Source organism: Burkholderia sp. IT-111MI5 (assembly GCF_949752865.1).
Classification (GTDB): Bacteria; Pseudomonadota; Gammaproteobacteria; order Burkholderiales; family Burkholderiaceae; genus Burkholderia; species Burkholderia pyrrocinia_C.
In genome coordinates this window covers 1-113,351 of the sequence record NZ_CATKIF010000003.1, presented here as the reverse complement: position 1 = coordinate 113,351, position 113,351 = coordinate 1, and the positions used below count along the sequence as shown (strand labels likewise).

Sequence of the window (113,351 nt, the reverse complement as noted above, 5' to 3'; positions counted from 1 at the left end):
TCGTATCCATGTCGACCGGGTTCGCGACAGCGTCGATGCGACAGCCGGGCAGGCCGCCGCGCGGCGCAGCAGGCGCGCGGTTCCCGAGGATTGCCGAAACGAACAAGGAGACGCCAAATGCCGGATTCCCGATACCGCTGGGTGATCGTCGCCGCGGGCGGCCTGATGGGCTGCATCGCGATCGGCGCGATGTTTTCGCTGCCGGTGTTCCTGCGCGCGATTGCGCGCGACACGGGCTGGTCGATGACCGGCATTTCCGGCGCGATGACGCTCGGCTTCATCGCGATGGCCTTCGCGAGCATGGGGTGGGGCAGCCTGTCGGACCGGATCGGCACGCGCGCGGTCGTCGTGACGGGCGCCGTGCTGCTGTCGGCGAGCCTCGCGCTGGCGAGCCGAGCGCCGTCGCTGCTCGCGTTCCAGCTGACCTTCGGCCTTGCCGTCGGCAGTGCGACGGCCGCGGTGTTCGCGCCGATGATGGCGTGCGTGACGGGCTGGTTCGACACGCACCGCAGCCTGGCGGTGTCGCTTGTCTCGGCCGGCATGGGGATGGCGCCGATGACGATGTCGCCGCTGGCCGCGTGGCTCGTGTCGACGCACGACTGGCGCACGTCGATGCTGCTCGTCGCCGCGCTGGCGGCCGTCGTGATGATCCCAGTGTCGCTGCTGGTGCGCCGGGCGCCCGCGCTCGACCGTGCGCACGCGGCGCCTGCGCCTGCCGGCGCGCCCGCGGCGATGTCGGTCGCGGACGCGCTGCGCTCGCCGCAGTTCATGGTGCTGCTGCTGACCAATTTCTTCTGCTGTGCGACGCACTCGGGTCCGATTTTCCATACGGTCAGCTATGCGGTGACGTGCGGGATCCCGCTGATCGTCGCGGTGTCGATCTATAGCGTCGAAGGGCTCGCGGGCATGGGCGGCCGGATCGTGTTCGGGCTCCTCGGCGACCGTGTCGGCGCGAAGCGCATGCTGGTGGCCGGGCTGCTCGCGCAGGCGCTGGGCGCGCTCGGCTACTACTTCGTGCGCACGCTGGACGGGTTCTACGCGGTCGCGACGCTGTTCGGCTTCATCTATGCGGGCGTGATGCCGCTGTATTCGGTGCTCGCGCGCGAGAACTTCCCGCTGCGGATGATGGGCACCGTGATCGGAGGCAGCGCGATGGCCGGCAGCCTTGGCATGGCCGCGGGGCCCGTTGCCGGCGGCCTGATCGTCGATACGTTCGGCGGTTACGGCTGGCTGTACCTCGGTTCGTTCGCGATCGGTCTCGGCGCGTTCCTGATCGCGATGATGTTTCGCCCGTTTGCGAAAGCACGGCCGGAAACGGTGGCCGCGTGACCCGGCAGCGGAAGTGGGGCGGTGTCCGTTTCGCCGGATTGGCGACGCCCGGAACGCACCGCCGCAGATAAAAATCAGGGCCCGACACCGCCTGCATTTGCCGGTGCCCGGACGGCGCTTCGCCCGCTGCGGCCCAGCAGACCGGCAACTGGCGCCGATCGGCGCGCATGCGTCACGATTGGGCCCCTAAAAGCACAATATCGAGCATGTATTCGAAGGGCCTGTCATACCCGCGTCACCCTGCTAGAATTCGGCCTGCCGCATTGTTCCCATTGACTGATGAGATTGCTTGACGCCCTGGTCGAACAACGTATTGCCGCCGCCGCCGCGCGGGGCGAGTTCGACGATTTGCCGGGTACCGGCGCGCCGCAGGCGCTGGATGACGACCTGCTCGTGCCCGAGGAGGTGCGGGTGGCCAACCGTATCCTGAAGAACGCGGGCTTCGTGCCGCCGGCTGTCGAGCAATTGCGCGCGCTGCGCAACCTGCATGACGAAGTGCAGGCGGTCAGCGACCGCGCCGCGCGCTGCCGGCTGCAGGCGAAGATCCTGGCGCTCGACATGGCGCTCGAATCGCTGCGCGGCGGCCCGATGGTGATGCCGCGCGACTACTGCCGGCGCATCGCGGAACGCCTGTGCGAGCGCGGGCTCGACGAGGCGCCCGCCGAAACGGGGCCGATGTGACGTCCGACGCGCTGCACGACGCAGCCCGATCGGTGGCCGGCGCGGCCGCTGAACCCGCCGCACAGTCTCCTATTTCCGAAACCGCACCCGTATCGGCGCGCGACCTGCATTTCATGCGGCTCGCGCAGGCCGCCGCGGAAGAGGCGCGCGCGGCCGGCGAAGTGCCGGTCGGCGCGGTGCTCGTGCGCGGCGACGAAGTGATCGCACGCGGCTTCAATCATCCGATCGGCGGGCACGACCCGTCGGCCCATGCGGAAATGGCGGCGCTGCGCATGGCCGCGCAAAATCTGCAGAATTACCGGATGCCCGGCTGCGAGCTGTACGTGACGCTCGAGCCGTGCCTGATGTGCGCGGGTGCGATCATGCACGCGCGCATCGCGCGGGTCGTCTACGGTGCCGCCGATCCGAAGACGGGTGCATGCGGCAGCGTGATCGACGCGTTCGCGAATCCGCAGCTCAACCACCATACCGAAGTGACCGGCGGCGTGCTCGCCGACGAGTGCGGCGCCGCGCTGAAGTCGTTCTTCGCCGAGCGCCGTCGCGCGTTGCGCGAAGCACGGCTGGCCCGCGACGCCGAATCCGGCGCGTCATAGTCGCGCCGGCCGCGCCTGTCGCCCCGGGCGCGCACGGTTCCGCTGAACCGAAGACGGTTCGGACCCTCTAAGCAGGTTTGACGACCCGACACCTTTCGCCATGTCCTTCCAGCCCGCCGCGTCCTACACCATCCGCCTGCTGGCGCCGTCCGGTTATCCGCACGATCCCGACGCGATCAATCGCGCGCTCGAACGCCTCAGCACCGCGCAGCAGCGCATCGAGAACATCGAGGCGACGCAGCGGCGCTTCCAGCGTTTCGGCGGCACCGACGGCGAGCGGGCAGGCGACCTGAACCGTCTCGCCGATCCGGAGCGGCCGCTGCCGGACATCGCGCTCGCGGTGCGCGGCGGCTACGGTGCCGCGCGGATCCTGCACGGGCTCGACTATCGCGGGCTCGAGCGCAGGCTGCGCGACCAGCCGGTCGCGCTCGTCGGCCACAGCGATTTCACGGCGATCCAGCTCGCGCTGTACGCGAAGGCGCGCATCAAGACGTTCGGCGGCCCGATGCTTTCCGCCGATTTCGGCGCGGAAACGCCGAGCGACTTCACGATGCAACACTTCTGGCAGACGCTGACGCAGCCGAGCACGACGATCATCGCCGAAGCACCGCAGGTGCAGACCGTGAACGTGACGGGCACGCTGTGGGGCGGCAACCTCGCGATCCTCACGTCGCTCGTCGGCACGCCTTACATGCCCGACATCGAGGGCGGCATCCTGTTCATCGAGGATGTCAACGAACAGGCGTTCCGGATCGAGCGGATGATCTATCAACTGCACCTGTCGGGCCTGCTCGCGCGCCAGCAGGCGCTCGTGCTCGGCCAGTTCACCGGCGCGCGGACGTTCGAGTACGACAACGGCTACGACATGCAGGCGATGATCGACCAGGTGCGCGAGGTGGTCGGTATTCCGGTCGTCACGGGCCTGCAGTTCGGCCACGTGCCCGACCTGCTGACGCTGCCGTTCGGCGCGCAGGCGCAACTGGTCGCGAATGCGCACGGTTTCCGGCTCACGTTGTCCGATTATCCGCATCTCGGCTGATGCGGGCGCGGTCGATCGAAAGGCGGGTTCTCCGCCTTTTTCTTTATGTAATTGTGCAACTAACGGTCAAAGATTTCGGCTGACGTCGACAGAATCGTCGCCGGATTTTGCACCAGTTTTGTCAACAAAATGGCCGGGAGGGTATACGACGAGACGGCCTCTGTCATGGCACTCAGGCTTGTTGTGCATGGATTTCGCGCATCCTGCACCGATTGGAGTCGTGTCCGTGCACGCCGATTGTGCGAAATTTCGGAAAAGAATTGTTGACAATCTTTATGTCCATCCTAGGATGAGGACCATCACACGATGCAGATCATGAACGAGCCCGATTCCCACCCGTCCGGTGCCGCCAGTCCCGAAGCGATCGCCGAGCGGATCCGCACGGCGATTCTCGAGCATCGGCTCGCGCCCGGCGCGAAGCTGACGGAGGCGCAGCTCTGCGACGTGTTCGGCGTGAAGCGCGGGACGATCCGCCAGGCGCTCGCGCAGCTCGCGACCGACAAGCTGGTCGAGCTCGAGCCGAACCGCGGTGCGTTCGTCGCGAGCCCGACGCTGCAGGACGTGCACGAGGTGTTCGAGATGCGCCGGATCATCGAGCTCGCCGTGGTCGAGCGGCTCGCGACCGGGCCCGGCGCGAAGCGGCTGAAGGGCGTCGCCGCGCTGATCGACAAGGAACGCAAGGCGTTCGAGCGGCACGACTTCGCGGCATGGATCCGGCTGTCGGGCGAATTCCATACGGCGCTCGCCACGCTGATGGGCAATGCGACGCTCAGCGAGTGCCTCGAGGGGCTCGTCGCACGCTCGACGCTGATGTCGGCACTGTACGAATCGCACGGGCGCAGCCCGTGTTCGTGCGACGACCACGACGAGATCCTCGCCGCGCTGGAGGCGGGCGATCCGAAGCGGGCGGTGACGCTGATGGCGCGCCACCTGCAGCATGTCGAACTGAAGATGCTGGACCGGCCCGCGCAAGGGCAGGTCGATCTGCGCGAAGTGTTCGGCGGCGCCTGAGCGGCGACGCGAACCCGGCCGCGCGCCACGGAACGAGAGCAATGCAGGCCTGCGGTGTCCGCCGCGGGCCGCTGGTCCGACTCCGGGCGACGATCCGGAGCGGTAACGATGACAGTGGAGCGGCCCCGGCCGCGTCAAGGAGAAGTCATGGCTCAGTTCAGTGTGGCGCACGACAGCGCCTATCCGGCGGAAGAAGGCGGCGAGGGCGGCGATCCGACGCTGCCGGGCGGTTACAGCGAACGTCTGTACAACGAAGATTTGGCACCCCTGAAGAATCAGACATGGGGCTCGTACAACATCTTCGCGTTCTGGATGTCGGACGTGCACAGCGTCGGCGGCTACGTGTTCGCGGGCAGCCTGTTCGCGCTCGGGCTGACGAGCTGGCAGGTGCTGATCGCGCTGATCGTCGGGATCGGCCTCGTGAACGTGCTGTGCAACCTGATCGCGCGGCCGAGCCAGCAGATCGGCGTGCCGTATCCGGTCGCGTGCCGCGCGACGTTCGGCGTGCTCGGCGCGAACGTGCCGGCCGTGATCCGCGGGCTGATCGCGATCGCGTGGTACGGCATCCAGACCTATCTCGCTTCGAGCGCGCTGGTGATCGTCGTGCTGAAGTTCTTTCCGCAATGGCTGCCGTATGCGGACGTCCATCGCTACGGCTTCCTCGGGCTGTCCGCGGTCGGCTGGGCCGGGTTCATGCTGCTGTGGGTGCTGCAGGCGTTCGTGTTCTGGAACGGGATGGAGACGATCAAGAAGTTCATCGACTTCGCGGGCCCGGCCGTCTATGTCGTGATGTTCATCCTCGCCGGCTACATGGTGTGGCGCGCGGGCTGGCGCAACATCGGCATCAACCTCGGCGGCGTCAAGTATCACGGCGCGGAAGTGATCCCGGTGATGATCACGGCCGTGTCGCTGGTCGTGTCGTACTTCTCCGGGCCGATGCTGAATTTCGGCGATTTCTCGCGCTACTGCCGCTCGTTCGGCGAAGTGAAGCGCGGCAATTTCTGGGGGCTGCCCGTCAACTTCCTCGCGTTCTCGCTCGTCACGGTAATCACCACGGCCGCGACGCTGCCGGTGTTCGGCGAACTCATCACCGATCCGGTCGAGACGGTCGGCCGCATCGACCATCCGACCGCGGTGATCCTCGGCGCGCTGACGTTCACGATCGCGACGATCGGCATCAACATCGTCGCGAACTTCGTATCGCCAGCGTTCGATTTCTCGAACGTCGCGCCGCGCCTGATCAGCTGGCGCGCGGGCGGGATGCTCGCGGCCGTCGCGTCGATCTTCATCACGCCGTGGAACCTGTTCAACAACCCGGCCGTGATCCACTACACGCTCGACGTGCTCGGCGCGTTCATCGGCCCGCTGTACGGCGTGCTGATCGCCGACTTCTATCTCGTCAAGCGCGGCCGGCTCGTGCGCGACGACCTGTACACGATGTCGGAGAGCGGCACCTACTGGTACACGGGCGGCGTGAACCGCCGTGCGCTCGCCGCGCTGCTGCCGGCCGCGGTGATCGCGGTCGCCTGCGTGATGGTGCCGGGCTGGCAGGGCGTCGCGAACTTCTCGTGGTTCATCGGCGCGGGGCTCGGCTTCGTGTTCTACCGGCTGCTCGTGAGCGCGAAGGCCTGAGGAGCATGCGATGAAGATCCGACTGATCAATCCGAATACGACGCAGCGGATGACCGACGCGATGGGCCGCTGCGCGCGCGACGTCGCGGCCGCGGGCACGGAGATCGTCGCGGTGAGCCCGCCGATGGGGCCGCCGTCGATCGAAGGGTATTACGACGAGGCGCTCGCGACGCCCGGGCTGCTCGCCGAGATCGCGCAGGGCGAGCGCGACGGCTGCGACGCGTACGTGATCGCGTGCTTCGGCGATCCGGGCCTCTACGCGGCGCGCGAGCTCGCGCGCGGGCCGGTGATCGGCATCGCCGAGGCCGCGATGCATGCGGCGAGCGTGCTCGCGCCCGGCTTTTCGGTCGTCACGACGCTCGCGCGCACCTGCGGGATGGCGTGGCACCTGGCTGAACGCTACGGAATGAAGCGATTCTGCCGCAACGTGCGCGCGACCGACGTCGCGGTGCTCGAACTCGACCGGCCGGGCTCGGCCGCGCGCCGGATCATCGTCGACGAATGCCGGCGCGCGCTCGACGAGGACGGCGCGGACGCGATCGTGCTCGGCTGCGCGGGGATGGCCGAATTCGCGCACGAGATCGAGCAGCAGATCGGCGCGCCGGTGGTCGAGGGCGTCACGGCGGCCGTCAAGTGGGCCGAGGCGTTCGTTGCGCTGCGCCTCGCGACCGCGAAGCGCGGCGACTACGCGCGGCCGCTGCCGAAGCGCTACGACGGCGCATTCGCCCGCTTCAGCCCGCCGGACGGGGAGGCGGCGGAACCCGCTCCGAATTTGCCGCAACCGCACATACACACCGTCTGACACGCACTATCTGCGCCGCTGTATGGGCGCGTCTGGACGTTTTCGCTACACTGGGCCGTCAACGCATCGGCCTGCGCGGCCGGCCTGCGGCACCCGCGCGGTCGATGCGAACCCATTACTCCAGCGAACTTTCGCCGCACTTCGAACCATGTCACTCGATCCCAACTATCCTCGCGACCTGATCGGCTACGGCCGCCATCCCGTGCAGGCGAACTGGCCGGGGCGCGCCCGCGTCGCCGTGCAATTCGTGCTGAACTACGAGGAGGGCGGCGAGAACTGCGTGCTGCACGGCGATCCGGGCTCCGAGCAGTTCCTGTCGGAAATCGTCGGCGCGGCCGCGTATCCGGACCGCCACATGAGCATGGAGTCGATCTACGAATACGGTTCGCGGGCCGGCGTGTGGCGCATCCTGCGCGAATTCGAGAAGCGCGGGCTGCCGCTGACGGTATTCGGCGTCGGCATGGCGATCGAGCGTCACCCGGAGCTCGCGCGCGCGTTCGTCGAACTCGGCCATGAGATCGCGTGCCACGGCTGGCGCTGGATCCATTACCAGAGCATGACGCCCGAACTCGAGGCCGAACACATGCGTCTCGGGATGGAGGCGATCGAGCGCGTGACGGGCGAGCGCCCGCTCGGCTGGTATACCGGTCGCGACAGCCCCAATACGCACCGCCTGGTCGCGGAATACGGCGGCTTCCTGTACGACTCCGACAACTACGGCGACGACCTGCCGTTCTGGATGGACGTCGCCGTGTCGGGCGGCGGCACGCTGCCGCAACTGATCGTGCCGTACACGCTCGACACGAACGACATGCGTTTCGCGACGCCGCAAGGCTTCAACACCGGCGATCACTTCTTCGACTATCTGCGCGACGCGTTCGACGTGCTGTACGCAGAGGGCGACGAGGCGCCGAAGATGCTGTCGATCGGCATGCACTGCCGGCTGCTCGGCCGGCCGGGCCGGTTCCGCGGGCTGCAGCGGTTCCTCGATCACATCGAGAGGCACGATCGCGTATGGGTGACGCGCCGTGTCGATATCGCGCGTCACTGGCGTGAACATCATCCGTATCAGCCCAATCATCGAAACGAAGGGAAAGCATGAAGGCGATGCGTTACACGTTGAATCAATTGAACACGATGGCGCCGAACGCATTCGTCGCGGCGCTGTCGGGGATTTTCGAACATTCGCCGTGGGTGGCCGAGGTCGCCGCGGGCGAGCGGCCGTTCGCGAGCATCGACGCGCTGCACAAGACGATGTCGGGCGCGGTGGAAACGGGCGGAGAAGCGCGCCAGCTCGCGCTGATCAACGCTCACCCGGAGCTGGCCGGCAAGGCCGCCGTGCGCGGCGAGCTGACGGCCGAGTCGACGCGCGAGCAGAGCGGCGCGGGCCTCGACCAGTGCACGCAGGAAGAGTTCGACAAGCTGCTGACGCTGAACCGCACGTATCGCGAGAAGTTCGGCTTCCCATTCATCCTCGCGGTGCGCGGCTACGACCGGCACGGCATCATCGCGAACTTCGAGTCGCGCGTGAATCATTCGCGCGCCGAGGAATTGCGCGCGAGCCTCGACCAGATCTACCGGATCGCGCGCTTCCGCCTCGACGACCTGATCGACGCCTGACACCGCAATACGGCCTGCTGCGTCGCGGCGGCCGGATCGCATTACTGAAACAAGGAAATATCATGGCTGTTCCGCTTCTCGATCCCAACGCACCCGAATTCACGCGGCGCTACGTGAATCTTGCAGACCCGCGTCTCGGTGCGCAGGCGCTCGAAGCCAGCGACGATTTCTTCGCGCCGAAGGACCGGATGCTGAACCCCGAGCCGGCCGTGTTCATTCCCGGCAAATACGACGACCACGGCAAGTGGATGGACGGCTGGGAAACGCGCCGCAAGCGCACGACGGGCTACGACTGGTGCATCGTCAAGCTCGCGCGCCCGGGCGTGATCAAGGGCTTCGACATCGACACGAGCCACTTCACCGGCAACTTTCCGCCGGCCGCATCGATCGAGGCCGCCTTCGTGGCCGACGGCGCGCCGACGCATGCGACCGAGTGGGTCGAGATCGTGCCGTCGACGACGCTGCAGGGCAACAGCCATCATTATGTCGAAGCGAGCGACGCACGTGCATTCACGCACCTGCGCGTGAACATCTATCCGGACGGCGGCATTGCGCGCCTGCGCGTATACGGCCAGCCGCAGCTCGACTGGGCCGGTGCGAGCGCGACCGAGCAGTTCGATCTCGCGGCGATGGAAAACGGCGGTTATGTCGTGGCCGCGAACAACCAGCACTTCGGCGTCGCGTCGAACCTGCTGCTGCCGGGCCGCGGCGTGAACATGGGCGACGGCTGGGAAACCCGCCGCCGCCGCGAACCGGGCAACGACTGGGCGATCATCGCGCTCGCGCAGCCGGGCGTGATCCGCAAGATCGAAGTCGATACCGCGTTCTTCAAGGGCAACTACCCGGATCGCTGCTCGATCCAGGCTGCCTATGTGTCGGGCGGCACCGACAGCTCGCTGATCACGCAGTCGATGTTCTGGCCGGTGCTGCTCGGCGAACAGAAGCTGCAGATGGACAAGCAGCACTACTTCGAAGCCGACATCGCGTCGCTCGGCCCCGTCACGCACGTGCGACTGAACATCATTCCGGACGGCGGCGTGTCGCGTTTGCGTCTGTGGGGGACGCTCGACAAATGAAGACGCTTGTTATCGAACCGCTGACCAAGGAGGCGTTCGCGCCGTTCGGCGACGTGATCGAGACGGAAGGAGCAAAGCAGATCCCGATCAATCTCGGCACGACGATCCGCTTTCACGATCTCGCGAAAGTCGATGTGAGCGACGAAGACGGCCGCACGCTCGTCAACCTGTTTCGAGGCCAGCCGCGCACGCTGCCGTTCGAAGTGAAGATGCTCGAGCGGCACCCGCTCGGCAGCCAGGCCTTCGTGCCACTGAACGACCAGCCGTATCTCGTCGTCGTGGCGCCCGCGGGCGATCTCGATCCAGCGAAGATCCGCGCGTTCGTGACGAGCGGCTGGCAGGGCGTCAACTATGCGAAGGGCGTGTGGCATCACCCGCTGATCGCACTCGGCGGCGTCAGCGATTTCATCGTGGTCGACCGGGGCGGCGACGGCCTGAACCTCAACGAGCAGGATCTGCAGGAATCGCTGTGGCTCACCGATGAGGCGCTAACCGCGCTGACCGCCTGAGTCGTCGGCGTTTCCGCGCCAACTCGTCGAAACCCGCGCATGTTGCGCGGGTTTTTTTATGTGCGGCCGTTTATGAGCGACTCAGGTCGCCACGGTCTTGCCCGTGTCGCGCGAACCGCTGCCGCCGCGACGCCGGTTCGCGACCGGCGCATGCTGCGCCATCAGGTCGGCGATCCAGTCGACGAAGACGCGCAGCTTCGCGCTGACGTGCCGGTTCGGCGGGAACGCGACGTACATCGGCATCGGTTCGAGCTGCCACGCGTCGAACAGCGGCACCAGTTCGCCGCGCTCGCGATGCGCGGCAGCCATGTAGTCGGGCAGCCACAGAATGCCCAGCCCGGCGAGGCCGGCCTCGAGGTATGCGTTGCCGTCGTCGACCGCGAGCACGTAGCGCCCGCGCACGTCGACGCGCTCGCCGTCGCATTCCATCGCAAACGGCAGCGCCTTGCCGGTACGCGCCCACAGGAAGCCGACGATCCGGTGATGCGTGTCTTCCAGTTCAGCCGGATGCGACGGCGTGCCGGCGCGCGCGAGGTAGGCAGGCGACGCATACACGCCGAGCCGCAGGTCGCCGACGCGACGCGCGACCAGCGAGCGGTCGGCCGGTTCGCCGCCGCGCACGACGCAGTCGACGTTCTCGCCGATCACGTCCACCACGCGGTCGCTCACGCCCATGTCGAGCTGGATGTCCGGGTAGCGCGCATGGAACGCGGGCAGCGCGGGGATCAGGATCAGGCGCGCGAACGGGCTCGGCACGTCCACGCGCAGCCGCCCGCGGGGCGACGCGGACGCGGCGGACAGGCTCGTTTCGGCATCGTCCATGTCGGCCAGCAGCCGCACCACGCGCTCGTAGTACGCGGCACCGTCGGCGGTGACGACGACCTTGCGCGTCGTACGGTTGAACAGCTTCACGCGAAGCCGCGCTTCGAGCTGCTGCACCAGTTGCGTGACGGTGGTGCGGCTCATGTGCAGCGTCTCGGCCGCCTTCGTGAAGCTGCCGGCTTCCACTACGCGGGCGAACGCCTGCATTGCGTCGAATCGATCCATCGGGTCAGGGCTCCGCGTCGGTCGGAAATTGTTTGGTGCGCGCAAACAGTGTTGGACAGGGTTGCCGGTTTATCCGCCGGGCGACGGTCCTTAAAGTGCCTTCATCGTTGATGCAGGGGCGGCTTCGCCCCACTGACTGATGGAGGTGTTGGATGGCAAAGCGTAGCGTAGTTTTCCCGCCCGGTCGCCGGGCGCTGTATGAGCGCAACCGCTACTCGCCGGCGCTGCGCTCGAACGGTTTCCTGTTCGTGTCCGGGCAGGTCGGCAGCCGCGACGACGGTTCGCCCGAGCCGGAGCTGGGCGCGCAGGTTCGCCGCGCGTTCGACAACCTGAACGCGGTGCTGAGTGCAGCCGGCTGCACGTTCGACGATGTCGTCGACGTGACGGTGTTCCTCGTCGACCCCGAAGCGACGTTCGAGCGGATCTGGGAGATCGTCCCCGAGTACTGGGGCGACGCGCCGCATCCGACGCTGACCGCCGTCGGCGTGACCTGGCTATACGGCTTCCAGTTCGAGATCAAGGCGATCGCGCGGCTGCCGGAATCCGTCGACGGGTGAGGTGGCCGTCCGAGGCTGGCTTGTGGGCGAAGTCGCGGCGGTGCGTGCATGGCGCCGTCATCGCGCGTGCTATCGTGCCCGCATCGCCACCGCACGACGTCCTGTTCCGGACGTATTCCTCCGATGAGCCAACCTGAGAACGACCTCGCGATCCTGCTGCGCACGATGCAACCCGAACTGCATCCGGGCGCGTTCGCGTTCGTCTCGCTGCCGATTGATACAGACGTATCGTTATCCGAAACGATTGCAACGTTCCGCGAAGCGGAAGGGCTGACGGTCGTGGTCGACGAAGAGGCGGCTGCGCGTCGCGGCTGGCCCGTGCTGTTCCGCGCCGCGTGGATCACGCTGACCGTTCATTCCGATCTCGCGGCAGTCGGCCTCACCGCGGCATTCGCGCGGGCGCTCGGCGCGGCCGGCATCAGTTGCAACGTGATGGCGGCCGCGTATCACGACCACATCTTCGTGCCGTTCGACGACGGCCCGCGTGCACTCGAGGCGCTCGTCGCACTGCAGCGCGACGCGATGCGCGGCTAGCGCGCTGCGCATTCGGAACACGCAAAAAAAAACGGGCCCGTCACCGGGCCCGCGAACGGAGAGGATGGCGCCGGCAACCGGCGCACGGCGGCTTACTTGACCGCGCCGCCCTCGAACCAGGCGGCGAGCTTCGTCCGCTCGTCGTCGGTCATGTGCGTGACGTTGCCGATCGGCATCGCCTTCAGGCGCACGGCTTGTTCGTAGATGCGCTGCGCGTTCTTCGACACTTCGTCCGGCGTATCGAACAGCACGCCCGCGGGTGCGCTGCCCATCAGCGTCGGCTTCGACGAGTGGCACTCGACGCAGCGCTGCTGCAGGATCGGCATGATGTCGTTGATCACGATCTTCGGCGCGTTGGCGGCCTGCGCTTCCGGTGCGACCGGCTTCGGCATCGTCCACACCAGCGCGCCCGACAGCAGCGCGACGCCGCCGATCGGCAGGTACCACAGCTGCTTGCCGCGGTGACGCATCACGAAGAACTGGCGGATCAGTGCGCCGGCCAGCATGATCAGCACGAGCACGATCCAGTTGAACTTGTTTGTGTACGTCATCGCATAGTGGTTCGACAGCATCGCGAACACGACGGGCAGCGTGAAGTACGTGTTGTGCACCGAGCGCTGCTTGCCGCGCTTGCCGTAGATCGGGTTCGGCTCTTCGCCCTTGAGCATCTTGTCGACCATCTTGCGCTGGCCGGGGATGATCACGAAGAACACGTTCGCCGACATGATCGTCGCGAGCATCGCGCCGACGATCAGGTACGCGGCACGGCCCGAGAAGATGTGGCAAGCGAGGTACGCCGCGACGACGACGTAGAGGCCGACGCAGATGCCGAGCACGCGGTCGTTGGTGCCGAGGAGGCGGCACAGCGAGTCGTAGACGATCCAGCCGGCTGCGAGGAAGCCGAGCGCGGATGCGACGGCGACGACCGGGCCCATGTCGAGCACGCTCTTGTCGATCAGGTAGGTGTTCGGCGCGAGCAGGTACAGCACGAAGAACAGCGAGAAGCCCGACAACCAGGTCGTGTACGACGGCCACTTCGACCAGTGCAGGTCATCCGGCATTTCCGGCGGGGCGACCGTGTACTTCTGCATGTTGTAGAAGCCGCCGCCGTGGACGTGCCACAGTTCGCCGAACACGCCGCGCTTGCGCTGGTTCGGGTCGGTCGGCGGTTTCAGGCTGTTGTCGAGCGCGACGAAATAGAACGACTCGCCGATCCACGCGATGGCGACGATGACGTGCAGCCATCGCAGCGCGAGGTTCAGCCAGTCGGTGATGAAGCCTTCCATGAAACTCCTCCAGACTCAGATCGTTTGTCTTTGATGCGGGCGCCGATGCGTATGTCAGCTGCCGCGATAGGTGCTGTACGACCACGGCGACACGAGCAGCGGCACGTGGTAGTGCGAGCCGGTGTCGGCGATGCCGAAGCGCAGCACGACGCGGTCGACGAAACGGGGTTCGGGCACCTTCACGCCGAGCGACGCGAAATAGTCGCCGGCATGGAACACGAGTTCGTATTCGCCGGCGGCGAGCGCGGCGCCTTCGAGCAGGGGTTCGTCGCAGCGGCCGTCGCTATTGGTCAGCACGGTCTTGATCGCGCGGCGCGATTCGCCGTCCAGCGCGTAGAGGTCGACCTTGATTGCGGCGCCGGGACGACCGTGCGCCGTATCGAGTACGTGGGTAGTGAGCTTTCCCATTCGTTGTGTCCTTGTGTGAATGCGAGGTTCGGCGGCGACTCGATCCATTGACTGTGCGGCGGATCGAGGCTCCACGTCACGTGGCTACATACCCGTCGGCGAGGTGAAGCGAGCGCCGTGCAGGCATTGTAAAAAGGTTCCCCGAGCAAATACGGGCGCGATATCAAAGATAATGCGCCGCGCATAAGCGGCTGTCGACGGCACGCCGGATATGGCTTTCAGCCTGCGTTTCGGGCGTCCGGCGGCAGGGCGGACCAAGCGCGCGCGGCGTACCATATCGGAACCGTGAAGTGCGGTATTACGGATTGCGCATTGTGCGCCGCGCGTGCTTGGGCGATCCTCCCGCCGTGCGCGTCGGCCTGTGGCCCGCGCGTACCCCGAAGACGGCGAGCACGCCGGGTAACCGGGCCAGGGCGTTCGAACGGACGCAGGCACCGGGGCGTGCCGCGAATCAGCGTTCGAACGGCTTTGTGACCGTCCCCAGGATCAGCCCCTGGGGGCCGACCGACGCGGAGAACGCATGAACCTCGAGCAGCACGCCGGCGCACACGCGCCGAACGCATCCCCATCCCACCCGAAAACCCTGCTGGTCAAGCACGCCGACGTGCTCGTGACCATGGACGACACGCGCCGCGAATTGCGCGACGCGGGGCTCTACATCGAAGACAACCGGATCGTCGCGGTCGGCCCGACCGCCGAGCTGCCCGACACGGCCGACGAAGTGCTCGACCTGCGCGGCCACCTCGTGATCCCGGGGCTCGTGAACACGCACCACCACATGTACCAGAGCCTCACGCGCGCGGTGCCGGCCGCGCAGAACGCCGAGCTGTTCGGCTGGCTCACGAACCTGTACCGGATCTGGGCGCACCTGACGCCCGAGATGATCGAGGTGTCGACGCTCACCGCGATGGCCGAGCTGCTGCAGTCGGGCTGTACGACGTCGAGCGACCATCTGTACATCTACCCGAACGGCAGCCGGCTCGACGACAGCATCGGCGCCGCGCAGCGGATCGGCATGCGTTTTCATGCGAGCCGCGGTGCGATGAGCGTCGGCCAACGCGACGGCGGGCTGCCGCCCGATTCCGTTGTCGAACGCGAACCCGACATCCTGCGCGACACGCAGCGCCTGATCGAGACCTATCACGACGAAGGCCGCTACGCGATGCTGCGCGTGGTGGTCGCGCCATGCTCGCCGTTTTCCGTGAGCCGCGACCTGATGCGCGACGCGGCCGTGCTCGCGCGCGAGTACGGCGTGTCGCTGCACACGCACCTCGCGGAGAACGTCAACGACATCGCGTACAGCCGCGAGAAGTTCGGGATGACGCCCGCCGAATATGCGGAAGATCTCGGCTGGGTCGGCCACGACGTATGGCATGCGCATTGCGTGCAGCTCGACGATGCGGGCATCGGCCTGTTTGCGCGCACCGGCACGGGCGTCGCACACTGTCCGTGCTCGAACATGCGGCTCGCGTCGGGTATCGCGCCGGTGAAGAAGATGCGTCTCGCGGGCGTGCCGGTCGGCCTCGGCGTCGACGGCTCCGCGTCGAACGATGGCGCGCAGATGGTCGCGGAAGTGCGGCAGGCGCTGCTGCTGCAGCGAGTCGGCTTCGGGCCCGATGCGATGACCGCGCGCGAAGCGCTCGAGATTGCGACGCTCGGCGGCGCGAAGGTGCTGAACCGCGACGATATCGGCGCGCTGAAGCCCGGCATGGCTGCGGACTTCGCCGCGTTCGACCTGCGCCAGCCGCTGTTCGCGGGCGCGCTGCACGATCCGGTCGCGGCGCTGGTGTTCTGCGCGCCGTCGCAGACGGCGTACACGGTGGTGAACGGGAAGGTGGTGGTGCGGGAAGGGCGGCTGGCGGCCCTCGATCTGCCGCCCGTCATCGAGCGTCATAACGCGCTCGCGCATGCGCTGGTCGAGGCATCGCGCTGAACGAAGCCTGAAGCGATACGGTGGCCGCCTTGCCGGGCGTGCCGCCAGCCGCCGTCGCGTTGCTCCGCGCCGCGACGGCGCGGGCGGTGCGTGCGGTTACGCTTCGATCAGCGTGCGGGTGGCTTCGGCGACGAGGCTGCGCAGCCAGCGCACTTCGTCGGAGTAGTGGCAGCGCTCGTGCCACAGCTGGTAGTACTGCATCGGCGGGAAGTCGAGCGGCGCCGGCACGACCGACAGCGGCAGGAACTTCGCGTAGTGATCGGCGAACAGGCGCGTGGTCGTGAAGATCAGGTCGGACTTCACGAGCACGTACGGCGCGAGGTTGAAGTACGGCAGCGTGACGACCACATGACGCTTGAGCCGTTCGCGCGCGAGATGCACGTCGATCGCGCCGCGCTGTCCGACCGAGTACGGCGTCGGCGCGAGATGCGGCGCGTTCAGGTACTGGTCGAGCGTGAGCCCGCCGCGCTTCGCGAACGGGTGCGTGTTGCTCATCAGGCAGACGATCTCGTCGACGAACAGGTTCGACAGGTGCAGCTGCTCGGGCGGTTCGGGCCAGTTGCCGACGACGATGTCGAGCTTGCCGTCTTCCAGCGCGAGTTCGTAGTCGAACGCGGGGCCGAGCGAGTGAAACTCGAGCGTCGCGTTCGGCGCGGCCAGGCGGAAGCGCTCGACGACGGTCGGCACGAACAGCACGTTCAGGTAGTCGGGGCAGCCGATCCGGTAGCAGCGGATCGACGTGGCCGGGTCGAAGTTGTGCTGCTGGAACTTGATGCGCTCGATTTCACGCAGCGCATTCTGCACGGGCTCGAGCAGACGCAGCCCGTATTCGGTCGGCACCATGCCGGATTTGCCGCGCACCAGCAGCGGATCGCCGGTGATGTCGCGCAGGCGCCGCAGCGCGGCGCTGATCGCCGGTTGCGACTGGTTCAGTTTGACGGCCGCGCGCGTGACGCTGCGCTCCATCAACAAGGTGTGCAAGACGCGCAAGAGGTACGTGTCGATCGCCTCGCGTTGCTGACTCATGATTTCTCCAGGTTATATGGCTAGGCTGATCGAGGGGTACTGTGGGTATATCGTTTTTAATATGAACGAAAGTCAGCGTCAAGAGATGGATACCCGCACGCACCCGCCGGCCGGGCCTCGACAAGGGGCCTGAACGGGGTTGCAAGCGGGCGCGCGCGGCGCCGCGCGGAGGCGCGTGTAGTGCGACTCCGGATCGCGGCGCGGCGTGTGATGCGGCGGTTGTGTCAGTCGTCGATGCGCATGCCGACCTTCAGCGTGACCTGCCAGTGAACGACCTGGTCGCCTTCGATGTGGCCGCGCGTTTCGGTCACCTGGAACCAGTGCAGGTTGTGCAGCGTCTTGCCGGCCTTCGAGATCGCGTTGCGGATGGCGTCGTCGCTCGATTGCTGCGACGAACCGGTCAGTTCGATCAGCTTGTACACGTGGTCGCTCATGATGCGCTCCCTGGGATATCGGTCTGTATCGCCGGTGCAAGCTGCGGTCCCGAAGCGGCGCCGCGCGTGCCCGGCTTCTTGAGTGATAGGTATGATGGGCGGCAAGTGCAACCCATATCGGAGACGAGGAACATCGTGGAAGTCGGATTTTGCGGACCGGGATTGATGGGCGCGCCGATGATTCGGCATCTGCTGGCGGCCGGGCATCGCGTCAGCGTGTGGAATCGCTCGCGCGACAAGGCCGAGGCGCTCGTGAAGGACGGCGCGCAGGTGGTCGGCACGCCGCGCGAACTGGCGGAACGCGTCGATACGGTATTCGTGTGCGTGCTCGACGGGCGTGCGGTCGGCGACGTCGTGTTCGGCGAGCACGGGCTGCTTTCCGGTGACGCGGCGGCGCGCCGCCTGCGGCGCATCGTCGATCATTCGAGCATTCCGCCTGCCGCGACGCGCGACTACGCGGCGCGCGCGGCCGCGCTCGGCGCCGGCTGGGTCGATGCGCCCGTGTCGGGCGGCGTGCCGGGCGCGCAGGCCGGCACGCTCGCGGTGATGGCCGGCGGCCGCGCGACCGATCTCGACGCGGTGCGGCCGCTGATCGGCACGTACGCGTCGCGCATCACGCACATGGGCGACGCGGGCGCGGGCCAGACGGCGAAGCTGTGCAACCAGGCGATCGTCACCGCGACGGTGACTGCGATCGCCGAGGCCGTCGGCCTCGCGCAGGCGAGCGGCATCGACGCCGCGCGGCTGGCCGAGGCGCTGGCCGGCGGCTGGGCCGATTCGGTGCTGCTGCAGACGTTCGTGCCGCGCATGACGTCGAGCGGTCACGCGCCGATCGGCGCGCTGAGCACATTCCAGAAGGACGTCGATGCGATCGCCGACGCGGCGCGCGACACGGGGGCGGTGATGCCCGTGTCGGCCACCGTGCAGCAGGTGCTGCGGCTCGGCGCCGCGCAGGGGCTCGCCGGCGCCGATTTCGCCGCGTTCATCGATATCGTGCGGCCCGGCAACGGGCGTCGGCAGCCCGCGTGACGGGCAAGCGGCGCGCGTGAATGGCAGATGGGCCGCCCGGAGGCGGCCCATCGAATGACTGGCGGTTCAGCCGAGGGAGCGTGGTGTCGTGTCGCCGGCGTTCTGGCGACCGAGCCCGCCGCGCAGGCTCGCTTTCGTGCCTGCACCAAACTCGGGCAGGATGCGCGCGCGTGCCCGGCTCGCGAATACCAGGAAGCCGAAGCCGTTCGCTTCGTACCAGTACCCGCCGTTCTCGAGGCCGTCCAGCGGCTGCTCGAGCGCGTTGGCGATCGATTCGATGCAGCGCTTGCGCAACTCGGCGATGGCCGGATAGGGCGGCTGTGCGCCGCGCACGCTGCACAGGAGCACGTCGAGACCGGGCAGCACATGCGCGTAGAGGACGGGTTCGTCCTGCGCACGGGCGCGGGCAATCTTGGTGTCGAGCTGGGCGAAAGGTTTCGAGTGACGCAATACCGCGAGGAATGACTCCTGGCCATCCTGTTGGGCACGCCGACGTTTTTTCGGGAAGGACATAAACACTCGCCTCAAAAACAATTGCAAGAAATGCGGCACTTTCATGCGACCCACTCCCGGCTATGTACGCCGCATGTCGATCCTTTATAGCACACGAAAATGCTGCATTCGTGCAGTACGACGATCAATGTCTCCCGTCGACCTGCTCGCCATGATCGACACAGCCAGCGTCTTGGCGCCCGTACTGTCGTTTAGTCTCCATCATAGACCCGCTTTCCCCGCGCGTGCATTCGCGCGTCACAAAAAAATGAGACAGGCTGCATGCGGCGGGCGGCGCATGGCGTGCGCAATAAAAAGGCCCGCACGGGGCGGGCCTGACAGGCGGGGCGCTCAGCGGCTCAGCGCTGCTTGAGCGAATCGCGGATCTCGCGCAGCAGCACGGTGTCTTCCGGCGTCGCGGCCGGCGCGGCTTCTTCCGGCTTGCGCAGCTTGTTGATGAATTTCACCATCAGGAAAATGATGAACGCGAGGATGACGAAATTGATCGCCACGGTGATGAACGAGCCGTAGCCGAACGCGGCGACACCGGCCGTCTGCAGGTCCTTGAACGAATCGGGATTACCCTTGAACGTCGGAGGGATGGTGCCGAGCAGAACGAACTTGTTCGAGAAATCCAGGCCGCCCGTCAGCAAGCCGATGACCGGCATGATGAGGTCTTTCACGATCGAATCGACGATCTTCGAGAAGGCGCCGCCGATGATCACGCCGACGGCGAGATCCATCACGTTGCCCTTGACGGCGAACTCCTTGAATTCCTTGATGATGCTCATGAGCGGCTTTCTCCTTGTTGGTGCCAGAGGAGGCGTGCCGCGACGCGCAGGCTTGTATTGCGTCGAATGAGGGTCGGTGGCACGCCGATGGCCGCATGATAGCGAACGCTCCCCATTGCCGGTAGTCCATCTTGAAATGATTGACAAATCCGCGCGTCGGCGCGGCCGGTCATGCAGGGGAGCGTGGCGTGTGTTGCGGCGCGTCGACGGGAATGTCGACGCGCCGCGCAGGGTCAGGTGTTGTCGTCCGTCCAGCCGTCGTCGTTGCTGCCGAGATCGACGTTGCCGCTGCCGCCGTCGCTCCAGTTCGACGCGTCGCCGCGGCCGAGGTCGAAGCCCGGGTCGGCATCCTGCCGGCGGTGCTCGCCGTCGACGATCACGTCGCGTTCGACCACGCGCTCGCGGCCGCCGGACATCGCCTCGCCGAGCAGCACGCCGGTCAGCAGCCCGCCCATCCCGCCGCCGAAACCGCCGCCGCCTTGCTGGATCACGACGGGCGGCTGCTGTTGCGGGTAGGGCTGTTGCGGATACGGCTGGCCCTGCGCGCCCGTCATGCGATCGGCTTCCTGCGCGTACACGGAGCCGCTGCCGTTCGCCGGCGGCGCGGGTTGCGCGGCCGGATCGGGTCGGCCTTCGACGCGTGCCTTCACGCTCGCGTGACGCTGCTCGAGTTCGTCGACCTGATACGGCGGCACCGGATTCTTGCCGTTCGCCAGCGCCTCGACGAGCGTGCGCGCGTCGGTCTCGATCGCTTCGAGTTCGCCCATCAGCGCCGCGGCGCCGGGCGCCGTCGACAGCTTCGCGTCGAGTTTCAGCGGACGGATGTCGTTCAGTACGTCGGTCGCACGCTTGAGCTGCGTGCGGCGTTCGTCGTCGGCGCGGCTGTTGTCGGCCGTGCGCGCGCGCCGCAGCGTCCAGCGCAGCACCAGCGCGATCACCGCGACGATCAGCCCGAGGCTGATCCACATGCCGGTCGACGGGCCGTGTTTTTCGGCCGGCGCGACGGCGGGCGCGAGCGACGGCTGCAGCGTGCCGGCCTGTGTAGCCGACGGCGCGTTGCCGCTCACGCGCGCGGCGTCCGCACGAATGCGCGACTCCGTCTGTGCGAAGCGCGACGCGTCGGTGAAGCGCAGTTGCGGATCGAGCGACTTCGCACGCTGCAGCTGCGCGAGCGCGTCGGACGCGCGGCCTTCGCGGTCCAGCACCTGCGCATACAGGTAGCGCGCGTGCGCGTTGTTCGGATGGGCGTCGATGACTTGCGACAGCTGCGTGTCGGCTTGTTGCCAGTTGCGCTGGGCGATCGACTGCTCGACCTGCTGCAGCGACGGTACCGCAAACGCGGCGGACGACAGCAGCATCAGCGAGAGGCCGAGTGCGGCGAGAGATTTCTTCATGGTCGAACCGGGCGCAGGCGCCCGTCTCCTGACGATCGGTTCGCGCCGCGTGCCCGGGCGGGCCGCGGCGCGGTTGCCGTTACTGCGCGGGCGTGTCGAGCTGCTTCTTCAGCGCGGCGAGGCGATCCTCGACCGACGGGCCCTTGTTCAGTGCGGCGAGCTTGTCGTCGAGCGCCTTGCCGCTCGACGTGTCTGCCGAATTGAGGCGCGCGTCCGAGCGTGCGTTCTGCAGTGCGACCTTGTCCTCGAGCTTCTGGAAGTCCTCGGACAGGTTCTTGCCGCCGATGCCGCCCAGGGCGCTGGCCGCGACATCCTTTGCCTGCGCGATTTCCTGCTTGGCCTGCAGGATGTTCGAGCGCGCGTTCAGGTCGTTGCGGCGCTGGCGCATGTCGGCGATCTGCCCCTTCAGCTTGTCGACCGACGGCTCGAGCGTCGTCAGCTCGGCCGCGAGCGCGTCGCGCTCGGCTTCCGCGTTCGACTGCGCGGCCAGTGCCTCGCGTGCGAGCGCTTCGTCGCCGGACTGCAGCGCGCGCTTCGCGCCGTCTTCGTACTTCTTTACCTTGTCGTCGGCCGCATCGCGCTTGCTGCGCTGGGTCGCGACCTGCGCCTCGATCTCGATCAGCGAATTTTCGGCACGACCGATGCTGTCGTCGAGCTCCCGCACGATCTGCCGTGCGTCGCGCGACGGATCCTGTACCGAATCGGCCGCATCGTTCAGCAGGCCTTTGATCGTGCGCGAAACAGAGTCGAAAAGCGACATGAAATCCTCCGTGGTTGAAAGGCGCCGCGTAACCGCGGCAATGCCCGCCGCGTGCTGGTTGCAACCCGCGTGAGCCGGCGGATATTACACCACCGGTTCACTTAAATACGGCTTAAACGCGTGAGTTCAAGCGGCTTGCGTATCGGGATGACAAACCTTTCGCGATTGAAAGAAAATCGGCCGCGCGCACCATATTGCGTGTCCATGATAGGCCGAGGATGCCGACAATACGTTCCGCAAATCACGGCGTTGCGGGAATTTTTACAAAAAATCGCGAAGGCACCCGGTCGATTTCATTAAAATGCGCTGTCACGTCGCGGGAACGGATCGCCGCGCGGCGGGGTCTGTCGACGTGACAGTCGCATCTCGATGCACCCGCTCTGATCCATCCGCTTGCATTTCCGCATGCGTCCGAGGGCGCCACGTACGCCCGCCATTCCGACATGCCAATTATCAAACGACCACCTTCTTCTTCCGACAGGAACGAACCCCACTACACGCTGCGCCGTTCACCGTCCGGAGCCTATTACCCCGATGACGACGATCGCGACCATCGCGACGACGGCCGCCGCGCACAGCGCAGCGGCGGCGGGGGGCGTCGAACGTTCGGTTCGCGCGTCGCGCTGTGGTTCGCCGGCCTGTTCGCCACGCTGGCGATCGTCGGTGCGTTGATCGTCGGCTACGCGCTGGTCGTGATGGCGCCGCAACTGCCGTCGCTCGATGCGCTGACCAACTACCAGCCGAAGGTGCCGCTGCGCGTGTTCACGGCCGATCACGTGCTGATCGGCGAGTTCGGCGAGGAGCGCCGCAGCCTGGTGCGCTTCCAGGACATTCCGGACGTGATGAAGAAGGCGGTGCTCGCGATCGAGGACTACCGCTTCTACGAGCACGGCGGCGTCGATTTCGTCGGCATCCTGCGGGCGGGCGTCGCCGACCTGATGCACGGCGGCGCGCGCCAGGGCGCGAGCACGATCACGATGCAGGTCGCGCGCAACTTCTTCCTGTCGAGCGAGAAGACCTACACGCGCAAGATCTACGAGATGCTGCTCGCGTACAAGATCGAGAAGGCCCTGACGAAGGACCAGATCCTCGAGCTGTACATGAACCAGATCTATCTCGGCCAGCGTTCGTACGGCTTCGCGGCCGCCGCGCGGGTCTATTTCGGCAAGGACCTGAAGGACATCACGCTCGCGGAAGCGGCGATGCTCGCGGGGCTGCCGAAGGCGCCGTCCGCGTACAACCCGGTCGTGAATCCGAAGCGCGCGAAGGTGCGCCAGGAATACATCCTGAAGCGCATGCTCGAGGTCGGCTACATCACGCAGCCGCAGTACGACGCGGCCGTGAAGGAAGAGATCCACGTGCGCACGCCGGGCAACCAGTACGCGGTGCACGGCGAATACGTCGCCGAGATGGTGCGGCAGATGATGTACCAGCAGTACAAGGACGAAACCTACACGCGCGGGCTGACCGTCACGACGACGATCAACTCGGCCGACCAGGAAGCCGCGTACCAGGCCGTGCGTCGCGGCATTCTCGACTACGAGCGCCGCCACGGCTATCGCGGGCCGGAAGCGTCGATCAACCTGCCCGCGGCCGGCGACGACCGCGACGAGGCGATCGACGATGCGCTCGCCGATCACCCGGACAACGGCGACCTGCAGTCGGCGGTCGTGCTGTCGGCCTCGCCGAACGCGGTCGAGGTGCAGTTCGTCGGCGGCGCGACGACGACGATCGGCCCGGCCGGGCTGCGCTTCGTGTCGGGCGCGCTCGGCCCCCGCGCGAACAACGCGCTGCGCATCAAGCCGGGCTCGATCGTGCGCGTGCTGAAGGACGGCAAGACGGGCTGGCAGGTCGTGCAACTGCCGCAGGTCGAAGGCGCGCTCGTCGCGATCGCGCCGCAGGACGGCGCGATCCGCTCGCTCGTCGGCGGCTTCGACTTCAACAAGAGCAAGTTCAACCACGTGACGCAGGCATGGCGGCAGCCGGGCTCGTCGTTCAAGCCGTTCATCTATTCGGCATCGCTCGACAAGGGCCTCGGGCCGGCGACGATCATCAACGACGCGCCGCTGTACTTCCCGCCGAGCGTGCCGGGCGGCACCGCGTGGGAGCCGAAGGACGACGACCAGCCGGACGGCCCGATGACGATGCGCACCGGCCTGCAGCGCTCGAAGAACCTCGTGTCGATCCGGATCCTCGCATCGATCGGCACGCAGTATGCGCAGCAGTACGTGACGCAGCGCTTCGGCTTCGATCCCGCGAAGACGCCGCCGTACCTGCCGATGGCGCTCGGTGCGGGCCTCGTGACGCCGCTGCAGCTCGCGACCGGCTACGCGGTGTTCGCGAACGGCGGCTACAAGGTCGATCCGTACCTGATCGCCGAAGTCGACGACGCGCGCGGCCAGGCACTGCAGAAGTCGCAGCCGGTGATCGCGGGCAGCACCGCGCCGCGCACGATCGAAGGACGCAACGCGTACGTGATGAACAGCCTGCTGCATACGGTCGCGACGGCCGGCACGGGCGCGGGCACCAACGCACTGGGCCGCAGTGACCTGCAGGGCAAGACGGGTACGACGAACGACGCGAAGGACGGCTGGTTCGCCGGCTACCAGCAGTCGCTCGTCGCGGTCGCGTGGATGGGCTTCGACCAGCCGAAGAGCCTCGGCAGCCGCGAATTCGGCGCTCAGCTCGCGCTGCCGATCTGGGTGAACTATATGCGCACCGCGCTGAACGGCGTGCCGGAGCAGCAGATGCCGATGCCGGACGGCCTGACCTCGCTCGACGGCGAGCTGTACTACGCCGATCGCACGCCGGGCAACGGCTTCGTCGGGAACGTCGACATCAATCCGGCCGAGAACGCGATCAGCGCGAACGACGCACTCGGCTCGGCGGGCGCGGCAGGGCTCACGCCGCCGCCCGTCACGGCGCAGGAGAAGCAGCAGATCATGGACATGTTCGAGAGCAAGTAAGCGGTACGCCGCTGTTCCGGCATGCGACGGGCGCCTTCGGGCGCCCGTTTTTTTGCACGCTGCCGGCAGGTGGCGGGAGACGCGGAATCAGAACGACGCGCAGGCCGGCACGAACGTGATGCCGACCGACTCCTGATGGAACCGCTCCGCGTACGCATGCCGGATCGCGGCGAGCCGCGCGTGCGTGTCGGGCGTATCGTCGGCGATGATACGGATCACGAAGCTGTCTTCGCGTGTGATGTTGCCGGTCGCGCGGTCGCGCCACTGGCCGTGCGTGTCCCAGTACGTGAGGCCGTCGGGGAAACGCGGCGTGACTGTGTCGGCGAGGAACGCGGCGCGTTCCGCATCGGTGACGGGGCCGCGTCCCGCGATGTCGCGTCCGAACAGCAGGTCGGCTTGCAACATCCGGCTCGCGCCCGGCTGCGTGCAGGCCGGCTGCGCGCCGGCGACGGGCGAGGGTGGTGCCGCGCAACCGGCGAGCAGCGCAATCGCGGCGGCGGCGATCAGCGGCCGCGCGCGGCGCCGCCAGATTGCAGCCCATAGCGGCCGCATTTGCTCATTTCGCGTCCGACGACCTTCGTGCGCGCAAAACGCTGCGCGCTCAACCACTTGCGTGCTTGTTCGGCGGGTTATCAACAGGGCTGTCAACATAATCTGGGGATAACCCTAGGTCGGTTCGCCGGCGCCCGGCGCGCGGTCAGTGCTGCAGTTTCGCGTGCGCGAGATGCATGCCGAGCGTGCCGGGGTCGGTGTTCGTGCCCGACAGCAGCACGCCGACGCGCTTGCCCTGCAGCGTTTCGCGCAGCGGGCCGAGCAGCGCGGCGAGTGCGGCTGCGCAAGCCGGTTCGACCGACAGCTTCAGGTGCGAGAACAGGAACAGCATCGCGGCGCGCAGCGCGTCGTCGGACACGGTCACGATGCGGTCGACGTGGCGCCGGCACAGCTGGTAGCTGTATTCCTCGGTATGCGGCGCCATCAGCGAATCCGCGATCGTCTGCATCGCACTCATCTTGATCGTGTGATTCGCCGCGAAGCTGCGGCTCATCGCGTCGGCGCCTTCCGGCTCGACGCCGTACACGTGCACACGCGGATTCGCGAGCCGCAGCGCGGTCGCCATGCCGGCCGCGAGCCCGCCGCCGCCGATCGGCACGATCACCGCATCGAGGTCGGGTGTCTGCGTCGCCCATTCGTAGCCGAGCGTCGCGGTGCCGAGGATCGTGTGATAGCCGTTGAACGGATGGATGAAGAAGCGGCCTTCCTCGGCCTCGATCCGCCGCACGAGATCGAACGCCTGCGATGCGCTGCCCGCGAGCACGACTTCCGCGCGGTACTGCTTGCACTGCGCGATGCGCGTCGGGCTCGCGGTATGGAACATCACGACCTTCGCGCTGCTGCCGAGCCGCATTGCCGCATACGCGACGGCCGCCGCATGATTGCCGGCCGACACGCAGGTGACGCCGGCATCCTTGCGTGCCTCGTCGAGCGCGAGCAGGTGCGTGAATGCGCCGCGCGCCTTGAAGCTGCCGCTCACCTGCAGCAGTTCGAACTTGAAGTTGACGTGCGTGCCCTCGAGGGACGGCAGGTCGGCGCGTTCGAACACGGGCGTGCGCGCGACCCAGGGCGACAACGCGAAATGCTGCGCGGCGATTTCGTCGAGCGTCGGAATCGGCTCGCCGTCGATCGTCGTATGGGCAGTGCCCTGCTGTTCAGTCGACATGACGTGGCGGGTGGCGGAGTGGGCCGGCCCGCACACGCGGGCCGGCGTGGCGGGAGGCAGTCAGTGCGCGTCGACCGACATGCTGCGGATGAACTTGCGCAGGAACTGCTCGCAGCCGGCGAGCTGCGCGAGCTCGACATATTCGTTCGGCTTGTGGGCCTGCTCGATGTTGCCGGGCCCGCACACGACGCTCGGGATGCCCGCGCGTTCGAACAGGCCGGCTTCGGTGCCGTACGCGACCTTGCGCTTGTCCTGGTCGGCGGTCAATGCGCGCACGAGCTGCGTGATCGCGGCCTGTTCGGTCGCGTCGAGGCCGGGCGCCGCGGCGATCTTCGAGAACTCGATCGCGGCATTCGGATGCTCGCGAAGCATCTGCGGCAGCAGCGTTTCCTGCGCATACGCTTCGATGCGCGTGAAGATCTGCTCGGGATCGAGCGTCGGCAGGTTGCGGAACTCGAAGTCGAACCGGCATTCGGCCGGCACCGTGTTGATCGCGTTGCCGCCCTGGATCGTGCTCGTTTGCGCGGTCGTGAACGGCACGTCGTACAGCTCGTCGAACGGGCCTTCGGCGCGGAAGCGCTCGGCGATGTCGCGGATGTGGCAGATGAGGCGCGCCGCGTACTCGATCGCGTTGAGCCCCTTCGGCGTCAGCGACGAATGCGCCGCGTGGCCGCGCACGCAGCAGCGGTACGCGTTGATGCCCTTGTGCGCGATGATCGGCCGCATGCTGGTTGGCTCACCGACGATGCAGCCGGACGGCTGCACGCCGCGCTTGACGAGGTCGGCGATCATCAGCGGCGCGCCCGCGCAGCCGATTTCCTCGTCGTAGGACAGCGCGAAATGGATCGGCTTCGCGAGCTTCGTCGCCTGCATCTCGGGCAACAGCGCGAGCGCCGTGCCGATGAAGCCCTTCATGTCGCAGGTGCCGCGGCCGTACAGGCGGCCGTCGCGGATTTCCGGTGCAAACGGGTTGCTGTCCCATTGCTGGCCGTCGACCGGCACGACATCGGTATGCCCGGACAGCACGATGCCGCCGTTCGTCGAGCCGTCGTGCGCGGGCACCGTCGCGAACAGGTTTGCCCAGCCTTCGCGCGGATCGTGCGTGATCGTCGAAACGATGCCTTTCGCGGCGAGCGCGTCGCGCACCGTTTCGATCAGGCCGAGATTCGGCACGCGGCTCGTCGTGTCCATCGACACCAGTTGCTTGACCCAGGGCAGACTGACCAGCGATGCATCGCCTTGGGTTGCGGCGGACGGCGCCGTCGCGTCGAGAGTGGACATGGCAAAACTCCGTCTGATGAATGGGAAAATCATACTCAAAAACGCGCCGGCCCGCCTGCGCCGGGCGCGGTGCGGTGCAGCATCGCCGCGGCCCTCAGCGCACCGCGGCGGCCGCTCCCTGCTTCGGCGCGAGCGCGCGCAGCGTTTCCTTGATCGTCGACACGCGGATCGCGAGATCGGGCGAGCGCGTCTCGATGCGCAGCTTGTCCTGGCCCGCGAGCTTGATGTGCCGGTGCTTCTGCACCATGTCGATGATCCGCATCGGATCGATCGGCGGATTCGGCTCGAACTGCAGCCCGATCGCGGCTTCGCTCGCGTCGATCTTCACGATGCCGAGCGGCTTCGCGGCGATGCGCAGCCGGTGCGTCTCGACGAGTGCGTGCGCCTGCGGCGGCAGCTTGCCGAAGCGGTCGATCAGTTCCTCCTGGATGCCGTCGATCGCGTCGCCGTGCTCGCAGTTCGCGAGACGCTTGTACAGCGACAGCCGCTCCTGCACGTCCGCGCAGTAGTCGGCCGGCAGGATCGCGGGCGCATGCAGGTTGATTTCCGTCGTCGCGGCCAGCGGCGCGGTGAGGTCGGGCTCCTTGCCGTTCTTCAGCGCCTTCACCGCGTCGTTCAGCATGTCCGTATAAAGCTGGAAGCCGATCTCGTGGATCTCGCCCGACTGCTTGTCGCCGAGCACTTCGCCGGTGCCGCGGATCTCGAGGTCGTGCATCGCGAGATAGAAGCCCGAGCCGAGTTCCTCCATCTGCTGGATCGCTTCCAGCCGGCGCTGCGCCTGCTTGGTCAGTGCCTGCGGATCGTGGACCAGCAGGTACGCATAGGCCTGGTGATGCGAGCGGCCGACGCGGCCGCGCAACTGGTGGAGCTGCGCGAGGCCGAACTTGTCCGAGCGGTGCATGATGATCGTGTTCGCGCTCGGCACGTCGATGCCGGTCTCGATGATGGTCGTGCACAGCAGCACGTTCGCGCGCTGCGCGACGAAATCGCGCATCACGCGCTCGAGCTCGCGCTCGTGCATCTGGCCGTGCGCGATCACGATGCGCGCCTCGGGCACGAGCTCCTCGAGCATTGCCCTGCGGTTCTCGATCGTCTCGACCTCGTTGTGCAGGAAGTACACCTGGCCGCCGCGCTTCAGCTCGCGCAGCATCGCCTCGCGGATCACGCTTTCCTCCTCGCGGCGCACGAAGGTCTTGATCGCGAGCCGCTTCTGCGGCGCGGTCGCGATCACCGAGAAATCGCGCAGCCCTTCGAGCGCCATCCCGAGCGTGCGCGGGATCGGCGTCGCGGTGAGCGTCAGCACGTCGACTTCCGCGCGCAGCGCCTTCAGCGCTTCCTTCTGGCGCACGCCGAAACGGTGTTCCTCGTCGATGATCACGAGGCCGAGGCGCTTGAACTGCACGTCCGACGACAGCAGCTTGTGCGTGCCGATCACGATGTCGACGCTGCCTTCGTTGATCTGCGCGATCGCCGCGTTGACTTCCTTCGTGGTCTTGAAGCGCGACAGCTCGACGATCCGCACCGGCCAGTCCGCGAAGCGGTCGACGAAGGTCTGCGTGTGCTGCTCGGCGAGCAGCGTGGTCGGCGACAGCAGCGCGACCTGCTTGCCGCCCATCACCGCGATGAACGCGGCGCGCAGCGCGACCTCGGTCTTGCCGAAGCCGACGTCGCCGCATACGAGGCGGTCCATCGGCTTGCCGCTCGTCATGTCGCCGATCACGGCCGCGATCGCGGCAGCCTGGTCGGGCGTTTCCTCGAAGCCGAAGCTTTCCGCGAATTTCACGTAGTCGCGCGGGTCGAGCGCGAACGCGTGGCCTTCGCGGGCCGCGCGGCGCGCGTACAGGTTCAGCAGCTCGGCGGCCGTATCGCGGATCTGCTGCGCGGCCTTGCGCTTCGCGCGCTCCCACTGGCCGGAGCCGAGCGCGTGCAGCGGCGCGCTGTCGGGATCGGCGCCGCTGTAGCGCGAGATCACGTGCAATTGCGCGACGGGCACGTAGAGCTTGCTGTCGCCTGAGTATTCCAGATGCAGGAATTCGGTTTCGCCTTCGCCGAGATCCATCGACACGAGGCCCATGTAGCGGCCGATGCCGTGCTGCGCGTGGACGACCGGGTCGCCGACCTTCAGCTCCGACAGGTCGCGCACCATCGCGTCGACGTTGCTGGCCTGTTCCTGCCGGCGACGGCCCGCGCGGCGGCCGAGCGCGCCGTACAGCTCGGTCTCGGTGACGATCGCGTAGCCTTCGCCCGGCACCGCGAAGCCGCTCGACAGCGGCGCGACGCCGAGCGCGAAGCGTTCGTCGCTCGCGAGCCAGCCGGCGAAATGGTCGTTCGACACCGGCCGAAGATGGTGCTCGGCGAGCAACTGCAGGATCGTCTCGCGGCGGCCGGCCGATTCGACGGTCAGCAGCACGCGCTTGCCCGACGATTCGACGAACGTACGCAGCGACGCGAGCGGATCGTCGGAATGCCGGTCGACGGTGAGCTCGGGCAGCGCGGTCGCCCAGCCGCCGGCCGGTTGCGCGGGCAGCACGACGCGTGCGAACGGCTTCGCGAACGCGAAGAAATCCTCGTCGGACAGGAACAGGCGCTGCGGCTCCAGGATCGGCCGCTCGCGATCGTGCGACAGGAACGCGTGGCGCTGCTTCGTATCGGCCGTGAAGCGGCGGATCGACGCTTCGAGATCGCCGGTGAACACGAGGTGCGCGTCCTGCGGCAGGTAGTGGAACAGCGTGGCCGTTTCGTCGAAGAACAGCGGCAGGTAATACTCGATGCCGGCCGACGGCACGCCGTTGCCGATGTCCTTGTAGATCGGCGCGCGGCTCGGGTCGCCTTCGAAGGTCTCGCGCCAGCGGCTGCGGAAGGCCGTGCGCGCGGCTTCGTCGAACGGGAACTCGCGGCCGGGCAAGAGGCGCACGTCGCGCACCGGGTAGAGGCTGCGCTGCGTGTCGGGGTCGAACGCGCGGATCGAGTCGACCTGGTCGTCGAACAGGTCGATCCGGTACGGCAGCGGCGAGCCCATCGGGTACAGGTCGATCAGCGAGCCGCGCACGCAGTATTCGCCGGGCCGCACGACCTGGCTCACGTGCTCGTAGCCGGCCAGCGTGAGCTGCGCCTTCAGCTTCGCCTCGTCGAGCCTTTCGCCCTGCGCGAACGCGAACGTGTACGCGGCCATGAACGACGCGGGCGGCATCCGGTACAGCGCGGTGGTGGCGGGCACGAGCAGGATGTCGCAGCGGCCTTCGCCGAGGTCGTGCAGCGTCGCGAGCCGCTCGGACACGAGGTCCTGGTGCGGCGAGAACGTGTCGTACGGCAGCGTTTCCCAGTCCGGCAGCAGGCGCACGCGCGCATCGGGCGAGAAGTAGCGGATTTCCTGCGAAAGCCGCTGCGCGTCGACCGCGTTCGCACAGATCACCGCGAGGAGCGGCACGTCCCGGCGGTTGTCGGCGAGATAACGGGCGATGGCGAGCGCGTCGGCGGAACCGTGCGCGCCGTCGAAGGCAAAGCGCTGGCCGGGTTTGACGCGGGCAACGGGCGAGGCGGACAGGGTGGAAGCGTTATCTGGCATAGGGACGGCAGGGGTGGCGTGCACGGGCGCATCGCGGTGCGCCGGTCGAGACGAAAGACCTATTATAAAATCCGCTTCTCGATTTCACCTTTCCGGCGTTTCCTTTCGTGACTCCCCGACTTTTCGCCCTGATTCCCTGTGCCGGCACGGGCAGCCGCTCCGGTTCGGCCGTGCCGAAGCAATATCGCACGCTGGCCGGCCGCGCGCTGCTGCATTACACGCTCGCCGCGTTCGACGCGTGCAGCGAATTCGCGCAGACGCTCGTCGTCCTCGCGCCCGACGATTCCCATTTCGACGCGCGCCGCTTCGCGGGCCTGCGCTTCGCGGTGCGCCGCTGCGGCGGCGGCTCGCGGCAGGCGTCGGTGCTGAACGGGCTGCTCGGGCTGGCCGAATTCGGCGCGACCGACCACGACTGGGTGCTGGTGCACGATGCCGCGCGCCCGGGCATCACGCCGGAGCTGATCCGTACGCTCGTCGCGACGCTGAAGGACGACCCGGTCGGCGGCATCGTCGCACTGCCGGTGGCCGATACGCTCAAGCGCGTGCCGGCCGGCGGCGACGCGATCGAGCGCACCGAGTCGCGCGACGCGCTGTGGCAGGCGCAGACGCCGCAGATGTTCCGCATCGGCATGCTGCGCGACGCGATCCTGCGCGCGCAGCGCGAAGGGCACGACCTGACCGACGAAGCGAGCGCGATCGAATGGGCGGGCCACACGCCGCGCGTGGTGCAGGGCAGCCTGCGCAACTTCAAGGTCACGTATCCGGAAGATTTCGCGCTCGCGGAAGCGATCCTCGCGCGCGCCCCACAATCCACCTGACACTTACTCAATCGGAACACGCATGGATTTCAGAATCGGACAAGGCTACGACGTGCACCAGCTCGTCCCGGGGCGCCCCCTCATCATCGGCGGCGTGACGATTCCGTACGAACGCGGCCTGCTCGGCCACTCGGACGCGGATGTGCTGCTGCACGCGATCACCGATGCGCTGTTCGGCGCGGCGGCGCTCGGCGACATCGGCCGCCATTTCTCCGACACCGACGCGGCGTTCAAGGGCGCGGACAGCCGCGTGCTGCTGCGCGAGTGCGTCGCCCGCGTGCAGGCGGCCGGTTTCACGATCCAGAACGTCGACAGCACCGTGATCGCGCAGGCGCCGAAGCTCGCGCCGCATATCGACGGGATGCGCGCGAACATCGCGGCCGATCTCGGGCTGCCGCTCGACCGCGTGAACGTGAAGGCGAAGACCAACGAGAAGCTCGGCTATCTCGGCCGCGGCGAGGGCATCGAGGCGCAGGCTGCCGCGCTGCTGGTCAGGCAGGGCGGCTGATGGCCGGTTGTGGCGGCGCGCGGCTCGTTCCGCGCGCGGTGGTGCTGCGGAAATGAAAAATGCCACGCTGATGCGTGGCATTTTCGTTTGGGGCGGCTGCCGCTCCGGCACGGCTGCCGGTCGCGCGGCGAAACCGCTCATGCAGCCGTTTACTCGCCTTCGGCGGCGATCACCTGCGCGGCGGCGTTGATCACCGACGCGATGCGGCCGACGTCGCGCAGCTGCGTGACGGTCATCCCTTGCTCGTCCTTCAGCAGCGCATAGTGCGACTTCACGCAGAAGTGGCACTTGCCGACGATCGACGCGGCGAGCGCGTACATCTCGAACTTGCGCTTGTCGACGCCGCCGTGCGTCGCGTACGCACCCATCCGCAGCTCGGCGCGCTGCGTCTTCAGATCGGCGTCGTCGGCCATCTCGACATACGGATACCAGGTGTTGTTCATCCCCATCAGCGCGGCTGCCGTCAGCACGGCGTTCGTCTCTTCGGGCGACAGCACGCCGGCTTCGCGGATCGTCTTCACGAGCACCGTGCTCTTCGCCGCGATCGCCGCCGCCAGCGCGACGCCGACCGCATCGGTGCCTTCGAGCGACGAGCGCGAGATCGTGCCGTCGAGGTTCAGGCGAATGTCCTTCGCGTAGTCGGGAATACGTGCCTTAATCGAATCGATGAATTCCATTGATATCTCCTATGGGTTGGCCGTTAAAAAAGCCCGCAGGCAGGACGTGCGCCGCGGGCTTCGTGCATCGATGCGCTTACAGCGTTGCGCCGCCGACTGCACGGTTGCACGGGCACAGTTCGTCCGTTTGCAGGCCGTCCAGAATGCGCAGGACTTCTTCCGGGCTGCGGCCGACGTTCAGGTTGTTCACCGAAACGTGCTGGATCGTGTTGTCCGGATCGACGATGAACGTTGCACGCAGGGCCACGCCGGCTTCCTTGTCGCGCACGCCGAGCTGGTCGATCAGCTCGCCCTTGACGTCGCCGAACGAGTAGTGGTTCAGCTTGTCGAGGTCCTTGTGCTCACGGCGCCATGCGAGCTTGACGAATTCGTTGTCCGAGCTGCCGCCGAGCAGGATGGCGTCGCGCTCTTCGAACTGCTTCGTCAGCTTCGCGAACTCGACGATTTCCGTCGGGCACACGAACGTGAAATCCTTCGGATAGAAGTAGATGATCTTCCACTTGCCCGGGAACGACGCTTCGGTGACGGTCTCGAACGCCGACTGGCCGTTTTCCTCGTGATTGTTGAAGCCCGGCTTCGCGGCTACGACGGTGAAAGCTTCGAGTTTATCGCCCACGGTTTTCATGCGGATACTCCTGTATGAGTTGGGAAGAAGGCTGAGTCAAGCTACCTCGGTGCTGCAACGATGATGTGACAGCATGCGGCAGACTATAACGCTATTAATAAAATGCTTCAATAGATTTTGACTAACGATCTTCATAGTTTTTTTCAACCGGATCGATAGTGTGGGGCGCAAGAAGCGTGCGCGAGCGCGTCACGCGGTCGCACGCGCCTTGCCGGCGCCGGGGAATTCGAGCGTGACTTCGAGGCCCGCTTCGGGGTTGCGGTTGCGCAGTCGCAGCGCGCCGCGATAGCGGCCGACGAGCCGCAGCACGATCGCCATCCCGAGGCCCGTGCCGTCCGCCTTGGTGCGCGCGGTGTCGACGCGATAGAACGGCCGCATCACGAGCGGCAGCTGATCTTCGGGGATGCCGGGGCCTTCGTCGCTCACCGACAGCTCGACGCGCGCGTGCGATATGCGCGTCTCGAGCGTGATGCGCGAGATGCCGTCCTGCTTGCTCTGGCCGTACTTGCGCGCGTTCTCGACGAGATTGCCGATCACGCGGCGCATGTCGGTCTCGTCGGCTTCGATGACCGCGCTCGGCGCGAGCCGCGTGCGGATCTCGACGCCGTCCTCGCTCGCTATGCGCGCGGCAACCTCCTGCGCGATCGACGACAGGTCGACGGGCTCGGGCTTGCGCTGCGACGGGCGCGCGTAGTCGATGAAGGCGGCGATGATGCGGTCCATCTGCTCGATGTCGTCGACCATCGCGTCCTTGGTGGCCTGGTCGGACGGGCTCATCTCGGTTTCGAGGCGCAGCCGCGCGAGCGGCGTGCGCAGGTCGTGCGAGATGCCCGCGAGCATCAGCGCGCGGTCGGCCTCGAGCTGTTCGAGGTCGCGCACCATCTGGTTGAAGCTGCGATTGGTGTCGGCCGCGACACCCATCCCGCGCTCGGGCAGCGGCTCGGGCGCCTGGCCCGAGCCGACCTGGCGCGCGGCGAGCGCGAGCCGCGAGAACGGCCGGTTCACGAGGCTCGTGATGAACGCGGAGCCGAACAGCGACAGCGCGAGCGCGAACAGCCCCCAGCCGGCCCACTGCAGGCCCGTGACGTTGTCGAGCTGGTCGCGATCGAGCGCGACCCAGTAATCGTCGTCGTCGATCTTGAAGCTGATCCACACGCCGGGAATGTCGTTGACCGACTGCGCGATCACGGTATCGTCGCCGAGGCGGCTGCGGATGTCGTGCTCGATCAGGCGATTCAGCGATTCGTCGGGCTGCAGCTTGAACTTGTCGGTTTTCTCGCGCGGGTAAACGCGCACGCCCTCGTTGCTCTCGAGATCCTGCAGCAGCGCGCGCCGCAGATCGGGATCGGAATAGAGCAGGGCGGTGCGCGTGAGCTTCACGACCGCGACGAGCTGCAGCGCGACGCGCTGCGCACGCGGCTCGCGCTCGATCACGCGAAAGCTCTGGAACCACGCGGCGAGACTGACCGAGATCAGCAGCGCGATCAGCAGGAAGGTGCGCCAGAACAGCCCGCCGAATGCGAGCTGCAGGAGGCGCCGGTCAATACGCATGGGACGGGCCGTGGGCGGGCGAAACCGGAAAAGAAAAAATCAGGCGGCGCCGTCCGGAATGAACACGTAGCCGAGGCCCCAGACGGTCTGGATGAAACGCGGGCTGCCCGGATCCGGCTCGATCAGCTTGCGCAGGCGCGAGATCTGCACGTCGAGGCTGCGGTCGAACACTTCGTATTCACGGCCGCGCGCGAGCTCCATCAGCTTCTCGCGCGACAGCGGCTGGCGCGGATGACGCGCGAACACCTTCAGCACCGAGAACTCGCCGGTCGTCAGCGGAATTTCCTGGCCGGACTTCGTCAGCGTGCGCGTCGCGAGGTTCAGCGAGAACTCGCCGAACTCGAACACCTCGGTGGTTTCGGACGGTGCGCCCGGCAGTTCGGCCGGCGCCTGGCGGCGCAGCACCGCGTGAATGCGCGCGACGAGTTCGCGCGGGTTGAACGGCTTCGGCAGGTAATCGTCGGCGCCCATCTCGAGGCCGACGATGCGATCGACGTCCTCGCCCTTCGCGGTGAGCATGATGATCGGCGTGCGGTCGTTGCTGCCGCGCAGGCGGCGGCAGATCGACAGGCCGTCTTCGCCCGGCAGCATCAGGTCGAGCACGAGCAGGTCGAAGCGCTCGCGGACCCAGAGCTTGTTCATCGCGGTCGCGTTTTCTGCGACATATACGTTGAAACCCTGCTCGCCGAGATAGCGGCGCAGCAGATCGCGCAGGCGTGGGTCGTCGTCGACGACGAGAATCTTGGAGGGGTTTTTCGTTTCCATGATCGGCATCTTATCGCGAATGGGAATTGGCGCACGGCCGCGAATTTTCGCGCGTTACAGTCGGTTACAAAATTTACCCGTAGTGTCGCGCCGAGTAAAGGCAGGCTATAGAGATTCCTTTACTCGAAGCCGAAGTTCGGTAGATACTCCCCTGCATTCCATCTTTCATCTTTGCACACCCGAATTCCGCAGGGTTTTTCAAGTACCAGAGGTAGCCGGTTGCCGCGTGACGAAGGGAACAAATCGACCAAAGAAGCGAGGACGGTCATGCGATCTGCCCGGATTGCACTGATGCTGACGATCGCGCTTGCCGGTCCATATGCGTCGAACTTCGCGTATGCGCAGCGCCCCGAGCAGGGTGCGCCGTCGCGCAAGCTGCCGCGCGGCAAAACGCAGCAGCCCGATCATGCCGCCGATACGACGGTCCGTTCCGCCGTGCCTCCCGATCTCGAACAGCGCCGCCGCGACGGGCACATGACGCCCGAGGAGCGCCACCTTTTGCGCCAGCACATCGAAGACGCCGTTCGCGAGTTGTACAAGCGCTGACGCGTGCCGTCCTCGACCTGCGCGGAACACACCGCGCCGAAAAAATTCGTAGCACTTTTTCCGTCAACTTTCGCCTGCCGATTGCCGTTGTACCGGCATCCGCACCGCCGGTGCGTTCCGGGAGTCCATGACGATGAAAGCGAACGCTGCCGCACCGGTGCCGTCGCCCGCCATGCAGTCGGCGCTCGACGCCGACGATGCGCTGTTTTTCCTGAGCCGCACCGGTTTCTCTCCCGCGCCCGCCGAGGTCGCGCGCATCGTCGGCATGACGCGCGCGCAGGTCGTGGCCGACACGCTCGGCAACGTTCGCCGCGAACCCGTCACGGCGTGGCCCGACTGGCTCGCCGAGCTGCCGCCGACGCGCGCGCAGCGCCAGGCGCTGACCCCCGACATGCGGCGCGACGAGCAGCGCGAGCGCGATCGCCGCTACGAGGCGTTGCGCGCGGCGTGGGTCAACGAGATGGTCGTGACGCCGTCGCCGCTGACCGAGCGCATGACGCTGTTCTGGCACGGGCACTTCACGTCGGGGCAGGACAAGGTGCCTTATCCGCAAACGATGGCCGCGCAGAACGCGCTCTTTCGCCGCGAGGCGCTCGGCAACTTCGGCACGCTGTTGCACGCGGTCGCGAAGGACCCGGCGATGCTGCAGTATCTCGACGGCGCGAGCAATCGCAAGGGGCGCCCGAACGAGAATTTCGCGCGCGAGGTGATGGAGCTGTTCACGCTCGGCGAAGGGCATTACACGCAGTACGACGTGACCGAAGCCGCGCGTGCGATGACGGGCTGGACGATCGATCCCGATACGCTGCGCTTCGAGGTGCGGCCCGAATGGCACGACGCGGGCGACAAGACGATTCTCGGCGAGACGGGGCCGTTCGACGGCGACGGCTTTGTCGACATCCTGCTGAAGCGGCCCGGCACCGCGCGCTTCATCGTCGGCAAGCTGTGGCGCGAGTTCGTGTCGGATACGCCCGACGCGGGCGCGCTCGATAGCGTGGCCGAGCGGTTTCGCGCGAGCGGCTACGACATTCGCGCGGCGCTCGCCGCGCTGTGGTCGACCGACGCGTTCTGGGATCCGCGCAACCGCGGCGTGCTCGTCAAGTCGCCGGCCGAGTTCGTCGTCGGGTCGGTGCGGCTGTTCGACGTCGCGTACGGCGATCCGCAGATGCTCGCGAACACCGTGCGCACGCTCGGGCAGAACCTGTTCTATCCGCCGAACGTGAAGGGCTGGCCGGGCGGCGCGCTGTGGATCAACAGCACGACGCTGCTGGCGCGCAAGCAGTTCGTCGAGCAACTGTTCCGCGCGACGGAGACGGCCGGCATGCGGCCGCCGGCGCATCCGATGGCGCCGCCGCCGAACGCGCGTGCGCAAGCGATGCCGGTGGCCGATACGGCGTCCGCTGCCGGGATGCGCGGCGCACCGGCCAAGCCCGCGCGCGGCGGCTTGCGCTTCGATCTCGAACGCTGGCTGGCGCAATATCGCGCGCGGCCGCAGGCGATCGCGGGATTGTCGACCGAGCTTCAGCTCCAGCACGCGGTGCTGCCGGTGTCGCCGGTCGCGGCGATCGACACGGATTCGACCGGCAGCGCGTATCTCGAAGCGCTGCTGATGGATCCGGCCTATCAACTGAAATGATGCAAACGACGACGAATCGGAGCGCCGGAGCGGCCAAGGTGCCGAGCGGCGAACCAAAGGATGCGCGATGAACCGACGTGATTTTCTGACGCTGACGGGCGCCGCTGCCGCGGCGGGCGTGTCGATGTGGCAATCGCCCGCGCTGGCGGCCTCGGGGGCGACAACTGGCCGGCAAGCGGCGGCCGGCTATGCGAACGTGCTGATCCTCGTCGAGCTGAAGGGCGGCAACGACGGCCTCAACACGGTGGTGCCGTATGCGGACCCGCTGTACTACCAGTTCCGGCGCGGCATCGGCATCAAGCGCGAGCAGGTGCTGCAACTCGACGCGCACACCGGGCTGCACCCGTCGCTCGCGCCGCTGATGCCGCTGTGGCGTGACGGGCAGGTCGCGGTCGTGCAGGGCGTCGGTTATCCGCAGCCGAATCTGTCGCATTTCCGCTCGATCGAGATCTGGGATACCGCGTCGCGTTCGGACCAGTACCTGCACGAAGGCTGGCTCACGCGCACGTTCGCGCAGGCGCCGGTGCCGCCCGGTTTCGCGGCGGACGGCGTCGTGCTCGGCAGCGCGGAGATGGGGCCGCTCGCGAACGGCGCGCGCGCGATTGCGCTCGTCAATCCCGCGCAGTTCATCCGTGCGGCCCGGCTTGCCGAACCGTCGTCGCTGCGCGAGCAGAACCCGGCGCTGGCGCACATCATCGACGTCGAGAACGACATCGTGAAGGCAGCCGACCGGCTGCGCCCGCGCGGCGGGATGCGTGAATTCAGGACGGCGTTTCCGGCCGGCACGTTCGGCACGTCGGTCAAGACCGCGATGCAGGTGCTGGCCGCATGCGAAGCGTCCGGGCCCGGTGCGCAGGATGGCGTCGCGGTGCTGCGCCTGACGCTCAACGGCTTCGATACGCACCAGAACCAGCCGGGGCAGCAGGCCGCGCTGCTCAAGCAGTTTGCGGAAGGAATGAGCGCGATGCGCGGCGCGCTGATCGAACTCGGGCGCTGGAACCAGACGCTCGTGATGACGTATGCGGAATTCGGGCGGCGCGTGCGCGAGAACCAGAGCAACGGCACCGATCACGGCACGGCCGCGCCGCATTTCGTGATGGGCGGCCGCGTGGCCGGGGGCCTGTACGGCGCGCCGCCGGCGCTCGGGCGGCTCGACGGCAACGGCAACCTGCCGGTCGCGGTCGATTTCCGCCAGCTCTACGCGACCGTGCTCGGGCCGTGGTGGGGGCTCGACGCGACGCGCGTGCTGCAGCAGCGCTTCGACACGCTGCCGTTGTTGAAGGCGTGATGCGTCAGGTTCAGCGCCGGCGTGCGGCGCGCCACGCGATCCACAGCTTGCGGATCGGCGTCAGCGCGATGCGCTGGTGCAGCACCTGGTAGCCGTCGCGCTCGATTTCGTCGAGCAGCGCGCCGGCCAGCGCGATCTGCGCGCGCAGCGTGCGCTGCGCGCGGCGTTCGGGCGCGGGGATCGCGGCATCGGTGGCCGCGAGCGCTTCGCGCGCGCGCGCCGTCTGGAATTGCAGCAACTCGGTGAAGGCCGGGCTGTAGCGGCGGTTCAGCAGATCGGCTGCGGTCACGTTGTAGCGCTGCAGTTCGTCGATCGGCAGGTAGATGCGGCCGTGGCGCGCGTCGTTGCCGAGTTCCTGCACGAATTGCGCGAGCATCAGCGCGCGGCCGGTGTCCGCGGCCCACGGCTGCGGGTCGGCCGGGTTCGCGGCGCTGGCGCGCGCGACCAGCGACGCGAAGGTGCCGCCGACCTGCGCGATGTAGCGCTGCAGGTTCGCGAAATCGAGGTAGCGCGCCTGTTCGAGGTCCATCCCGTAACCGTTGACGAGCGTACGCAACGCGTCGGCCTCGGCGGCGATCGCCGGATGATGCTGCGCGAGCGCCTTCGTGACGGGGTGCGACGGCTGAGCGTCGGCCAGTGCCGCGAGTTCCTTGTGCCACCACGCGAGCTTCGTGTGGCCGATGGTCGGGTCGCTGGTTTCCTTGACGGTTTCCTCGAGCTCGCGGCGCAGCGCGAACAGCGCCGTCAGGCGCGGCTGCGTGGCGAGCGGCGCCTGACGCAACGCGTAGTAGACGCTGGAGCCCGCGGGGGCGGCCTTTTGCTGACAGTAGTCGTCGAAGTTCACGGGCGGAATCGGGTGGGGGCGGGTTCGGGGGACGCGCGGCGGCGCGGTGCCGAAACGTCGAGCGCGGCATTCTAGCACCGCTGCACGACGGGTGCCGGCAGGGCGAGACAAGGCCGCACGGATCGGGTAGAATCTCGCGCTCGCCTGATCGGACGTGCCGGTTTTCAGGCCGGCGTGAAGTGTCCCGAGCAGTCCCGGGCGCGTGGAGACCGCATCTTGCGTGCCGCGCGGTCAGGCGACGGAAAATGCGCGTGAGTGGCGAAATTGGTAGACGCACCAGGTTTAGGTCCTGACGCCCGCAAGGGTGTGCCGGTTCGAGTCCGGCCTCACGCACCAGAAGTCGGACCAGCACCCGTCAAGGTGCCGTTCCCGAAAAAGCGCTGCCGGTCGGCTGACCGCAGCGCTTTTTTGTTTCAAGCGCGCCTACTCCCAGAAGCTCCGGATCGCGACTGCCACGATCACCGGCACCGAGAACACCAGCGGGATCGCGAAATACTGCGCTTCACGATCGACGATCCAGCTATAGATCAACCACGCCGCGCCGATCGCGAACGTGATGAGGCCGACCGCCACGGCGGCGATGTTTAGCACCAGCTTCGAAGGCTGGCGGCGCGTCTTGGCATTGTCGTCGTTATCGCGCGGGGACGATTTCATCGGAAGAGTGCGGCCTCGGCCGAAACAGGGGTAAAAGCACAGGAAACCCCATCCGCACGGATCGCGCAAGGGCCGGCGCATGCCGGCCCCGTCATGTTCATTCCCGAGCGTTACAAGTTACAACCCGAACGACGCAGCCAGTTCGTCGAGCAGCTCGCGCTGGAACGCGACGAACCTCTCGCCCGGCTGCTGCGCGATCGCGAGGTCGAGCATCGGATCGGCGACGTCGGTGCGAATGCCGGCCAGCGCCTCGACGATCGCGAGCCCGCAGAACGGCACGTACGCCTCCGAATAACCGCCTTCGTGAACGATCACGAGCCGCTCGTCGCAATGGCGCCGCGCGGCATCCTTCACCGCGTGCGTCATGAACCGATAGCTGTCGGTATGCAGCTGCATGCGCGCGAGCGGGTCGACCGCGCTCGCGTCGAGGCCGCTCGCAACGACGATCAGCTCGGGCCGGAAGCGTTCCAGCGCCGGCAGCACGATCCGCTCGAATGCGTAGCGATACGCATCGTCGCCGCTGCCCGCGAGCAGCGGCACGTTCAGGTTCGCACCGATACCCGCGCCTTCGCCGCGATCGTCCACGCCGCTGTAGCCGGGCGGGAAGCAGCGGTCCTGGTGCAGCGAGATCGTCAGCGTGTCCGGATCGTCGTAGTAGATCGACTGCGTGCCGTTGCCGTGATGCACATCCCAGTCGATCACCGCGACGCGCTCGATGCCGTGTTTCGCGCGGGCGGCCTCGATCGCGATCGGGATGTTAGCCAGCATGCAGAAGCCCATCGGGCGGTCGCGCAGGCAGTGATGGCCGGGCGGCCGCGACAGCGAGAACGCATTGGCCGCGCGCTCGCCGACGACCGTGTCGACCGCCGCGATCGCGAGGCCGGCCGACAGCGCGGCGATCTCGTAGCTGCCCTTGCCGAACGGCGCGAGATCGCCGAGGTCGCCGCCGTTCGCGTCGCTGAGTGCGCGGAACGCGTCGAGATAGTGCGCCGGATGAATGCGCAGCAGGTCGGCGGTCGTGGCTGGGGCGGCGCCGCGCAGGTCGAGCTGCGCGGCAAGGCCCGAAGCCTGCACGAGCGACAGGAAGCGGCGCTTCGAATCGGGCGATTCCGCGTAGCCCGCGCTCGACGGCGGCTGGACCCAGCCGCCGACCGGGAAGAACAGCGCGTGCGTGCCGCCGGTGTGCCAGAAAGTGCGTTCGTCGGTGAAGAAGGCAGTGCGATTCATGGATGTGCGTGACCTGTCACGGTTGGGAGGAAACGGCTGGGCGTGCGCTGCGATCGATATGGCGCAGCGCGGCGAACGAAACGATCGCGACGGCCGTCGCGGCCGCGAACAGCGCGCGCATCGTGCCGCCGGCGTCGAGCATCAGCCCGGCGAGCAGCGGGCCGGCCGCGAGGCCGGCGCCGATCACGAAATTGAGCGTCGCGACGAGGCGGCCCGACGTGTCGATCTGCGCGACGGTCGCGAGGATGAACGGCAGCACGAAGGTCCACGCGAACTTGAACGCGAAGATCGCCGCGCTGTAGCCGCCCGCGTGCCGCATCGCGGCGAGTGCGACGAGCGAGGCCGCGAGCAGCGCGTAACCGGCGGCCAGCATCGCGCGCCGCGCGAGCCGGCCGCCGGCGCACGACGCGAGTGCCGCGCCGGCGATTCCCATCACGCTCGCGATCGCGAGCACGTTGCCGGTCGACTGCGGATCGAGCCCGGCATCCGCCGCCGCGCGGCTCGCGAAAGTCCACACGCTGCCGATCGCGAGATAGAACGTCAGCACCGCGCCGATTGCGAGCACGACGAAGCTTCGCGGCGCATGCGTCGCAGCGTCATGCGCGGTTTGCGCAGACGCCATCCGCGCGCCGAGCGACGACGGAAAGCCGCGCGACAGCGGTGCCGCGAGCAGCGCCAGCGCGGCGAGCGCGATGTACAGCGCGCGCAGCCCGAACGCGGCGAACACATGCGGCAGCACGAACAGGCCGATCGCGCCCGCGACCAACTGGCCGACGACCCACAGCCCGTACACGCGATCGCTGTTGCTGCTCGTTGCCGCGCTCGTCATGCAGAGCACCATCAGCGAGCCGCCGCCGAGCGCGGTGACGGCGCGCAGCGCGAGCAGCGCGGCGAAGCCCGGCATCCACAGCGCGGTCAGCAGGTTGCCCACGCCGAACAGCGCGATCGCGAACGCGGCGACGCGGCGTGCGTCGACGCGGCCGAGCCACAGGTACGACGGCACGGTCGCGAGGCTGAACGCACCGAGTTCGACGAAGAAGTAGGTGCCGATCTGCGATGCGGACAGCCCGAGCTGCATCGCGAGCTGGCTCGCGACGGCCGGTGCGACGAGCAGCAGCAATGGCGTGATGGCCGCGAACACGACGAGCGCGGCGAGCGTCGAGCGCGCGAACGTCGGCGCGCGGCCGTCGGGCGAGAGTGCGGCATCCGGAGACAAGATTTTCATGGCGGGATCTCGTTGGGGAATCAGAACAGGTGGTACATGCCGACCATCGCGCCGAACTGCGACGTGCCGGCGAGCGGCGTCGGGTCGTATTCGTAGACGGTCTGCGAACTCTGGCCGCTGTTGCGCGCATAACCGAGGTTCGCGTACGCGACGGTGCGTTTCGACAGCGCGTACGTGGTGCTCGCAATGAACAGCGTCGGATGGCCGATCGCCGGCGTGCGCGAGTCGGTGTGGTAGACGCCCGCGTTCAGGCCGATTCCGTTCGGACTCAGATAGCGCGCGCCGCCCCAGACGATCGTGCGCGCCGCGTCGAGGTCGCCCGTCAGGCGTTCGACGCCGACGTAGACGGTGAGCGGCAGGGACGCGAACGCATAGCGCGCGGCGAGCGTGCCGAGTTCGCGGCGGCGCGCCGACGCGTCGGCGGCCGCCGACACATCGCCGCGCGCCTGATGCAGCACCGCGCTGACCGACAGGCCGTTGCTCGTGTACTGGCCGCCGAGTTCGAGCACGCGTCCGGCACGCGTATTGCCGGCGACGCCGGCCGTCGCGGCGAGCGCCTCGACGTCGAAGCCGGCAAACGTCGGCGACTGGTACTTGATCGAGTGGTCGATGAAGTTCGCGTTCATCGGCACGATCACGCCCTGGCCGCTGTACGACGCGTACCAGAGCGGATCGTAGAACAGCGTCTTGTCGAACAGCACGCTGAACTGCCGGCCAAACGTGACGGTGCCGACCGGCCCTGCGATACCCATATACGCGCCGCGAAAGAACGCGTAGCCGGGCACGGTCGCGGTGCCGTCGTTGAGGTTGAGGCCCTGTTCGAGCTTGAACAGCGCACGCCAGCCGCCGCCGAGATCCTCGTTGCCCTTCAGCCCGATCTGCGAAGGCAGGATGCCGTAGTTCTGCAACTGCACGGCCGAGTGGCGCCCGTCGGCGTGCGTCAGGTATTGCACGCCGGCGTCGAGCGCGCCGTACAGCGTGAGGGTCGACTGCGCGTGCGCGGCGGCGCTGCACGCGGCGAGCGTCGCGGCGGCCGCGGCCGTGCGGATGAAGCTGGGTTTCGTCACGAGGGGTTCTCCATACCGTGCTGCATCGGTTTGTCGTTGGTGTTGTCGCGACGCAGTGTCCGCAGCGGGAAAACCTTCGAACAGTCGTACAGATGAACGGTGCGGAAAACCCGAAGTGCGCGGCATGCACGCGGCGCGATGCCTCGGCACGGCGTGCTGCGGAGCAGCAACGTGCCGCGCACCGTTCAAATGGATGGGGTTGCCGCCGGTTCCGGCACCGTGGCCCGCCAAAAAAGCCGCTCGCTATAATCGGCGGACTGCGTTGCGCGCATCAGCGGCCCGGTCGGGCAGGGGGCGGAAGGTGAGGATCACGACGGATACCGGGCAGGATCTCGAAGCGTTGCGCGACGTGCCGGCCGCCATCGTGCTCGACGAATTCGCGTGGCCGCCGCTGCCTTCGCGTCGTGCCGATTTCGATGGTGTCGCACGCGGCGACGCATCGCAGCGCGAACTCGGGCTGATGCTGCTCGATCTGTACGCGGTCGCCGCGCAGTCCGGCATCGGCGAATTCGAATACCGCTTCTTTACGCTGCTGCAGGCGCTCGTCCCGTTCGACGCCGCATGGACGGGCGTCGCGACGCATGCGTCCACCGGACCCGTGATGCACAACAGCTTTCTGTATCGCCTGCCGCACGCGTTCTTCGGCGACTGGAAGCGTGTGCGCGACTGCGACCCGCTCGCGCACCGCACGCTGCGCGGCGCGCACGGACGTGCGGTGCGGCTGTCGGTCGTCGAGCCGGGGCTCGATGCGCGGTTTCGCGACTGGTGCGTGAAGTACGGGCTCGCGCAACTGATGTGCGTGTGCACGCTCGATCGCCGCTTCGGCCTGACGACGTTCATGTCGATCTACCGCCAGGGCCTGAATCGCCCGTTCAGCGACGACGATGCGCGCCGTTTCGAGGAAGTGATTCCGCATCTCGCGGCCGCGCTCACGATCAATCGCGCCGCGCAGCTCACGCGCGAGCGCGGCGATACGGTCGCACCGGCCGCACGCGCGCTGTGCGACAACTTCGGCGTGCTCCACCACGCCGATCATGGCTTTGACGACGTGCTGCGCGCCGAATGGCCGGCGTGGGCCGGCGCGCGCGTGCCGCAGCCGCTCGTCGCGCACCTGCGGCGCCAGTCGGGCCAGCCGTTCGTAGGCGATGCGCTGCGCATCCAGTGCGTGCCCGTCGCGGGGCTGTTCCAGATCGAGGCACGGCCGCGCTCGCTGCTCGACCGGTTGAGCCCGCGCGAGCTGGCCGCGATCCGTTATTACGGCGCCGGCCGTTCGCACAAGGAAGTCGCGCAACAGATGGCGATTTCGCCGACGACCGTGCGCCACTACCTGCGCTGTGCGTACCGCAAGCTCGGCATGCACGACAAGAGCCAGATCGCGGGCGTGCTCGGCGCGACGGGCGGCGCGACCGATGACGAACCGGTGGAAGCGGGCGGCGAGCCGCGCTGAATCGCTCGAACGCGCGCACGTGGCACGCTCCGCCATAATGGTTGTATCCGCAACCATTGAGCGTTATGCTCGTCAGCTCCCGGGAGACGGAATTCCATCATGAACGACACGAATTCAGGGTCGGTGCGCGCGGCGGTGGTCGGTGTCGGCGCGATCGGCGGATTGCTCGCGGCCGCGCTGTCGCGGGCCGGCATGACCGTGAGCGCATACGCACGCGGCGCGACGCTCGACGCGCTGAACGCGCACGGCGTGCGCGTGATCGACGAGGCGGGCGTCACATCGTCGGTGCCGGTGCGCGCGAGCGACGATGCGGCCGCGCTCGGCGTGCAGGACTACGTGGTGATCGCGCTGAAGGCGCAGGCGCTGCCGGCGCTGGCCGCGCGCATCGCGCCGCTGGTCGGGCCGGACACCGTGATCGTCGCGGCGATGAACGGGCTGCCGTGGTGGTTCACGCATGGGCTCGAAGGACCGATCGACGGCGTGCCGCTCGACGCGGTCGATCCGGCCGGCGCGGTGTCGGCGGCGCTGCCGCCCGCGCAGGCGATCGGCTGCGTCGTGCACCTGTCGTCGAGCACCGACGCGCCGGGCGTCGTGCGCCGCGGGCGCGGCAACCGGCTGATCGTCGGCGCACCCGATCCGCGGCTCGACTCGGCCACCGCACGGTTCGCCGCTGCGCTCGCGGCGGGTGGTTTCGACGTTGAATCGACGCCCGCGATCCGGACCGAGATCTGGGCGAAGCTGTGGGGCAACATGAACATGAATCCGCTGAGTGCGCTGACGGGATCGACGGCCGAGCAGTTGCTCGACGATCCGTTCACGCAGGATCTCGCGCTGCGGATGATGGAGGAGGCTGCCGCGATCGGCGCGAAGCTCGGCTTGTCGACGGGGATGAGCGGTCCCGAACGGATCGCGGTCACGCGCAAGCTCGGCGCGTTCAGGACGTCGATGCTGCAGGATTTCGAAGCGGGGCGTCCGCTCGAGATCGGGCCGATCCTCGGCGTGTTTCCTGAGCTCGGGCGCAAGCTCGATGTGCCGACCCCGTATTGCGACGCGGTGCTCGGGCTGCTGCGCCAGCGCGCGGCCAACAGCGGGCTGTAGCGTCTGCGAGCCTGATGGATTCGCGGTCGCGGGCAACGCGGCGAAGCGCGACCCTTGGCGGATGCCGCCGCATGATGCAAAACGGGCCGCCCGGTCGCTGGTTACGCGGCCCGGGCGGCCCGTCGAATTCGTCGGATCAATGCTGCCGGCAGCGCTCGATCGTCTGCCGATGCCGAGCCCGTCACGCGGCTCAGTCGTCCCGCTCGGTTGCGTGCGCGACGACCTTGTCGAGCAGCCGCTCGAACGTCTGGCGTTCGCTGTCGGACAGGCACGCGAGCAACCCGTCGTTCCACTTGCGCACGATCGGCATGATCTTGCGATGCAGCGCGCGGCCGTCGGTGGTCAGCGCGATCAGCACGATCCGGCCATCCTCGTCGCTCGCGCTGCGCTCGAGCAGCCCCTGGCGCAGCAGCGCTTCGGCCGCGCGGCTCGCCTGGCTCTTGTCGAGATTGGTGTGGCGCGCGAGATCCATGATCGAGAACGGACCGAACGCGCCGACGGCGGCGATCACGCGTGCTTCGGGCAGCGAGATGTCGAGCTTGTGCCGGTACACCTCGCCGATCCCGCGGTCGGATCGCTTCGTGAGTGCATGGAGGCGATAGGTCAGAAACTGATCGAGCCCGGTTTGACGGCCTTTCATAGCGAATCCTGAAGAAAAAGGGCGGGCCCGATTGTTCCTGTATCGCGCGCTCGGGTCAACGGTCAGTGTGCGCCGTACTTCAGGCGTGTCAATTGCTCCGCTTCGTTCGCGAGCAGGTTCGCTGCGTCGCGGATCGAGACGTCGAGCGTGATCGGCCCGGGAGCCGGCGAGAAGCAGCCGGAAAAATGTTCGGACAGGCGCGGCAGCGCGGCCGGGTCGACCGCACCCGACAGCAGCGACGCGGGCACGCCGACGGCCTGTGCGTGCCGGCACGCGATGAACGGCGCCTTGCCGTGCAGCGTCTGCACGTCGGAGCGGCCTTCGCCGGTGATCAGCCAGTCGGCGCCGGCGAGCGCCGCGTCGAGCCCGACCTGCCGCGCGACCACTTCGGCGCCGGCTTCGAACTGCGCGCCGAGCATGTGCAGCGCGAAACCGAGGCCGCCCGCGGCGCCGGCGCCGGGCAGGTCGCGGGCGCGTCGGTCGAGCGCGGCTTCGAGCAGATCGGCGAAATGGCCGAGCGCGGCGTCGAGGGTCGCAACCTGCGCGGACGTCACGCCTTTTTGCGGGCCGAACACGGCGGTCGCGCCGTGCGCGCCCGTCAGCGGGTTGTCGACGTCGGACATGCCGACGAATTCCGTTTCCTTCAGGCGCGGGTCGAGCGCCGACGCGTCGATGCGCGCGATGTCGGCGAGCCGCGACGGCACGGGCTCGACCGGCTGGCCGGCCGCGTCGAAGCATTGCAGGCCGAGGCCCGCGAGCAGCCCGGCGCCCGCGTCGTTGGTGCTGCTGCCGCCGAGCGCGACGAAGAAGCGGCGCACGCCGTCGTCGAGCAGCGTGCGGATCGCCTCGCCCATCCCGCGCGTGCTGCGCGCGTCGACCGGCACGCTCATGCCGACCGGATCGGTAATGCCGACGATCTCGGCCGTCTCGACGATCGCGGTGCGCGCGTCGATCACACCGACCGCCGCGTCGCGTGCCGCGAGCGACGCGCCGGCCACCCGCAGCGAGCGCCGCGTGCCGCCGCCGGCCAGCATCGCGTCGAGCGTGCCTTCGCCGCCGTCGGCCATCGGGCAGCAGCGCACGACCGCGTCGGGGCGCGCGCGGCGGATGCCGGTGGCGATCGCATCCGCGACCTGCTCGGCGGAAAGCGAGCCTTTGAACGAATCGGGCGCGATGACGACGACAGGCGCGGACGGGTGTTGCGGCATGGTGTCTCCGGAAGGCGTGATTGGTGTGAAGAATAATGGGGCGCGACGGCGGCGCACCCTCAATCGGAGCTTACAGGATGGCGGGCCCGCGGTGGATACGGCGTACGGCATAGCGGCGATCCGCGCGCATTGCCGTGCAAGGGGCTGCTGACATGGCGCAGACGCATGCGCGTCGCGCCGAACTGGAGGTGCGAGGAAAATTGTTTGCTAGAATAGTCGATTCTTCCGGCCAAAGCCGTGCTCCGAGCCGCTTGCGCTAGCCATCCGGCGCGTGCAGGGATGGCGTGGCGCTCCGGCGCGGCATATGCAATGCCGCAGGCAGGCACGGCAAGGAAAACCCGATTCGCTCGAATAATTTTAGGACGATTGAAGCCATGGCTAACGTTGTTGAGAACCTCGGCAAGCTTGAACGCCGCGTGACGATTTCCCTGCCGAAAGACACCGTGCAGAAGGAAATCGACGCCCGTATCCAGAAACTCGCGAAGAACGTGCGCATGCCGGGTTTCCGCCCGGGCAAGGTGCCGCTGAAGATGGTCGCGCAGCAGTACTCGGGTCAGGTCGAGGCGGAAGTGCTGAGCGACAAGATCGGCCAGGAGTTCTTCACGATCAGCCGCGCGGAAAACCTGCGCGTCGCCGGCCAGCCGAGCTTCGAGCCGAAGCAGGAGCAAGCCGAAGATGCGTACGCGTTCGACGCGACGTTCGAGGTCTACCCGGAAGTGAAGATCGGCGATCTGGCGACGGCTGAAGTCGAGCGCTCGACCACGTCGATCGGCGACGCCGAAATCGACCGCACGCTGGACATCCTGCGCAAGCAGCGCGTGCACTACCACGCACGCGGCGAAGCCGGCGAGCACGGCGACGGCGGCGCGGACACCGCAGCGAAGAACGGCGACCGCGTGACGGTCGACTTCGTCGGCAAGATCGACGACGTCGCGTTCCAGGGCGGCACGGCCGAAGACTTCCCGTTCGTGCTCGGCGAAGGCCGCATGCTGCCGGAATTCGAAACCGCGGCGCTGGGCCTGAAGGCCGGCGAATCGCGCACGTTCGACCTGAAGTTCCCGGACGACTACCACGGTGCCGACGTCGCGGGCAAGACCGCGCAATTCACGGTCACGATGAAGAAGATCGAGTGGCCGCACCTGCCGGAAATCGACGGCGAATTCGCGAAGTCGCTCGGCATCGAAGATGGCGACCTCACGAAGATGCGCGGCGAGATCAAGGAAAACCTCGAGCGCGAAGCGAAGCGCCGCACGCAGTCGATCGTCAAGAACCAGGTGATGGACGCACTGCTGAAGATTTCCGAACTCGACGTGCCGAAGGCGCTGATCGAGCAGGACCAGCAGCGTCTGGTCGAAATGGCTCGCCAGGATCTGGCGCAGCGCGGCGTGCCGAACGCGAAGGACGCACCGATCCCGGCCGAGATGTTCGCCGAGCAGGCCGAGCGTCGCGTGAAGCTGGGCCTCGTGCTGGCCGAGCTCGTGAAGTCGAACAGCCTGGAAGCGAAGCCGGAACAGATCCGCGCGGAAGTCGACGAGTTCGCAAAGAGCTACGAAGACCCGAAGGAAGTGGTCCGCTGGTATTATTCCAACCAGCAGCGCCTCGCCGAGATGGAAGCGTTCGTCGTTGAAAGCAACGTCGTCGATTTCGTGCTGGGCAAGGCAAAGGTGACGGACAAGGAAGTGAGCTTCGAGGCACTCGCGAGCGCATCGGCGCAAGCGTAAGTGTCGCTCTAGCGGCGTGCCGGCTGTCGGAGCGACGGCCTGCACGCCGTTTTTACGTCAAGCGCACGGTTGCCATTAATATGGCGATTGAGCGGGCGGCTTCCCTCCGTTCAATTTTCCATTCGAACAAGGTTCATTGAATGATCACTCGCGCTGAATTGCTGGACATGCTTGCTTCGAACGCGCCGCAGGGTTTCGAGGCGCAAGCACTGGGGCTGGTGCCGATCGTCGTCGAAACGAGCGGCCGCGGCGAGCGTTCGTACGATATCTATTCGCGTCTCCTGAAGGAGCGCCTGGTGTTCATGGTCGGCGAAGTGAACGACCAGACCGCGAACCTCGTGGTCGCGCAGTTGCTGTTCCTCGAGAGCGAGAATCCCGACAAGGACATCAGCCTGTACATCAACAGTCCGGGCGGGTCGGTGTCGGCCGGCATGGCGATCTACGACACGATGCAGTTCATCAAGCCGGACGTATCGACGCTGTGCATGGGCCTCGCGGCCAGCATGGGCGCGTTCCTGCTGGCGTCGGGCGCGAAGGGCAAGCGCTTCGCGCTGCCGAACTCGCGCGTGATGATCCACCAGCCGCTCGGCGGCGCACGCGGCCAGGCATCCGACATCGAGATCCAGGCGCGCGAAATCCTCTACCTGAAGGAGCGGCTGAACCAGTTGCTCGCGCAGCACACCGGCCAGGACGTCGAGCGCATCGCGCGCGACACCGACCGTGATAACTTCATGTCGAGCGAAGACGCGAAGGCGTACGGGCTGATCGACCAGGTGCTGCTGAAGCGCCCGTAAACTTTTAAGTGGGGTGCCGCCCCGATTCGCGCGGCGCCCCTGCGATGTTCCGCACGCCCCGAGCCTCTGCGGCAAGCGCATCCGGCCGGCTCCGGTCGCGCCCTAGGCGCGGCGTTCGGAGCATTCGGCGTATCATGTCATTTACCTGTCCGGAGGCTCTACATTCATGGCGGACAAAAAAGGTTCGAACAGCGAGAAGCTGTTGTATTGCTCGTTTTGCGGGAAAAGCCAGCATGAGGTGAAAAAACTCATCGCGGGCCCGTCGGTGTTCATCTGCGATGAATGTATCGACCTCTGCAACGAGATCATTCGCGACGAGGCGGCTGCCGCGGGCGTCGAGGCCAGCCTGTCCCGGTCGGATCTGCCGAGCCCGCAGGAAATTCGCGACATCCTCGATCAGTACGTGATCGGCCAGGAGCGCGCGAAGAAGATCCTCGCGGTGGCCGTGTACAACCACTACAAGCGCCTGAAGCATCTCGACAAGAAGGACGACGTCGAGCTGTCGAAGAGCAACATCCTGCTGATCGGCCCGACGGGCTCCGGCAAGACGCTGCTCGCGCAGACGCTCGCGCGGTTGCTCAACGTGCCGTTCGTGATCGCCGATGCGACGACGCTGACCGAAGCCGGCTACGTCGGCGAGGACGTCGAGAACATCATCCAGAAGCTGTTGCAGAACTGCAACTACGAGGTCGACAAGGCCCAGCGCGGGATCGTCTACATCGACGAAATCGACAAGATCAGCCGCAAGTCGGACAACCCGTCGATCACGCGCGACGTGTCGGGCGAGGGCGTCCAGCAGGCGCTGCTGAAGCTCGTCGAGGGCACGATGGCGTCGGTGCCGCCGCAGGGCGGCCGCAAGCACCCGAACCAGGATTTCATCCAGGTCGACACGACCAACATCCTGTTCATCTGCGGCGGCGCATTCGACGGTCTCGAGAAGGTGATCACCGATCGCACCGAGAAAACCGGCATCGGCTTCGGCGCGACGGTCAAGAGCAAGCAGGAGCGCGACGCGGGCGAAGTGCTGCGCGAAACGGAACCGGAAGACCTGATCAAATTCGGTCTGATCCCCGAATTGATCGGCCGCCTGCCGGTGGTCGCGACGCTCGGCAAGCTCGACGAAGCCGCGCTGATGAAGATCCTGGTCGAGCCGAAGAACGCGCTCGTCAAGCAGTATCACAAGCTGTTCGCGATGGAGCGCGTCGAACTGGAGATCCGGCCGGGCGCGCTGCAGGCAGTCGCCCGCAAGGCGATCCGCCGCAAGACCGGCGCGCGCGGTTTGCGTTCGATCATCGAACAGGCGTTGCTCGATGTGATGTACGAGCTGCCGACGATGAAAGGGGTCAGCAAGGTCATCATCGACGAGAACGTCATCGATGGGGACGGCAAGCCTTTGCTGATCTACGAGGACACGCCGAAGGTGGCGGGTTCGAACTGACCGGCTTGCCGACGATGTTCTGCGAAAAAGGCCGTTCATGAGACCGTGGGCGGCTTTTTTTCGTTTATCTTGTGGGTAACTCTGACTCGACACGCGGTGGTTACTTTCTTACCGAATATTTCCCGCACTTGAAGGCTTGCAATTCGTTGTGGCGGCCTCAATTACCGAACAATTGATTCCACTCATGGGGAAATGAAATGTCAGGCACCCAACTTCTCCCGCCGGAACGCATCACGCTCCCGCTGCTGCCGCTGCGGGATGTCGTCGTTTTCCCGCACATGGTGATTCCGCTCTTCGTGGGCCGGCCGAAATCGATCAAGGCCCTCGAAGCAGCGATGGAAGGCGGCAAGCACATCATGCTCGTCGCCCAGAAAACCGCGGCCAAGGACGAACCGACCGAAAAGGACATGTACGAGGTCGGTTGCATCGCCAACATCCTGCAGATGCTGAAGCTGCCGGACGGCACCGTGAAGGTGCTCGTCGAAGGCCTGCAGCGTGCGAAGGCACTGTCGATCGAAGAACAGGAGACGCAGTTCTCCTGCGACGTGATGCCGCTCGAGCCCGATCATGCCGACAGCGCCGAAACGGAAGCGCTGCGCCGCGCGATCGTGTCGCAGTTCGACCAGTACGTGAAGCTGAACAAGAAGATCCCGCCGGAGATCCTCACGTCGTTGTCGGGCATCGACGAAGCAGGCCGCCTCGCCGACATGATCGCCGAGCGCCTGCCGCTGAAGCTCGACCAGAAGCAGCACATCCTCGAGATGTTCCCGGTCATCGAGCGCCTCGAGCACCTGCTCGCGCAGCTCGAAGCCGAGATCGACATCCTGCAGGTCGAAAAGCGCATCCGCGGGCGCGTGAAGCGCCAGATGGAAAAGAGCCAGCGCGAGTACTACCTGAACGAGCAGGTCAAGGCGATCCAGAAGGAACTGGGCGAAGGCGAAGAGGGTGCCGATCTCGAGGAACTCGAGAAGCGCATCAACGCCGCGCGCATGCCGAAGGAAGCCAAGAAGAAGGCCGATGCAGAGCTGAAGAAGCTGAAGCTGATGTCGCCGATGTCGGCGGAAGCGACCGTCGTGCGCAACTATATCGACACGCTGATCGGCCTGCCGTGGCGCAAGAAGAGCAAGGTCAACAACGACCTGTCGAACGCCGAGCAGGTGCTCGACGAGGATCACTTCGGCCTCGAGAAGGTCAAGGAACGCATTCTCGAGTATCTCGCGGTGCAACAGCGCGTCGACAAGGTCAAGGCGCCGATCCTGTGCCTCGTCGGGCCTCCGGGTGTCGGCAAGACCTCGCTCGGCCAGTCGATCGCCCGTGCGACGAACCGCAAGTTCGTCCGGATGGCGCTCGGCGGCGTGCGTGACGAAGCCGAGATCCGCGGCCATCGCCGTACGTATATCGGTTCGATGCCGGGCAAGATCCTGCAGAGCCTGACGAAGGTCGGCGTGCGCAATCCGCTCTTCCTGCTCGACGAAGTCGACAAGATGGGCATGGATTTCCGCGGCGATCCGTCGTCGGCGCTGCTCGAAGTGCTCGATCCCGAACAGAACCATACGTTCGCCGACCACTACATCGAGGTCGACTTCGACCTGTCGGACGTGATGTTCGTCGCGACGTCGAACTCGCTGAACATCCCGCCGCCGCTGCTCGACCGGATGGAAGTGATCCGTCTGTCGGGCTACACGGAAGACGAGAAGGTCAGCATCGCGCAGCGTTACCTGCTGCCGAAGCAGAAGAAGAACAACGGGCTGAAGGAAGGCGAGATCGACGTCACCGAACAGGCGATCCGCGACATCATCCGCTACTACACGCGCGAAGCCGGTGTGCGCTCGCTCGAGCGGGAAGTGTCGAAGATCTGCCGCAAGGTCGTGAAGATGCTGCTGCTGAAGAAGGCATCGGGCGCGATCAAGGTCGATGGCGAGAACCTCGATACGTTCCTCGGCGTGCGCAAGTACGACTTCGGCCTCGCGGCGAAGGAAAACCAGGTCGGTCAGGTGACGGGCCTCGCGTGGACGGAAGTCGGCGGCGACCTGCTGACGATCGAAGCCGCGGTGATGCCGGGCAAGGGCAACGTGATCCGCACGGGTTCGCTCGGCGACGTGATGAAGGAGTCGGTCGAGGCTGCGCGTTCGGTCGTGCGCTCGCGTTCGCGCCGTCTGGGCATCAAGGACGAAGCGTTCGAGAAGCAGGACATCCACATCCACGTGCCGGAAGGCGCGACGCCGAAGGACGGTCCGTCCGCCGGCGGTGCGATGACGACCGCGCTGGTGTCGGTGCTGACGGGTATCCCCGTGCGTGCCGATGTCGCGATGACGGGCGAAATCACGTTGCGTGGCGAAGTGCTGCCGATCGGCGGGCTGAAGGAGAAGCTGCTGGCCGCGCATCGCGGCGGCATCAAGCTCGTGCTGATCCCGGAAGAGAACGTGAAGGATCTCGCGGACATTCCGGACAACGTGAAGAACGCGATCGAGATCGTGCCGGTCCGCTGGATCGACAAGGTGCTGGAGCTCGCGCTCGAGCGTTCGCCGACTCCGCTGCCGCCGGAAGAAGAAGCGAAGGCAGCAGCGCCGGTCGGCGAGGCGGCGAAGGATGCCGGCTCGACGGAAGTCGTCAAGCACTGAGACCCTGAACGCCGTCCTTGCTGACGGTTGTTCACGAAACCCGCGGCGTGTCCGCGGGTTTTTTTATGCATGGCGGAATCGCGAGCGGGCGCAGCAAAAAAATTCGCGTCCGGGCTTGGCAAAATGATCGGGGATGAATTAAACTTGCGGGCTCGCTGGTTGTTGATGCGGAAACGCAGATCGCAGCCAGAACGAATCGGGAACGGGTGCTTAGCTCAGCTGGTAGAGCGGCGCCCTTACAAGGCGTAGGTCGGGGGTTCGAACCCCTCAGCACCCACCAGTTTTCTGATTCAGCCAGACCAAGGAGCGGTAGTTCAGTCGGTTAGAATACCGGCCTGTCACGCCGGGGGTCGCGGGTTCGAGTCCCGTCCGCTCCGCCAAACAAACGAAAGTGCCCGCCTTGTGCGGGCATTTTCGTTTGTGCTGTCCGTTGCGCCCGCTTGCTGCACGTCCGCTTTTCTCCCGTCCCACCCCGTATGTTGTAATATCGGTCGTTTTGTCCAATTTTCCCGTCACGCATGCTCGATTTCTTCCGTAATCACCAGCGCCTGATGATGGCGCTCCTGCTCCTGATCGTGTTGCCGGGGCTGGGTTTTGTCGGGATCCAAGGCTTCCGCGGCTTCTTCGACGACAGTGCGAACGCCGCGGCGGTCAACGGGCACAAGATCACGCGGGTCGAATTCGACGGCGCGTTCCGCCAGCAGATCGACCAGGCGCGTCAGGCGCTCGGCGGGCAGTTCGACATCAAGATGTTCGATACGCCCGAGCATCGCAAGCAGGTGCTCGACGGCCTGATCCAGCAGCGCGTGCTGGCCGATGAAACGCAACGCCTGCACCTGACCGCGTCCGACAATGCGGTGCGTGATGCGCTGATGAGCGACCCGATGATCGCGTCGCTGAAGAAGCCCGACGGTTCGATCGACGTCGAGCGTTACGCGCAACTGCTGTCGTTCCAGGGGATGACGCCCGAGCAGTATCAGGAGCGCGTGCGCTACAGCCTCGCGCTGCAGCAGATTCCGGCCAGCATCGTGTCGAGCGCGTTCACGCCGAAGAGCCTCGCGCAACGCCTGTCCGAACTCGCCGCGCAGCAGCGCGACGTGCAGGCGCTCGTGCTGAAGACGAGCGACTACGCATCGAAGGTCCAGCCGACCGACGCGCAGCTCGCCGCGTACTACGACGCGCACAAGCAAGGCTTCGCGACGCCCGAGACCGCAACGATCCAGTACCTCGTCTATTCGCCGGCCGCGGCCGCTGCAAGCGCGCAGCCGACCGATGCCGACATCAAGAAGTTCTACGACGACAACCCGACGCACTTCCGCACCGAAGCGCAGGTTCGCGTGAGCCACATCTTCATCGCCGCGGCGAGCAGCGCAAGCGCGGCCGACAAGGCCGCAGCGAAGGCGAAGGCCGAGCAACTGCTCGCCGACGTGAAGGCGCATCCAGACCAGTTCGCGCAGATCGCGCAGAAGAGCTCGCAGGACGCGCCGTCGGCCGCGAAGGGCGGCGACCTCGGCTTCATCACGCGCGGCTCGACGGCGGGCGGCAAGGCGTTCGACGATGCCGCGTTCGCGCTCAAGCAGGGCGACGTGAGCGGTGTCGTGCAGTCGGATCTCGGCTTCCACGTGCTGAAGGCGACCGAAGTGAAGCCGGCGGCCGTCAAGCCGTTCGCGGAAGTGAAGGACCGGATCGCGGTGGACCTGAAGCAGCAGTACGCATCGAAGGCGTTCACGGACAACGCGGAAGGTTTCACGTCGACCGTCTATGAAAAGGCGAAGACGCTGCAGCCGGCCGCGGACAAGTACAAGCTGACGATCCAGACGGCCACCGTCACGCCGACGCCGAATCCGCAGCTGCCGCCGACGAGCCCGCTGAACAATCCGAAGTTCCTGGCCGCCGTGTTCGCGAACGACTCGGTGAAGAACCAGAACAACACGCAGGCGATCGACGTCGGCAACAACACGCTGATCTCGGCGCGCGTGACCGACTACAAGCCGGCTGCCGTGCCTGCACTCGATGCGATCAAGGACGTCGTGCGCCAGAAGGTCGTCGCCGAGCAGGCCGCGGCACTCGCGCAGAAGGACGGTGCAGCGAAGCTCGCCGAGCTGCAGAAGTCGAAGTCGACCGACGGGTTCGCGGCAGCGCAGAAGGTGTCGCGCACGCAATCGCAGGGCCTGACGCCGGCCGCGCTGAGCGCCGTCTACAAGGTCGATGCGAAGACGCTGCCGGCTTACGTCGGCGTCGATCTCGGCGCGGACGGCTACGCGATCTACCGCGTGAACGCGGTGATCCCGGGTACGGCCGTCGATCCGCAGCAACTGGCGGCCGCGCAGCAGCAGATGGCGCAGGTCGACGCGCAAAGCGAAGGCGAAGCGTATCTCGCCGCGCTGCGCGATCGCTCGAAGGTGAAGCTGTACGGGACGACGACCAGCCAGTCGCAGGACGGCGACAACTGAGCATCGTTTCGCACGCAACAATAAAAACAACAAAAACAACAAAAAGCCCCGCTTCGAGCGGGGCTTTTTGTTTTCCGGCGGGGCGGTACGTCGTCAGCCGCGCGGCTTGCCGAGCAGCGGCTTCAGTGCCGGCCACACGTTGTCGAGCAGAATGCCCTGCGCCTGCCGCGCGGGATGCATCTGGTCAGCCTGGAACATCTCGGGCTTGTTCTCGATGCCGGCCAGCAGGAACGGCACGAGCGGCACGCCGAGATCCTTCGACAGCCGCGTATAGACGGCATGGAACTTCTGCGTGTAGTCGGGGCCGTAATTGGGCGGCACGTACATGCCGACCAGCACGACTTTCGCCTGCGCGCGCCGTGCGCCGGCGATGATGTCGCGCAGGTTCTGCTCGGTCGTCGCGAGCGGCACGCCGCGCAGCGCATCGTTCGAACCGAGCTCGACGACGACGATCGAAGGCTTGAGCCGCTGCAGCACCGCAGGCAGCCGCGCGCGGCCGCCGCTCGTGGTGTCGCCGCTGACGCTGGCGTTCGCGACGCTATAATCGATTCGCTCGTTCGTGAGCCGCTGCCGCAGCAATGCAACCCAGCCCGTGTCGCGCGGCAGCCCGTATTCGGCCGACAGGCTGTCGCCGAGCACGACGATCACCGGCGGCTGGCCGGATGCCGGGGCCGGCGCCGTCGCGGCGCGTGCGGGCGCGGTTGCGGTCAGCAGGGTGCCCAGCAGCGCGGCGAGCGCCGCGCGTCTTTTCCAGCGAAATGTCGTGTCCATGTTCAAGATTACCGATCCGATCATCGAAGTCCATGACGTGTGCAAGCGGGTCGCCGACGCAACGGGCGAGCTGACGATCCTCGACGGCATCACGCTTGCCGTGCGGCCGGGCAGCAGCCTCGCGATCGTCGGCGCGTCGGGGTCGGGCAAGTCGACGCTGCTCGGCCTGCTTGCAGGGTTGGACAGCGCGACGAGCGGCACGGTTCGCCTGCTCGGCCGCGCGCTCGACCAGCTCGACGAGGACGAGCGCGCCGCGCTGCGCAACGGTGCCGTCGGGTTCGTGTTCCAGTCGTTCCAGTTGATGCCGCACCTGACGGCGCTCGAGAACGTGATGCTGCCGCTCGAACTGCGGGGCGGCATCAGTGCGCGCGAGGCGGCCGATCGCGCACGGGCGCTGCTCGTGCAGGTCGGTCTGGGCGAACGCACCGCGCATTATCCGAAACTGCTGTCGGGCGGCGAGCAGCAGCGCGTCGCGCTCGCGCGTGCGTTCGTCACGCGCCCGGCGATCCTGTTTGCCGACGAGCCGACCGGCAGCCTCGACGCGGCGACGGGGCACGCGGTCATCGACCTGATGTTCGAACTGAACCGCACGCACGGCGCAACGCTCGTGCTCGTCACGCACGATGCCGAACTTGCGCGCCGCTGTGCGACGACGGTGACGCTCGACGCCGGGCACATCGTCGAGCCGCACGCAGTGCAGCGCGGCGCCTGAATTTTCCTGCCAGCCGCGCGGGTTGCAATGCGCGGCCGGCGTGCGCATGACGCGGTCGCGTCAGCGCTTGAGCGCCGTGCGGGCGCGTTCGATCAGCGCCGTGGTCGACGAGTCGTGCTTCGCGGGATCGACCGACTCGGCCGACAGGTCGGCTTCCACGACCTTGCCGAGAATCTTGCCGAGCTCGACGCCCCACTGGTCGAACGGATTGATGTCCCACACCGTCGCCTGCACGAGCACCTTGTGCTCGTAAAGCGCGATCAGCGCGCCGAGCGTGCGCGGCGTCAGCGCATCGACGAGCAGCGTCGTCGTCGGGCGGTTGCCCGGGAACGTCAGGTGCGGCGCGAGCGCCTCCTTGCCCGGCCCGGCGACCTTGCGCGCTTCATCGAGCGTGCGGCCGAGCATCAGTGCCTCGCTCTGCGCGAAGCAGTTCGCGAGCAGCTTCGGATGATGGCTCGCGAGCGGATGCTCGGGCGTCAGCACCGCGATGAAGTCGATCGGCACGATCGTCGGCCCCTGGTGCAGCATCTGGAAGAACGCGTGCTGGCCGTTGGTGCCCGGCTCGCCCCACGTGACGGCCGACGTCGGGTAGTCGACGAAGGTGCCGTCCAGGCGCGCGGATTTGCCGTTGCTCTCCATTTCGAGTTGCTGCAGGTACGACGGCAGGTAGTGCAGCGCTTCCGAATACGGCGCGACGAGATAACTCTGCGAGCCGAAGAAATTCCGATACCAGATGCCGATCAGGCCGAGCAGCACCGGCAGGTTGCGCTCGAGCGGCGCTTCGCGGAAATGGCGGTCCATGTCGTCCGCGCCGGCCAGCAGTTCGTCGAACTGCTCGGGGCCGATCGCGATCATGATCGACAGGCCGACCGCCGACCACAGCGAATAGCGGCCGCCGACCCAGTCCCACATTTCGAACACGTTGTCCGCGGCGATGCCGAACTTCACGACTTCGGCCGGGTTCGCCGACACGCCGACGAAGTGCTTCGCGAGCGCGTCCTCGGGGCAGCCGCGCGCGACGAACCAGTCGCGCAGCGAGCGTGCGTTCGTCATCGTCTCGAGCGTCGTGAAGGTCTTCGACACGATGATCGCGAGCGTTTCCTCGGGATCGACCTGTTCGAGCACGCGCGCGAGATCGGCGCCGTCGACGTTCGACACGAAGTGGGTCGAGATGTCGGGCGTCGCGACGTGGTGCAGCGCATGCACGACCATCTTCGGCCCGAGATCGGAGCCGCCGATGCCGATGTTGATCACGTAGCGGATGCGCTTGCCCGTGTAGCCCGTCCACGTGCCGCTGCGCACGGCGCGCGCGAAGGTCGCCATCTTCGCGCGCTCGGCGCTCACCTGCGCGTGGAACGGCGCTTGCGGGTCGGTCGCGCGCAACGCGGTGTGCAGCGCGGCGCGGCCTTCGGTCGCGTTGACGATCTCGCCCGCGAACATCGCGTCGCGGCGCGTTTCAACGCCCGCGTCGCGCGCGAGCTGCACGAGCAGGCGCAGCGTTTCGTCGTTGATGCGGTTCTTCGAGAAATCGGCCGCGAGACCGGCGCCCGGGATCGTGAAGCGTTCGGCGCGGGTCGGCGCGCGGTCGTTTTCCGGTGCGAACCAGTCGCGCAGCCGGGCGTGGCGGATCTGTTCGAAGTGGGATTGAAGGGCAGTCCAGGCGGGGAGCGAATTCAGCGTCATGGCGGTTCGAGTGAAGCGTGAATCGGGAGGAATGCCGCGCCGGCTCATCGGGATCGGCAGGCCGGCGGACGAGAAGGCCCGCCGTGCGGCGGGGCAGTCAGTATAGCGGCGTTACGTGTCGGCGCGCGGCGATGGATAAAAAAGGCGATTGATCAGCGTGCGCACCATCGGCGCGAGTTCGCCGGCCGTGAGCCCGGCCGGGCCGGTGCCGTGCGCAGTCAGCGTGTCGGCCGCGAGGCCGTGCAGGTAGACGCCCGCGAGCGCCGCTTCGTACGGTGTGACGCGCTGTGCGAGCAGCGCGCCGATCAGGCCGCCGAGCACGTCGCCGGTGCCGCCGGTGGCGAGCGCCGCGTTGCCGGTCGGGTTGATCGTCACGCGGCCGTCGGGTGCCGCTATCACCGTGCCCGAGCCTTTCAGCACGACGATGGCTGCATGGCGCGCGGCGAGCGCCTGCGCGGCTGCGACGCGGTCGCACTGCACCGTCGCCGTGTCGCTGCCGAGCAGCCGCGCGGCTTCGAGCGGGTGCGGGGTCAGCACGCAGGGATTGCCGCGCGCGCCGCGCGTGGCGACGGCGGCCGCGAGGTCCGCGTGCGTCGCGACGAGGTTCAGCGCGTCCGCATCGAGCAGCGTCGCGGCATCGTGGGCGAGCACGTCGCGCACGAGCGTTGCCGCGGCTTCGCGCGTGCCGAGGCCGCAGCCGGCCGCGATCGCGGTCATCGCGCCGAGGTCGAGGCTATCGGCCGGATGCAGCATCAGTTCGGGGAACGGCGGGTCGTACGGCGGCGCGCCGGCGCCGAGGAAGCCGACGTGCACCTTGCCGGCGCCCGCGAACAGCGCGGCGCGCGCGGCCAGGATCGGCGCGCCGCACATGCCGGTGTCGCCGCCGAGCACCGCGAGGCTGCCGAAGGTGCCCTTGTGGGACGCGAATGCGCGCGCAGGCAGCGCCGCGGCGAATCGCGCGGGCGTGTTCAGCACGATGGCCGGTGCGGCGGGCGGCGCGACGTCGAGCGACGCGACGTCGATCTCGCCGGCGAGGTCGCGGCCGTCGCCCGTGTAGAGGCCTGGCTTCGCGCCGATGAAGGTGAGCGTATGCGTGGCCGCGACGGCGACGCCCGCACCGACGATTCGGCCCGTATCGCTGTCGAGCCCGCTCGGCACGTCGAGTGCGAGCACGCGGCTGCCGCTGCGTGCATGCGCGGCGATGCGCGCGGCCTGTTCGGCGAATGCGCCGTCGAGCGCGCGGCCGAGACCGATGCCGAACAGCCCGTCGACGACCCAGGCGTAACCGTCCAGCGACGCGGGTGGCGTGGCCGACAGCGGGACGCCGGCCGCACGCGCGAGGCCGAGCGCCCATTGCGCGTCGTCCGGCTTGACCGGCACCGGCATCCACGCCTGCGTCGCGACGCCGAGCTGCTGGAGCTGCGCGGCGGCCACCAGCGCGTCGCCGCCGTTGTTGCCGGGGCCGACCGCGAACCACACGGGGCGGTCATCGCCGGCGACGCGCTCGGACAGCCAGCGCGCGGCGGCGGCACCCGCGCGGCCCATCAGCGTGTGCGGCGGCAGCGCCGCGGTCGCGTCGGCTTCGGCGGCGCGCAAGTCGGCGACGCGCAGCAGTGCGATCGGATCGGAATCGGGAAGCGGGCGGGTAGCGGTCATCGCGGGATCATGGCGGCTGGCAAGGTGCCGCCACGGGGCGATCCCGCGGCGGTCAGGTCGTGAAGCGCCCGGCGCGCAGTGCGGCGAGCGTGTCGGCGGGCCAGTGCTGCACGTTGCCGCCGAGATAGTCGGTCACCACTTTAGCAGACCCGCATGCGAGGCCCCAGCCAGTCGGGCCGTGCCCGAAATTGACGAACACGCGCGGATGCGGGGTCGGACCCACGACGGGCAGGCCGTCCGGCGACAGCAGTTGCGTGCCTTGCCACGACAGCGCGGCCGAGATCCTGGCGGCACCGGGCACCCAGTCGTGGACGGCCTGGCCGAGCAGCGCGAGCGCAGCCTCGGACAGCGGCTCGGCAAGCGGCTTTGCGGTGTCGGCCAGGCTCTGCAGCACGGCGCCGCCGCCGATGCGCAGCCGCTGGTGGGTGCGCGTGATCGAGATGCGCTTGATCGAATCGACGACGCTCAGGTGCGGCGCGTGCTCTTCGTACGCGACCGGCGCGGTGAGCGTGTGGACCCGCACCGGGTGCAGCGGCAGGCGCCAGCCGAGCCGTTCGAGCAGCGGCAGGCTGCCGGCGCCGGCAGCGACCACGATCGCGTCGGCGGAGATCACGTCGACCTCGTGCGCCTTCGCCGCGTTCCGGTGGCCGGACGGTACGAGTTCGATCGCGGTGCGGCCGGTGTCGACGCGGATCGCGGCGACGTCCGCGCCGAAGCGGAACTGCACGCCGTACTCGTCGAGCGTCTGCTTGACCAGTTTCGCGAACAGCGGGCAGTTCCCGGTGCGCTCGGTCTCGAGCAGCACGCCGCCGGCGAAGCCGGGCTCGGCCGGCACCGACGGTTCGAGCGCCGCGCATTCGTCGGCGCTCAGCATGCGGTATGGCTGGTCGAGCGTGCGCAGCAGGTCGAGCGCGGGCTGCATCGCTTCCCAGTCGCGCGGATCGCGCACGACGTGCAGGATGCCGGGCTTCTGTTCGAATTCGAGTTCGAGGCGCGCCTCGATGTCGGCGAGCGTGTCGCGTGACGCGTCGATCAGCGGGCGCAGCCGCGCGTATTGCGCGGCGAACGCATCGGGCTCGCGCAGCGCGCCGAGCTGCTTGACGAAGCGGCGCACGCCGCCGTTGAAGCCCGGCTTGTAGACGATGCCGCTGTCGCGCGGCTGGCGCTGGCGCATGAAGGTCGGGCCGAACCAGACGTCGAGCGGGCTCGGCAGCAGCGCGCCGCCGTCGCCGTAGGTCGCGCCCTGCGCGACGGTCGCGTGGCGTTCCACCACGCACACGCGATGGCCGGCCGCGCGCAACTGGTAGGCGGTGGCGACGCCGCTGATTCCGCCGCCGATGACGATGACATCCATGGATTGCTTCGATGACGGGCGGCGCGCACGCCGCCCGGTGAGGATTCGCTGAGGGCCCGGGCCCGGTGAACCCGGAATGATAGCGCCAAAATCGCGGGAACCGGCGCCGCGCGAGCAGGTGCCGTACGGCCGCGCGGCGGCCGCCGGCTGCCGCACCCGGGCGGGCCGGCCCGGCGGGCGGCCGTGCGCGGCGCGTGACGCGGCACCGTCGCGGTGCATGCGGGCTGCCGATCGGCCGGTTTGGGGCGACCGACTTCCGGGTATAATTACGGCCTTCCTTTCGCCCCACGTCGCCACTTCGCGCGACTCATCGACGTCAGTCCAGCCCATGGCTCACTTCTCGTGTTTTCCCGGCGCTTCGGCCCTCTCCGATTTCCGTCAAACCCGTCTGCTCGACACGCTCAGGCAAATCGACGCCAACATCGTCGCGGTGCGCGGCCAGTTCCTGCACTTCGTCAATGCGGCCGAGCCGCTGTCGGCCGACGACAGCGCGCGCATCGACGCGCTGATGCACTACGGCGCGCCGTTCGAGCCGGCGGCCGAGAAGGGCGCGGCCGAGACCTTCGTCGTGCTGCCGCGCTTCGGCACGGTCTCGCCGTGGGCGAGCAAGGCGACCGACATCGCGCAGCACTGCGGCCTCACGCAGGTGCGCCGCATCGAGCGCGGCGTCGAATTCACGGTCACGCTGAAGTCGGGCCTGCTCGGCGGCAAGAAGGCGCTGTCCGACGACGCGCGTGCAGCCGTCGCCGCTGCGCTGCATGACCGGATGACCGAAAGCGTGGTCGCCGCGCGCGACGACGCGAAGCACCTGTTCGACGAACTGCCGGCCAAGCCGCTCGCGAGCGTCGACGTGCTGGGCGTCGGCCGCGGCGCGCTCGAGCGTGCGAACGTCGAGCTGGGCCTCGCGCTCGCCGACGACGAGATCGACTACCTGGTCGATGCGTTCCGCAAGCTCGAACGCAACCCGACCGACGTCGAACTGATGATGTTCGCGCAGGCGAACAGCGAGCACTGCCGCCACAAGATCTTCAACGCGCAGTGGACGATCGACGGCGAAGCGCAGGACATGTCGCTGTTCGCGATGATCCGCAACACCGAGAAGCTGAACCCGCAGGGCACGATCGTCGCGTATTCGGACAACTCGTCGATCATGGTCGGCGCCGAGGCCGAGCGCTGGTTCCCGCGCAACGCGGGCGCGGCCGGCGAGCCGGGCGAGCGTTATGGTCGCCACACCGAGCTCACGCACACGCTGATGAAGGTCGAGACGCACAACCACCCGACGGCGATCTCGCCGTTCCCGGGTGCGGCGACCGGCGCAGGCGGCGAGATCCGCGACGAAGGCGCGACGGGCCGCGGCGCGCGTCCGAAGGCCGGCCTCACGGGCTTCACCGTGTCGAACCTCGACCTGCCCGATGCACGCCAGTCGTGGGAAAACGCGCGCGATGCGGCGCAGCCGGTCGGCGAGCGCAACCCGAACGATGCGCACGGCCCGTACGGCCGCCCGGACCGCATCGCGTCGCCGCTGCAGATCATGATCGACGGCCCGCTCGGCGGCGCCGCGTTCAACAACGAATTCGGCCGCCCGAACCTCGGCGGCTATTTCCGCGTGTACGAGCAGAACGTCGGCGGCCTGGTGCGCGGCTATCACAAGCCGATCATGATCGCGGGCGGCCTCGGCAACATCGCGGATCAACATACGCACAAGCACGACGTGCCGGCCGGCTCGCTGCTGATCCAGATCGGCGGCCCCGGCATGCGGATCGGCATGGGCGGCGGCGCGGCGAGCTCGATGGCGACCGGCGCGAACACGGCCGAGCTCGACTTCGACTCGGTGCAGCGCGGCAACCCCGAAATCGAGCGTCGCGCGCAGGAAGTGATCAACGGCTGCTGGCAGCTCGGCGCGGAAAACCCGATCCTGAGCATCCACGACGTCGGCGCGGGCGGCCTGTCGAACGCGTTCCCCGAAATCGTCGACGGCGCGGGCAAGGGCGCGCGCTTCGAACTGCGCAAGGTTGCGCTCGAGGAATCGGGCCTTTCGCCGCGCGAGATCTGGTCGAACGAGGCGCAGGAGCGCTACGTGCTCGCGATCGCGCCGGCCGACCTGCCGCGCTTCGAGGCGATCTGCGCGCGTGAGCGCTGCCCGTTCGCGGTGGTCGGCGTTGCAACCGACGAGCGCCAGCTGCAGCTCGTCGACGCCGAAGCGACGGGTGCCGACGAATATCCGGTCGACATGCCGATGGAAGTGCTGCTCGGCAAGCCGCCGCGCATGCACCGCGACGTCACGCGCGTTGCGACCGAGCGCGCGCCGGTCGACGTGACGGGCATCGCGCTGTCGGAAGTCGCGGTCGACGTGCTGAAGCACCCGACGGTCGGCAGCAAGTCGTTCCTGATCACGATCGGCGACCGTTCGGTCGGCGGCACGTCGGTGCGCGACCAGATGGTCGGCCCGTGGCAGGTGCCGGTGGCCGACTGCGCGGTCACCGCGCTCGACTATGCGGGCTTCAAGGGCGAGGCGATGACGATGGCCGAGCGCACGCCGCTTGCGGTGATCGACGCGCCGGCATCGGGCCGCATGGCCGTCGGCGAAGCGATCACGAACATCGCGAGCGCGCCGATCGCGTCGCTCGACAAGCTGAAGCTGTCGGCGAACTGGATGGCCGCGTGCGGCACGGCCGGCGAGGACGCCGCGCTGTTCGACACGGTCAAGGCGATCGGCATGGAGCTGTGCCCGGCGCTCGGGATCGGCATCCCGGTCGGCAAGGACTCGCTGTCGATGAAGACGAAGTGGGACGAGCAGGGCGTCGCGAAGGAAGTTGTCTCGCCGGTGTCGCTGATCATCTCCGCGTTCGCACCGGTCGAGGACGTGCGGCTCCACCTGACGCCGCAACTGCGCCGCGTCGCCGACGCGGGCGACAGCGTGCTGATCGCGATCGATCTCGGCCGCGGCAAGAATCGGATGGGCGGCAGCATCTTCGCGCAGGTCACGCAGCAGGTCGGCGACACGACGCCGGACGTCGACGATGCGGAAGACCTGAAGCGCTTCTTCAACGCGATCCAGTCGCTCAATGCGCAGGGCAAGCTGCTCGCGTACCACGACCGCTCGGACGGCGGCCTGTGGGCGACGGTGTGCGAAATGGCGTTCGCGGGCCACGCGGGCGTGTCGCTGAACGTCGACATGCTGACGCTCGACCCGCATCACGAATCCGACTACGGCGACGCGAAGGACTGGGCGAAGCAGACGAGCGGTCGCCGCGACGATCGCACGCTGCGCGCGCTGTTCTCCGAGGAGCTCGGTGCCGTCGTGCAGGTGCGCACGGCCGACCGCGACGCGGTGCTCGGCGCGCTGCGCGAATTCGGCCTGTCGACGTGCTCGCACGTGATCGGCTCGGTCAACGACCGCGACGTGATCGAGGTGTACCGCGACGCGAAGAAGATCTTCGACGCGCCGCGCACCGAACTCCATCGCGCATGGGGCGAAGTGAGCTGGCGCATCGCGCGCCTGCGCGACAACCCCGCGTGCGCGGATGCCGAATACGACGCGCTGCTCGACGCGGCCGATCCGGGCATCTCGCCGGTGCTGAGCTTCGATCCGGCCGACGACATCGCCGCGCCGTTCATCGCGACCGGCGCGCGGCCGCGCGTCGCGATCCTGCGCGAGCAGGGCGTGAACTCGCATCTGGAAACGGCCTACGCGTTCGACCGCGCGGGCTTCGACGCGCACGACGTGCACATGAGCGACCTGCTCGCGGGCCGCGCGACGCTGGCCGATTTCGCGGGTGCGGTCGCGTGCGGCGGCTTCTCGTACGGCGACGTGCTCGGTGCGGGCGAAGGCTGGGCGAAGACGATCCGTTTCAACGCGAACCTTGCCGACATGTTCTCGGCGTTCTTCGCGCGTCCGGACACGTTCGCGCTCGGCATCTGCAACGGCTGCCAGATGCTGTCGAGCCTCGCGTCGATGATCCCGGGCGCGGAAGCGTGGCCGAAGTTCACGCGCAACAAGTCCGAGCAGTTCGAGGCACGCTTCTCGTTCGTCGAAGTGGAGAAGTCGCCGTCGATCTTCTTCGCGGGGATGGAAGGCTCGCGGATTCCGGTCGCGGTCGCGCACGGCGAAGGTTATGCGGACTTCTCGCAGCAGGGCGACATCGACCGCGTTGCAGTCGCGATGCGTTACGTCGACCACCGCGGCGAAGCCACCGAGCGTTATCCGTTCAACCCGAACGGCTCGCCGGCCGGCATCACGTCGGTGACGACGGCCGACGGCCGCTTCTCGGTGCTGATGCCGCACATGGAGCGCGTGCACCGCACGGTCGCGATGAGCTGGCACCCGGAAGGCTGGGGTGAAGCGAGTCCGTGGATGCGTGTGTTCCGCAACGCGCGCCGCTGGATCGGCTGATCCGGATGAGGTTCGCCCCGAACGCGCCGGTCGAGGTCGTCACGCTGCGCGACGAGCGCGCGAGCGAGGCCGACGCGATCGGTCGCGTGATCGTCGCGGCGTTCGCGGGCGAACCGCAGGGCGGGCAGTTCGAGCGGCGGATCGTCGACGCGCTGCGCGCGGGCGGCGCACTGAGCGTGTCGCTCGTCGCGGAGCGCGACGGCCGCATCATCGGCCACGTCGCGTTCTCGCCGGTCGCGATCGGTGCTGAGCCGGCGGATCGACAGCAGTGGTACGGGCTTGCGCCGCTCGCGGTGCTGCCCGACTGCCAGCGGCAGAGCATCGGCGCGGGGCTCGTGCGCGCGGGGCTCGACGCGTTGCGCCGGCTCGGCGCGCGCGGCTGCGTCGTGCTCGGCGATCCCGCGTATTACGCGCGCTTCGGGTTCGAGCCGTCCGGCCGCATCGTGTTTCCCGGCGTGCCGCCCGAGTATTTCCTCGCATTGTCGTTCGACGCAGCGGCGCCGCTGCCGTCGGGTGAAGTGCGCTATCACGACGCGTTCCATCCCGCGTAGCGAACGCTGCGGCGCGGGTGATGTCCGGCACGAGAGGCCGCTCTTCGGAGCGGCCTTTTTATCGCGCGTCGACTGACTGCCGAAACCTCACGATGCATGCGCTCCGGCGCGCCAAATGAAAAAGCCGCTCCGAAGAGCGGCTTTTCGATGCGCGGAGACGAGCGCCTGCGTTACTGGATCTTTGCCTGCTGGCGCAGACCTTCCTCGAACGCCTGCAGCTTCTGCTGCACGAGCTGTTGCGCGATCTGCGCCTTCACCTGGTCGAACGGCGGCGGCGCGATGTCGCGAATGTCGTCGACGCGGATGATGTGCCAGCCGAACTGCGTCTTCACCGGCGCGTCGGTCATCTGGCCTTTCTGCAGCTTCTGCGCGGCCGCCGAGAATTCCGGCACGTATGCCTTCGGGTCGGACCAGTCGAGGTCGCCGCCGTTCTTGCCCGAGCCCGGATCCTTCGAGTATTGCTTCGCGAGATCCTCGAATTTCGCGCCGGCCTTGATCTTCGCGATCAGGTCCTTGGCCTGCTGCTCGTTGTCGACGAGGATGTGGTGCAGGTGATATTCGCGATTGCCGCCTGCGCCCTTGACGAGTTCGTCGTAGCGCGCCTTCACTTCGGCGTCGGTCGGCTGGTTCTTCTTCAGGAAGCTCTCGATCATCGAACGCAGCACGACGGTCTGCTGCGCGACGGCGACCTGCGCCTTAACGTCCGGACGGTTCGGGATGCCTTCGCGGATCGCTTCCTGCATCAGGATTTCGCGGTTCACGAGTTCCTGGCGCACGGCCTGCTGCAGTTGCGGGCTGTCGGTCTGGCCTTGCTGGACGAGCTGCGCGACCATCGCGTCGGCGCGCGACTTCGGAATCGGCGTGCCGTTCACCACGGCGATGTTCTGGGCGAATGCCGGTGCCGCTGCGAATGCAGCCGCCGCGACCCACAGGCGAGGGGATTTGAGGATCATCGGGAATTCCTAATGAGACTAGATTGAAGATTCGTTGAATTCTTCGGGCGTGTAAGCCACGATCGCGAGCGCGTGAATGCCGCGCTGCATCGCATCAGCGAGCGCATCATACACCAGCCGGTGCCGTGCGACGCGCGGCTTGCCCGCGAATGCGGCCGACACGATCGTGACCGTGTAGTGGCCGCCCGAGGCCGCGCCGGCGTGGCCCGCGTGCTGCGCGCTGTCGTCGCGCACGGCGAGCGACACGGGTGCGAGCGACGCGGTGAGGCGCGCCTCGATCAGCGCGATGCGTTCTTCGGGCGACGCGTGGAGAAAGGCGTCCGTCATGTCATTCGTCCTTCAGGTATTTCGTGAGCCACAGGCTCTGCAGGATGATGAACACGACCATCGCGCCCGTCGTGCCGAACAGCTTGAAGTTCACCCATTGCGATTCGGTGAAGTTGTGCACCACATACAGGTTCGCGACGCCGAGCACCGCGAAGAACAGCGCCCATGCGACGTTCAGCTTGTCCCACACGGGGTGCGGCAGCGTGAGCTGCTTGCCCATCATCTTCTCGATCAGGTTGTTGCCGAACGCATAGCGCGCGGCAAGCAGCCCGACCGCAAACAGCCAGTACAGCACAGTCGGTTTCCATTGAATGAATTTCTCGTCATGCAGGACGAGGGTGGCGCCGCCGAAGACGACGATCACGCCGAGGCTGACCCACAGCATCGTGTCGACCTTCCGGTGCCGGAAGGCGACCCATGCGACCTGGGCCAGCGTCGCGACGATCGCGACGGCGGTGGCGGTGAAGATGCCCCAGACCTTGAAGGCGACAAAAAACAGGATGATCGGAAACAGATCGAACAGGAATTTCATGGCGCTCGCAGCTGCGTGAAACGCCGCGTGCGCGGCCTTTCACCGTTGTAGGGACCCGCCAGGCACCGCCGTCGCGGATCGGGGCGGCCAGCCCGAGAGCAGGTTGCCCGGGCGAAGGTCGCCCCGCCGATCCGCCCGGCGCCGCTCATTCGTTTTCGGGTCGGGACTCGAAGTTTAACGCAGCCGAATTGATGCAGTACCGCAAACCGGTCTTGTCGCGCGGGCCGTCCTCGAAGACGTGCCCGAGATGCGCGCCGCAATGGTTGCAGCGGACCTCGACGCGCACCATGCCGTGCGAGTAGTCGACCTTCTCGTCGATCACCTCGCCGTCGAGCGGCTTGAAGTAGCTGGGCCAGCCGCAGCCAGAATGGAACTTGGAACCGGATTCGAACAGCGGCGTGCTGCAGACGACGCATTTGTAGATGCCGGCGTCCTCGGTGTCGGTGTATTCGCCGGTGAAGGCGCGCTCGGTCGCCGCATGCTGCGTGACCTCGTACTGCATCGGCGTGAGCCGGCGGCGCAGCTCGGCGTCGTCCTTCTCGTACGGGAAGGTCTTGTCGTCGGAATCGCGGGACATATGGGGTTCTCCTGATCGGTCGGTCGATACGCGCGGGTTGGGGGCTTCAGGACGAGCAGCTCACTTCGAGCGACCCGGCCCAGTCCGGCGGCAACGCCGCGTATGCTTCATGCTCCGGTTGTTCGTCGAACGGCCGGCGCAGGATCTGCGCGAGCCGCTCGATCTCCGAAAAATCCTTTTCCTTCGCGCGCCGGATCGCGACTTCGGCCAGATGGTTGCGCAACACGTATTTCGGGTTCACGCGATTCATCGCGGCCGCACGTGCCGCGTCGTCGCGCGTTTCCTCCGACAGCCGCGCGCGGTAGAGGTTCGCCCAGGCGTCGAATGCGTCGCGGTCGATGAACAGGTCGCGCACGGGCGCGTCGCGGCTCGCGTCGTGCTTCGACAATTGCGCGAGCCGGCGGAACGTCAGCGTGAAATCCGCATGGCTCGCATGCATCGTCTCGAGCAGCTTGTTCGCGAGTTCGGCATCGTTTTCGCGTTCAAGTTCGAGGCCGAGCTTCGCGCGCATCGCGCGTTCGAGCGCTGGGCCGAAGCGTTCCGGAAATTTCGCGAGCACGGCCTGCGCGTCGTCCACCGCGCGCTCGGCGCGCGCATCGTCATCGGCGATGCCGTGCTGCAGCCCGATCAGCGGCAGCAGCGCCTGCGCAAGGCAATAGCAGTTCCAGTGCGCGATGCGCGGCTGCATCCGGTATGCGTAGCGGCCGCTGTTATCGGAGTGGTTGCAGATATGGTTCGCGTCGAACGCGTCGACGAAGCCGAACGGGCCGTAGTCGATCGTCACGCCGAGGATCGACATGTTGTCGGTGTTCATCACGCCGTGGCAGAAGCCGACGGCCTGCCACTGCGCGACGAGGTCGGCCGTGCGCAGCGTCGCGGCTTCGAGCAGCGCGAGGTATGGATCGTCCGCGTCGCGGCAATCCGGATAGAAGCGGTCGATCACGTGATCGGCGAGCTGGCGCAGCAGGTCGGGGCGATCGTTCGAGAAGAAGTGCTCGAAGTGGCCGAAGCGCACGAAGCTTTCCGACACGCGCGTGACGACGGCCGACGTCTCGATCTCCTCGCGCACCACCGGCTGGTCGGAGCCGATCACCGTCAGCGCGCGCGTGGTCGGGATGCCGAGGTGATGCATCGCTTCCGAGCACAGGAATTCGCGGATCGACGAGCGCAGCACCGCGCGGCCGTCGCCCATCCGCGAGTACGGCGTGCGGCCGCTGCCTTTCAGTTGCAGTTCGTAGCGGCGGCCATCGGTGCCGGTGCGCTCGCCGATCGTCAGCGCGCGGCCGTCGCCGAGCTGGCCGGCCCACACGCCGAACTGGTGGCCGGAATATACCGATGCGTACGGCATCGCGGTTGCGGGCCAGTCGCGCGTCGGGTTGCCGGCGAACAGTTCGGCAAAGCCGGGCTGCGCGGCGAGCGACGTCGGCAGGTCGAGCAGTTGCGCGACTTCGTCGGAAAAGCCGACGACGTACGGCGCGGCAAGCGGCGCGGCCGGCAGCCGCGTATGAAACGCGTCGCCGAGCTGGACGAACGCGCCTTCGGCGGGTGCGCCGAGCGTGGCGGCGAGGTCGGGCAAGGTGTCAGCCGGATCGGCTGCGCTTCGGGAAAACGACATGTTGAGCGCCTCTGGGTAAGCCGATATTGTAAGGCGGCGCCGCGCCGCCCGCATGGCGGCCCGCGCACCGTGCGCCGCGCCCGTCCGGGCCGCTGACGGGCGCGCGCCGGTTCGAGGCTGGTCACCGATTCGCGTCCTTCTGGGAGAACAAGACGATGGGTAAGCCGTTGCTGGGCCAGATGATGGACATGCCGTTGCTGGTGTCCTCGCTGATCGCGCATGCCGCGCGTCACGCGGGCGACACCGAGATCGTGTCGAAGCGCATCGAGGGCGATGTGCATCGCTACACGTACCGCGATTGCGAACACCGCGCGAAGCGGCTCGCGCAGGCACTCGCGCGGCTCGGCGTCGAAACCGGCGACCGCGTCGGCACGCTGGCGTGGAACGGCTACCGGCATCTGGAGGCGTATTACGGGATCGGCGGGATGGGCGCCGTATGCCACACGATCAACCCGCGCCTCTTCCCCGAGCAGATCGCGTACATCGTCAATCACGCGGAAGACCGCTACGTGCTGTTCGACATCAATTTCGCGCCGCTGGTCGACGCGATCGCGCCGCAGTGTCCGCACGTGAAGGGCTGGGTCGCGATGACGGACGCCGCGCACCTGCCGTCCTGCGCAACGCCGTTGCTCTGCTACGAAACGCTCGTCGAAGCGGAGGACGGCCGCTACGACTGGCCGCGCCTCGACGAGCAGCAGGCGTCGGGGCTCTGCTACACGTCGGGCACGACCGGCAATCCGAAAGGCGTGCTGTATTCGCACCGCTCGACGGTGCTGCACGCGTACGGCGCCGCGCTGCCCGACGCGATGAACCTGTCCGCGATGGATGCGGTGCTGCCCGTCGTGCCGATGTTCCACGTCAATGCGTGGGGGCTGCCGTACGCGGTGCCGCTCACCGGCGGCAAGCTGGTGCTGCCCGGCAAGGATCTCGACGGGAAATCGCTGTACGAGCTGATGGAAGCCGAGCGGGTGACGTTCTCCGCGGGCGTGCCGACCGTGTGGCTCGGCCTGCTCAACTACATGCGCGAAGCCGGCGTGCGCTTCTCGACGCTGAACCGCACGGTGATCGGCGGCTCCGCGTGCCCGCCCGCGATGCTGCGCACGTTCGAGGACGAATACGGCGTGCGCGTGATTCATGCGTGGGGGATGACCGAACTGTCGCCGCTCGGCACGCTCGCGAAGCTCAACTGGGCGCAGTCGCAGCGTCCGCTCGACGCGCAGCGCCGGCTGCTCGAGAAACAGGGGCGCGTGATCTGCGGCGTCGACATGCGCATCGTCGGCGAGGACGGCCATGAATTGCCGTGGGACGGCGTCGCGTTCGGCGAACTGCAGGTGCGCGGGCCGTGGGTGATCGACCACTACTTCCGCGGCGACACGTCGCCGCTGTCGGACGGCTGGTTCCCGACCGGCGACGTCGCGACGATCGACCCCGACGGCTTCCTGCAGATCACCGACCGCAGCAAGGATGTGATCAAGTCGGGCGGCGAGTGGATCAGCTCGATCGACATCGAGAACGTCGCGATCGCGCACCCGGGCGTGGCCGAAGCCGCGTGCATCGCATGCGCGCACCCGAAATGGACCGAGCGTCCGCTGCTCGTCGTGGTGCCGCGCGAAGGCGCGAACCTGAGCCGCGACGCGCTGCTCGCGTTCTACGAAGGCAAGGTCGCGAAATGGTGGATCCCCGACGACGTCGTGTTCGTCGAATCGCTGCCGCACACCGCGACCGGCAAGCTGCAGAAGCTGAAGCTGCGCGAGACATTCCGCGACTACGTGTTGCCGACGGCGGTTTGCGAGCCATAAGGCCAGGCAGGCCCGGGCCGGCGACGGCCCGCGATCCGGTCGCCCGATCCGTCCCCCGATCGGGATACAAATTCAAATTGAACGACCGTGCTTTTCCGTTGTATGCTGCCTCCGTTCGATCCGGACATGCGGCTGTTCGACCGCGCACAATGAAGCGCAGCCACCCCGGCGCGCGATGCATGGAGGCAGGCAGATGGCAGTGGATTACTCGACTCGCGACGGCGTGGCCGTCCTCACGCTCAACAATCCGCCCGTCAACGGGCTCGGCCTGTCGACCCGCCAGGGCGTCATGGAAGCGCTCGATCGCACCGCGCAGGACCCGTCGGTCACGGCCATCGTGCTGACCGGCGCGGGCCGCGCATTCTCGGGCGGCGCCGATATCACCGAATTCAATACGCCGAAGGCGCTGCAGGAGCCGACGCTGCACACCGTGATCCGTGCGGTGGAGGCGAGCGCGAAACCCGTCATCGCGGCGCTGCACAGCGTCGTGATGGGCGGCGGCCTCGAGCTCGCGCTCGGCGCGCACTACCGCGTCGCGGCGCCCGGCGCGCAGGTCGCGCTGCCCGAAGTGAAGCTCGGCCTGCTGCCGGGCGCGGGCGGCACGCAGCGCCTGCCGCGCGCGGTCGGGCTCGAAACCGCGCTGAACATGATCGTGTCGGGCGCGCCCGTGCCGTCCGAGCAGCTCGCGAAGAGCGGGCTGTTCGACGAGATGGCCGACGGCGACCTGCTCGACGCGGCCGTCGCGTTCGCGCGCAAGGTCGGTGCGCAGAAGGGGCCGCATCCGCGCGTGCGCGACCGCAAGATCGTCCACGAGAACGCCGCGGGTTTCATCCAGTTCGCGCGCAATTCCGCGCGGGCCGCCGCGCCGAACTTCCCCGCGCCGCACAAGTGCATCGACGCGATCGAGGCCGGCGTGCTGAACGGGTTCGACAAGGGTAGCGTCGCCGAGCGCGAGGGTTTCGTCGCGCTGATGATGACGCCGGAAAGCCGCGCGCTGCGCCATGCGTTCTTCGGCGAACGCGCGGCGAGCAAGATTCCCGATGTGCCGGCCGATACGCCGCTGCGCGAGATCCGCCGCGTCGGCGTGATCGGCGCGGGCACGATGGGCGGCGGGATCGCGATGAACTTCGTCAACGCGGGCCTGCCCGTCACGCTGCTCGAGACCAAGCAGGAAGCGCTCGAGCGCGGCGTCGCGACGATCCGCAAGAACTACGACGCGCAGGTGAAGAAGGGCAAGCTCACGCAGGAGAAGCTCGACGCGCGCATGGCGCTGATCGCGCCGACGCTGTCCTACGACGACTTGAAGGATGCGGACCTGATCGTCGAGGCCGTGTTCGAGGAACTCGGCGTGAAGGAGCAGGTGTTCGGGAAGCTCGACGAAGTCGCGAAGCCGGGCGCGATCCTCGCGTCGAACACGTCGACGCTCGACGTCGACAGGATCGCGGCGTTCACGAAGCGTCCGCAGGACGTCGTCGGCATGCACTTCTTCAGCCCGGCGAACGTGATGAAGCTGCTCGAGGTCGTGCGCGGCGCGCAGACCGCGAAGGACGTGCTCGCGACCGTGATGGCCGTCGCGAAGAAGATCCGCAAGACGGCGGTCGTGTCGGGCGTGTGCGACGGCTTCATCGGCAACCGGATGATCGAGCAGTACATCCGCCAGGCGCTCTTCATGCTCGAGGAAGGCGCGCTGCCCGCGCAGGTGGATCGCGCGATCGAGAAGTTCGGTTTCGCGATGGGGCCGTTCCGGATGAGCGACCTCGCCGGCAACGACATCGGCTGGGCGATCCGCAAGCGTCGTTACGTCGAGAAGCCCGATCTGCAGTACTCGAAGATCGCCGACCGCCTGTGTGAGCAGGGCCGCTTCGGCCAGAAGACGGGCGCCGGCTGGTACGACTACGTGCCGGGCGATCGCAAGGCGAAGCCGTCGTCGCTGGTCGACGAGATGGTCGTCGCGTATTCGAAGGAGCGCGGCGTCGAGCGGCGCAAGATCGGCGACGACGAGATCGTCGAGCGGCTGGTGTTCGCACTCGTCAACGAAGGCGCGAAGATCCTCGAAGAGAAGATCGCGTCGAAGGCGTCCGACATCGACATGGTCTACCTGACCGGCTATGGCTTCCCGCTGTGGCGCGGCGGCCCGATGCTGTACGCGGACACGGTCGGCCTCTACAACGTCGAGCGCGCGATTCGCCGCTACGCGGCCGCGCCGAACGGCGACGCGTGGCAGCTCGCGCCGTCGATCGCCGAGCTTGCGAAGGCCGGCCGCGGGTTCAACGGCTGACGCGCGCGCGGCGGCGCGAAGGACACGGGATCAGAGCAAGCGCCGACGCGCCAGCTCTGATCGACCGCGCAAGGCATGGGACCAGAGTAAGCGCTAAAGCGCTAACTCTGGTCGACACACGGAGAAACGCAATGAAACGCACCGACGACGTACTGCTCGTGATCGACGTGCAATACGACTTCATGCCGGGCGGCGCGCTCGCGGTGCCGGACGGCGACGCGGTCGTGCCGGTGATCAACGCGCTTGCGCGACGCTTCGACCAGGTCGTGCTGACGCAGGACTGGCACCCGCGCGAGCACGTGTCGTTCGCGGCGAACCACGCGGGTCGCGAGCCGTTCTCGACGCTCGCGCTGCCGTACGGCGAGCAGGTGCTGTGGCCCGTACACTGCGTGCAGGACACCGACGGCGCGGCGCTGCATCGCGACCTCGACATCCCGCAGGCGCGGCTCGTGATCCGCAAGGGCGGCGACGCGCAGATCGACAGCTATTCCGCGTTCGTCGAGGCCGACCGCACGACCCGCACTGGGCTCGCGGGCTATCTGCGCGAACTCGGCGCAAAGCGCGTGTGGTGCTGCGGGCTCGCGACCGACTATTGCGTCGCGTGGTCGGCGCTCGATGCGCGCGCGGCCGGTTTCGAAGCCGCGGTGATCAACGATGCGTGCCGCGCGATCGACCTGAACGGGTCGCTCGCGCACGCATGGCAGCAGATGCAGGCAGCGGGCGTCGCACATGTGACGTCCGCGGGCGCGCGCCCGGCGGCGTAGCGCATTCCCCATCCGAATCAGGACATGAAGCAGGACCGAAGGAGACTCGCATGACCGAAGCCGTAATCGTATCGACCGCACGCACGCCGCTCGCGAAATCCTGGCGCGGCGCCTTCAACATGACGCACGGCGCGACGCTCGGCGGCCACGTGGTCGCGGCCGCGCTCGAACGCGCGAAGCTCGACCCCGCGCGCGTCGAGGACGTGATCATGGGCTGCGCGAACCCCGAAGGCGCGACCGGCGCGAACATCGCGCGGCAGATCGCGCTGCGCGCGGGGCTGCCGGTGACCGTGCCGGGGATGACGGTGAACCGTTTCTGCTCGTCGGGGTTGCAGACCATCGCGCTGGCCGCGCAGCGGATCATCGCGGGCGAAGGCGACGTGTATGTCGCGGGCGGCGTCGAATCGATCTCGTGCGTGCAGAACGAGATGAACCGGCACATGGTCCAGGAGGGCTGGCTGGTCGAGCACAAGCCCGAGATCTACTGGAACATGCTGCAGACGGCCGAGAACGTCGCGAAGCGCTACGGAATCTCGAAGGAGCGGCAGGACGAGTACGGCGTGCAGTCGCAACTGCGGGCCGCGGCCGCCCAGGAAGCCGGTCTCTTCCGCGACGAGATCGTGCCGATCACCGTGCTCGCGGGTATCGCCGACAAGGCGACGGGCCGCCTGTTCACGAAGGAAGTGACCGTATCGGCCGACGAAGGCATCCGTCCCGACACGACGCTCGAAGGGGTGTCGAAAATTCGTTCGGCCGTGCCGGGCGGCGTGATCACCGCCGGCAATGCGAGCCAGTTCTCGGATGGCGCGTCGGCGTGCGTCGTGATGAGCGCCGATGTGGCGCAGCGCGAAGGGCTGCAGCCGCTGGGCGTGTTCCGCGGCTTCGCGGTGGCCGGCTGCGAGCCGGACGAGATGGGCATCGGCCCCGTGTTCGCGGTGCCCAAGCTGCTGAAGCAGACGGGGCTGAAGGTCGACGACATCGGCCTGTGGGAACTGAACGAGGCATTCGCGGTGCAGGTGCTGTACTGCCGCGACACGCTCGGGATTCCCGAGGATCGCCTGAACGTGAACGGCGGCGCGATCGCCGTCGGCCATCCGTACGGCGTGTCGGGCGCCCGCCTGACGGGCCATGCGCTGATCGAAGGCAAGCGCCGCGGCGTGAAATACGTGGTTGTCACGATGTGCATCGGCGGCGGGCAGGGCGCGGCCGGCCTGTTCGAAATCATCTGATTTTTGGCTGGTGGCGGCCGCGGTTTCGCTTCGGCGAGGCCGGCGGCCGCGATGCGACGCGAATCGGCGCGGCAGGATTGCCATTCGAAACGACCGGGAGGCAAAAAGCGTGCTCCCGGCAATGCCGTTTCCCCTTACTTGTCAAACGAATTGCCCCACCTATACTTGCTCTGACATTTGCCTTTCGGCACGATGGGCCGGATCGTACGTCGCGCGATACGTGCCGCGAAGCTTGAACCAACGCAGCAGACCGACCGGGGACCGAATGAGTACGACCTATGCAGCCGGGGAACCGCCGCGCGTCGTCAGCGCGGCCGCGAGGCTCTACGCGAAATGCCTGCTGGTCGGATTCGCGTTGCTGCCTGCCTATCTGATCGCCTATCTGTGGTTCTTCAGCGACCCGCACGTCGTGTTCGAGAGCCACGCGTTCCATGAAATCGCGATTGCGGCGGCGACCCTCGAGGGCGCGTTCGTCACCTACGTGACGTGGGTGTGCTACCGGTCGTCCGGCGAGCCGCTGCTGCGCTGGCTGACGCTCGGCTTTCTCGGCTTCGCGATGATCTATTCGCTGCACGGTGCGTTTACCGGGATGGCGCACCACAATATCTGGCTGTTCCTGCTGTACGGGCCCGCGTCGCGGCTCGTGATGTCGATCCTGCTGCTCACGGGCCTGATGTCCTATTCGCGTCCGCCCGATCGCATCGAGAAGCGCACGAGCGTGCGGACATGGCTGCCGTGGATCGTGTTCTTCGTGATCGTCAACGTGGCCGTTGCGTACATCGCGTATTCGCCGGTCGCGGGCGCGCTGGGCACGCGGCTGTCGATGGAGGGCGGCGCGCTCGTGTTCTCGCTGCTGAACGTCGGCGTGCTGCTCGCGCGGCGGATCCGCTCGCCGCTGATGGTGATCTACGGCGTGTCGATCATGGCGTTCGCGCTGTCGTCGCTCGCATTCATTCTCGGCAAGCCGTGGAATCACATGTGGTGGCTCGCGCACGCGATCTTCGCGGGCGGCTTCTTCCTGCTCAGCTACGGCGTCGTGCAGGCGCTGCAGACGACGCGCTCGTTCTCGGCGATCTACAGCCAGGAAGACCTGATGAGCCGGCTGTCGGAGTCGATGGCGCGCGCCGAGAGCGCGCTGCAGGAACTGCGGCGCACGAACCAGAAGCTCGAGTACATGGCCGCGACCGATCCGATGACGGGCGCGTCGAACCGCCGGCAGTTCATCGCGCAGGTCGAGCGCGAGATGGTGCGGGCCGAGCGCGACGGCACGCCGTTTTGCCTGCTCGCGCTCGATCTCGACAATTTCAAGAACATCAACGATGCGTACGGGCACCAGATCGGCGACGAGGTGCTGCGCGGCGTCGTACGCCAGTGCCTCGAGGCGATCCGCCCGGCGGGCGGGCTCGCGCGGGTCGGCGGCGAGGAGTTCATGGCGCTGCTGCCGGAGATGCCGCTCGAGGGCGCGCGGATGACGGCCGAGCGCGTGCGCTCGTCGATCGCGAGTTCGCCGTTCGGGCTGGACTTCAAGCGCGTGCAGGTGACGGTCAGCGTCGGCGTCGCGCAATACGGGGTCGACGGCAGTACGGTCGATGCGCTGCTGCGGGTGGTCGACGAGCGGCTGTACCAGGCGAAGCGGGAAGGGCGGAACCGGGTCGTGTCGCGGTAACGCGGGTTCGAGCGGCACGCCGGCGTCGTTGAGCGAGTGCGGTGCGTTCGGCAACGCGGTTGTGCCGAAGCGATGATCGATGCAGCCCCTGCCGAAGCCCTGGGGGCGGGAACACCCCGGGGCTTCGGCATGCTCGGTTGGCGCGCGATGGGCAATGCGCTAGCGCGATGCCACGACCGCTGCGTTTTTCGGCTGCACCTCCTGCATCCGCTGCGACGCCTGCCACCAGTACTTGCCCGCGCGCTGCTGCGGATCGCGGATCGCGAGATACGTCGTACTCCAGAGCTGCGCCGCGTTGGCTTCGGTCGCGTCGGCGCTGCGCGTGCCGAACGCATCGGTCCGGTACTGGCCGTTCACGTAGGACCACGTCCACATCTCCGACGTGCGCATGTCGCGCCCGTTCGAGATCACTTGCCAGATCGTCTGCCGCGCCTGCGCGAGCAACGTGCGTGTCGCGGCCGACAGGTCCTGGCGCGCGAGCTGGCGGTCGAGCCCGGCCACCCACATCGCCTGCTGCCACGACCAGATCACCGTGCCGTGATACGCGGAGCTCGTGAACTTCGGCCACAGCGACTGGTTCGCATACGCCGGGTTCGCGATCAGCATGCCGGCATCGGTCACGAGCCCGGTCGGGAACGGCCGCGTGACGTCGGTTACGATCCGCTGGAGTTCGTCGTCCGGCGGCGTGCCGAACAGCAGTGCGAAGCCGCCGTCGGAATTCATCACCGGAACCGGGTTGCCCTGCTGATCGAGCGACAGCGCGTAGAACGACAACGGTGCGCTCGGCGCGGCGCCGGCCGGCACGCCGGCGGACGGCGCATAGGCCGACACGTCGGTGGCTGCCTGCGCGGCCGGCACGCTGACCTGGAACAGCGGCGGCGCCTGCATTTCCCACGTGGCGGCCTGGTTCGCCGTGTTGGCGAGCGTCGCGCGCTGCGCGGCATCCAGGTACGGATCGAGCAGGCCGCGCGCGAGGAACGCATTCGCCGCGCGCAACGCGGCGGGCACGAGCACCGCGTTCACGTCGTACGGGTAGACGCCGCCGCCCAGCCCGTCGGTGCTGTCGCGCCAGTTGCCGACGATCTCGCCGGATCGCAGGTGGATCAGGTTCGCGACCGACGGCTGCTGCGCGAACGGCTGCGCGGTCGTCGCGACGTGCAGCAGGTTGACGACCAGGCGGCTGCCGTTGGTCTGCCCGTCGCTGCCGCGCTGCGCCAGATAGGCGGCCGCGCGGGCCTGGCCGCGCGTATCGTCGATCAGCCACGCGGCCGCGATCGGCGCGAGCAGGTAGTCGCTGTCGATCATCTTGTAGTCGTAGGTCGGCGTCGGATCGTTCGGCCTTCCGTTCTTCTGGTTGTCGACCAGCGCGAATTCGCCGATGCCTTCCTCGTGCGCGACCTTGCCGTCGGCCGACAGGCGGCCCAGCACCGACGACAGCCCGGCCTCGATCGCCGCGGGTTCGAGCACGGGCATCAGCATGCGGACCGAGATCAGCGTGTCGCGGCCGAAGTACGTGTCGTACTGCCACGAGCCGGCCAGCAGCTTGTCGTGGAAGCTCAGGAATTCGAGCACGTTCTGGCTGACCGGATCGGGGTTCACGGACGGCGCGAGCAAATCGGCGCGCGTGATCGGCGACAGCGGCGTCTCGCCCGACAGCGCGTCGACATGCAGCTTCAGCGTGTGCGCGCCCGCCGGTGCGCGCAGCACGAGCTTGCCGCCCGCTGCCGGCGCAATGCTGCCGCCATCGCGCAGCGTGATGCGCAGCGCATAGCCGGGCGCGCCGTCGATCCGGTCGCGTTGCCATTGCGCTGCGCTGCCCTGGATCGTCGGCGCCGTGACGATCTGCTGCGGAATCGTTGCGCCGCCGTTGAAGTCGCGCAGGAAGCGCACGTTGCTGAGCACGCCCTGGCGGATCGTCAGCGTGTCGGTGTCCACCGACACGTCGGCGCCGATCCCGTACAGCGGGCGGCCGTGCGTGTCGGGGGCCGACAGCGCGGACGGCGGCGTGTCGAGGCTCCAGTTCACCGGCTGCGCGGTGTCGTCGAACCACAGCCCCGTGCCGCTGTTGCCGGCGGGGAAGACCACGAGCAGGCGCGGTTTCGTCGACGAGCGCGCCAGCAGGTGCGCAGCGACCTTGTCCTGCCGGTAGAACGCATTGATCTGGCCGCCGGTGTCCATGCGGAACGACAGCGCGGCGTTGTGCGACGGTGCGTCGCTCGACCGGACGTCGTCGTCGTTGCAGGCCGCGAGCAGGCCGGCGCAGACGAACCCGAGACACAGCGACTTCGCAAGGCGATGCATGTTGATGTCCCTCCTGGTGACTGGCGATTTTTATCGGAATGGTCGAGTGAACGGATCTTCTGTCCGTTTCGTTCAGAGCTGCGGGCATTCGGGGCGAATGCCTGGAATTAATCGAGATGCGGTGCTTCTGCGACAAGCGAATTGCGCGGCAAATAAGCGAATGACCGATCAGTGCCGAAAACGGAAATGGCAAAGGGCGTCGCCCCGGCGCGGCATGGGAAAAGGCTCAGGGGTAGCCTTCGCGCGAGCGAATGGCGACTCGTGTGCGGCGGGAGAAAATGAAGCGTAAGCCGTCGTAGGGGATTCTAAATTTACGGGAAAGTCGAAGTCAATAATGTTTTCGTGGTTTTCCGGTATTCGATTGAAAAGGCGATCGCAATTATTACTCGTTGAGTCGGTAAAATATGCGATTTAATGAAAATGAATAATGGAATGCGGATATGCGGTAGTGAAACAATTGGCAATGACGTTTCAATCCGGCGATTGATGCCGAACAGGAATTGAATCGTCGCGGTTGTGCCGGCTGTTGTCGGGCAATGCCGGAAGGCGCGGAAGACGAAGCGCGCGAAGCCCGAGCAATCCGCATTCCTGCGATTCAGCGGAAGACGGACTCCGTTCCCGGCTCAGAAGCGCGATCCGGATAACCGGCCCCGTGGTCGGCCGTCAAGTGATCGGCACCGGTTCGGGCCGCGAACCGTGCGATCGTTCCATCGGAGGCGTCAAGTTTGGTAGGCTTGGTGCTTGCCGCCGTTTGCGCGGATCGCGCCGTCGAGTGTCGACGCGGTGAAAAAGTGCGTATCGTCGCCGGAAAGGTCGGACGACAGCCGATTCGATACGCGCTTTTTTCCCGGTTGCCCGCGATCGTGTGCAAGCGAGGCGGGCAGACGACTGGCCGCCGCGATGCGAGCCGCGCCCGCATCGTGAACCCTAACGAACGACAGGAGCGAACGAAGTGATCAGACATATCGTGATGTGGAAGTTGAAGGAAACCGCGGAAGGCGCGACGCGCGCGCAGAACGCGCTGAAGCTGAAGGAAAAGCTCGAAGGCTGCCGCGACCTCGTGCCGGGCATCCTGCAGATCGACGTCGGCGTGGCGACGCCGGGCCTCGACGCGACCTCCGACATCGTGCTCGTGTCCGATTTCGCGGACAAGGCCGCGCTCGACGCCTACCAGGTGCACCCGGTTCACCTTGAAGTGAAGAAATTCGTCGTCGCGGTGGCCGAATCGCGCGAGTGCGTCGACTACGTCGTCGACAGCGCACGATGAGCGACGCGGCATCCCCGACGGACGGCCCGTCGATCGAAAGCCCGTTCGTCGACCTGCTCGGCGTGCAGCTCGTGTCCGCGAAGGACGGCGCGAGCGAGATCGTGCTGCCGCTCGAAGAGCGGCACATGAACACGTGGGGCATCGCGCACGGCGGCGTGACGATGACGCTCGCGGACATCGCGCTCGCGATGGCGGCGCGCAGCCTGACCGACGACGGCGTCGGCGTCGTCACGGTCGAGATGAAGGTGAACTTCATGCAGCCAGGGCGCGGCGAATTGCGCGCGTACGGGCGCGTGATGCATCGTTCGACGACGATGGCTTACTGCGAAGGCGAAGTGCGCGACAGCGACGGCAACTTCGTCGCGAAGGCGCTCGGTACGTTCAAGTACATGCGGCGGCTCGCGGTGGGCCGCGACATCAAGCGGCAACGCTCGCGCACGGCGCCGGACGCGCAGCCCGGCCCGAGCGACGCGTAAGCGCCCGGACGCACGGCCCTGCCTCTTCACAGGCAGGGCCGTTTTGTTTTGCGGTGCGAGATTGCGTGAAGGACGCGCTTCACAGGACACCGAAGGGCCGGTATTTCGACACGCGGCGCGCATGGCGCCGGCCTGACGCGGGCGTGGCATCATGTGACGCTTGTCCGTTCACGGCGCCGCGCAGGCGCCGTCCTTACCGATGCCGCTGAATCCGAAGATCGCCCAGGTGCTCGACATGATCGAGCGCGCGAAACGTCCGTCCTATCACCACCAGACGGCGCAGCAGGCGCGCGCCGCGTACGAGAAGAGCGCGCCGATCCTCGACGTCGCGCCGGCGCCGATGCATTCGGTCGAGGAATGCGTCGTGCCGACGCGCGACGGCCGCACGATCGGCGCGCGGCTGTACCTGCCGGTCGAGCCGAGCCTTGCGGAGCCGCAGCCCGCGCTCGTCTACTACCACGGCGGCGGCTTCACGGTCGGCAGCGTCGACACGCACGATGCGCTGTGCCGGATGTTCGCGCACGACGCGCAATGCGCGGTGCTGTCGGTCGGCTACCGGCTCGCGCCCGAGCACCGGTTTCCGACCGCGGTGAACGATGCCGACGACACGTTGCGCTGGCTGCATCGCGAGGCTGCCGCGTTCGGCATCGACGCCGCGCGGCTGGCGGTCGGCGGCGACAGCGCGGGCGGCACGCTCGCAACCGTCTGCGCGGTGCTCGCGCGCGACGCGGGCATTCGCCTGGCGCTTCAAATGCTGATCTATCCGGGCGTGACGGGCTACCAGGACACCGACTCGCACGCGCGGCTCGCGAACGGCTATCTGCTGTCGCAGGACACGATCCAGTGGTTCTTCACGCAGTACGTGCGCGATCCGGCCGACCGCGACGACTGGCGCTTCGCGCCGCTCGACGGCACGCGCGACGCGCCGTCGTTCGCGGGCGTTGCGCCGGCCTGGATCGCGACGGCCGAATACGATCCGCTGAGCGACGAGGGCGCCGCGTACGCGGACAAGCTGCGCGCGGCCGGCAACGCGGTTACGCTGGTCTGCTATCCGGGGATGATCCACGAATTCTTCAAGATGGGCGGCTACGTGCCCGAGGTGCGGGCCGCGCATGCCGATGCGGTCGCGGCGCTGAAGGCCGCATTCGACGACGTTTGACGGGCGGGTGTTCGACGGCGCGTGCGCCGCATGGAGGGCTGCGATGACGGACGGCGTAGTGGAAACGGGCGACTGGACGGTACTGGGCGGCGACGCGGCGCGGATTCGCGACGCGGTATTCGTGCGCGAGCAGCAGATTCCGCCGGAATGGGAGCTCGACGACGACGATCCGCTATCGCTCCATGCGGTCGCGTACCGGATCGACGCGGCGACGGGAATACGCCGCGCGGTCGCGACGGGGAGGCTGCTGCCGTCCGGCACGATCGGCCGCGTCGCCGTGCTGGCCGACGCGCGCGGGCAGGGCGTCGGGTCGGCTGTGCTGAACGCGCTGCTCGATGGCGCACGGCGCCGCGGCGAAGCCGTCGTGCGGCTCTACGCGCAGGATTCGGCAGTGTCGTTCTATGTGCGGCACGGCTTCGCGGCGGTCGGCGAACCGTTCGTCGAAGCCGGCGTGCCGCACGTCGAGATGGCGCGCGCGCCGTAGCGCGGGGAATGCGCGTTCAGCGCGACCGCGTTGCGCCGACGTCGACGTCGAACGTGAATGCGCGCTCGAACGCACCCGGGCGGACGGTGCGGTGCGAACCGTCGTCGTCGCAGCGCTCCTTGATCTCGACCGTCAGCCGCACGCCTTCCTTCATCGTGACGCGCAGCGCGGTCGTGCCGCGCGTGCCGTACTCGGGCGTTTCGATGAACGCGGCCGACAGCGCGCGCTCGCGCTCGATCGGAATGCCCGTGTGCGGTAGCGCGTCGTCGTCCGCGACATGCGGGTCGCGCATCAGATCGATCAGTTCGTCGAGCGACGGGGTCGGATTGTCGGTGAGCAGCGTGCCGAGCTCCGCGCGCTTGCGCACCACTTTCGGCCAGGGCGTATCGAGCCGCGCATTCGACAGCGCATGCACGCCCGGCGCGATCGCGACGGGCGCGGCGACACTGCTTTCGCCGTCGGGCGCACGGTTGCAGAACCACGCGAGTTCGCGCCGCTTCCAGTCGCCGACGAGCAGGTTGAAGCCGTTGTATACGGCCGCATGCTCGGCAAGCTGCCCGAGATAGTCGAGCGGCGCGACGGACGGGCCGCGGAGGAAATCGGACACGAGCTTGCCGCGGGTGGGCGCGCCCGCGCGGATGTCGAACGGCGCGCGGTAGTTCGTCAGCGCCGCGAAGCGGCCGTCGCGCGTTATGCCGAGCCACGTGCCGCCGGCTTCGAGGTCGCGGCCGGCCAGCACGCCCGGTACGTCCTCCCACCAGGTGAGCGGCGCGCTCGTGCGGCGAAAGAACTCGTCGCGGTTGGCGGTGAGGGTAAAGACGGGACCGGCGGCGGCATCAGGCTGCCAGTCGAAGGCAATCAGACACATCGGGCGAATCTCTCGCAGGAAACATCGGGCGCCGGCTGCGACTCGCGAGCCGGCGCCCGAACGGGTTGTCAGTGCGTCACGCTTCCGTCGGCCACGCGTACGGGAGCGCGTCGAACGCGAGCGCCGGGCCGTCGGCCGAGCCGACGTGCACGGTGCCGTTGTCGAGCGCGGCGAGCTTGATCTCGACGAGCGCGTCGACGCCGCCCGCGGGCGCGGCCGCCGCGTTGACGATCATCCCGCATGGCTGGCCGGGATCGTCGCTGTGGAACAGCTCGACGCCGGCATGCACGGTATCGGTCTCGCCGGCGACATGCGCGAGCGCGGTGCGGCGCTTGATGGTGCCGCGGTACTGGCTGCGCGCGACGACTTCCTGGCCCGGGTAGCACCCCTTGCGGAAGTTGACGGCGCCGATCACGTCGAAGTTGACCATCTGCGGCACGAACTGTTCGACGGCCGGCTGCGTGATGCGCGGCTCGCCCGCGCGAATGTCGAGCCAGTCCCACACGGCCGGCGACACGACCGGCAGCGTGCCGGCGAGCGCGGCGATGCGTGCATCGACTTCCGCGCGCGGGCCGATCCACAGATAGCGTTTGCGGCCGGCCGCATCGGGCACGCGAATCAGTGTGCCGGCCGGCCCGTCGACCTTCACGTGCACGCCGTCCGGCAGCGCATCGAAGATGCCCGCCAGCGCGTCGCGCACGTCGCCCGCGAAGCCGACCACCGCGAGCGCGTCGCTCGCATCGGTGAGCTTCGCCTTCGCGCGCAGCACGAACATCGACAGCCGCTTCTGCACGGCGGGCTGCACGTCCTTCGACACCAGCAGGCGCACGTCGTGGCCGGCACGCCACGCGAGGAACGACCCGAGAAGGCGCCCCTTCGGCGAGCAATAGCCGGACAGCCGCGCGCTCGCGGCATCGAGATGCTCGATGTCGTTGGTCAGCTGGCTGTGCAGGAACGTCGCGGCGTCGTCGCCGGCCACGTCGATCACGCCGAACTGCGGCAGCGGCATGCAGGCGCCCGGCGCATCGAAATCGGCGGCGGACGGGCGGGGGAATACGGGGAGCGAGGCGGATGCGGCCTGGGCAGCCGGTGAAGCGAACGGTGAGCTCATGGAATGAGGGAACAGTCAACCCTGACTTTGACGGAGGCGAGCAAGTATTATATGGGTCTTACCTGAGTCACGTTTCCATGTCCCTACTGAAGAAATGCGCCGCGACGATCGCGGCGCTGGCCGTCGTTGTGGCCGCTGCCGGCGCGGGCGGCGGATATTACTGGGCGACCCGGCCGCTGCTGCTGGGTTCGGCATCGCTCGACGTCACGATCAAGCCGCGCAGCAGCGTGAAGAGCGTCGCGCTGCAGCTCAAGCGCGGCGGCGTGCCGGTCGAGCCGTTCGGTTTCGTCGCGATGACGCGCGTGCTCGGGCTGTCGAGCCGGCTCAAGTCCGGCAACTACGAATTCAAGACGGGCATCACGCCTTACGAAGTCCTGCAGAAGATCGCGCGCGGCGACGTGAACGAATACGTCGCGACGGTGATCGAAGGCTGGACCTTCAAGCGGATGCGCGCGGAACTCGACGGCAACCCCGATCTTGTGCACACCACGGCCGGCATGAGCGACGCCGAGCTGCTGCGCGCGATCGGCGCGTCGGACAGCACCGTGCAGCGCGGCAGCGGCGAAGGGCTGTTCTTCCCGGATACCTACCTGTTCGACAAGGGCACGAGCGACCTGAACATCTACCGGCGCGCGTACCACCTGATGCAGACGCGTCTCGACGAGGCCTGGGCCGCGCGCACGCCGGGGCTGCCGTACAAGTCGCCTTACGAAATGCTGACGATCGCATCGATCGTCGAGAAGGAAACGGGCCACGCGGCCGACCGCGCGTTCGTCGCGGCCGTGTTCGCGAACCGGCTGCGCATCGGCATGCCGCTGCAGACCGATCCGTCGGTGATCTACGGGCTCGGCGACGCGTACGACGGCCGCTTGCGCAAGCGCGACCTGCAGGCCGACACTCCTTACAATACCTACACGCGACGCGGCCTGCCGCCGACGCCGATCGCGCTGCCGGGCGTCGCCGCACTGCAGGCGGCGATCAATCCGGCGCAGACGAGCGCGCTCTATTTCGTCGCGAAGGGCGACGGCACGAGCGTGTTCTCGGATACGCTCGGCGACCACAACAAGGCCGTGGACAAGTACATACGAGGTCAATAATGGCGAGCGGTAAATTCATCACGTTCGAAGGCATCGACGGGGCGGGGAAGACCACCCACCTCCAATGGTTCTGCGAACGCCTCCAGGGCAAGCTGGCCGCGGCCGGCCGGCAGGTCGTCGTTACCCGCGAGCCGGGCGGCACGCAGCTCGGCGAGAAACTGCGCGAGATCCTGCTGAACCAGCCGATGGATCTCGAGACGGAAGCGCTGCTGATGTTCGCCGCGCGCCGCGAGCATCTTGCGCTCGTGATCGAGCCGGCGCTCGCGCGCGGCGACTGGGTCGTGTCCGATCGCTTCACCGATGCGACGTTCGCGTACCAGGGCGGCGGCCGCGGGCTGCCGCGCGACAAGCTCGAGACGCTCGAGCGCTGGGTGCAGGGCGGTTTTCAGCCCGACCTCACGGTGCTGTTCGACGTCGCGCCGCAGGTCGCGAGCGAGCGCCGCGGCGCGGCGCGCATGCCCGACAAGTTCGAAAGCGAGTCCGATGCGTTCTTCACGCGCACGCGCGGCGAATACCTGCGGCGCGCGGAAGAGGCGCCGCACCGCTTCGCGATCGTCGACGCGACGCAGTCGATTCCCGAGATCCGCCGGCAGCTCGAACGCGTGCTCGCCGCGCTGTAACCCGCAAGGAACGCACCACATGATCTATCCGTGGCAGACCGACGACTGGAACCGCCTGCAGCAACTGCGCGCGCAATGGCCGCATGCGCTGCTGCTGCACGGCCAGGCCGGGATCGGCAAGCTGCAGTTCGCGCAGCATCTCGCGCAGGGCTTCCTGTGCGAATCGCCGCTGCCGAACGGCGAGCCGTGCGGCACGTGTGCGGCCTGCACCTGGTTCTCGCAGGGCAACCACCCGGACTACCGGATCGTGTTGCCCGAAGTGCTGGCCGGCGAAGCGCCGGGCGCCGCGGACGACGCGAAGCCGGCCGACGCGGACGAAGGCGGCAAGAAGACGCGCGCGCCGAGCAAGGAAATCAAGATCGAGCAGGTGCGCGCGCTGCTCGACTTCTGCGGGGTCGGTTCGCACCGCGGCGGCGCGCGCGTCGTCGTGCTGTATCCGGCCGAGGCGCTCAACGTCGCCGCATCGAACGCACTGCTGAAAACGCTGGAGGAACCGCCGTCCGGCGTCGTGTTCCTGCTCGTGTCGGCGCGCATCGACCGCCTGTTGCCGACGATCATCAGCCGCTGCCGGCAGTGGCCGATGACCGTGCCGGCGCCCGACGCGGCCGCGGCCTGGCTCGCGGCGCAGGGCGTCGACCATGCGAGCGCGCTGCTTGCCGAAGCCGGCGGCGCGCCGCTCGCCGCGCTGGCGCTCGCGAGCGACGAGAACCGCCCGCTGCGCGACTACACGCTCGGGCAGCTCGCGGCCGGTGCGGCGTGCGACCCGTTCGCGTGCGGCGAGACGCTGCAGAAGCTGCCGGTGCCGCTGGTGCTCGGCTGGCTGCAGCGCTGGCTGTACGATCTGCTCGCGCAGCGGATGGCGGGCGCGCCGCGCTACTTCCCGATGCACGCGGCGGCGCTCGCGCGCTGCGCGGAATCGGTCGACGCGAACGCGTTCGCGCGCTTCATGAAGGCCGTGACGCGGCAGCGGACGGTCGAGAACCATCCGCTGAACGCGCGGCTCGTATTCGAGGAATTGTTTCTCGGGTATCGGGAAATGTTCGCGTGACCCGGCATTGTTTCTGATGGGTTGCGAAACGATGTTCGGCTTACTCAGCGACGCGACCGCGGCCGGCCGGCCCGCGAACGCCGCCGGTTGCCGCACGCCGGCGAGCGCATGAGCGCCCGCCTTACGTATTCAGGAAACACGATGTTCGTCGACTCTCACTGCCACATCAATTTCAAGGGCCTGGCCGACCGCCTGCCGGCCGTTCTCGAGAACATGCGCGAGCACGACGTCACGCACGCACTGTGCGTGTCCGTCGATTTCGAGACGCTGCCCGAGGTCCTCGCGATCGCGGACGCGTACGACAACGTCTACGCGTCGGTCGGCGTGCATCCCGATCATGAGGACGCGCGCGAGCCGACGCTCGCGGAACTCGTCGAGCTGGCCGCGCACCCGAAGGTCGTCGCGATCGGCGAAACGGGCCTCGACTACTACCGTCTCGAGGGCCGCTCGATCGCCGACATGGAATGGCAGCGCGAACGCTTTCGCACGCACATCCGCGCGGCGACCGCGACGATGAAGCCGCTGATCGTCCATACGCGGTCGTCGTCGGAGGACACGCTGCGGATCATGGCCGAGGAGCGCGCGGACGTGCCGGGCGGCGTGATGCACTGCTTCACCGAGCCGTGGCCCGTCGCCGAGCAGGCGCTCGCGCAGAACTTCCATATCTCGCTGTCGGGCATCGTCACGTTCAAGAACGCGACCGACGTGCAGGACGTCGCGCGGCGCGTGCCGCTCGACCGGCTGCTGATCGAGACCGACTCGCCGTACCTCGCGCCGGTGCCGTATCGCGGCAAGCCGAATGAACCTGCGTACGTCAGCCATGTCGGACGCTTTATCGCATCCGAGCGCGGGATCGCCGTCGAGGCGCTGGCCGATGCGACGACACAGAACTTTTTCCGGCTGTTCAAGATCGCCCGCTAACGACGCGCGCGCAGCCGACAACCCAGGGAAGGAGCCCACAACAATGACGAAGCCGACCAACCATCTGACCAAACGTGCACTCGTCGTCGCCGCGCTGGTCGCGAGCGGCCTGTTCGCTGCAGCCGGCGCGCATGCCGAGTCGCTCGACGCGATCGTCAAGGCCGTCAAGTTCGACGACATCGCCGACATCGGCAAGCAGCTCAAGAACGGCCTCGATCCGAACACGCTCGCACCGAACGGCGACCCGCTGCTGGTGATCGCCGCGCGCGAGAAATCCGACAAGGTCGCGGCGGCGATCGCCACGACGCCGAACGTCGACCTCGAGAAGGAAGACAAGGCCGGCGAGAACGCGCTGATGCTCGCGTCGCTGAACGGCGACGTCGGCCTCGTCAAGCTGCTGATCGACAAGGGCGCGGAAGTCAGCAAGAAAGGCTGGGCGCCGCTGCACTACGCGGCGACCAACGGCCAGGACGCGGTCGTCAAGGTGCTGCTCGACCACGACGCGTATATCGACACGGCTTCGCCGAACGGCACCACGCCGCTGATGATGGCCGCGCGCGGCAACCATGCGTCGACGGTCACGCTGCTGCTCGACCAGGGTGCCGATCCGCAGGTGAAGAACCAGCTCGGCATCACCGCGCTCGAGTTCGCGAAGCATTACAAGGCGCCGGACGCGATCGACATCCTGAGCAAGCGTACGGTGCGTATCGGCGCGTCGGCGCCGGCAGATGCGCAAAAGAGTGCAAAATGACGGTTTTCGGTGCACCGGCCAGCGCGGCGGTGCGCACCCGGCCGGGCGGATTCCGGCCGGAGAAGGGTGTCCGGCGCCGCGCCGGCCAACGCAGCAGGCGGTCTCGGGCCGCATTGACATAAGGAACACCATGTTGCGCGCAATGTTTTGTGCCGCGGCGTTTGCCGTGCCGTTGTCGGCGGCGGCTTTCACGGGCGCGGATCTCGACCGGCTGTGCGCGAAGACGGACGTCAAGTCGCGGGCGTCGTGCGCGGCCTACATCGAAGGCGCTGCCGACGGCGTCTACAACACCATCGACGCGATCGGCGGCACCACGGGGCCGCGTGTCGGCCAGTATTTCTGCCTGCCGCCCGACATCCGGGCGCAGCAGATGACCGATGCGGTGCGCAAGTACATCGCGGAAAATCCGAAGCTGGCCGACTACAACGCGAGCACCGCGGTGTCGCTCGGTCTCGGCAAGGCGTTTCCCTGCAGGGGCGGCAACTGATCTGACGCCGTGTCCGGGCACTACCCGGACGTCGCCGACGCATCCAGGACGAGGCGTGCGCGCCTCATAACCGAAGCATCCCGGGCGCCGATGATTTCAATCGAGGAACTGCAGCGCATCGCCGATGCGCCGCTGCATTCGTGGCTCGGCACGCTGGCCGTGTCGGTCATCGTCGTGCTGGTCGTCACGATCGTGCACCGTCTCGGCGCACGCATCGTCAAGCGCATCGCGCAGCCGTATCCGCTGATGAGCGCGATCCTGCGCTACATCGACAAGCCGTCGCTCGTCGTGCTCGCGCTGCTGGCGCTCGAATTCCTGTGGGTCCAGGCCGACGACGGCATGTCGTTCGTGGGCGGCATGCGCACCGCGGCGGCGGTCAGCTCCATCGTGTCGCTCACGTGGCTGCTGGTGCGGCTCGCGGCTGGCGTCGGCGACGCGATCATCCGGGCGCATCCGCTCGATACGGCCGACAACCTCCAGGCGCGGCGCATCCATACGCAGGCCAAGGTGCTCGTGCGGACGGTGATGGTGCTGATCGTGATCATCGGCACCGGCGCCGCGCTGATGACGTTCCCGAACGTGCGCCAGGTGGGCGCGAGCCTGCTGGCGTCGGCCGGCGTCGCGGGCCTGGTCGCCGGTATCGCCGCGCGGCCGGTGCTCGGCAATCTGATTGCCGGGCTGCAGATCGCGCTCACGCAGCCGATCCGGCTCGACGACGTGGTCGTGATCCAGGGCGAATGGGGGCGCATCGAGGAAATCACCGGCTCGTTCGTGTCGGTGCGGCTGTGGGACCAGCGGCGCCTCGTCGTGCCGCTGCAGTGGATCATCGAGAACCCGTTCACGAACTGGACGCGCAACAGCGCGGAAATCATCGGCACGGTCTACCTGTCGGTCGACTACCGTACGCCGCTCGCGCCGCTGCGCGAGGAGCTCGCGCGGCTCGTCCATGCGGCGCCCGAGTGGGACGGCCGCGTGCAGGTGCTGCAGGTGACCGATGCGACGGAGCGCACGATGCAGTTGCGCGCGCTCGTCAGCGCGGCCGATTCGTCGTCGTGCTGGGATCTGCGCTGCCGCGTGCGCGAAGGGTTGATCGCATACCTGCAGGACCGCTATCCGCAATGCCTGCCGCGCAGCCGGATGGAACTGTATCCGCATGATTCCGCGCCGGACGCGCCGAATCCCGAACGGCCGCACGCGCGGGCGCCCGCCGCCAGCACGGCGGCCAACACCGCAGCCGATCCGCAGGCCGTCGAAGGCCGCTGAACGCGGCCCGGCGCCTGCCCGCCATCCATCGTCATGACCGCGCTGAACACGCTCGCCATCGCCAATTACCGCTCGCTGCGCGAGCTGATCGTGCCGCTCGCGGCGCTCAACGTCGTCACGGGGCCGAACGGCAGCGGCAAGTCGAGCGTATACCGCGCGCTGCGGCTGCTCGCCGACACCGCGCAGGGCCGCGTGATCCCGTCGCTCGCCCGCGAGGGCGGCTTGCCGTCGACGCTGTGGGCCGGCCCCGAGCGCTTCTCGCGCGCGATGCTGAACGGCGACGAGCCGGTGACCGGCACGGTGCGCAAGGGGCCCGTGAGCTTGAAGCTCGGCTTCGCGTGCGACGATTTCGGCTATTCGATCGATCTCGGCCTGCCGCTCCCGAGCAGATCGCAGTTCGCGCTCGATCCGGTGGTCAAGCGCGAATGCATCTGGGGCGGCGCGCTGCCGCGCCCGTCGACGCTGCTGGTCGACCGGCAGGGTGCACAGATCCGCACACGCACCGCGTCGGGCGACTGGCAGACGATTCCGCAGCCGGTCGCGAGCTTCGACAGCATGATGACCGAGTTCGCCGATCCGACCGGCGCGCCCGAGATGATCGCGGTGCGCGAGCGGATTCGCTCGTGGCGCTTCTACGACCATTTCCGGACCGATGCGCAGGCGCCGGCACGGCAGTCGCACATCGGCACCCATACGCCGGTGCTGGCGGATGACGGCGCCGACCTCGCCGCCGCGCTGCAGACGATCCGCGAAATCGGCGACGGCGCGGCACTCGATGCGGCGATCGACGACGCGTTTCCCGGCGCATCGGTCGAGATCGACAATCCGGGCGGCCGCGGCCGCTTCGACGTGCTGATGCGCCAGCCGGGGCTGCTGCGGCCGCTCGCGGCGGCCGAGCTGTCCGACGGCACGCTGCGCTACCTGCTGCTCGCGGCCGCGCTGCTGACGCCGCGGCCGCCGGCGCTGATGGTGCTGAACGAACCGGAGACCAGCCTGCATCCCGATCTGCTGCCGGCGCTCGGCCGCCTGATCGCGCAGGCCGCGCAGCGCTCGCAGGTGCTGGTCGTGTCGCATGCGGCGCGGCTCATCGCGACGCTCGAGCGCGAGGCCGGCTGCGAATCGCTGGTGCTCGACAAGCAGCTCGGCGCGACCGCGCTCGTCGATGCCGACGCGCGCGACCTGCCGCCGTGGAAGTGGCCGTCGCGCTGACGCGGGCGGCGTGCATTCGGCCGCGTCCGGCGCCCGGGCGGGGGCATGCCCCGACGGTGCCCGATGCGGTGCGATCGGGCGAGGCGGAACGAATGTATCCTGTCTGTAACAACGCCCATAAAATGCAAGACAGGCGGTTCCGGGCATCGGGATCGCCAATAATGGCGGGATATCCGGCCGGCGCCGTGCCGGCCGGCGCTGCACGGGGCGGGGGCGCGCGAAAAGCGCACACTCCCGCGTGCCGTACGGGACAGGACACAGGAGACGTGGACCATGAGAATTGCCCAGATCGCCCCGCTGACCGAATCGGTGCCGCCGAAGCTGTACGGCGGCACGGAGCGCGTCGTGTCCTACATCACCGAGGCGCTCGTCGATCTCGGCCATGATGTGACGCTGTTCGCGAGCGGCGACTCGACGACACGTGCGAAGCTCGAGCCGGTCTGGCCGCGCGCGCTGCGGCTCGACACGTCGATTCGCGACCGCGTCGCACCGCACATGCTGCTGATGGAGACGGTCGCGCGCCGCGCGAAGGACTTCGACGTGCTCCATTTCCACATGGACTACTACTCGTTCTCGGTCTTCAACCGGCAGGAAACGCCTTACGTGACGACGCTGCACGGTCGGCTCGACCTGCCCGAGCAGCAGCCGGTGTTCGACACGTTCAACACGGCGCCCGTGATTTCGATTTCGAACTCGCAGCGCCAGCCGCTGCCGCAGGCGAAATGGCTGACGACCGTCTACCACGGGTTGCCCGATACGCTGTACATGCCGCAGCCCGTCGAGCCGCGCTATCTCGCGTTCCTCGGTCGCATCTCGCCGGAGAAGCGCGTCGACACGGCGATCAGCATCGCACGCCAGTGCGGGCTGCCGATTCGGATCGCCGCGAAGATCGATGCGGCCGACCAGGAATACTTCGACCGCGAGATCAAGCCGCTCTTCGCGTTGCCGCACGTCGAATACATCGGCGAGATCGCCGATCACCAGAAGGCCGAATTCCTGTCGGGCGCGCATGCGCTGCTGTTCCCGATCGACTGGCCGGAGCCGTTCGGTTTGGTGATGATCGAGGCGATGTCGTGCGGCACGCCGGTGATCGCGTTCAATCGCGGCGCGGTGCCCGAGGTGCTGGACGAGGGCGTGTCGGGTTTCATCGTCGAGGATGAAATCAGCGCGGTGGCCGCCGTGAACCGGCTGCACCTGCTGCCGCGTGCGCGCGTGCGGCAGCGCTTCGAGGAACGCTTCACGTCGCGCCGGATGGCGCAGCAGTACGTCGACGTCTACCAGTCGGTGATCCGCGCGCAGAAGCGTTCGCGCTTCAAGGTGATCGACTCGACGACCTGACGCGGAGCGCGGGCGGATAAAAAAACGGCGATGCCCGCAAGGACATCGCCGTTTGCGCATGGCCCGCGCGCGGTGCGCACGGGCGGTGCGTGAGCGTCAGATCTTGAGCTTCGTGACCTTCGTGCCGTTGATCGACACATCGCCCATCAGGCCCGCGTTCGTCAGCACGACGACCTGGACCGGTGCGGTGGCCGTGGTCGTGTCGATCGCGCCGTTCGCGCCCATCTTCACGAGCGCGACCGATGCACCGGCGCCGGCTGCCCAGCCGTCCGAGCCGCGGAATTCGTCGAGCGCTTGCTGCGTCATGAACAGGAACACGATCGCCTTCGACTGCGCACCGGCCTGCAGGCCGACCGACAGCGACGACGTGTTGTAGTAGCCGACCGTGCTGCCGCCGACGCGCAGCGCGCCGTTGCCGGACTGGCCGCCGACGATGAAGCCGGCCTGGAGCACGTCAGGGAAGACCAGCACGCCGCGCGATTTCGCGACGAGTTCACGCGAACCCTTGACCGTGGAATACAGGCGCGACAGCGTTGCGTCGACGCTCGAGTCGATTGCCTGACGCTTCGACGCGCTGGTCGCGGCGTTGTCCGGCTTGTCCGGGGTGGTGGTGCAACCGGTGAGCGCGAGGCTACCGACGATGAGCGCAGCGGCGGCTTTCAGCACAAGATTCCGTTTTTGCATCGTTATTCTCCATCGGATGACGTTCGGAGTGAGTCTCGCTCAAGGAGCGGATCACGTCGGCAGTTATATCACAGCGGATTACAACCCCTTTTCGTTCGTGCGTGAAAGAGCGTCAAATCGGGGTGGCGGTGTCGCTGCGCACCAACGGACCGATCGGATCGGCGGCCGCGCGCCGACGCGCCCCGCGCGGGTCGGCATGCGGGGAACAAGGGCGGCAAATCGGGCGGCGACGGCGCTTGCGGGCGGGTCAGTGCGTGACCGGCGGGACGGGTGGCTTGATCGGCGGGCGGCGCAGCGCGCGGCGGATCAGTGCGATCACGACGCCGCAGGCGAACAGGAACGCGGCCGGTACGACCCAGTAGCCGACGAACGCATGCCACAGATAGCCCGCGAGCGTAGTGCGGCGCACCACGTATTCGTCGCGGGCCGCCTGCTGGCGCGGCGCGTTGGCGGCGAGCACGTCGGCCGGGCAGCCGGCCGCGCGCGCGTCGTCAGGATCCCCGTGGCACTTCGCGGCGGCGCCGGCTGCCTGCTGCGCGTCGGTGAGCTGCCAGGTGGTCAGCGCGAGCTGCAGGTCCGCCTTGTTGTAGGCCATTTCCTCGCGGATCTCGCGCACGGCGACGATCGCGACGGGCACGGCCCAGAACACGATCACGATCAGCCAGCGGCGGAACCAGCGGTGTTGTCTCCATGCCATCCATGCCTCCAATTGACGCGCGTGCGCGTCCGTCTCGAGGGCGGCCCGATGGCGCTTCTTGTACTTGGGTGGGCCGCGTTGCAGCCATCATAGAAGAAAACGCGGCGAATTGCCGCACCATGTGGCGGCGCCGGTACGGCGGGCCCGGAAAGCGGGACGGGTGGAGGCGGGCGGTCGAACGGCGGCGGCGGAACGCGTGCGGCAGGCGTTTCACGCGCGTATGCGTCGATGCGCATGCAACGAAAACAAAAATGCCGCGCCCGCCGAAGCGGTGCGCGGCATTCGATACGGGAGCGCCGGAACTCAGGCGGCCGGCTGGCTGCTCAGGCAGCTCTTCATGAACGCCTTGCGGTCGTCGCCCTTCTTGCCGGTGGCCTGCGTGTTGCAGGCCTTCATCTTTTCCTGCTGCGTCATCGCCTTCGCGGGCTTCGCCGACAGGCAGTCCTTCATGAACGCCTTGCGTTCGTCGCCCGTCTTGCCTGCTGCCTGGGTGTTACAGGCCTTCATCTTGTCCTGCTGGCTGTTCGCCGCGAACGCGGGGGAAGCCAGCATGCCGCCGAGGAGCACTGCGGCTACGAGCGATTGGATTTTCATTTCGACACTCCCATGGGGTGAATTGCGTGTTATCGATGCCGTCACGAAGCACGTTGCGATGAGGATAGGGCCACATCGCACCGCGCGCTCCGATTATGGCGAATCAATGTGAAAAACACCGAAACGGCACTTCCTATAACGTTGCGGGCGCCGCGGCCGTTGACGGCGCGCGCGACCGGACGATCGGGACAAACCATGATGCGCGGCGGCCGGCATCGGCCGTGGCGCCGGAACCTGCCGGATCCCGGCCGCGAGCCATTACAATCGCGGCCATGAATACTCCGAATCCCGCATCCCCCCCGTCCGCGGCGGCCCTGCCGCGCATCGCCGTGCTGGCCACCGGCGGCACGATCGCCGGTGCCGCGCCCGACGCGGCCAGCACGGCCGGTTACCAGGCCGGCGCGCTCGGCGTCGGTTTCCTGGTCGACGCGGTGCCGGCGCTCGCGTCGGTCGCACGCATCGACGCCGAGCAGATCGCCAGCATCGACAGCAAGGATCTCGCACTGCCGCTGTGGAACACGCTCGCCGCGCGGATCGACGCGCTGATGGACGATCCGGCGGTCGACGGCATCGTGATCACGCACGGCACCGACACGCTCGAGGAAACCGCGTATGCCCTTCACCTGGTCGTGAAAGGCGACAAACCGGTGGTGATGACGGCCGCGATGCGGCCGGCGACCGCGCTGTCGTCCGACGGCCCGCTGAACCTGCTGAACGCGGTGACGGTGGCCGCGCATCCGGCCGCGCGCGGGCAGGGCGTGCTGATCGCGTTCAACAACCGGATCCACGGCGCGCGCGACGTCGTGAAGACGAGCACCTATGCGGTCGACGCATTCCAGTCGCCGGAACTCGGTGCGCTCGGCTGGGTGCAGGACGGCCGCGTCGAATTCGCGCGCCGCGTCACGCGTTCGCGCGATGCGCAACTGGCGATCGCCGCAACGTGGCCGCCCGTCGAAGTCGTCGCGAGCTACGCGGGCGTGACGCGCACGGCCGTCGATGCGCTGGTGGCGACCGGCGTGCGCGGGCTCGTCGTGGCCGGCACCGGCAACGGGTCGATCCATGCAACGCTGCAGGCGGCGCTCGCCGATGCGGTGAACGCGGGCGTTGCCGTGATCCGTGCGTCGCGCGTCGGCTCGGGGCACGTGATGCGCAACGGCGCGGCCAACGACGACGCGCTCGGCTTCGTCAGTGCGGGCTCGCTGAATCCGTTCAAGGCGCGCGTGCTGCTGATGCTCGCGCTGGCGAACGGCATCCGGGCGCGTGACGAACTGCAGCGCGTATTCGATACGTTCTGACCGATGTCCGTCCGCCGCTCGGGCGGTGCGGCATTGCCAAAGAAAAAGGCAGGCCGGATGGCCTGCCATTTTTTGTTTTTCAATCCTGCGCGGATGCTCAGGACTGCGGCGGAATCACGAGCTTCTGGCCCGGGTAAATCCGGTCCGGGCTCGACAGCATCGGCTTGTTCGCCTCGAAGATCGCCGGATACTTGTTCGCGTCGCCATACACTTCCTTGGCGATCGCCGACAGCGTGTCGCCCGGCTTCACGTCGTGGTATTGCACTTCCGGATCGTCCGGCTGCAGATCGTCGTCGTTGACGCCCGCGACGCCCTGCACGTTGCCGGCCGCGACCTTGACCTTGGCCTTCGTGTCGAGATCGGCGACGCTGCCCGACAGCGTGACGGTGCGCGATGCGCCGTCGAACGCGACCGTCAGGTTCGACGTGTCGAGACCCTGCGTGCTGATGTAGTTCTTGATCGCATCGGCCGCGGTCTGGTTCGCGGCATTCGGATCTTCCGCCGCTTGCGCGTCGGCATGACCCAGCAGTTTTTCACCCGCCTCTTTGATAAACGAAAGAAGACCCATCGCTGCACTCCTTAGGTGGTTGAAAAGAAAACGCGCCATGAAGTGGCGAAAAAAACACCGCGCTGGACGCATTCACCGGAGTGAACGCAAGCGCGGCGGTTTTCTCGAAAGGCGTGGCGAAAGTGTAGGCGTTCAGCGCGACGATTGCATGAAAAATCGCAAGCTCGAACGTAAAGAAATGTAATACGCGAAATCCGACAGGCGGACACCCGACGACGACGTCTGACCGACCAAGGCTTCCCCGGCGCCGCCGGGTGCCGCTGCGGACCCCACCACGCCGCTCTCAGCCCAGAGCGGCGTTTTTCGCCCCGTCGCGCATGCGGTTGGCGATGCGCGGCGGGGCGCCCCACCGTGATGCGCGCGTGCGTCGCGCATCGATGCGACCGGCCGCGGCCGGATCGCGCGTGTTCCTCGCGCGCGTCCGCCATTGCAGCGGAACCGCGCGTTTTTTGCGTCCGCGTTACGCGGCCGGCGTCTGGCCGATCTCGAAGTTCGACATGATCTCGAGCGCGCGCACGAGTGCCGAGTGATCCCATGCCTTGCCGCCGTGCGATGCGCACACGCTGAACAGCTGCTGCGCGCTCGCGGTATGCGGCAGCGCGAGGCCGAGCTTGCGTGCGCCGTCGAGCGCGAGGTTCAGGTCCTTCTGGTGCAGCTCGATGCGAAAGCCCGGATCGAACGTGCGCTTCGTCATCCGCGCACCGTGCACTTCGAGGATGCGCGAGGCGGCGAAGCCGCCCATCAGTGCCTGGCGAACGCGCTCCGGATCGGCGCCCGAGCGTGCGGCGAACAGCAATGCTTCGCCGACGGCCTCGATGTTCAGCGCGACGATGATCTGGTTCGCGACCTTGCAGGTTTGGCCCGCGCCGTTGTCGCCGACGAGCGTGATGTTCTTGCCCATCTTCTCGAACAGCGGCTTCGCGCGCTCGAAGGCCTGTTCCGGGCCGCCGACCATGATCGTCAGCGTCGCTTCGCGTGCGCCGACTTCGCCGCCGGACACCGGCGCGTCGAGGTAGTCGCAGCCGAGCGCGTTGATCTGCTTTGCGAATGCCTGCGTGTCGAGCGGCGAGATCGAGCTCATGTCGATCACGAGCTTGCCGGCCGTCAGGCCCTTCGCGACGCCGTCGTCGGCGAACAGCACGTTACGCACGTCGGGCGTGTCCGGCACCATCGAGATGATGATGTCCGCGTTCTGCGCGACTTCGGTCGAGTTCGCGACGACCTTGGCGCTCGCGCGCAGGTCGTCCGGGATCGGGAACGCACCGTTCACGACGAGCTGATGATCGCCCTTGAGCAGGTTGCGCGCCATGTGCGCGCCCATGATGCCGAGGCCGATGAAACCGATGGTTGCCATGTGAAAGTCTCCTATAGGGGCGAAAGCGGGAAGGGCGGATCTCAGGCGGCGCGGCGCGCCGAGCCCGGCGCGCAGCCGGCGATGCTGTGCAGCCAGCCGAGGCCTTCCGTCGTGGTGGTGCGAGGCTTGTATTCGCAGCCGACGTAGCCGTCGTAGCCGAGCCGGTCGAGCAGCGCGAACAGGAACGCGTAGTTGATCTCGCCCGTGCCCGGCTCGTTGCGGCCCGGGTTGTCCGCGAGCTGGACGTGGCCGATCGATGCGAGGTTGCGTTCGATCGTCGCGGCCAGTTCGCCTTCCATGCGCTGCATGTGATAGATGTCGTACTGCAGGAACAGGTTGTCCGAGCCGACCGCGCGGATCACGTCGAGCCCTTCGGACGAGCGGTTCAGCGCGAAGCCCGGGATGTCGAAGCTGTTGCACGGCTCGACGAGCAGGCGGATGCCTTCGCGCTTCAGCGCATCGGCCGCAAAGCGCAGGTTGTCGACGATCGTGACGAAGGTCTTGTCGCGCGCGGTGCTGGCCGACGGGATACCGACGAGGCAGTTCAGTTGCGGCACCTTCAGTGCCTTCGCGTATTCGATCGCACGGCCGACGCCTTCCTGGAACTCGCCGACGCGATCGGGCAGGCACGCGATGCCGCGCTCGCCCTGGTCCCAGTTGCCGGCGGGCAGGTTGTGCAGCACGAGGCGCAGGCGGTGCGTCTCGAGCCGCTCGGCGAGTTCCTCGTTCGCGTACGGATACGGGAACAGGAACTCGACGGCGTCGAAGCCCGCGTCCGCGGCCGCCTTGAAGCGGTCGAGGAACGGCACTTCGTTGAACAGCATGGTCAGGTTTGCAGCAAACTTCGGCATGAGCTAAGCCTCTTCGGTCGGTCAGTCAAAAATGTCCTGCGGATCAGTCGAGCATCGAGATGGCGGTCGGTGCGTGCTCGGCCTTTTCGGCGAGATCCTCGAATTCGTTGATAGCGTCGATTTCGGTGCCCATCGAGATGTTCGTCACGCGCTCGAGGATCACTTCGACGACCACCGGCACGCTGAACTCTTCCGCGAGCGATTGCGCCTGCCGCAGCGCCGGCTCGATTTCTTCCGGCTTGAACACGCGCAGCGCCTTGCAGCCGAGGCCTTCGGCGACGGCCACGTGGTCGACGCCATAGCCGTTCAGTTCCGGTGCGTTCACGTTGTCGAACGCGAGCTGCACGCAGTAGTCCATGTCGAACGCACGCTGCGCCTGGCGGATCAGCCCGAGGTACGAGTTGTTCACGACGACGTGCACGTACGGCAGCTTGAATTGCGCGCCGGCTGCCAGCTCCTCGATCATGAACTGGAAGTCGTAGTCGCCGGACAGTGCGACGATCGGGCGGCTCGGGTCGGCTGCACGCACGCCGAGCGCGGCGGGGATCGTCCAGCCGAGCGGGCCGGCCTGGCCGCAGTTGATCCAGTTGCGTGCCTTGAACACGTGCAGGAACTGCGCGGCGGCGATCTGCGACAGGCCGATCGTGCTGACGTAGCACGTATCGCGGCCGAACACCTTGTTCATCTCTTCGTACACGCGCTGCGGCTTGACCGGCACGTTGTCGAAGTGCGTCTTGCGCTGCAGCGTGCGCTTGCGTTGCTGGCATTCCGCGACCCATGCGCTGCGGTCCTTCAGCTTGCCGGCGGCCTTCCATTCCTGCGCGACGGCGACGAACAGTTCCAGCGCGGCCTTCGCGTCGGACACGATGCCGAGATCCGGGCCGAACACGCGGCCGATCTGCGTCGGCTCGATGTCGACGTGCACGAACTTGCGGCCCTTCGTGTAGACCTCGACGCTGCCCGTATGGCGGTTCGCCCAGCGGTTGCCGATGCCGAGCACGAAGTCGGACGCGAGCATCGTTGCGTTGCCGTAGCGGTGCGACGTCTGCAGGCCGACCATGCCGGCCATCAGCGGGTGGTCGTCCGGAATCGCGCCCCACGACATCAGCGTCGGGATCACCGGCACGCCGATCGTTTCGGCGAACCGGACGAGCAGGTCTTCGGCCGCTGCGTTGAGCACGCCGCCGCCCGACACGATCAGCGGCTTGTCCGCGTCGTTGAGCATCGCGAGCGCCTTCTCGATCTGCGCGCGGGTGGCCGCGGGCTTGTAGACCGGCAGCGGTTCATACGTGTCGATGTCGAACTCGATTTCGGCGAGCTGCACGTCGATCGGCAGGTCGACCAGCACCGGGCCCGGACGGCCCGAGCGCATCAGGTGGAATGCCTGCTGGAACACGCGCGGCACCAGCGCCGGCTCGCGCACGGTGACGGCCCACTTGGTGACCGGCTTCGCGATCGACTCGATGTCGACGGCCTGGAAGTCTTCCTTGTACAGGCGCGCACGCGGTGCCTGGCCCGTGATCGCGAGGATCGGAATCGAGTCGGCCGATGCGGAGTAGAGGCCCGTGATCATGTCGGTGCCGGCGGGGCCCGACGTGCCGATGCACACGCCGATGTTGCCCGGCGCGGCACGCGTGAAGCCTTCGGCCATGTGCGAGGCGCCCTCGACGTGGCGGGCCAGCACGTGGCTGATGCCACCCGACTTGCGCATGGCGGAGTAGAACGGGTTGATGGCTGCGCCCGGCACGCCGAACGCGGTCTGGATGCCTTCCTTCTCGAGCACGAGCACTGCTGCGTCGACGGCTCTCATCTTGGCCATGAATGTCTCCTTTAATGTGGCGGATCGTGCGAATCGGTCTGTTGGGGACACTTTAGGGATGCAGGAAAGGTTTGATAAGATCAGCCGGAGTCGCTTATTTCGAAACTAAAAGTATGGAATGACGGCCGGGCGGGGTTTCCCGCCGGTGTCGGAACGAAGACGGAGACGGCAGATGGATCGCTTCAAGCAGATCGAGACGTTCGTGCGGGTTGCCGATGCCGGCAGCCTCGCGGCGGCGGCACTCGAGGAGGGCGTGTCGCCGGTGGTGCTCGGGCGGCGCATCGACGCGCTCGAGAAGCGCCTCGGCGTGAAGCTGATGTATCGCTCGACGCGGCGGCTGGTGGTCAGCGAGGAGGGCGCGGCGTTCCTCGAGCGCTGCCGCGGGCTGCTGTCCGAATGGGACCAGGCCGAGAACGAGCTGGCCGCCGGGCGGCGCGCGGTCAGCGGGCACCTGATCGTGTCCGCGCCGGCCGCGTTCGGGCGCAAGCACGTCGCGCCGCACGCGCCCGGCTTTCTGGCCGACAAACCCGAGATGCAGCTGTCGTTCAACCTGACCGACCGTGTCGTCGATCTCGTGCGCGAAGGCTACGACCTGTCGATCCGGATCGGCGGCGCCGTCGACCCGAACTTCGTCGCGGTGAAGCTCGCGTCGAACCGGCGTGTCGTGTGCGGCACGCCCGACTATTTCCGCCGGCACGGCCGGCCGAAGTCGCTCGACGACCTGCTGAAGCACAACTGCCTCGCGTTCAACCTGCAGGGCGGGCAGAACCGCGGCTGGTATTTCCAGCGCCACGGCAAGATCGCGACGATGCGCGTCGCGGGCAATCTCGACTGCAACGACGGCGAGCTGCTGCACCGCTGGGTGGCCGAAGGCCTCGGGCTCGGCTGGCGCTCGACGTGGGAAATCGCCGCGCAGCTCGAAACGGGCGAGCTCGAGACCGTGCTCGACGAGTATGCGCTGCCCGACTACGACATCCTCGCCGTCTACCCGCAACAGCGCTACGTGCCGGCACGCGTGCGCTATTTCATCGACTACCTGCGCGACGCGTACGCGCGCCCCGGCTACTGGAGCACCACGCCGTAACGGCGGCGGGCGGCACGGCCACACGGCTGACCATGGATTTTTTACGCTTCACGTGCGTTGCGCGGGAATAAACTCGACGCAACGACGGTAAGGTCATCGAGCGCGCACGTTGCCGGTCTGTCCGGGCGCCATGCGCGGAACGGGCGCGGTTTCGGCCGCCGGGACCAGGGAGGCCATGTGGGGCAAGCCGGACAGGCGGTCGATGAGCAGGCGGCGGACGACGCGGTAGCGCGCGGCGAGCGGTTTCGTACGCTCGTGCTGCCGCATCTCGACGCCGCGTACAACCTCGCGCGCTGGCTGAGCGGCAACGCCGGCGATGCGGACGACGTCGTCCAGGACGCGTGCATGCGCGCGCTGCGCTTCATCGATTCGTGTCGCGGCGACAACGCGCGGCCATGGCTGCTGACGATCGTGCGCCACACCTGGTACACCGAGTGGCGGCGCCGTACGCACGCGCACGAGGTCGCGCTGCCCGACACGCTCGACGACACCGACGTTCCCGACGACTGGCAACCGGCGACCGAGGATCCGCTCGCGCAGTTGCTGCGCGGCGAGAACGTGCGGCTCGTGAATGCAGCGCTCGCGAAACTGCCGCCCGAATACCGCGAGGTGCTCGTGCTGCGCGAGATGGAGGACCTGAGCTACCGCGAGATCGCGGCGATCGCGGACGTGCCGGTCGGCACGGTGATGTCGCGGCTCGCGCGCGGCCGTCGCAGGCTCGCCGTGCTGCTGGGCGGCGAGCCCGCGCCGGCGGCCAAAGGCAGGCCGGGCCGTACGCCGGCAGGCGGAACCGCATCGGAGGCTATCGATGGACTGTAACGAAGCGCGAGCATTGCTGGACGCGGACGTCGACCGCGAACTGTCGGCGCCCGATGCGTTGCGCGTCCAGCAGCATGTCGACGGGTGCGACGCGTGCCGCCGCGATCGCGCGCGGATCGTCACGCTGGTGCAGGCCGTGCGGCAAGCCGACTATCACCGCGCGCCGGAGACGCTGCGGGCGAGCATCCTTGCGAGCCTGCCGGCAGCCGGGGACGGGCGGGCCCGCGGGCAATCCCGGGCGGAACCCGAGCCTGAACCCGCGCCGCGATCGCAGCCGCGCCCGCGCGGCCGTCGCTGGTTCAGCTGGCTGGGCGGCGGCGTATCGGCACGCCCGGCGCCGACGGGCCCGGGGCCGCGTGTCGCCGCGCTACCCGGGCTCGGCTGGGGCGTGGCGCTGATGGTCGCGCTTGCCGCGGCGGCCGGGATGGCGCTGTCCGCGCGCCACGCCGACACCGACCGCACGGTCGACGAACTCGTCGCGAGCCACGTGCGGGCCGACCTGTCGGCGCGCGCCATCGACGTGATCTCGACCGACCGGCATACGGTCAAGCCATGGTTCAACGGCCGGCTCGACTATGCGCCGCCGGTCGAGGATCTCGCGGCGAGCGGCTTCGCGCTGGTCGGCGGCCGGCTCGACTACGTCGGGCGGCGCCGCGTCGCGGTGCTCGTCTATCGTTACCGGCAGCACGTGATCGACGTCTACGTGCGGCCGGCAGGCGTTGGGCCGGCGGCCCCGTACGCGACCGTGTCGCAGGGCTATGCGCTCGACCGCTGGGACGCGGCCGGGATGACGTGGTGGGCCGTGACCGACGCGGAGCCGTCGGCCCTCGCGGCGTTCAGGACGGCGCTCGACGCGCGGCTCGCCGGCACGCATAGCGAGTGACGGTGCGCCGGGCCGCGGCCCGGTGCGCTTCGCTTGCGTCCCGACCCCGATCGGAAAAAAGGGCGACGGGCGGCCGATTGTGCAGGCCCGGCCCTTCAAGTCTTTGAAAACACGGCCGAATCCGGCCGAGAATCGTTGATTGGCCTTGCATGCGCCCCGTATCCGGGTTAGAATCTTCGGCTTCTCACTTGCCACACCGGTTCAGACGCCCGGGTGGCTTTAATCCACAAGGAGTGTGTAATGCGTCATTACGAAATCGTATTCATCGTGCACCCCGATCAAAGCGAGCAAGTGCCCGCGATGATCGAGCGTTACAAGTCCACGATCACGTCGCACGGCGGTCAGATCCACCGTGTCGAAGACTGGGGCCGTCGCCAACTGGCCTACATGATCGAGAAACTCGCGAAGGCTCACTACGTCTGCATGAACATCGAGTGCGACCAGACGACGCTCGACGAACTCGAACACGCGTTCAAGTTCAACGACGCCGTGCTGCGCCACCTCATCGTCAAGATGAAGAAGGCCGAAACCGGCCCGTCGCCGATGATGAAGGAAGTTCAGCGCGAAGAAGCCAAGAAGGCGGCTGCAGCTCAGCCGACCGAAGCGCAGGCTTAAGTTCGTCATTCATTAAGCCATCAAGGAGCGCGCCACTCACGTGAACAGGTTGCAATTGACGGCGAGCGTCGTCGAACGCGCACCGGTGCGATATACGCCGGCAGGTGTTCCGATCGCAAGCGCCACATTGCATCACCGCACGGAAGTCGTCGAAGCAGGCATTCCCCGTCAGGTCGAAATGACGATCGAGGCGGTGGCGGCCGGTGAGGCGAGCGGCAGGCTGGAAAGCCGTGAAATGGGCGTCGAGACGCTGTTCACGGGCTTCCTGGCAAAGAAAAGCCGCAACGCGAGAACCTTGGTGTTTCACATCACTGCATTGCAGGACATTGGAAAGGACTGAAATCATGGCCCGCCCGACTGGTAAAAAATTCGACAAGCGTCGTCAGCAACAAAACCCGCTCTTCAAGCGCAAGAAGTTCTGCCGTTTCACGGCCGCCGGCGTCGATCAGATCGACTACAAGGACACGGAAACGCTGAAGGACTTCATCGGTGAAAACGGCAAGATCACGCCGGCTCGCCTGACGGGTACGAAGTCGCACTATCAGCGTCAGCTCGACACGGCAATCAAGCGTGCGCGTTTCCTCGCGCTGCTGCCGTACACCGATCAGCACAAGGCGTAACTCGGCGACGCCATAAGGAGAATTCGAATGCAAATCATTCTGTTGGAAAAAGTCGCCAATCTGGGTAACCTCGGCGACATCGTCAAGGTCAAGGACGGTTACGCTCGCAACTTCCTGATCCCGAACCGCAAGGCTCGCCGCGCAACGAAGGAAGCGATCGCCGAATTCGAAGTGCGCCGCGCTGAACTCGAAAAGATCGCCGCTGAAAAGCTGGCAGCGTCGCAGGCAGTCGGCGAGAAGCTGAACGGCCAGGCGTTCGAAATCACGCAGAAGTCGGGCGTTGACGGCCGTCTGTTCGGCTCGGTCACGAACGGCGACGTCGCGGAACTGCTGAAGAAGGCAGGTTTCGAAGTCGAGAAGCTGCAAGTTCGCATGCCGGAAGGCCCGCTGAAGATGATCGGCGAGCACAACGTCCAGGTCGCACTGCACACGGACGTCGTCGTCGACGTCACGGTCAACGTGATCGGCGACCACGCGTAAGCGTACGCAAGCTTTCCGGGCGGCCTCCGCTGTCCGGACAAGGGCAGGCGCCCGGGCAACCGGGGCCTGCCTTTTTTATTGCCGCATCACTGGCGGCCGGTATGGCGTCGTCCTGTGTAATTCGCGATAATCCCAACCCATGAACGCGCCGCAAGATCCTCAAATCGAATCGCTGAAAGTCCCGCCGCATTCGGTCGAAGCCGAGCAGTCGGTGCTCGGCGGCCTGTTGCTCGACAACGCGGCCTGGGACCGGATTGCCGATTTCCTGTCGCAGGGCGATTTCTATCGCTACGACCACCGGATCATCTACGAGCACATCGGCCGGCTGATCGCGTCGACGCGCCCGGCCGACGTCGTGACCGTGTACGAAGCGCTGACCACGTCCGGCAAGGCCGACGACGTCGGCGGGCTCGCGTACCTGAACGCCCTCGCGCAGAACACGCCGAGCGCGGCGAACATCCGCCGCTATGCGGAAATCGTGCGCGACCGTGCGGTGCTGCGCCGGCTCGTGTCGGTCGCCGACGAAATCTCGGCCGACGCGTTCAATCCGCAGGGCAAGGAAGTCCGCCAACTGCTCGACGAAGCCGAGTCGAAGGTGTTCTCGATCGCAGAAGAGGGCGCGCGCGGCAACCAGGGCTTCCTCGAGATCGGCCCGCTGCTCACGCAGGTCGTCGAGCGCATCGACACGCTGTACCACACTGCGAACCCGAGCGACGTCACCGGCACGCCGACGGGCTTCGTCGACCTCGACCGGATGACGTCCGGGATGCACGGCGGCGAACTGATCATCGTGGCGGGGCGCCCGTCGATGGGTAAGACCGCATTTTCGATGAACATCGGCGAATATGTCGCGGTCGAGTACGGGCTGCCGGTCGCGGTGTTCTCGATGGAAATGCCGGGTACCCAGCTCGTGATGCGTATGCTCGGCTCGATCGGCCGGCTCGACCAGCACCGGATGCGTACGGGCCGCCTGACGGACGAGGATTGGCCGAAACTGACGCACGCGGTGCAGAAGATGAGCGAGGCGCAAATCTTCATCGACGAGACGGGCGGCCTGAACCCGATGGAATTGCGCTCGCGCGCGCGGCGTCTCTCGCGGCAATGCGGCAAGCTCGGCCTGATCATCGTCGACTACCTGCAGCTGATGTCGGGTTCGTCGCAGGGCGAGAACCGCGCGACCGAAATCTCGGAAATCTCGCGGTCGCTGAAGAGCCTCGCGAAGGAACTCGACGTGCCGGTGATCGCGCTGTCGCAGCTGAACCGCGGCCTCGAGCAGCGCCCGAACAAGCGTCCGGTGATGTCCGATTTGCGCGAATCGGGCGCAATCGAACAGGACGCGGACGTGATCCTGTTCATTTATCGCGACGAAGTCTACAACCCGGACAGCCCGGACAAGGGCACGGCCGAAATCATCATCGGCAAGCAGCGTAACGGCCCGATCGGCCCTGTTCGGCTCACGTTCCTGGGTCAATACACGAAGTTCGACAACTTTGCCGGGGCGCAGACCTTCTACGGCGAGTAGCGCCGGATGTAAACTCTTATTTCGCCAAGCGTTGTATCCAATCCCGGCGTGCGCATATGCGCGCGTCGCGGCGCGACCGAAAACGGTACAATGTCGCCCGTTTTCGTGACAGTAGTTTGACAATCTCTCAGGAATCCCATGTTCGGTCGATTCATGCCCACCGAGGGCAAGTTCTTTGAACTCTTCAACGCGCACGCGAAGCACATCGTTGCCGGCGGACGCGAACTCGAACTGCTGATCGACAATCTCGCCGACGCCGAGATTCACAAGCAAAACGTGCAGACGGCCGAGAAGGCCGCCGACAAGCTCACGCACGAAGCGATCGATCTGCTGCACAAGACTTTCATCACGCCGCTCGATCGCGACGAGATCCACAAGCTGATCACGACGATGGACGACATCCTCGACCTGATGGAAGACGTCGCGACGGCCGTGTCGCTGTACGACGTGCAGGCCGTCACGTCCGAGGCGAGCCAGCTCGCGCACATCGTCACGCAGTCGGCGCAGCACGTGCAGCAGGCGGTCGGGATGCTGTCGGACATGAAGCAGTCGGCGCAGATCCTCAAGCAGTGCGAGGAGATCGACCGCTGGGAGTCGGAGGCCGATCGCGTGCTGCGCGCCGCGATGTCGAAGCTGTTCCGCGAAGAAGACGACGTGAAGACGCTCATCAAGCTGAAGGCGATCTACGAGCTGCTCGAAGAGATTACCGACAAGTGCGAGGACGTCGCGAACATCATCGAAGGCATCGTGCTGGAAAACGCCTGAGCGGACCACGATGCATTCGATACAACTCGCCCTATGGATGGTCGCGACGCTGGTGCTCGTCGCGCTCGTATTCGACTTCATGAACGGCTTCCACGATGCGGCGAACTCGATCGCCACCGTCGTGTCCACCGGGGTGCTGAAACCCCAGCAGGCCGTGGTGTTCGCGGCGGCGTTCAACGTCATCGCGTATTTCATCTTCCACCTGAAAGTCGCGCAGACCGTCGGTAAAGGCACGATCGATCCCGAGATCGTCGACCACTACGTCGTGTTCGGCGCGCTGGTCGGTGCGATCGGCTGGAACGTGATCACCTGGTACTACGGGATTCCGTCGAGCTCGTCGCACGCGCTGATCGGCGGCCTCGTCGGCTCGGCACTCGCGAAGTCGGGCTGGAGCTCGCTGAACATAGACGGGCTGATGAAGACCGTCGCGTTCATCTTCATTTCGCCGCTGCTCGGCTTCATCCTCGGTTCGCTGTTCATGCTCGGCGTGTCGTGGCTGTATTTCCGTACCGCACCCAGCAAGGTCGACCGGCGGTTCCGCCGGCTCCAGCTGCTGTCGGCCGGCCTGTACAGCCTCGGTCACGGCGGCAACGACGCGCAGAAGACGATCGGCATCATCTGGATGCTGCTGATCGCGTCGGGCTATGCGTCGGCGACGGGCGATGCGCCGCCCGCATGGGTGATCGGCGCGTGCTACCTGTCGATGGGCCTCGGCACGCTGTTCGGCGGCTGGCGCATCGTGCGCACGATGGGCCAGAAGATCACGAAGCTCAAGCCGGTCGGCGGTTTCTGTGCCGAAAGCGGCGGGGCGATCACGCTGTTCATCGCGTCGTTCCTCGGCATCCCCGTATCGACCACGCATACGATCACCGGCGCGATCGTCGGCGTCGGCGCGACGCAGAAGCTGTCGGCCGTGCGCTGGGGCGTCGCCGGCAACATCGTGTGGGCGTGGGTGCTGACGATTCCGGCGTCCGCGCTGATCGCGGCCGGCGGATGGTGGCTCGGGCACCAGATCTTCTGATCGCCAACGCTGTCGGTTCGACATGAAATGCGCCGCAAGCCGAAAGGCTGCGGCGCA

Annotated in this window: 103 protein-coding genes and 3 tRNA genes; 63 read left to right on the top strand and 43 right to left on the bottom strand. The window is 67.4% G+C overall.

Annotation, left to right across the window (positions count from 1 at the left end):
* Positions 1–117 precede the first annotated feature (117 nt).
* The 11 genes from ACM6JT_RS02505 (at position 118) to ACM6JT_RS02455 (ending at position 10,292) form a co-directional block, all read left to right on the top strand.
* Positions 118–1,329 carry an MFS transporter gene (locus ACM6JT_RS02505; protein ID WP_105390479.1) on the top strand — a complete coding sequence of 404 codons (1,212 nt, stop codon included), beginning with the start codon at positions 118–120 and terminating at the stop codon, positions 1,327–1,329.
* Positions 1,330–1,608: 279 nt separating this feature from the next.
* Positions 1,609–2,010, top strand: coding sequence for a DnaJ family domain-containing protein (locus tag ACM6JT_RS02500; RefSeq protein WP_034181150.1), 402 nt, complete (start codon positions 1,609–1,611; stop codon positions 2,008–2,010).
* Entirely contained in the window at positions 2,007–2,603 is a 597-nt protein-coding gene (gene tadA / locus ACM6JT_RS02495; RefSeq protein ID WP_081938446.1) for a tRNA adenosine(34) deaminase TadA, read from the top strand. The genes ACM6JT_RS02500 and tadA overlap by 4 nt, the downstream gene beginning before the upstream one ends.
* A gap of 100 nt (positions 2,604–2,703) precedes the next feature.
* A complete protein-coding gene (ldcA, locus tag ACM6JT_RS02490; RefSeq protein ID WP_414855926.1) occupies positions 2,704–3,642 on the top strand; it encodes a muramoyltetrapeptide carboxypeptidase in 939 nt (312 codons plus the stop codon).
* A 306-nt stretch (positions 3,643–3,948) separates the two neighbouring features.
* A complete protein-coding gene (locus ACM6JT_RS02485; protein WP_034181153.1) occupies positions 3,949–4,653 on the top strand; it encodes a GntR family transcriptional regulator in 705 nt (234 codons plus the stop codon).
* A 147-nt stretch (positions 4,654–4,800) separates the two neighbouring features.
* Positions 4,801–6,285: an NCS1 family nucleobase:cation symporter-1 gene (locus ACM6JT_RS02480; protein WP_034181154.1), complete on the top strand. Its 1,485-nt coding sequence runs from the start codon at positions 4,801–4,803 to the stop codon at positions 6,283–6,285.
* 10 nt (positions 6,286–6,295) lie between these two features.
* Positions 6,296–7,087 carry an aspartate/glutamate racemase family protein gene (locus tag ACM6JT_RS02475; RefSeq protein WP_407970674.1) on the top strand — a complete coding sequence of 264 codons (792 nt, stop codon included), beginning with the start codon at positions 6,296–6,298 and terminating at the stop codon, positions 7,085–7,087.
* 148 nt (positions 7,088–7,235) lie between these two features.
* Complete coding sequence (gene puuE / locus ACM6JT_RS02470; protein WP_217589424.1) at positions 7,236–8,189, top strand: allantoinase PuuE; 954 nt, start codon at positions 7,236–7,238, stop codon at positions 8,187–8,189.
* A complete protein-coding gene (uraD, locus tag ACM6JT_RS02465) occupies positions 8,186–8,707 on the top strand; it encodes a 2-oxo-4-hydroxy-4-carboxy-5-ureidoimidazoline decarboxylase (RefSeq protein ID WP_034181157.1) in 522 nt (173 codons plus the stop codon). Before puuE ends, uraD begins: the two co-directional genes overlap by 4 nt.
* A gap of 62 nt (positions 8,708–8,769) precedes the next feature.
* Entirely contained in the window at positions 8,770–9,783 is a 1,014-nt protein-coding gene (alc, locus tag ACM6JT_RS02460; RefSeq protein WP_072437126.1) for an allantoicase, read from the top strand.
* Positions 9,780–10,292, top strand: coding sequence for an ureidoglycolate lyase (locus ACM6JT_RS02455; RefSeq protein WP_034181159.1), 513 nt, complete (start codon positions 9,780–9,782; stop codon positions 10,290–10,292). The genes alc and ACM6JT_RS02455 overlap by 4 nt, the downstream gene beginning before the upstream one ends.
* A gap of 81 nt (positions 10,293–10,373) precedes the next feature.
* Here ACM6JT_RS02455 and ACM6JT_RS02450 read toward each other — a convergent pair whose 3' ends face one another.
* Positions 10,374–11,339: a LysR substrate-binding domain-containing protein gene (locus tag ACM6JT_RS02450; RefSeq protein ID WP_407970673.1), complete on the bottom strand. Its 966-nt coding sequence runs from the start codon at positions 11,337–11,339 to the stop codon at positions 10,374–10,376.
* Between the two features lie 152 nt (positions 11,340–11,491).
* On the opposite strand from ACM6JT_RS02450, the gene ACM6JT_RS02445 reads away from it, so the two are divergent.
* Positions 11,492–11,896 (top strand): RidA family protein, encoded by a 405-nt coding sequence (locus ACM6JT_RS02445; protein WP_034181161.1) that lies wholly within the window; start codon positions 11,492–11,494, stop codon positions 11,894–11,896.
* Positions 11,897–12,019: 123 nt separating this feature from the next.
* Positions 12,020–12,430 carry an ACT domain-containing protein gene (locus tag ACM6JT_RS02440; RefSeq protein WP_034181162.1) on the top strand — a complete coding sequence of 137 codons (411 nt, stop codon included), beginning with the start codon at positions 12,020–12,022 and terminating at the stop codon, positions 12,428–12,430.
* Positions 12,431–12,522: 92 nt separating this feature from the next.
* On the opposite strand, the gene ACM6JT_RS02435 is transcribed toward ACM6JT_RS02440, so the two are convergent.
* Positions 12,523–13,716 (bottom strand): urate hydroxylase PuuD, encoded by a 1,194-nt coding sequence (locus tag ACM6JT_RS02435; protein ID WP_105390487.1) that lies wholly within the window; start codon positions 13,714–13,716, stop codon positions 12,523–12,525.
* A gap of 54 nt (positions 13,717–13,770) precedes the next feature.
* Positions 13,771–14,124: a hydroxyisourate hydrolase gene (uraH, locus tag ACM6JT_RS02430; RefSeq protein WP_011352401.1), complete on the bottom strand. Its 354-nt coding sequence runs from the start codon at positions 14,122–14,124 to the stop codon at positions 13,771–13,773.
* Positions 14,125–14,644: 520 nt separating this feature from the next.
* Here uraH and ACM6JT_RS02425 point away from each other — a divergent pair.
* Entirely contained in the window at positions 14,645–16,057 is a 1,413-nt protein-coding gene (locus ACM6JT_RS02425; RefSeq protein ID WP_414855925.1) for an 8-oxoguanine deaminase, read from the top strand.
* Positions 16,058–16,153: 96 nt separating this feature from the next.
* On the opposite strand, the gene ACM6JT_RS02420 is transcribed toward ACM6JT_RS02425, so the two are convergent.
* Both ACM6JT_RS02420 and ACM6JT_RS02415 read right to left on the bottom strand, forming a co-directional pair.
* A complete protein-coding gene (locus ACM6JT_RS02420; protein WP_006478550.1) occupies positions 16,154–17,083 on the bottom strand; it encodes a LysR substrate-binding domain-containing protein in 930 nt (309 codons plus the stop codon).
* Positions 17,084–17,307: 224 nt separating this feature from the next.
* The gene (locus ACM6JT_RS02415) at positions 17,308–17,517 is read right to left on the bottom strand and encodes a dodecin (protein ID WP_011549586.1); all 210 of its coding nucleotides are present in this window, start codon (positions 17,515–17,517) and stop codon (positions 17,308–17,310) included.
* A gap of 135 nt (positions 17,518–17,652) precedes the next feature.
* Between ACM6JT_RS02415 and ACM6JT_RS02410 the strand changes: the two genes are divergently transcribed.
* Complete coding sequence (locus ACM6JT_RS02410; protein WP_175749942.1) at positions 17,653–18,546, top strand: NAD(P)-dependent oxidoreductase; 894 nt, start codon at positions 17,653–17,655, stop codon at positions 18,544–18,546.
* A gap of 66 nt (positions 18,547–18,612) precedes the next feature.
* Here the strand turns inward: ACM6JT_RS02410 and ACM6JT_RS02405 are convergent, their stop codons facing one another.
* From ACM6JT_RS02405 to ACM6JT_RS02390, 4 genes are all read right to left on the bottom strand, one after another.
* On the bottom strand, positions 18,613–19,059 hold the full coding sequence (locus tag ACM6JT_RS02405) for a hypothetical protein (protein ID WP_027784713.1): 447 nt from the start codon (positions 19,057–19,059) through the stop codon (positions 18,613–18,615).
* A gap of 338 nt (positions 19,060–19,397) precedes the next feature.
* A complete protein-coding gene (gene mscL, locus ACM6JT_RS02400) occupies positions 19,398–19,829 on the bottom strand; it encodes a large conductance mechanosensitive channel protein MscL (RefSeq protein ID WP_034181166.1) in 432 nt (143 codons plus the stop codon).
* A gap of 233 nt (positions 19,830–20,062) precedes the next feature.
* On the bottom strand, positions 20,063–21,223 hold the full coding sequence (locus tag ACM6JT_RS02395; RefSeq protein WP_414855924.1) for a tetratricopeptide repeat protein: 1,161 nt from the start codon (positions 21,221–21,223) through the stop codon (positions 20,063–20,065).
* Positions 21,224–21,302: 79 nt separating this feature from the next.
* Positions 21,303–21,983, bottom strand: coding sequence for a PspA/IM30 family protein (locus tag ACM6JT_RS02390; protein ID WP_059233905.1), 681 nt, complete (start codon positions 21,981–21,983; stop codon positions 21,303–21,305).
* 443 nt (positions 21,984–22,426) lie between these two features.
* Here ACM6JT_RS02390 and ACM6JT_RS02385 point away from each other — a divergent pair, with 443 nt between their 5' ends.
* On the top strand, positions 22,427–24,949 hold the full coding sequence (locus ACM6JT_RS02385; protein WP_034181169.1) for a penicillin-binding protein 1A: 2,523 nt from the start codon (positions 22,427–22,429) through the stop codon (positions 24,947–24,949).
* Positions 24,950–25,036: 87 nt separating this feature from the next.
* On the opposite strand, the gene ACM6JT_RS02380 is transcribed toward ACM6JT_RS02385, so the two are convergent.
* The 4 genes from ACM6JT_RS02380 to mfd form a co-directional block, all read right to left on the bottom strand.
* Positions 25,037–25,501, bottom strand: a complete 465-nt coding sequence (locus ACM6JT_RS02380) for a DUF3574 domain-containing protein (protein ID WP_414855923.1) — start codon at positions 25,499–25,501, stop codon at positions 25,037–25,039.
* 145 nt (positions 25,502–25,646) lie between these two features.
* Positions 25,647–26,666, bottom strand: a complete 1,020-nt coding sequence (locus ACM6JT_RS02375; protein ID WP_034181170.1) for a threonine/serine dehydratase — start codon at positions 26,664–26,666, stop codon at positions 25,647–25,649.
* A gap of 60 nt (positions 26,667–26,726) precedes the next feature.
* Complete coding sequence (gene argE / locus ACM6JT_RS02370) at positions 26,727–27,947, bottom strand: acetylornithine deacetylase (protein WP_131948644.1); 1,221 nt, start codon at positions 27,945–27,947, stop codon at positions 26,727–26,729.
* Between the two features lie 94 nt (positions 27,948–28,041).
* Complete coding sequence (gene mfd / locus ACM6JT_RS02365; protein WP_034181172.1) at positions 28,042–31,512, bottom strand: transcription-repair coupling factor; 3,471 nt, start codon at positions 31,510–31,512, stop codon at positions 28,042–28,044.
* Between the two features lie 107 nt (positions 31,513–31,619).
* On the opposite strand from mfd, the gene ispD reads away from it, so the two are divergent.
* Both ispD and ispF read left to right on the top strand, forming a co-directional pair.
* Positions 31,620–32,330: a 2-C-methyl-D-erythritol 4-phosphate cytidylyltransferase gene (gene ispD / locus ACM6JT_RS02360; RefSeq protein ID WP_175749944.1), complete on the top strand. Its 711-nt coding sequence runs from the start codon at positions 31,620–31,622 to the stop codon at positions 32,328–32,330.
* Between the two features lie 22 nt (positions 32,331–32,352).
* Positions 32,353–32,838, top strand: a complete 486-nt coding sequence (ispF, locus tag ACM6JT_RS02355) for a 2-C-methyl-D-erythritol 2,4-cyclodiphosphate synthase (RefSeq protein ID WP_034181174.1) — start codon at positions 32,353–32,355, stop codon at positions 32,836–32,838.
* A 149-nt stretch (positions 32,839–32,987) separates the two neighbouring features.
* Here ispF and ACM6JT_RS02350 read toward each other — a convergent pair whose 3' ends face one another.
* From ACM6JT_RS02350 to ompR, 4 genes are all read right to left on the bottom strand, one after another.
* A complete protein-coding gene (locus ACM6JT_RS02350; protein ID WP_034181175.1) occupies positions 32,988–33,515 on the bottom strand; it encodes a carboxymuconolactone decarboxylase family protein in 528 nt (175 codons plus the stop codon).
* Positions 33,516–33,591: 76 nt separating this feature from the next.
* A complete protein-coding gene (locus ACM6JT_RS02345) occupies positions 33,592–34,140 on the bottom strand; it encodes a peroxiredoxin (protein WP_034181176.1) in 549 nt (182 codons plus the stop codon).
* A 189-nt stretch (positions 34,141–34,329) separates the two neighbouring features.
* The gene (locus tag ACM6JT_RS02340) at positions 34,330–35,691 is read right to left on the bottom strand and encodes an ATP-binding protein (RefSeq protein WP_034181177.1); all 1,362 of its coding nucleotides are present in this window, start codon (positions 35,689–35,691) and stop codon (positions 34,330–34,332) included.
* Between the two features lie 39 nt (positions 35,692–35,730).
* Positions 35,731–36,465, bottom strand: a complete 735-nt coding sequence (gene ompR / locus ACM6JT_RS02335) for a two-component system response regulator OmpR (protein ID WP_006478565.1) — start codon at positions 36,463–36,465, stop codon at positions 35,731–35,733.
* A gap of 258 nt (positions 36,466–36,723) precedes the next feature.
* On the opposite strand from ompR, the gene ACM6JT_RS02330 reads away from it, so the two are divergent.
* From ACM6JT_RS02330 to ACM6JT_RS02320, 3 genes are all read left to right on the top strand, one after another.
* Positions 36,724–37,002, top strand: coding sequence for a hypothetical protein (locus tag ACM6JT_RS02330; protein WP_034181178.1), 279 nt, complete (start codon positions 36,724–36,726; stop codon positions 37,000–37,002).
* 133 nt (positions 37,003–37,135) lie between these two features.
* Positions 37,136–38,638, top strand: coding sequence for a DUF1800 domain-containing protein (locus ACM6JT_RS02325; protein WP_414855922.1), 1,503 nt, complete (start codon positions 37,136–37,138; stop codon positions 38,636–38,638).
* A gap of 67 nt (positions 38,639–38,705) precedes the next feature.
* Positions 38,706–39,926, top strand: coding sequence for a DUF1501 domain-containing protein (locus tag ACM6JT_RS02320; protein ID WP_034181179.1), 1,221 nt, complete (start codon positions 38,706–38,708; stop codon positions 39,924–39,926).
* 10 nt (positions 39,927–39,936) lie between these two features.
* On the opposite strand, the gene hpnD is transcribed toward ACM6JT_RS02320, so the two are convergent.
* Positions 39,937–40,770: a presqualene diphosphate synthase HpnD gene (hpnD, locus tag ACM6JT_RS02315; RefSeq protein ID WP_034181180.1), complete on the bottom strand. Its 834-nt coding sequence runs from the start codon at positions 40,768–40,770 to the stop codon at positions 39,937–39,939.
* A gap of 249 nt (positions 40,771–41,019) precedes the next feature.
* On the opposite strand from hpnD, the gene ACM6JT_RS02310 reads away from it, so the two are divergent.
* A tRNA-Leu gene (locus ACM6JT_RS02310) sits at positions 41,020–41,106 on the top strand.
* A gap of 87 nt (positions 41,107–41,193) precedes the next feature.
* Here ACM6JT_RS02310 and ACM6JT_RS02305 read toward each other — a convergent pair.
* From ACM6JT_RS02305 to ACM6JT_RS02290, 4 genes are all read right to left on the bottom strand, one after another.
* Complete coding sequence (locus ACM6JT_RS02305; RefSeq protein ID WP_034181181.1) at positions 41,194–41,424, bottom strand: hypothetical protein; 231 nt, start codon at positions 41,422–41,424, stop codon at positions 41,194–41,196.
* Between the two features lie 117 nt (positions 41,425–41,541).
* Positions 41,542–42,651 carry a class II histone deacetylase gene (locus tag ACM6JT_RS02300; RefSeq protein WP_414855921.1) on the bottom strand — a complete coding sequence of 370 codons (1,110 nt, stop codon included), beginning with the start codon at positions 42,649–42,651 and terminating at the stop codon, positions 41,542–41,544.
* 16 nt (positions 42,652–42,667) lie between these two features.
* Positions 42,668–43,876: an MFS transporter gene (locus tag ACM6JT_RS02295; protein WP_414855920.1), complete on the bottom strand. Its 1,209-nt coding sequence runs from the start codon at positions 43,874–43,876 to the stop codon at positions 42,668–42,670.
* Positions 43,877–43,896: 20 nt separating this feature from the next.
* A complete protein-coding gene (locus ACM6JT_RS02290) occupies positions 43,897–44,943 on the bottom strand; it encodes a porin (protein WP_414855919.1) in 1,047 nt (348 codons plus the stop codon).
* Between the two features lie 301 nt (positions 44,944–45,244).
* Here ACM6JT_RS02290 and ACM6JT_RS02285 point away from each other — a divergent pair, with 301 nt between their 5' ends.
* Complete coding sequence (locus ACM6JT_RS02285; RefSeq protein ID WP_034181186.1) at positions 45,245–46,390, top strand: helix-turn-helix transcriptional regulator; 1,146 nt, start codon at positions 45,245–45,247, stop codon at positions 46,388–46,390.
* 99 nt (positions 46,391–46,489) lie between these two features.
* The gene (locus tag ACM6JT_RS02280) at positions 46,490–47,488 is read left to right on the top strand and encodes a 2-dehydropantoate 2-reductase (protein ID WP_034181187.1); all 999 of its coding nucleotides are present in this window, start codon (positions 46,490–46,492) and stop codon (positions 47,486–47,488) included.
* 190 nt (positions 47,489–47,678) lie between these two features.
* On the opposite strand, the gene ACM6JT_RS02275 is transcribed toward ACM6JT_RS02280, so the two are convergent.
* Together ACM6JT_RS02275 and ACM6JT_RS02270 are read right to left on the bottom strand one after the other, a co-directional pair.
* The gene (locus ACM6JT_RS02275; RefSeq protein WP_034181188.1) at positions 47,679–48,128 is read right to left on the bottom strand and encodes a MarR family winged helix-turn-helix transcriptional regulator; all 450 of its coding nucleotides are present in this window, start codon (positions 48,126–48,128) and stop codon (positions 47,679–47,681) included.
* A 62-nt stretch (positions 48,129–48,190) separates the two neighbouring features.
* Positions 48,191–49,336, bottom strand: coding sequence for a glycerate kinase (locus ACM6JT_RS02270; RefSeq protein ID WP_414855918.1), 1,146 nt, complete (start codon positions 49,334–49,336; stop codon positions 48,191–48,193).
* Positions 49,337–49,710: 374 nt separating this feature from the next.
* Between ACM6JT_RS02270 and tig the strand changes: the two genes are divergently transcribed.
* The 7 genes from tig (at position 49,711) to ACM6JT_RS02235 (ending at position 58,363) form a co-directional block, all read left to right on the top strand.
* Positions 49,711–51,057, top strand: a complete 1,347-nt coding sequence (tig, locus tag ACM6JT_RS02265) for a trigger factor (RefSeq protein ID WP_034181190.1) — start codon at positions 49,711–49,713, stop codon at positions 51,055–51,057.
* Between the two features lie 140 nt (positions 51,058–51,197).
* On the top strand, positions 51,198–51,851 hold the full coding sequence (gene clpP, locus ACM6JT_RS02260; RefSeq protein WP_010092137.1) for an ATP-dependent Clp endopeptidase proteolytic subunit ClpP: 654 nt from the start codon (positions 51,198–51,200) through the stop codon (positions 51,849–51,851).
* Positions 51,852–52,017: 166 nt separating this feature from the next.
* Positions 52,018–53,289: an ATP-dependent Clp protease ATP-binding subunit ClpX gene (gene clpX, locus ACM6JT_RS02255; protein ID WP_006489345.1), complete on the top strand. Its 1,272-nt coding sequence runs from the start codon at positions 52,018–52,020 to the stop codon at positions 53,287–53,289.
* A 197-nt stretch (positions 53,290–53,486) separates the two neighbouring features.
* Positions 53,487–55,910: an endopeptidase La gene (lon, locus tag ACM6JT_RS02250; RefSeq protein ID WP_034181191.1), complete on the top strand. Its 2,424-nt coding sequence runs from the start codon at positions 53,487–53,489 to the stop codon at positions 55,908–55,910.
* Between the two features lie 204 nt (positions 55,911–56,114).
* A tRNA-Val gene (locus ACM6JT_RS02245) sits at positions 56,115–56,190 on the top strand.
* A gap of 23 nt (positions 56,191–56,213) precedes the next feature.
* Positions 56,214–56,290, top strand: a tRNA-Asp gene (locus ACM6JT_RS02240).
* Between the two features lie 138 nt (positions 56,291–56,428).
* Complete coding sequence (locus ACM6JT_RS02235) at positions 56,429–58,363, top strand: SurA N-terminal domain-containing protein (RefSeq protein WP_407970664.1); 1,935 nt, start codon at positions 56,429–56,431, stop codon at positions 58,361–58,363.
* A gap of 93 nt (positions 58,364–58,456) precedes the next feature.
* Here the strand turns inward: ACM6JT_RS02235 and ACM6JT_RS02230 are convergent, their stop codons facing one another.
* Entirely contained in the window at positions 58,457–59,134 is a 678-nt protein-coding gene (locus tag ACM6JT_RS02230) for an arylesterase (protein ID WP_414855917.1), read from the bottom strand.
* On the opposite strand from ACM6JT_RS02230, the gene ACM6JT_RS02225 reads away from it, so the two are divergent.
* Positions 59,133–59,846, top strand: coding sequence for an ABC transporter ATP-binding protein (locus ACM6JT_RS02225; protein WP_414855916.1), 714 nt, complete (start codon positions 59,133–59,135; stop codon positions 59,844–59,846). The genes ACM6JT_RS02230 and ACM6JT_RS02225 overlap by 2 nt on opposite strands.
* 60 nt (positions 59,847–59,906) lie before the next feature.
* On the opposite strand, the gene pgi is transcribed toward ACM6JT_RS02225, so the two are convergent.
* From pgi to ACM6JT_RS02210, 3 genes are all read right to left on the bottom strand, one after another.
* Entirely contained in the window at positions 59,907–61,529 is a 1,623-nt protein-coding gene (gene pgi, locus ACM6JT_RS02220; protein WP_414855915.1) for a glucose-6-phosphate isomerase, read from the bottom strand.
* A gap of 111 nt (positions 61,530–61,640) precedes the next feature.
* The gene (locus tag ACM6JT_RS02215; protein WP_414855914.1) at positions 61,641–63,185 is read right to left on the bottom strand and encodes an NAD(P)H-hydrate dehydratase; all 1,545 of its coding nucleotides are present in this window, start codon (positions 63,183–63,185) and stop codon (positions 61,641–61,643) included.
* Between the two features lie 52 nt (positions 63,186–63,237).
* Positions 63,238–64,539, bottom strand: coding sequence for an FAD-dependent oxidoreductase (locus tag ACM6JT_RS02210; RefSeq protein ID WP_414855913.1), 1,302 nt, complete (start codon positions 64,537–64,539; stop codon positions 63,238–63,240).
* Positions 64,540–64,867: 328 nt separating this feature from the next.
* Here ACM6JT_RS02210 and purL point away from each other — a divergent pair, with 328 nt between their 5' ends.
* Both purL and ACM6JT_RS02200 read left to right on the top strand, forming a co-directional pair.
* The gene (gene purL / locus ACM6JT_RS02205) at positions 64,868–68,932 is read left to right on the top strand and encodes a phosphoribosylformylglycinamidine synthase (RefSeq protein ID WP_175749955.1); all 4,065 of its coding nucleotides are present in this window, start codon (positions 64,868–64,870) and stop codon (positions 68,930–68,932) included.
* A gap of 5 nt (positions 68,933–68,937) precedes the next feature.
* Positions 68,938–69,483, top strand: coding sequence for a GNAT family N-acetyltransferase (locus ACM6JT_RS02200; protein ID WP_414855912.1), 546 nt, complete (start codon positions 68,938–68,940; stop codon positions 69,481–69,483).
* A gap of 170 nt (positions 69,484–69,653) precedes the next feature.
* On the opposite strand, the gene ACM6JT_RS02195 is transcribed toward ACM6JT_RS02200, so the two are convergent.
* The 5 genes from ACM6JT_RS02195 to ACM6JT_RS02175 form a co-directional block, all read right to left on the bottom strand.
* Positions 69,654–70,436: a peptidylprolyl isomerase gene (locus ACM6JT_RS02195; protein WP_034181200.1), complete on the bottom strand. Its 783-nt coding sequence runs from the start codon at positions 70,434–70,436 to the stop codon at positions 69,654–69,656.
* Between the two features lie 18 nt (positions 70,437–70,454).
* Positions 70,455–70,763 (bottom strand): BolA family protein, encoded by a 309-nt coding sequence (locus ACM6JT_RS02190; protein ID WP_034181201.1) that lies wholly within the window; start codon positions 70,761–70,763, stop codon positions 70,455–70,457.
* Position 70,764: 1 nt separating this feature from the next.
* Entirely contained in the window at positions 70,765–71,295 is a 531-nt protein-coding gene (locus tag ACM6JT_RS02185; protein ID WP_034181202.1) for a septation protein A, read from the bottom strand.
* A 145-nt stretch (positions 71,296–71,440) separates the two neighbouring features.
* Positions 71,441–71,872 (bottom strand): peptide-methionine (R)-S-oxide reductase MsrB, encoded by a 432-nt coding sequence (gene msrB, locus ACM6JT_RS02180; protein WP_414855911.1) that lies wholly within the window; start codon positions 71,870–71,872, stop codon positions 71,441–71,443.
* Between the two features lie 46 nt (positions 71,873–71,918).
* Positions 71,919–73,487, bottom strand: coding sequence for a protein adenylyltransferase SelO (locus tag ACM6JT_RS02175; RefSeq protein WP_131948632.1), 1,569 nt, complete (start codon positions 73,485–73,487; stop codon positions 71,919–71,921).
* Between the two features lie 155 nt (positions 73,488–73,642).
* Here ACM6JT_RS02175 and ACM6JT_RS02170 point away from each other — a divergent pair, with 155 nt between their 5' ends.
* The 5 genes from ACM6JT_RS02170 (at position 73,643) to ACM6JT_RS02150 (ending at position 81,223) form a co-directional block, all read left to right on the top strand.
* On the top strand, positions 73,643–75,286 hold the full coding sequence (locus ACM6JT_RS02170) for a 3-(methylthio)propionyl-CoA ligase (RefSeq protein WP_131948631.1): 1,644 nt from the start codon (positions 73,643–73,645) through the stop codon (positions 75,284–75,286).
* Positions 75,287–75,479: 193 nt separating this feature from the next.
* On the top strand, positions 75,480–77,564 hold the full coding sequence (locus ACM6JT_RS02165) for a 3-hydroxyacyl-CoA dehydrogenase NAD-binding domain-containing protein (RefSeq protein ID WP_414855910.1): 2,085 nt from the start codon (positions 75,480–75,482) through the stop codon (positions 77,562–77,564).
* A 131-nt stretch (positions 77,565–77,695) separates the two neighbouring features.
* Positions 77,696–78,328: a bifunctional nicotinamidase/pyrazinamidase gene (gene pncA, locus ACM6JT_RS02160; RefSeq protein WP_243564647.1), complete on the top strand. Its 633-nt coding sequence runs from the start codon at positions 77,696–77,698 to the stop codon at positions 78,326–78,328.
* Positions 78,329–78,378: 50 nt separating this feature from the next.
* Positions 78,379–79,557, top strand: coding sequence for an acetyl-CoA C-acyltransferase (locus ACM6JT_RS02155; RefSeq protein WP_034181208.1), 1,179 nt, complete (start codon positions 78,379–78,381; stop codon positions 79,555–79,557).
* A gap of 265 nt (positions 79,558–79,822) precedes the next feature.
* Entirely contained in the window at positions 79,823–81,223 is a 1,401-nt protein-coding gene (locus ACM6JT_RS02150; RefSeq protein ID WP_034181209.1) for a GGDEF domain-containing protein, read from the top strand.
* A 159-nt stretch (positions 81,224–81,382) separates the two neighbouring features.
* On the opposite strand, the gene ACM6JT_RS02145 is transcribed toward ACM6JT_RS02150, so the two are convergent.
* On the bottom strand, positions 81,383–83,524 hold the full coding sequence (locus tag ACM6JT_RS02145; RefSeq protein ID WP_217589467.1) for a hypothetical protein: 2,142 nt from the start codon (positions 83,522–83,524) through the stop codon (positions 81,383–81,385).
* A 952-nt stretch (positions 83,525–84,476) separates the two neighbouring features.
* On the opposite strand from ACM6JT_RS02145, the gene ACM6JT_RS02140 reads away from it, so the two are divergent.
* The 4 genes from ACM6JT_RS02140 to ACM6JT_RS02125 all read left to right on the top strand — a co-directional run bounded on the left by ACM6JT_RS02140 (position 84,477) and on the right by ACM6JT_RS02125 (position 86,910).
* Positions 84,477–84,791 carry a Dabb family protein gene (locus tag ACM6JT_RS02140; RefSeq protein ID WP_034181211.1) on the top strand — a complete coding sequence of 105 codons (315 nt, stop codon included), beginning with the start codon at positions 84,477–84,479 and terminating at the stop codon, positions 84,789–84,791.
* Positions 84,788–85,267, top strand: a complete 480-nt coding sequence (locus ACM6JT_RS02135; protein ID WP_034181212.1) for a PaaI family thioesterase — start codon at positions 84,788–84,790, stop codon at positions 85,265–85,267. The genes ACM6JT_RS02140 and ACM6JT_RS02135 overlap by 4 nt, the downstream gene beginning before the upstream one ends.
* A 199-nt stretch (positions 85,268–85,466) precedes the next feature.
* Positions 85,467–86,426 carry an alpha/beta hydrolase gene (locus ACM6JT_RS02130; RefSeq protein WP_131946165.1) on the top strand — a complete coding sequence of 320 codons (960 nt, stop codon included), beginning with the start codon at positions 85,467–85,469 and terminating at the stop codon, positions 86,424–86,426.
* 43 nt (positions 86,427–86,469) lie between these two features.
* Complete coding sequence (locus ACM6JT_RS02125) at positions 86,470–86,910, top strand: GNAT family N-acetyltransferase (RefSeq protein WP_034181394.1); 441 nt, start codon at positions 86,470–86,472, stop codon at positions 86,908–86,910.
* Between the two features lie 16 nt (positions 86,911–86,926).
* Here ACM6JT_RS02125 and ACM6JT_RS02120 read toward each other — a convergent pair whose 3' ends face one another.
* Both ACM6JT_RS02120 and ACM6JT_RS02115 read right to left on the bottom strand, forming a co-directional pair.
* A complete protein-coding gene (locus ACM6JT_RS02120) occupies positions 86,927–87,778 on the bottom strand; it encodes an NRDE family protein (RefSeq protein WP_034181214.1) in 852 nt (283 codons plus the stop codon).
* A gap of 76 nt (positions 87,779–87,854) precedes the next feature.
* The gene (locus tag ACM6JT_RS02115; RefSeq protein WP_034181215.1) at positions 87,855–88,889 is read right to left on the bottom strand and encodes a YgfZ/GcvT domain-containing protein; all 1,035 of its coding nucleotides are present in this window, start codon (positions 88,887–88,889) and stop codon (positions 87,855–87,857) included.
* 77 nt (positions 88,890–88,966) lie between these two features.
* On the opposite strand from ACM6JT_RS02115, the gene mltG reads away from it, so the two are divergent.
* The 9 genes from mltG (at position 88,967) to ACM6JT_RS02070 (ending at position 97,623) form a co-directional block, all read left to right on the top strand.
* Positions 88,967–89,986 (top strand): endolytic transglycosylase MltG, encoded by a 1,020-nt coding sequence (gene mltG / locus ACM6JT_RS02110; protein WP_414855909.1) that lies wholly within the window; start codon positions 88,967–88,969, stop codon positions 89,984–89,986.
* On the top strand, positions 89,986–90,606 hold the full coding sequence (gene tmk, locus ACM6JT_RS02105) for a dTMP kinase (protein WP_034181217.1): 621 nt from the start codon (positions 89,986–89,988) through the stop codon (positions 90,604–90,606). The genes mltG and tmk overlap by 1 nt, the downstream gene beginning before the upstream one ends.
* Positions 90,607–90,625: 19 nt before the next feature.
* Positions 90,626–91,654, top strand: coding sequence for a DNA polymerase III subunit delta' (locus tag ACM6JT_RS02100; RefSeq protein ID WP_072437177.1), 1,029 nt, complete (start codon positions 90,626–90,628; stop codon positions 91,652–91,654).
* Positions 91,655–91,795: 141 nt separating this feature from the next.
* The gene (locus ACM6JT_RS02095; RefSeq protein WP_152857514.1) at positions 91,796–92,575 is read left to right on the top strand and encodes a TatD family hydrolase; all 780 of its coding nucleotides are present in this window, start codon (positions 91,796–91,798) and stop codon (positions 92,573–92,575) included.
* 43 nt (positions 92,576–92,618) lie between these two features.
* Positions 92,619–93,326 carry an ankyrin repeat domain-containing protein gene (locus tag ACM6JT_RS02090; RefSeq protein WP_131946159.1) on the top strand — a complete coding sequence of 236 codons (708 nt, stop codon included), beginning with the start codon at positions 92,619–92,621 and terminating at the stop codon, positions 93,324–93,326.
* A 130-nt stretch (positions 93,327–93,456) separates the two neighbouring features.
* Positions 93,457–93,813, top strand: coding sequence for a Rap1a/Tai family immunity protein (locus tag ACM6JT_RS02085; protein WP_011885036.1), 357 nt, complete (start codon positions 93,457–93,459; stop codon positions 93,811–93,813).
* Between the two features lie 90 nt (positions 93,814–93,903).
* Positions 93,904–95,076 carry a mechanosensitive ion channel family protein gene (locus ACM6JT_RS02080; RefSeq protein ID WP_414855908.1) on the top strand — a complete coding sequence of 391 codons (1,173 nt, stop codon included), beginning with the start codon at positions 93,904–93,906 and terminating at the stop codon, positions 95,074–95,076.
* A gap of 33 nt (positions 95,077–95,109) precedes the next feature.
* On the top strand, positions 95,110–96,285 hold the full coding sequence (locus ACM6JT_RS02075; protein WP_105392669.1) for an AAA family ATPase: 1,176 nt from the start codon (positions 95,110–95,112) through the stop codon (positions 96,283–96,285).
* A gap of 273 nt (positions 96,286–96,558) precedes the next feature.
* A complete protein-coding gene (locus ACM6JT_RS02070; RefSeq protein WP_034181223.1) occupies positions 96,559–97,623 on the top strand; it encodes a glycosyltransferase family 4 protein in 1,065 nt (354 codons plus the stop codon).
* Positions 97,624–97,719: 96 nt separating this feature from the next.
* Here ACM6JT_RS02070 and ACM6JT_RS02065 read toward each other — a convergent pair whose 3' ends face one another.
* The 3 genes from ACM6JT_RS02065 to ACM6JT_RS02055 form a co-directional block, all read right to left on the bottom strand.
* Positions 97,720–98,307, bottom strand: coding sequence for a YSC84-related protein (locus ACM6JT_RS02065; RefSeq protein ID WP_034181224.1), 588 nt, complete (start codon positions 98,305–98,307; stop codon positions 97,720–97,722).
* A gap of 247 nt (positions 98,308–98,554) precedes the next feature.
* Positions 98,555–99,004, bottom strand: coding sequence for a hypothetical protein (locus ACM6JT_RS02060; RefSeq protein WP_131946156.1), 450 nt, complete (start codon positions 99,002–99,004; stop codon positions 98,555–98,557).
* Positions 99,005–99,307: 303 nt separating this feature from the next.
* On the bottom strand, positions 99,308–99,598 hold the full coding sequence (locus ACM6JT_RS02055; RefSeq protein ID WP_034181226.1) for a PsiF family protein: 291 nt from the start codon (positions 99,596–99,598) through the stop codon (positions 99,308–99,310).
* Between the two features lie 272 nt (positions 99,599–99,870).
* On the opposite strand from ACM6JT_RS02055, the gene ACM6JT_RS02050 reads away from it, so the two are divergent.
* Complete coding sequence (locus ACM6JT_RS02050) at positions 99,871–100,893, top strand: asparaginase (protein ID WP_414855907.1); 1,023 nt, start codon at positions 99,871–99,873, stop codon at positions 100,891–100,893.
* Positions 100,894–100,990: 97 nt separating this feature from the next.
* Here ACM6JT_RS02050 and lysM read toward each other — a convergent pair whose 3' ends face one another.
* From lysM to gcl, 4 genes are all read right to left on the bottom strand, one after another.
* A complete protein-coding gene (gene lysM / locus ACM6JT_RS02045; RefSeq protein ID WP_034181228.1) occupies positions 100,991–101,461 on the bottom strand; it encodes a peptidoglycan-binding protein LysM in 471 nt (156 codons plus the stop codon).
* A gap of 460 nt (positions 101,462–101,921) precedes the next feature.
* Positions 101,922–102,830 carry a 2-hydroxy-3-oxopropionate reductase gene (locus ACM6JT_RS02040; RefSeq protein WP_368858924.1) on the bottom strand — a complete coding sequence of 303 codons (909 nt, stop codon included), beginning with the start codon at positions 102,828–102,830 and terminating at the stop codon, positions 101,922–101,924.
* 26 nt (positions 102,831–102,856) lie between these two features.
* Complete coding sequence (hyi, locus tag ACM6JT_RS02035) at positions 102,857–103,666, bottom strand: hydroxypyruvate isomerase (protein WP_217589474.1); 810 nt, start codon at positions 103,664–103,666, stop codon at positions 102,857–102,859.
* A 43-nt stretch (positions 103,667–103,709) separates the two neighbouring features.
* Positions 103,710–105,485 carry a glyoxylate carboligase gene (gcl, locus tag ACM6JT_RS02030; protein ID WP_034181230.1) on the bottom strand — a complete coding sequence of 592 codons (1,776 nt, stop codon included), beginning with the start codon at positions 105,483–105,485 and terminating at the stop codon, positions 103,710–103,712.
* A gap of 172 nt (positions 105,486–105,657) precedes the next feature.
* Here gcl and ACM6JT_RS02025 point away from each other — a divergent pair, with 172 nt between their 5' ends.
* The 10 genes from ACM6JT_RS02025 (at position 105,658) to ACM6JT_RS01980 (ending at position 113,294) form a co-directional block, all read left to right on the top strand.
* Complete coding sequence (locus ACM6JT_RS02025; RefSeq protein ID WP_034181231.1) at positions 105,658–106,569, top strand: LysR family transcriptional regulator; 912 nt, start codon at positions 105,658–105,660, stop codon at positions 106,567–106,569.
* A gap of 177 nt (positions 106,570–106,746) precedes the next feature.
* Positions 106,747–107,388 carry an RNA polymerase sigma factor gene (locus tag ACM6JT_RS02020; RefSeq protein WP_131947868.1) on the top strand — a complete coding sequence of 214 codons (642 nt, stop codon included), beginning with the start codon at positions 106,747–106,749 and terminating at the stop codon, positions 107,386–107,388.
* Positions 107,378–108,271, top strand: coding sequence for an anti-sigma factor family protein (locus ACM6JT_RS02015; protein WP_414855906.1), 894 nt, complete (start codon positions 107,378–107,380; stop codon positions 108,269–108,271). The genes ACM6JT_RS02020 and ACM6JT_RS02015 overlap by 11 nt, the downstream gene beginning before the upstream one ends.
* A gap of 240 nt (positions 108,272–108,511) precedes the next feature.
* A complete protein-coding gene (gene rpsF / locus ACM6JT_RS02010; protein ID WP_004193673.1) occupies positions 108,512–108,886 on the top strand; it encodes a 30S ribosomal protein S6 in 375 nt (124 codons plus the stop codon).
* Positions 108,887–108,926: 40 nt separating this feature from the next.
* A complete protein-coding gene (priB, locus tag ACM6JT_RS02005) occupies positions 108,927–109,226 on the top strand; it encodes a primosomal replication protein N (protein ID WP_011657069.1) in 300 nt (99 codons plus the stop codon).
* A gap of 4 nt (positions 109,227–109,230) precedes the next feature.
* The gene (gene rpsR, locus ACM6JT_RS02000) at positions 109,231–109,506 is read left to right on the top strand and encodes a 30S ribosomal protein S18 (protein WP_034181234.1); all 276 of its coding nucleotides are present in this window, start codon (positions 109,231–109,233) and stop codon (positions 109,504–109,506) included.
* 27 nt (positions 109,507–109,533) lie between these two features.
* Positions 109,534–109,986, top strand: a complete 453-nt coding sequence (gene rplI / locus ACM6JT_RS01995; RefSeq protein WP_105393807.1) for a 50S ribosomal protein L9 — start codon at positions 109,534–109,536, stop codon at positions 109,984–109,986.
* Positions 109,987–110,125: 139 nt separating this feature from the next.
* On the top strand, positions 110,126–111,508 hold the full coding sequence (locus ACM6JT_RS01990) for a replicative DNA helicase (RefSeq protein WP_034181236.1): 1,383 nt from the start codon (positions 110,126–110,128) through the stop codon (positions 111,506–111,508).
* A gap of 138 nt (positions 111,509–111,646) precedes the next feature.
* Entirely contained in the window at positions 111,647–112,273 is a 627-nt protein-coding gene (locus ACM6JT_RS01985) for a DUF47 domain-containing protein (RefSeq protein WP_034181237.1), read from the top strand.
* A 10-nt stretch (positions 112,274–112,283) separates the two neighbouring features.
* Positions 112,284–113,294, top strand: coding sequence for an inorganic phosphate transporter (locus ACM6JT_RS01980; RefSeq protein ID WP_034181238.1), 1,011 nt, complete (start codon positions 112,284–112,286; stop codon positions 113,292–113,294).
* Positions 113,295–113,351 lie beyond the last annotated feature (57 nt).

Coding starts and splice junctions, on each gene's coding strand:
- mltG (WP_414855909.1), top strand. CDS start 88,967: ATGTCCCTACTGAAGAAATGCGCCGCGACGATCGCGGCGCTGGCCGTC.
- ACM6JT_RS02230 (WP_414855917.1), bottom strand. CDS start 59,134: ATGGACACGACATTTCGCTGGAAAAGACGCGCGGCGCTCGCCGCGCTG.
- ACM6JT_RS02055 (WP_034181226.1), bottom strand. CDS start 99,598: ATGAAAATCCAATCGCTCGTAGCCGCAGTGCTCCTCGGCGGCATGCTG.
- pncA (WP_243564647.1), top strand. CDS start 77,696: ATGAAACGCACCGACGACGTACTGCTCGTGATCGACGTGCAATACGAC.
- ACM6JT_RS02060 (WP_131946156.1), bottom strand. CDS start 99,004: ATGGCATGGAGACAACACCGCTGGTTCCGCCGCTGGCTGATCGTGATC.
- argE (WP_131948644.1), bottom strand. CDS start 27,947: ATGTCCACTCTCGACGCGACGGCGCCGTCCGCCGCAACCCAAGGCGAT.
- tig (WP_034181190.1), top strand. CDS start 49,711: ATGGCTAACGTTGTTGAGAACCTCGGCAAGCTTGAACGCCGCGTGACG.
- ACM6JT_RS01980 (WP_034181238.1), top strand. CDS start 112,284: ATGCATTCGATACAACTCGCCCTATGGATGGTCGCGACGCTGGTGCTC.
- ACM6JT_RS02125 (WP_034181394.1), top strand. CDS start 86,470: ATGACGGACGGCGTAGTGGAAACGGGCGACTGGACGGTACTGGGCGGC.
- ACM6JT_RS02185 (WP_034181202.1), bottom strand. CDS start 71,295: ATGAAATTCCTGTTCGATCTGTTTCCGATCATCCTGTTTTTTGTCGCC.
- hyi (WP_217589474.1), bottom strand. CDS start 103,666: ATGCCGAAGTTTGCTGCAAACCTGACCATGCTGTTCAACGAAGTGCCG.
- ACM6JT_RS02150 (WP_034181209.1), top strand. CDS start 79,823: ATGAGTACGACCTATGCAGCCGGGGAACCGCCGCGCGTCGTCAGCGCG.
- ACM6JT_RS02075 (WP_105392669.1), top strand. CDS start 95,110: ATGACCGCGCTGAACACGCTCGCCATCGCCAATTACCGCTCGCTGCGC.
- ACM6JT_RS02375 (WP_034181170.1), bottom strand. CDS start 26,666: ATGTCGACTGAACAGCAGGGCACTGCCCATACGACGATCGACGGCGAG.
- ACM6JT_RS02050 (WP_414855907.1), top strand. CDS start 99,871: ATGAATACTCCGAATCCCGCATCCCCCCCGTCCGCGGCGGCCCTGCCG.
- ACM6JT_RS02415 (WP_011549586.1), bottom strand. CDS start 17,517: ATGAGCGACCACGTGTACAAGCTGATCGAACTGACCGGTTCGTCGCAG.
- ACM6JT_RS02135 (WP_034181212.1), top strand. CDS start 84,788: ATGAGCGACGCGGCATCCCCGACGGACGGCCCGTCGATCGAAAGCCCG.
- ACM6JT_RS02305 (WP_034181181.1), bottom strand. CDS start 41,424: ATGAAATCGTCCCCGCGCGATAACGACGACAATGCCAAGACGCGCCGC.
- ACM6JT_RS02405 (WP_027784713.1), bottom strand. CDS start 19,059: ATGTCCTTCCCGAAAAAACGTCGGCGTGCCCAACAGGATGGCCAGGAG.
- pgi (WP_414855915.1), bottom strand. CDS start 61,529: ATGACGCTGAATTCGCTCCCCGCCTGGACTGCCCTTCAATCCCACTTC.
- purL (WP_175749955.1), top strand. CDS start 64,868: ATGGCTCACTTCTCGTGTTTTCCCGGCGCTTCGGCCCTCTCCGATTTC.
- tmk (WP_034181217.1), top strand. CDS start 89,986: ATGGCGAGCGGTAAATTCATCACGTTCGAAGGCATCGACGGGGCGGGG.
- ACM6JT_RS02195 (WP_034181200.1), bottom strand. CDS start 70,436: ATGATCCTCAAATCCCCTCGCCTGTGGGTCGCGGCGGCTGCATTCGCA.
- ACM6JT_RS02435 (WP_105390487.1), bottom strand. CDS start 13,716: ATGGAAGGCTTCATCACCGACTGGCTGAACCTCGCGCTGCGATGGCTG.
- ACM6JT_RS02425 (WP_414855925.1), top strand. CDS start 14,645: ATGAACCTCGAGCAGCACGCCGGCGCACACGCGCCGAACGCATCCCCA.
- ACM6JT_RS02200 (WP_414855912.1), top strand. CDS start 68,938: ATGAGGTTCGCCCCGAACGCGCCGGTCGAGGTCGTCACGCTGCGCGAC.
- ACM6JT_RS02380 (WP_414855923.1), bottom strand. CDS start 25,501: ATGCGGCCGCTATGGGCTGCAATCTGGCGGCGCCGCGCGCGGCCGCTG.
- rpsF (WP_004193673.1), top strand. CDS start 108,512: ATGCGTCATTACGAAATCGTATTCATCGTGCACCCCGATCAAAGCGAG.
- ACM6JT_RS02320 (WP_034181179.1), top strand. CDS start 38,706: ATGAACCGACGTGATTTTCTGACGCTGACGGGCGCCGCTGCCGCGGCG.
- mscL (WP_034181166.1), bottom strand. CDS start 19,829: ATGAGCATCATCAAGGAATTCAAGGAGTTCGCCGTCAAGGGCAACGTG.
- ACM6JT_RS02340 (WP_034181177.1), bottom strand. CDS start 35,691: ATGCGTATTGACCGGCGCCTCCTGCAGCTCGCATTCGGCGGGCTGTTC.
- ACM6JT_RS02275 (WP_034181188.1), bottom strand. CDS start 48,128: ATGAAAGGCCGTCAAACCGGGCTCGATCAGTTTCTGACCTATCGCCTC.
- lon (WP_034181191.1), top strand. CDS start 53,487: ATGTCAGGCACCCAACTTCTCCCGCCGGAACGCATCACGCTCCCGCTG.
- alc (WP_072437126.1), top strand. CDS start 8,770: ATGGCTGTTCCGCTTCTCGATCCCAACGCACCCGAATTCACGCGGCGC.
- ACM6JT_RS02090 (WP_131946159.1), top strand. CDS start 92,619: ATGACGAAGCCGACCAACCATCTGACCAAACGTGCACTCGTCGTCGCC.
- ACM6JT_RS02505 (WP_105390479.1), top strand. CDS start 118: ATGCCGGATTCCCGATACCGCTGGGTGATCGTCGCCGCGGGCGGCCTG.
- ACM6JT_RS02100 (WP_072437177.1), top strand. CDS start 90,626: ATGATCTATCCGTGGCAGACCGACGACTGGAACCGCCTGCAGCAACTG.
- ACM6JT_RS02025 (WP_034181231.1), top strand. CDS start 105,658: ATGGATCGCTTCAAGCAGATCGAGACGTTCGTGCGGGTTGCCGATGCC.
- ldcA (WP_414855926.1), top strand. CDS start 2,704: ATGTCCTTCCAGCCCGCCGCGTCCTACACCATCCGCCTGCTGGCGCCG.
- uraD (WP_034181157.1), top strand. CDS start 8,186: ATGAAGGCGATGCGTTACACGTTGAATCAATTGAACACGATGGCGCCG.
- ACM6JT_RS02445 (WP_034181161.1), top strand. CDS start 11,492: ATGGCAAAGCGTAGCGTAGTTTTCCCGCCCGGTCGCCGGGCGCTGTAT.
- rpsR (WP_034181234.1), top strand. CDS start 109,231: ATGGCCCGCCCGACTGGTAAAAAATTCGACAAGCGTCGTCAGCAACAA.
- ACM6JT_RS02015 (WP_414855906.1), top strand. CDS start 107,378: ATGGACTGTAACGAAGCGCGAGCATTGCTGGACGCGGACGTCGACCGC.
- ACM6JT_RS02270 (WP_414855918.1), bottom strand. CDS start 49,336: ATGCCGCAACACCCGTCCGCGCCTGTCGTCGTCATCGCGCCCGATTCG.
- ACM6JT_RS02225 (WP_414855916.1), top strand. CDS start 59,133: ATGTTCAAGATTACCGATCCGATCATCGAAGTCCATGACGTGTGCAAG.
- ACM6JT_RS02325 (WP_414855922.1), top strand. CDS start 37,136: ATGAAAGCGAACGCTGCCGCACCGGTGCCGTCGCCCGCCATGCAGTCG.
- lysM (WP_034181228.1), bottom strand. CDS start 101,461: ATGGGTCTTCTTTCGTTTATCAAAGAGGCGGGTGAAAAACTGCTGGGT.
- ACM6JT_RS02070 (WP_034181223.1), top strand. CDS start 96,559: ATGAGAATTGCCCAGATCGCCCCGCTGACCGAATCGGTGCCGCCGAAG.
- ACM6JT_RS02480 (WP_034181154.1), top strand. CDS start 4,801: ATGGCTCAGTTCAGTGTGGCGCACGACAGCGCCTATCCGGCGGAAGAA.
- ACM6JT_RS02235 (WP_407970664.1), top strand. CDS start 56,429: ATGCTCGATTTCTTCCGTAATCACCAGCGCCTGATGATGGCGCTCCTG.
- ACM6JT_RS02215 (WP_414855914.1), bottom strand. CDS start 63,185: ATGACCGCTACCCGCCCGCTTCCCGATTCCGATCCGATCGCACTGCTG.
- ACM6JT_RS02385 (WP_034181169.1), top strand. CDS start 22,427: ATGCCAATTATCAAACGACCACCTTCTTCTTCCGACAGGAACGAACCC.
- ACM6JT_RS02095 (WP_152857514.1), top strand. CDS start 91,796: ATGTTCGTCGACTCTCACTGCCACATCAATTTCAAGGGCCTGGCCGAC.
- ispF (WP_034181174.1), top strand. CDS start 32,353: ATGGATTTCAGAATCGGACAAGGCTACGACGTGCACCAGCTCGTCCCG.
- ACM6JT_RS02390 (WP_059233905.1), bottom strand. CDS start 21,983: ATGTCGCTTTTCGACTCTGTTTCGCGCACGATCAAAGGCCTGCTGAAC.
- ACM6JT_RS02175 (WP_131948632.1), bottom strand. CDS start 73,487: ATGTCGTTTTCCCGAAGCGCAGCCGATCCGGCTGACACCTTGCCCGAC.
- ACM6JT_RS02330 (WP_034181178.1), top strand. CDS start 36,724: ATGCGATCTGCCCGGATTGCACTGATGCTGACGATCGCGCTTGCCGGT.
- ACM6JT_RS02130 (WP_131946165.1), top strand. CDS start 85,467: ATGCCGCTGAATCCGAAGATCGCCCAGGTGCTCGACATGATCGAGCGC.
- ACM6JT_RS02440 (WP_034181162.1), top strand. CDS start 12,020: ATGAGCCAACCTGAGAACGACCTCGCGATCCTGCTGCGCACGATGCAA.
- ACM6JT_RS02395 (WP_414855924.1), bottom strand. CDS start 21,223: ATGAAGAAATCTCTCGCCGCACTCGGCCTCTCGCTGATGCTGCTGTCG.
- ACM6JT_RS02345 (WP_034181176.1), bottom strand. CDS start 34,140: ATGAAAACCGTGGGCGATAAACTCGAAGCTTTCACCGTCGTAGCCGCG.
- ACM6JT_RS02450 (WP_407970673.1), bottom strand. CDS start 11,339: ATGGATCGATTCGACGCAATGCAGGCGTTCGCCCGCGTAGTGGAAGCC.
- ACM6JT_RS02080 (WP_414855908.1), top strand. CDS start 93,904: ATGATTTCAATCGAGGAACTGCAGCGCATCGCCGATGCGCCGCTGCAT.
- ACM6JT_RS02280 (WP_034181187.1), top strand. CDS start 46,490: ATGAACGACACGAATTCAGGGTCGGTGCGCGCGGCGGTGGTCGGTGTC.
- mfd (WP_034181172.1), bottom strand. CDS start 31,512: ATGCCAGATAACGCTTCCACCCTGTCCGCCTCGCCCGTTGCCCGCGTC.
- ACM6JT_RS02085 (WP_011885036.1), top strand. CDS start 93,457: ATGTTGCGCGCAATGTTTTGTGCCGCGGCGTTTGCCGTGCCGTTGTCG.
- clpX (WP_006489345.1), top strand. CDS start 52,018: ATGGCGGACAAAAAAGGTTCGAACAGCGAGAAGCTGTTGTATTGCTCG.
- ACM6JT_RS02190 (WP_034181201.1), bottom strand. CDS start 70,763: ATGACGGACGCCTTTCTCCACGCGTCGCCCGAAGAACGCATCGCGCTG.
- ACM6JT_RS02500 (WP_034181150.1), top strand. CDS start 1,609: ATGAGATTGCTTGACGCCCTGGTCGAACAACGTATTGCCGCCGCCGCC.
- ACM6JT_RS02350 (WP_034181175.1), bottom strand. CDS start 33,515: ATGGAATTCATCGATTCGATTAAGGCACGTATTCCCGACTACGCGAAG.
- ACM6JT_RS02120 (WP_034181214.1), bottom strand. CDS start 87,778: ATGTGTCTGATTGCCTTCGACTGGCAGCCTGATGCCGCCGCCGGTCCC.
- ACM6JT_RS02165 (WP_414855910.1), top strand. CDS start 75,480: ATGGCAGTGGATTACTCGACTCGCGACGGCGTGGCCGTCCTCACGCTC.
- rplI (WP_105393807.1), top strand. CDS start 109,534: ATGCAAATCATTCTGTTGGAAAAAGTCGCCAATCTGGGTAACCTCGGC.
- ACM6JT_RS02420 (WP_006478550.1), bottom strand. CDS start 17,083: ATGAGTCAGCAACGCGAGGCGATCGACACGTACCTCTTGCGCGTCTTG.
- ACM6JT_RS02485 (WP_034181153.1), top strand. CDS start 3,949: ATGCAGATCATGAACGAGCCCGATTCCCACCCGTCCGGTGCCGCCAGT.
- ACM6JT_RS02115 (WP_034181215.1), bottom strand. CDS start 88,889: ATGAGCTCACCGTTCGCTTCACCGGCTGCCCAGGCCGCATCCGCCTCG.
- ACM6JT_RS01990 (WP_034181236.1), top strand. CDS start 110,126: ATGAACGCGCCGCAAGATCCTCAAATCGAATCGCTGAAAGTCCCGCCG.
- ACM6JT_RS02155 (WP_034181208.1), top strand. CDS start 78,379: ATGACCGAAGCCGTAATCGTATCGACCGCACGCACGCCGCTCGCGAAA.
- uraH (WP_011352401.1), bottom strand. CDS start 14,124: ATGGGAAAGCTCACTACCCACGTACTCGATACGGCGCACGGTCGTCCC.
- gcl (WP_034181230.1), bottom strand. CDS start 105,485: ATGGCCAAGATGAGAGCCGTCGACGCAGCAGTGCTCGTGCTCGAGAAG.
- ACM6JT_RS02300 (WP_414855921.1), bottom strand. CDS start 42,651: ATGAATCGCACTGCCTTCTTCACCGACGAACGCACTTTCTGGCACACC.
- clpP (WP_010092137.1), top strand. CDS start 51,198: ATGATCACTCGCGCTGAATTGCTGGACATGCTTGCTTCGAACGCGCCG.
- msrB (WP_414855911.1), bottom strand. CDS start 71,872: ATGTCCCGCGATTCCGACGACAAGACCTTCCCGTACGAGAAGGACGAC.
- ACM6JT_RS02295 (WP_414855920.1), bottom strand. CDS start 43,876: ATGAAAATCTTGTCTCCGGATGCCGCACTCTCGCCCGACGGCCGCGCG.
- ACM6JT_RS02210 (WP_414855913.1), bottom strand. CDS start 64,539: ATGGATGTCATCGTCATCGGCGGCGGAATCAGCGGCGTCGCCACCGCC.
- ACM6JT_RS01985 (WP_034181237.1), top strand. CDS start 111,647: ATGTTCGGTCGATTCATGCCCACCGAGGGCAAGTTCTTTGAACTCTTC.
- puuE (WP_217589424.1), top strand. CDS start 7,236: ATGTCACTCGATCCCAACTATCCTCGCGACCTGATCGGCTACGGCCGC.
- ACM6JT_RS02065 (WP_034181224.1), bottom strand. CDS start 98,307: ATGCAAAAACGGAATCTTGTGCTGAAAGCCGCCGCTGCGCTCATCGTC.
- ACM6JT_RS02145 (WP_217589467.1), bottom strand. CDS start 83,524: ATGCATCGCCTTGCGAAGTCGCTGTGTCTCGGGTTCGTCTGCGCCGGC.
- ACM6JT_RS02170 (WP_131948631.1), top strand. CDS start 73,643: ATGGGTAAGCCGTTGCTGGGCCAGATGATGGACATGCCGTTGCTGGTG.
- ACM6JT_RS02475 (WP_407970674.1), top strand. CDS start 6,296: ATGAAGATCCGACTGATCAATCCGAATACGACGCAGCGGATGACCGAC.
- ompR (WP_006478565.1), bottom strand. CDS start 36,465: ATGCCGATCATGGAAACGAAAAACCCCTCCAAGATTCTCGTCGTCGAC.
- ACM6JT_RS02455 (WP_034181159.1), top strand. CDS start 9,780: ATGAAGACGCTTGTTATCGAACCGCTGACCAAGGAGGCGTTCGCGCCG.